The 115343-nt window shown below is 56.9% G+C and carries 104 protein-coding genes (2 of these 104 running past the window's edge); 73 read left to right on the top strand and 31 right to left on the bottom strand.

Translation table 11 applies throughout. From position 1 onward, the window contains the following. A protein-coding gene (mnmC, locus tag BJF97_RS20785; protein WP_032694852.1) for a bifunctional tRNA (5-methylaminomethyl-2-thiouridine)(34)-methyltransferase MnmD/FAD-dependent 5-carboxymethylaminomethyl-2-thiouridine(34) oxidoreductase MnmC crosses the window boundary here: on the bottom strand, nucleotides 1–1264 show its 5' portion. 725 nt of this gene lie to the left of the window's left edge; 1264 of the gene's 1989 nt are visible here — the first part of the coding sequence; the start codon lies at nucleotides 1262–1264; its stop codon lies beyond the left edge, outside the window. A gap of 158 nt (nucleotides 1265–1422) precedes the next feature. Here mnmC and fabB point away from each other — a divergent pair, with 158 nt between their 5' ends. Beyond that, entirely contained in the window at nucleotides 1423–2640 is a 1218-nt protein-coding gene (gene fabB, locus BJF97_RS20780; protein ID WP_014230276.1) for a beta-ketoacyl-ACP synthase I, read from the top strand. Between the two features lie 204 nt (nucleotides 2641–2844). Continuing rightward, on the top strand, nucleotides 2845–4020 hold the full coding sequence (locus BJF97_RS20775) for an MFS transporter (RefSeq protein ID WP_032694842.1): 1176 nt from the start codon (nucleotides 2845–2847) through the stop codon (nucleotides 4018–4020). Between the two features lie 39 nt (nucleotides 4021–4059). Here BJF97_RS20775 and flk read toward each other — a convergent pair whose 3' ends face one another. Next, complete coding sequence (flk, locus tag BJF97_RS20770; RefSeq protein WP_032694841.1) at nucleotides 4060–5019, bottom strand: flagella biosynthesis regulator Flk; 960 nt, start codon at nucleotides 5017–5019, stop codon at nucleotides 4060–4062. 123 nt (nucleotides 5020–5142) lie between these two features. Here flk and pdxB point away from each other — a divergent pair, with 123 nt between their 5' ends. From pdxB to hisP, 15 genes are all read left to right on the top strand, one after another. Further along, nucleotides 5143–6279, top strand: a complete 1137-nt coding sequence (pdxB, locus tag BJF97_RS20765; RefSeq protein ID WP_070082978.1) for a 4-phosphoerythronate dehydrogenase PdxB — start codon at nucleotides 5143–5145, stop codon at nucleotides 6277–6279. A gap of 62 nt (nucleotides 6280–6341) precedes the next feature. Then, complete coding sequence (locus tag BJF97_RS20760; RefSeq protein WP_004852895.1) at nucleotides 6342–7355, top strand: aspartate-semialdehyde dehydrogenase; 1014 nt, start codon at nucleotides 6342–6344, stop codon at nucleotides 7353–7355. Next, entirely contained in the window at nucleotides 7355–8167 is an 813-nt protein-coding gene (truA, locus tag BJF97_RS20755; protein WP_009654666.1) for a tRNA pseudouridine(38-40) synthase TruA, read from the top strand. Before BJF97_RS20760 ends, truA begins: the two co-directional genes overlap by 1 nt. A gap of 27 nt (nucleotides 8168–8194) precedes the next feature. After that, nucleotides 8195–8854 carry a DedA family protein gene (locus tag BJF97_RS20750; RefSeq protein WP_004123217.1) on the top strand — a complete coding sequence of 220 codons (660 nt, stop codon included), beginning with the start codon at nucleotides 8195–8197 and terminating at the stop codon, nucleotides 8852–8854. 194 nt (nucleotides 8855–9048) lie between these two features. After that, nucleotides 9049–9963: an acetyl-CoA carboxylase, carboxyltransferase subunit beta gene (accD, locus tag BJF97_RS20745; protein ID WP_004870882.1), complete on the top strand. Its 915-nt coding sequence runs from the start codon at nucleotides 9049–9051 to the stop codon at nucleotides 9961–9963. A gap of 72 nt (nucleotides 9964–10035) precedes the next feature. Beyond that, nucleotides 10036–11304: a bifunctional tetrahydrofolate synthase/dihydrofolate synthase gene (gene folC, locus BJF97_RS20740; protein ID WP_032694839.1), complete on the top strand. Its 1269-nt coding sequence runs from the start codon at nucleotides 10036–10038 to the stop codon at nucleotides 11302–11304. Continuing rightward, complete coding sequence (gene dedD, locus BJF97_RS20735) at nucleotides 11294–11980, top strand: cell division protein DedD (RefSeq protein WP_014839134.1); 687 nt, start codon at nucleotides 11294–11296, stop codon at nucleotides 11978–11980. The genes folC and dedD overlap by 11 nt, the downstream gene beginning before the upstream one ends. Nucleotides 11981–12179: 199 nt before the next feature. After that, nucleotides 12180–12668 (top strand): colicin V production protein, encoded by a 489-nt coding sequence (gene cvpA, locus BJF97_RS20730; RefSeq protein WP_004104143.1) that lies wholly within the window; start codon nucleotides 12180–12182, stop codon nucleotides 12666–12668. A 33-nt stretch (nucleotides 12669–12701) separates the two neighbouring features. Continuing rightward, nucleotides 12702–14219 (top strand): amidophosphoribosyltransferase, encoded by a 1518-nt coding sequence (gene purF / locus BJF97_RS20725; RefSeq protein WP_004123211.1) that lies wholly within the window; start codon nucleotides 12702–12704, stop codon nucleotides 14217–14219. A 136-nt stretch (nucleotides 14220–14355) separates the two neighbouring features. Then, complete coding sequence (locus BJF97_RS20720) at nucleotides 14356–14925, top strand: UbiX family flavin prenyltransferase (protein ID WP_032694838.1); 570 nt, start codon at nucleotides 14356–14358, stop codon at nucleotides 14923–14925. A gap of 291 nt (nucleotides 14926–15216) precedes the next feature. Further along, nucleotides 15217–15999, top strand: coding sequence for a lysine/arginine/ornithine ABC transporter substrate-binding protein ArgT (gene argT, locus BJF97_RS20715; protein WP_014230270.1), 783 nt, complete (start codon nucleotides 15217–15219; stop codon nucleotides 15997–15999). A gap of 257 nt (nucleotides 16000–16256) precedes the next feature. Beyond that, the gene (hisJ, locus tag BJF97_RS20710; RefSeq protein ID WP_004123203.1) at nucleotides 16257–17039 is read left to right on the top strand and encodes a histidine ABC transporter substrate-binding protein HisJ; all 783 of its coding nucleotides are present in this window, start codon (nucleotides 16257–16259) and stop codon (nucleotides 17037–17039) included. A gap of 66 nt (nucleotides 17040–17105) precedes the next feature. Next, nucleotides 17106–17792 carry a histidine ABC transporter permease HisQ gene (locus BJF97_RS20705; RefSeq protein ID WP_032694837.1) on the top strand — a complete coding sequence of 229 codons (687 nt, stop codon included), beginning with the start codon at nucleotides 17106–17108 and terminating at the stop codon, nucleotides 17790–17792. After that, nucleotides 17789–18505: a histidine ABC transporter permease HisM gene (hisM, locus tag BJF97_RS20700; RefSeq protein ID WP_004852883.1), complete on the top strand. Its 717-nt coding sequence runs from the start codon at nucleotides 17789–17791 to the stop codon at nucleotides 18503–18505. The genes BJF97_RS20705 and hisM overlap by 4 nt, the downstream gene beginning before the upstream one ends. A 7-nt stretch (nucleotides 18506–18512) precedes the next feature. Beyond that, the gene (gene hisP / locus BJF97_RS20695; RefSeq protein ID WP_004852881.1) at nucleotides 18513–19286 is read left to right on the top strand and encodes a histidine ABC transporter ATP-binding protein HisP; all 774 of its coding nucleotides are present in this window, start codon (nucleotides 18513–18515) and stop codon (nucleotides 19284–19286) included. A 41-nt stretch (nucleotides 19287–19327) separates the two neighbouring features. On the opposite strand, the gene BJF97_RS20690 is transcribed toward hisP, so the two are convergent. The 6 genes from BJF97_RS20690 to yfcG all read right to left on the bottom strand — a co-directional run bounded on the left by BJF97_RS20690 (nucleotide 19328) and on the right by yfcG (nucleotide 22904). Further along, nucleotides 19328–19825 (bottom strand): GNAT family N-acetyltransferase, encoded by a 498-nt coding sequence (locus BJF97_RS20690; RefSeq protein ID WP_046877205.1) that lies wholly within the window; start codon nucleotides 19823–19825, stop codon nucleotides 19328–19330. 67 nt (nucleotides 19826–19892) lie between these two features. Further along, complete coding sequence (locus tag BJF97_RS20685) at nucleotides 19893–20459, bottom strand: hypothetical protein (RefSeq protein ID WP_032694836.1); 567 nt, start codon at nucleotides 20457–20459, stop codon at nucleotides 19893–19895. Between the two features lie 3 nt (nucleotides 20460–20462). Continuing rightward, on the bottom strand, nucleotides 20463–20717 hold the full coding sequence (locus tag BJF97_RS20680) for a hypothetical protein (protein ID WP_032694834.1): 255 nt from the start codon (nucleotides 20715–20717) through the stop codon (nucleotides 20463–20465). Between the two features lie 215 nt (nucleotides 20718–20932). Then, nucleotides 20933–21826 carry a TIGR01777 family oxidoreductase gene (locus BJF97_RS20675; protein ID WP_032694833.1) on the bottom strand — a complete coding sequence of 298 codons (894 nt, stop codon included), beginning with the start codon at nucleotides 21824–21826 and terminating at the stop codon, nucleotides 20933–20935. Between the two features lie 20 nt (nucleotides 21827–21846). Further along, nucleotides 21847–22209 carry a dihydroneopterin triphosphate 2'-epimerase gene (folX, locus tag BJF97_RS20670; protein ID WP_004104107.1) on the bottom strand — a complete coding sequence of 121 codons (363 nt, stop codon included), beginning with the start codon at nucleotides 22207–22209 and terminating at the stop codon, nucleotides 21847–21849. Nucleotides 22210–22274: 65 nt separating this feature from the next. After that, a complete protein-coding gene (gene yfcG / locus BJF97_RS20665) occupies nucleotides 22275–22904 on the bottom strand; it encodes a GSH-dependent disulfide bond oxidoreductase (RefSeq protein ID WP_014230264.1) in 630 nt (209 codons plus the stop codon). A gap of 209 nt (nucleotides 22905–23113) precedes the next feature. On the opposite strand from yfcG, the gene yfcF reads away from it, so the two are divergent. From yfcF to yfcD, 3 genes are read left to right on the top strand one after another with little or no spacing between them, the layout of a single operon-like run. Next, a complete protein-coding gene (gene yfcF / locus BJF97_RS20660; RefSeq protein ID WP_014230263.1) occupies nucleotides 23114–23758 on the top strand; it encodes a glutathione transferase in 645 nt (214 codons plus the stop codon). 56 nt (nucleotides 23759–23814) lie between these two features. Beyond that, nucleotides 23815–24366: a phosphodiesterase gene (gene yfcE / locus BJF97_RS20655; RefSeq protein ID WP_014230262.1), complete on the top strand. Its 552-nt coding sequence runs from the start codon at nucleotides 23815–23817 to the stop codon at nucleotides 24364–24366. Between the two features lie 58 nt (nucleotides 24367–24424). Then, nucleotides 24425–24979 carry an NUDIX hydrolase YfcD gene (gene yfcD / locus BJF97_RS20650; RefSeq protein ID WP_004852867.1) on the top strand — a complete coding sequence of 185 codons (555 nt, stop codon included), beginning with the start codon at nucleotides 24425–24427 and terminating at the stop codon, nucleotides 24977–24979. 4 nt (nucleotides 24980–24983) lie between these two features. Here the strand turns inward: yfcD and BJF97_RS20645 are convergent, their stop codons facing one another. Next, the gene (locus tag BJF97_RS20645) at nucleotides 24984–26003 is read right to left on the bottom strand and encodes a LacI family DNA-binding transcriptional regulator (RefSeq protein ID WP_032694831.1); all 1020 of its coding nucleotides are present in this window, start codon (nucleotides 26001–26003) and stop codon (nucleotides 24984–24986) included. A gap of 235 nt (nucleotides 26004–26238) precedes the next feature. On the opposite strand from BJF97_RS20645, the gene BJF97_RS20640 reads away from it, so the two are divergent. The 5 genes from BJF97_RS20640 to BJF97_RS20620 all read left to right on the top strand — a co-directional run bounded on the left by BJF97_RS20640 (nucleotide 26239) and on the right by BJF97_RS20620 (nucleotide 30219). Then, nucleotides 26239–26682, top strand: coding sequence for a PTS sugar transporter subunit IIA (locus tag BJF97_RS20640; RefSeq protein ID WP_032694830.1), 444 nt, complete (start codon nucleotides 26239–26241; stop codon nucleotides 26680–26682). Nucleotides 26683–26761: 79 nt separating this feature from the next. Further along, a complete protein-coding gene (locus tag BJF97_RS20635) occupies nucleotides 26762–27034 on the top strand; it encodes a PTS sugar transporter subunit IIB (protein WP_004870916.1) in 273 nt (90 codons plus the stop codon). Between the two features lie 20 nt (nucleotides 27035–27054). Then, complete coding sequence (locus tag BJF97_RS20630; RefSeq protein WP_004852862.1) at nucleotides 27055–28446, top strand: PTS ascorbate transporter subunit IIC; 1392 nt, start codon at nucleotides 27055–27057, stop codon at nucleotides 28444–28446. Beyond that, nucleotides 28443–29273 (top strand): transketolase, encoded by an 831-nt coding sequence (locus BJF97_RS20625; protein WP_032694829.1) that lies wholly within the window; start codon nucleotides 28443–28445, stop codon nucleotides 29271–29273. The genes BJF97_RS20630 and BJF97_RS20625 overlap by 4 nt, the downstream gene beginning before the upstream one ends. After that, entirely contained in the window at nucleotides 29266–30219 is a 954-nt protein-coding gene (locus BJF97_RS20620; protein ID WP_032694828.1) for a transketolase family protein, read from the top strand. Before BJF97_RS20625 ends, BJF97_RS20620 begins: the two co-directional genes overlap by 8 nt. Nucleotides 30220–30265: 46 nt before the next feature. On the opposite strand, the gene pta is transcribed toward BJF97_RS20620, so the two are convergent. Together pta and ackA are read right to left on the bottom strand one after the other, a co-directional pair. Continuing rightward, on the bottom strand, nucleotides 30266–32410 hold the full coding sequence (gene pta, locus BJF97_RS20615) for a phosphate acetyltransferase (RefSeq protein ID WP_014230257.1): 2145 nt from the start codon (nucleotides 32408–32410) through the stop codon (nucleotides 30266–30268). A 200-nt stretch (nucleotides 32411–32610) separates the two neighbouring features. Beyond that, a complete protein-coding gene (ackA, locus tag BJF97_RS20610) occupies nucleotides 32611–33813 on the bottom strand; it encodes an acetate kinase (protein ID WP_032694827.1) in 1203 nt (400 codons plus the stop codon). Nucleotides 33814–34149: 336 nt separating this feature from the next. On the opposite strand from ackA, the gene yfbV reads away from it, so the two are divergent. The 4 genes from yfbV (at nucleotide 34150) to BJF97_RS20590 (ending at nucleotide 37766) form a co-directional block, all read left to right on the top strand. After that, complete coding sequence (yfbV, locus tag BJF97_RS20605) at nucleotides 34150–34605, top strand: terminus macrodomain insulation protein YfbV (RefSeq protein WP_004104090.1); 456 nt, start codon at nucleotides 34150–34152, stop codon at nucleotides 34603–34605. Nucleotides 34606–34691: 86 nt separating this feature from the next. Further along, on the top strand, nucleotides 34692–35186 hold the full coding sequence (locus BJF97_RS20600) for a YfbU family protein (RefSeq protein ID WP_004123152.1): 495 nt from the start codon (nucleotides 34692–34694) through the stop codon (nucleotides 35184–35186). Nucleotides 35187–35197: 11 nt separating this feature from the next. Continuing rightward, on the top strand, nucleotides 35198–35857 hold the full coding sequence (locus tag BJF97_RS20595; RefSeq protein WP_009654668.1) for a sugar phosphatase: 660 nt from the start codon (nucleotides 35198–35200) through the stop codon (nucleotides 35855–35857). A 76-nt stretch (nucleotides 35858–35933) separates the two neighbouring features. Then, a complete protein-coding gene (locus BJF97_RS20590; RefSeq protein WP_014230256.1) occupies nucleotides 35934–37766 on the top strand; it encodes an SLC13 family permease in 1833 nt (610 codons plus the stop codon). A gap of 53 nt (nucleotides 37767–37819) precedes the next feature. Here the strand turns inward: BJF97_RS20590 and yfbR are convergent, their stop codons facing one another. Together yfbR and alaA are read right to left on the bottom strand one after the other, a co-directional pair. Then, nucleotides 37820–38419, bottom strand: coding sequence for a 5'-deoxynucleotidase (gene yfbR / locus BJF97_RS20585; protein WP_004852850.1), 600 nt, complete (start codon nucleotides 38417–38419; stop codon nucleotides 37820–37822). Nucleotides 38420–38506: 87 nt separating this feature from the next. Continuing rightward, entirely contained in the window at nucleotides 38507–39724 is a 1218-nt protein-coding gene (alaA, locus tag BJF97_RS20580) for an alanine transaminase AlaA (protein ID WP_004852849.1), read from the bottom strand. A gap of 887 nt (nucleotides 39725–40611) precedes the next feature. On the opposite strand from alaA, the gene BJF97_RS20575 reads away from it, so the two are divergent. From BJF97_RS20575 to BJF97_RS20475, 21 genes are all read left to right on the top strand, one after another. Then, a complete protein-coding gene (locus BJF97_RS20575; protein ID WP_014839121.1) occupies nucleotides 40612–41538 on the top strand; it encodes a LysR family transcriptional regulator in 927 nt (308 codons plus the stop codon). A 653-nt stretch (nucleotides 41539–42191) separates the two neighbouring features. After that, entirely contained in the window at nucleotides 42192–42638 is a 447-nt protein-coding gene (gene nuoA, locus BJF97_RS20570; protein WP_004123140.1) for an NADH-quinone oxidoreductase subunit NuoA, read from the top strand. A 15-nt stretch (nucleotides 42639–42653) separates the two neighbouring features. Then, nucleotides 42654–43328 (top strand): NADH-quinone oxidoreductase subunit NuoB, encoded by a 675-nt coding sequence (gene nuoB / locus BJF97_RS20565; RefSeq protein ID WP_002913178.1) that lies wholly within the window; start codon nucleotides 42654–42656, stop codon nucleotides 43326–43328. Between the two features lie 86 nt (nucleotides 43329–43414). Further along, entirely contained in the window at nucleotides 43415–45223 is a 1809-nt protein-coding gene (gene nuoC, locus BJF97_RS20560) for an NADH-quinone oxidoreductase subunit C/D (protein ID WP_014230254.1), read from the top strand. Nucleotides 45224–45225: 2 nt separating this feature from the next. Next, nucleotides 45226–45726 carry an NADH-quinone oxidoreductase subunit NuoE gene (gene nuoE / locus BJF97_RS20555; protein WP_004104075.1) on the top strand — a complete coding sequence of 167 codons (501 nt, stop codon included), beginning with the start codon at nucleotides 45226–45228 and terminating at the stop codon, nucleotides 45724–45726. Then, on the top strand, nucleotides 45723–47060 hold the full coding sequence (gene nuoF / locus BJF97_RS20550) for an NADH-quinone oxidoreductase subunit NuoF (protein WP_004852841.1): 1338 nt from the start codon (nucleotides 45723–45725) through the stop codon (nucleotides 47058–47060). The genes nuoE and nuoF overlap by 4 nt, the downstream gene beginning before the upstream one ends. A gap of 32 nt (nucleotides 47061–47092) precedes the next feature. Then, complete coding sequence (gene nuoG / locus BJF97_RS20545; protein ID WP_014230253.1) at nucleotides 47093–49819, top strand: NADH-quinone oxidoreductase subunit NuoG; 2727 nt, start codon at nucleotides 47093–47095, stop codon at nucleotides 49817–49819. Beyond that, complete coding sequence (gene nuoH / locus BJF97_RS20540; RefSeq protein ID WP_004104068.1) at nucleotides 49816–50793, top strand: NADH-quinone oxidoreductase subunit NuoH; 978 nt, start codon at nucleotides 49816–49818, stop codon at nucleotides 50791–50793. The genes nuoG and nuoH overlap by 4 nt, the downstream gene beginning before the upstream one ends. A 14-nt stretch (nucleotides 50794–50807) precedes the next feature. Then, complete coding sequence (gene nuoI / locus BJF97_RS20535; RefSeq protein WP_004104066.1) at nucleotides 50808–51350, top strand: NADH-quinone oxidoreductase subunit NuoI; 543 nt, start codon at nucleotides 50808–50810, stop codon at nucleotides 51348–51350. 10 nt (nucleotides 51351–51360) lie between these two features. Then, a complete protein-coding gene (gene nuoJ / locus BJF97_RS20530; protein WP_014230252.1) occupies nucleotides 51361–51915 on the top strand; it encodes an NADH-quinone oxidoreductase subunit J in 555 nt (184 codons plus the stop codon). Further along, a complete protein-coding gene (gene nuoK / locus BJF97_RS20525; RefSeq protein WP_004104062.1) occupies nucleotides 51912–52214 on the top strand; it encodes an NADH-quinone oxidoreductase subunit NuoK in 303 nt (100 codons plus the stop codon). Before nuoJ ends, nuoK begins: the two co-directional genes overlap by 4 nt. Continuing rightward, a complete protein-coding gene (gene nuoL / locus BJF97_RS20520; protein WP_025106678.1) occupies nucleotides 52211–54052 on the top strand; it encodes an NADH-quinone oxidoreductase subunit L in 1842 nt (613 codons plus the stop codon). Before nuoK ends, nuoL begins: the two co-directional genes overlap by 4 nt. Nucleotides 54053–54215: 163 nt before the next feature. Then, the gene (gene nuoM / locus BJF97_RS20515; RefSeq protein WP_004104059.1) at nucleotides 54216–55745 is read left to right on the top strand and encodes an NADH-quinone oxidoreductase subunit M; all 1530 of its coding nucleotides are present in this window, start codon (nucleotides 54216–54218) and stop codon (nucleotides 55743–55745) included. A gap of 6 nt (nucleotides 55746–55751) precedes the next feature. Continuing rightward, a complete protein-coding gene (nuoN, locus tag BJF97_RS20510; protein ID WP_004852828.1) occupies nucleotides 55752–57209 on the top strand; it encodes an NADH-quinone oxidoreductase subunit NuoN in 1458 nt (485 codons plus the stop codon). 201 nt (nucleotides 57210–57410) lie between these two features. After that, on the top strand, nucleotides 57411–57962 hold the full coding sequence (locus BJF97_RS20505) for a tyrosine-type DNA invertase (protein ID WP_014839116.1): 552 nt from the start codon (nucleotides 57411–57413) through the stop codon (nucleotides 57960–57962). A 425-nt stretch (nucleotides 57963–58387) separates the two neighbouring features. Then, nucleotides 58388–58924 (top strand): fimbrial protein, encoded by a 537-nt coding sequence (locus BJF97_RS20500; protein ID WP_014230249.1) that lies wholly within the window; start codon nucleotides 58388–58390, stop codon nucleotides 58922–58924. A gap of 62 nt (nucleotides 58925–58986) precedes the next feature. Then, on the top strand, nucleotides 58987–59649 hold the full coding sequence (locus BJF97_RS20495) for a fimbrial biogenesis chaperone (RefSeq protein ID WP_032694826.1): 663 nt from the start codon (nucleotides 58987–58989) through the stop codon (nucleotides 59647–59649). 30 nt (nucleotides 59650–59679) lie between these two features. Beyond that, nucleotides 59680–62229, top strand: a complete 2550-nt coding sequence (locus tag BJF97_RS20490; RefSeq protein ID WP_014230247.1) for a fimbria/pilus outer membrane usher protein — start codon at nucleotides 59680–59682, stop codon at nucleotides 62227–62229. Nucleotides 62230–62248: 19 nt separating this feature from the next. After that, entirely contained in the window at nucleotides 62249–63280 is a 1032-nt protein-coding gene (locus BJF97_RS20485; protein WP_014839113.1) for a fimbrial protein, read from the top strand. 12 nt (nucleotides 63281–63292) lie between these two features. Next, nucleotides 63293–63802 (top strand): fimbrial protein, encoded by a 510-nt coding sequence (locus BJF97_RS20480; RefSeq protein ID WP_014839112.1) that lies wholly within the window; start codon nucleotides 63293–63295, stop codon nucleotides 63800–63802. Nucleotides 63803–63835: 33 nt separating this feature from the next. Beyond that, nucleotides 63836–64366 carry a tyrosine-type recombinase/integrase gene (locus BJF97_RS20475; protein WP_014839111.1) on the top strand — a complete coding sequence of 177 codons (531 nt, stop codon included), beginning with the start codon at nucleotides 63836–63838 and terminating at the stop codon, nucleotides 64364–64366. Between the two features lie 46 nt (nucleotides 64367–64412). Here the strand turns inward: BJF97_RS20475 and rnz are convergent, their stop codons facing one another. Next, nucleotides 64413–65333 (bottom strand): ribonuclease Z, encoded by a 921-nt coding sequence (gene rnz / locus BJF97_RS20470; protein WP_014839110.1) that lies wholly within the window; start codon nucleotides 65331–65333, stop codon nucleotides 64413–64415. A 184-nt stretch (nucleotides 65334–65517) separates the two neighbouring features. Here rnz and BJF97_RS20465 point away from each other — a divergent pair, with 184 nt between their 5' ends. From BJF97_RS20465 to menE, 7 genes are all read left to right on the top strand, one after another. Next, the gene (locus BJF97_RS20465; protein ID WP_004852808.1) at nucleotides 65518–65979 is read left to right on the top strand and encodes a GNAT family N-acetyltransferase; all 462 of its coding nucleotides are present in this window, start codon (nucleotides 65518–65520) and stop codon (nucleotides 65977–65979) included. Between the two features lie 97 nt (nucleotides 65980–66076). Further along, nucleotides 66077–67372, top strand: a complete 1296-nt coding sequence (menF, locus tag BJF97_RS20460) for an isochorismate synthase MenF (protein WP_014839109.1) — start codon at nucleotides 66077–66079, stop codon at nucleotides 67370–67372. A gap of 77 nt (nucleotides 67373–67449) precedes the next feature. After that, nucleotides 67450–69120: a 2-succinyl-5-enolpyruvyl-6-hydroxy-3-cyclohexene-1-carboxylic-acid synthase gene (gene menD / locus BJF97_RS20455; RefSeq protein WP_032694825.1), complete on the top strand. Its 1671-nt coding sequence runs from the start codon at nucleotides 67450–67452 to the stop codon at nucleotides 69118–69120. Continuing rightward, entirely contained in the window at nucleotides 69117–69875 is a 759-nt protein-coding gene (menH, locus tag BJF97_RS20450; RefSeq protein WP_032694824.1) for a 2-succinyl-6-hydroxy-2,4-cyclohexadiene-1-carboxylate synthase, read from the top strand. Before menD ends, menH begins: the two co-directional genes overlap by 4 nt. A gap of 14 nt (nucleotides 69876–69889) precedes the next feature. After that, the gene (gene menB, locus BJF97_RS20445; RefSeq protein ID WP_004123101.1) at nucleotides 69890–70747 is read left to right on the top strand and encodes a 1,4-dihydroxy-2-naphthoyl-CoA synthase; all 858 of its coding nucleotides are present in this window, start codon (nucleotides 69890–69892) and stop codon (nucleotides 70745–70747) included. Then, nucleotides 70747–71712: an o-succinylbenzoate synthase gene (menC, locus tag BJF97_RS20440; RefSeq protein ID WP_032694823.1), complete on the top strand. Its 966-nt coding sequence runs from the start codon at nucleotides 70747–70749 to the stop codon at nucleotides 71710–71712. Before menB ends, menC begins: the two co-directional genes overlap by 1 nt. Continuing rightward, a complete protein-coding gene (gene menE, locus BJF97_RS20435; protein WP_014839105.1) occupies nucleotides 71709–73100 on the top strand; it encodes an o-succinylbenzoate--CoA ligase in 1392 nt (463 codons plus the stop codon). The genes menC and menE overlap by 4 nt, the downstream gene beginning before the upstream one ends. On the opposite strand, the gene BJF97_RS20430 is transcribed toward menE, so the two are convergent. The 4 genes from BJF97_RS20430 to BJF97_RS20415 all read right to left on the bottom strand — a co-directional run bounded on the left by BJF97_RS20430 (nucleotide 73077) and on the right by BJF97_RS20415 (nucleotide 76759). Next, the gene (locus BJF97_RS20430) at nucleotides 73077–73700 is read right to left on the bottom strand and encodes a DUF2238 domain-containing protein (protein WP_014839104.1); all 624 of its coding nucleotides are present in this window, start codon (nucleotides 73698–73700) and stop codon (nucleotides 73077–73079) included. The genes menE and BJF97_RS20430 overlap by 24 nt on opposite strands. Nucleotides 73701–73805: 105 nt before the next feature. After that, nucleotides 73806–75326 (bottom strand): tripartite tricarboxylate transporter permease, encoded by a 1521-nt coding sequence (locus BJF97_RS20425; RefSeq protein WP_014230236.1) that lies wholly within the window; start codon nucleotides 75324–75326, stop codon nucleotides 73806–73808. Nucleotides 75327–75337: 11 nt separating this feature from the next. Next, nucleotides 75338–75769, bottom strand: coding sequence for a tripartite tricarboxylate transporter TctB family protein (locus BJF97_RS20420; protein ID WP_014230235.1), 432 nt, complete (start codon nucleotides 75767–75769; stop codon nucleotides 75338–75340). Nucleotides 75770–75784: 15 nt separating this feature from the next. After that, nucleotides 75785–76759 (bottom strand): Bug family tripartite tricarboxylate transporter substrate binding protein, encoded by a 975-nt coding sequence (locus tag BJF97_RS20415; RefSeq protein ID WP_171820362.1) that lies wholly within the window; start codon nucleotides 76757–76759, stop codon nucleotides 75785–75787. A 140-nt stretch (nucleotides 76760–76899) separates the two neighbouring features. Here BJF97_RS20415 and tctD point away from each other — a divergent pair, with 140 nt between their 5' ends. Together tctD and BJF97_RS20405 are read left to right on the top strand one after the other, a co-directional pair. Next, a complete protein-coding gene (gene tctD / locus BJF97_RS20410) occupies nucleotides 76900–77574 on the top strand; it encodes a transcriptional regulator TctD (protein WP_014230233.1) in 675 nt (224 codons plus the stop codon). Then, entirely contained in the window at nucleotides 77561–78976 is a 1416-nt protein-coding gene (locus BJF97_RS20405) for a sensor histidine kinase (RefSeq protein ID WP_014230232.1), read from the top strand. The genes tctD and BJF97_RS20405 overlap by 14 nt, the downstream gene beginning before the upstream one ends. Here BJF97_RS20405 and nudI read toward each other — a convergent pair. Continuing rightward, nucleotides 78968–79393: a nucleoside triphosphatase NudI gene (gene nudI, locus BJF97_RS20400; RefSeq protein WP_014230231.1), complete on the bottom strand. Its 426-nt coding sequence runs from the start codon at nucleotides 79391–79393 to the stop codon at nucleotides 78968–78970. The genes BJF97_RS20405 and nudI overlap by 9 nt on opposite strands. Nucleotides 79394–79530: 137 nt before the next feature. Here nudI and BJF97_RS20395 point away from each other — a divergent pair, with 137 nt between their 5' ends. After that, the gene (locus BJF97_RS20395) at nucleotides 79531–80523 is read left to right on the top strand and encodes an Rpn family recombination-promoting nuclease/putative transposase (protein ID WP_014230230.1); all 993 of its coding nucleotides are present in this window, start codon (nucleotides 79531–79533) and stop codon (nucleotides 80521–80523) included. A 48-nt stretch (nucleotides 80524–80571) separates the two neighbouring features. On the opposite strand, the gene BJF97_RS20390 is transcribed toward BJF97_RS20395, so the two are convergent. After that, nucleotides 80572–82020, bottom strand: a complete 1449-nt coding sequence (locus tag BJF97_RS20390; RefSeq protein ID WP_014230229.1) for a catalase — start codon at nucleotides 82018–82020, stop codon at nucleotides 80572–80574. Between the two features lie 269 nt (nucleotides 82021–82289). On the opposite strand from BJF97_RS20390, the gene BJF97_RS20385 reads away from it, so the two are divergent. From BJF97_RS20385 to yfaU, 6 genes are all read left to right on the top strand, one after another. Then, entirely contained in the window at nucleotides 82290–82832 is a 543-nt protein-coding gene (locus BJF97_RS20385) for a YfaZ family outer membrane protein (protein ID WP_070082977.1), read from the top strand. Between the two features lie 96 nt (nucleotides 82833–82928). Further along, nucleotides 82929–84125, top strand: coding sequence for a nicotinamide mononucleotide deamidase-related protein YfaY (locus BJF97_RS20380; RefSeq protein ID WP_014230228.1), 1197 nt, complete (start codon nucleotides 82929–82931; stop codon nucleotides 84123–84125). A gap of 204 nt (nucleotides 84126–84329) precedes the next feature. Further along, nucleotides 84330–85112: an IclR family transcriptional regulator gene (locus BJF97_RS20375; RefSeq protein WP_004852774.1), complete on the top strand. Its 783-nt coding sequence runs from the start codon at nucleotides 84330–84332 to the stop codon at nucleotides 85110–85112. 13 nt (nucleotides 85113–85125) lie between these two features. Beyond that, nucleotides 85126–86331 (top strand): L-rhamnonate dehydratase, encoded by a 1206-nt coding sequence (gene rhmD, locus BJF97_RS20370; RefSeq protein WP_014839100.1) that lies wholly within the window; start codon nucleotides 85126–85128, stop codon nucleotides 86329–86331. A gap of 52 nt (nucleotides 86332–86383) precedes the next feature. After that, nucleotides 86384–87673 carry an MFS transporter gene (locus BJF97_RS20365; protein ID WP_032694822.1) on the top strand — a complete coding sequence of 430 codons (1290 nt, stop codon included), beginning with the start codon at nucleotides 86384–86386 and terminating at the stop codon, nucleotides 87671–87673. A gap of 14 nt (nucleotides 87674–87687) precedes the next feature. Continuing rightward, entirely contained in the window at nucleotides 87688–88491 is an 804-nt protein-coding gene (gene yfaU, locus BJF97_RS20360) for a 2-keto-3-deoxy-L-rhamnonate aldolase (protein WP_032694821.1), read from the top strand. A 22-nt stretch (nucleotides 88492–88513) separates the two neighbouring features. Here yfaU and glpC read toward each other — a convergent pair whose 3' ends face one another. The 3 genes from glpC to glpA are packed head-to-tail and all read right to left on the bottom strand — an operon-like array spanning nucleotide 88514 to nucleotide 92560. Then, a complete protein-coding gene (glpC, locus tag BJF97_RS20355) occupies nucleotides 88514–89692 on the bottom strand; it encodes an anaerobic glycerol-3-phosphate dehydrogenase subunit GlpC (protein WP_032694820.1) in 1179 nt (392 codons plus the stop codon). After that, nucleotides 89689–90948, bottom strand: a complete 1260-nt coding sequence (glpB, locus tag BJF97_RS20350; RefSeq protein WP_032694818.1) for a glycerol-3-phosphate dehydrogenase subunit GlpB — start codon at nucleotides 90946–90948, stop codon at nucleotides 89689–89691. Before glpB ends, glpC begins: the two co-directional genes overlap by 4 nt. Next, nucleotides 90938–92560 (bottom strand): anaerobic glycerol-3-phosphate dehydrogenase subunit A, encoded by a 1623-nt coding sequence (gene glpA, locus BJF97_RS20345; RefSeq protein WP_032694817.1) that lies wholly within the window; start codon nucleotides 92558–92560, stop codon nucleotides 90938–90940. Before glpA ends, glpB begins: the two co-directional genes overlap by 11 nt. A gap of 271 nt (nucleotides 92561–92831) precedes the next feature. On the opposite strand from glpA, the gene glpT reads away from it, so the two are divergent. Both glpT and glpQ read left to right on the top strand, forming a co-directional pair. After that, nucleotides 92832–94178 carry a glycerol-3-phosphate transporter gene (gene glpT / locus BJF97_RS20340; protein ID WP_014230222.1) on the top strand — a complete coding sequence of 449 codons (1347 nt, stop codon included), beginning with the start codon at nucleotides 92832–92834 and terminating at the stop codon, nucleotides 94176–94178. 9 nt (nucleotides 94179–94187) lie between these two features. Next, the gene (gene glpQ / locus BJF97_RS20335) at nucleotides 94188–95255 is read left to right on the top strand and encodes a glycerophosphodiester phosphodiesterase (RefSeq protein ID WP_014230221.1); all 1068 of its coding nucleotides are present in this window, start codon (nucleotides 94188–94190) and stop codon (nucleotides 95253–95255) included. Nucleotides 95256–95259: 4 nt separating this feature from the next. Here the strand turns inward: glpQ and BJF97_RS20330 are convergent, their stop codons facing one another. The 6 genes from BJF97_RS20330 to ubiG form a co-directional block, all read right to left on the bottom strand. Next, a complete protein-coding gene (locus tag BJF97_RS20330) occupies nucleotides 95260–96216 on the bottom strand; it encodes a LysR family transcriptional regulator (protein WP_014230220.1) in 957 nt (318 codons plus the stop codon). Nucleotides 96217–96260: 44 nt separating this feature from the next. Then, entirely contained in the window at nucleotides 96261–97805 is a 1545-nt protein-coding gene (locus BJF97_RS20325; RefSeq protein ID WP_014230219.1) for a GMC family oxidoreductase, read from the bottom strand. Nucleotides 97806–97997: 192 nt separating this feature from the next. Further along, a complete protein-coding gene (yfaE, locus tag BJF97_RS20320; protein ID WP_004104002.1) occupies nucleotides 97998–98252 on the bottom strand; it encodes a class I ribonucleotide reductase maintenance protein YfaE in 255 nt (84 codons plus the stop codon). Beyond that, nucleotides 98252–99382 (bottom strand): class Ia ribonucleoside-diphosphate reductase subunit beta, encoded by a 1131-nt coding sequence (gene nrdB, locus BJF97_RS20315; protein ID WP_004852757.1) that lies wholly within the window; start codon nucleotides 99380–99382, stop codon nucleotides 98252–98254. Before nrdB ends, yfaE begins: the two co-directional genes overlap by 1 nt. A 103-nt stretch (nucleotides 99383–99485) precedes the next feature. Next, entirely contained in the window at nucleotides 99486–101771 is a 2286-nt protein-coding gene (gene nrdA, locus BJF97_RS20310) for a class 1a ribonucleoside-diphosphate reductase subunit alpha (RefSeq protein ID WP_014839096.1), read from the bottom strand. Nucleotides 101772–102115: 344 nt separating this feature from the next. After that, nucleotides 102116–102844 carry a bifunctional 2-polyprenyl-6-hydroxyphenol methylase/3-demethylubiquinol 3-O-methyltransferase UbiG gene (gene ubiG, locus BJF97_RS20305; RefSeq protein WP_014230217.1) on the bottom strand — a complete coding sequence of 243 codons (729 nt, stop codon included), beginning with the start codon at nucleotides 102842–102844 and terminating at the stop codon, nucleotides 102116–102118. Between the two features lie 185 nt (nucleotides 102845–103029). On the opposite strand from ubiG, the gene gyrA reads away from it, so the two are divergent. Beyond that, nucleotides 103030–105663 carry a DNA topoisomerase (ATP-hydrolyzing) subunit A gene (gyrA, locus tag BJF97_RS20300; RefSeq protein WP_004852752.1) on the top strand — a complete coding sequence of 878 codons (2634 nt, stop codon included), beginning with the start codon at nucleotides 103030–103032 and terminating at the stop codon, nucleotides 105661–105663. 130 nt (nucleotides 105664–105793) lie between these two features. Continuing rightward, nucleotides 105794–108640 (top strand): two-component system sensor histidine kinase RcsC, encoded by a 2847-nt coding sequence (gene rcsC / locus BJF97_RS20295; RefSeq protein ID WP_014230216.1) that lies wholly within the window; start codon nucleotides 105794–105796, stop codon nucleotides 108638–108640. Between the two features lie 44 nt (nucleotides 108641–108684). Here the strand turns inward: rcsC and rcsB are convergent, their stop codons facing one another. Together rcsB and rcsD are read right to left on the bottom strand one after the other, a co-directional pair. Then, entirely contained in the window at nucleotides 108685–109335 is a 651-nt protein-coding gene (gene rcsB, locus BJF97_RS20290; protein WP_004103995.1) for a response regulator transcription factor RcsB, read from the bottom strand. Nucleotides 109336–109351: 16 nt separating this feature from the next. Continuing rightward, nucleotides 109352–112012, bottom strand: a complete 2661-nt coding sequence (gene rcsD / locus BJF97_RS20285; protein WP_014230215.1) for a phosphotransferase RcsD — start codon at nucleotides 112010–112012, stop codon at nucleotides 109352–109354. Nucleotides 112013–112783: 771 nt separating this feature from the next. Here rcsD and BJF97_RS20280 point away from each other — a divergent pair. The 3 genes from BJF97_RS20280 to ada form a co-directional block, all read left to right on the top strand. Beyond that, nucleotides 112784–113902 carry a porin OmpC gene (locus BJF97_RS20280; protein WP_014230214.1) on the top strand — a complete coding sequence of 373 codons (1119 nt, stop codon included), beginning with the start codon at nucleotides 112784–112786 and terminating at the stop codon, nucleotides 113900–113902. A 102-nt stretch (nucleotides 113903–114004) separates the two neighbouring features. Continuing rightward, nucleotides 114005–115057 carry an FAD:protein FMN transferase ApbE gene (gene apbE, locus BJF97_RS20275; protein ID WP_014230213.1) on the top strand — a complete coding sequence of 351 codons (1053 nt, stop codon included), beginning with the start codon at nucleotides 114005–114007 and terminating at the stop codon, nucleotides 115055–115057. A gap of 72 nt (nucleotides 115058–115129) precedes the next feature. After that, nucleotides 115130–115343 carry the start of a bifunctional DNA-binding transcriptional regulator/O6-methylguanine-DNA methyltransferase Ada gene (gene ada, locus BJF97_RS20270; protein ID WP_014230212.1) on the top strand. Its footprint extends 851 nt past the window's final position, so only the first 214 of its 1065 coding nucleotides appear in the window; the start codon lies at nucleotides 115130–115132; the stop codon falls past the right edge of the window.

The following is a 115343-nucleotide window of genomic DNA, read 5'->3' as shown; positions in this document are numbered from 1 at the left end:
GAGTGGCGGCGAGGGCCAGTAGTTCAGCGGTTAACTGCTGCGGACAAAGCCAGCCGCCGGCAGGATAGGCGATGCCCCCGCAGCCGGTTTCCACACCGGTTTGTTGCGCAGTGGTTCGGGCGTCCACGGCGACGGCGATTTCCGGCGGCAGGTTAAGCGCAATCATCTGGGCGATTTTCTGCGCGCTTTTCGTATCCCAGCCCAGCTGCGTCACGCCGCACCAGTCATGATCGAACATCACCGGCAGAGCGTCATACAGGCGGCGGGCGAAAGTAAATGCCGCCGGGAAGAAGCGGGCCAGGGCGGCATCGTGCTGGCTGAGCAGCGGATAGAGCGCGCCCTGGCGGTTTCCGGATGCGCCTTCAGCCGGCGCGCTGTCGGCGCAGTATAACGTTACCTGCCATCCGCGGCGCAGCAGCGCCAGCGCGAGCAGGGCGCTGGCGATCCCCCCGCCGATAATCGCGGCATCGCGCTGTTCCGTACCGCTGCGGGCAAACCACGGCGCGCGCGCGGGGATCTCCGGCGTTTCACGCATTTCGCCGGTCAGCATTTCGCGCTTGCGGCCAAAACCCTTGCGCTTCTGCATGCTGAAACCGGCCTCCTGCAGGCCGCGGCGCACAAAGCCGGCGGAGGTGAAGGTGGCCAGGGTACCGCCGGGTCTTGCCAGACGAGCCATCGCCGCAAACAGCTCCGCCGTCCACATGTCCGGATTTTTTGCCGGGGCAAAGCCATCAAGAAACCAGGCGTCCACCTGCTGATTAAGCGAATCATCGAGCTCGTTGGTCAGTTCATTAATATCGCCAAACCACAAATCCAGCGTGACCCGCCCTTCATCCAGCAGCAGACGATGGCAGCCCGCGATGGGCAGAGGCCACTGCGCCTGCAGCTGCTCGGCCCAGGTTGCAAGCTCCGGCCAGCGCTGGTGAGCAAGGCGCAGGTCCTCCGCTTTCAGCGGAAATTTTTCGAAACTGATGAAATGTAATCTTTGCAGGGTAGCTTCTGGTTTATCGCGGTGAAAAACGTCAAACGCCTGCCACAGCGTGAGGAAATTCAGGCCGGTACCGAACCCGCTTTCGGCAACCACAAAGAACGGACGTGCATGCTCAGGGAAGCGTTCCTTGAGCTGGTTTCCGTCGAGGAAAACGTAGCGCGTCTCTTCCAGACCGTTGTCATTGGAAAAGTAGACATCGTCAAAATCTCGGGAAACAGGTGTACCCTCAGCGTTGAATTCCAGGTTGGCGGGTTGTATGGCGTTTTGTTTCACGTAAGTTACTCGAATCACAAGGCGTAGAACGATCTTAACGATGTGTGCCTGAGGGCGCAAATTTATACACAAATTGGCTGATCGGACTTGTTCGGCGTACAAGTGTACGCTATTGTGCGACTCGAAACTTAATATAGTGCGACTTACAGAGGTATTGAATGAAACGTGCAGTGATTACTGGCCTGGGCATCGTTTCCAGTATTGGTAATAACCAGCAGGAAGTCCTGGCATCTCTGCGTGAAGGACGCTCCGGGATCACTTTCTCTGAAGAGTTTAAAGATTCAGGAATGCGCAGCCACGTATGGGGCAACGTCAAACTGGACACCACCGGCTTGATCGACCGTAAAGTGGTTCGTTTCATGAACGATGCCTCTATCTATTCCTATCTTTCCATGCAGCAGGCAATTGAAGATGCTGGCCTGAAAGATGAAGTCTATCAGCAAAACCCGCGCGTGGGCCTGATTGCCGGTTCTGGCGGTTCTTCTAAATCTCAGGTTTTCGGCGCTGATGCAATGCGCAGCCCGCGCGGTCTGAAAGCGGTTGGCCCCTACGTGGTGACCAAAGCGATGGCGTCCGCGGTATCCGCTTGCCTTGCAACACCGTTCAAAATCTACGGCGTGAACTACTCCATCAGCTCCGCCTGTGCGACTTCCGCCCACTGCATCGGTAACGCTGTTGAACAAATCCAGCTGGGCAAACAGGACATCGTGTTTGCTGGCGGCGGCGAAGAGCTGTGCTGGGAAATGGCGTGTGAATTCGACGCGATGGGCGCGCTGTCCACCAAATACAACGAAACGCCAGAAAAAGCGTCTCGTACCTATGACACCCACCGTGATGGTTTCGTTATCGCGGGCGGCGGCGGTATGGTTGTGGTTGAAGAGCTGGAACATGCTCTGGCGCGCGGCGCGCACATCTATGCTGAAATCGTTGGCTACGGCGCAACGTCCGATGGCGCAGACATGGTTGCCCCGTCCGGTGAAGGCGCGGTTCGCTGCATGAAGATGGCGATGGACGGCGTTGACACACCGATTGACTACCTGAACTCCCACGGTACTTCTACTCCGGTAGGCGATGTGAAGGAGCTGGGGGCGATTCGTGAAGTCTTCGGTGATAACAGCCCAGCGATCTCCGCGACCAAAGCGATGACCGGCCACTCCCTGGGCGCCGCTGGCGTACAGGAAGCTATCTACTCCCTGCTGATGCTGGAACACGGCTTTATTGCGCCGAGCATCAACATCGAAGAGATGGACGAGCAGGCCGCCGGCCTGAATATCGTGACCGAGCCGACCGAACGCGCGCTGACGACCGTGATGTCTAACAGCTTCGGCTTTGGCGGGACTAACGCCACGCTGGTCATGCGCAAATACCGCGCATAACGAACACGCTTTACAAGGGGAGCCAACGGGCTCCCTTTTTTGTATTCTTGACAGACCCCCGGGAGAAAAGGCAAACTCCTGGCACAACATTATTCTCTCAGATAATGCGTAAGCGTTTAACGTCATCCAACGCGCCTTAACCCTGATAATCAGGTGGAGAGGGCGTGGTCTCACCTCGCCTTACTCTGCGAACTGGAGTAAAGCATGTCCGCAGTCACTGAAACAAAACGCACTCCTTCAGCGAATGGTTCGCTGTTTCGGATCACGTTCGCCGTTTTTCTCACCTATATGACCGTCGGCCTGCCGCTACCGGTTATCCCTTTGTTTGTCCATCAGGAACTGGGATTTGGCAATACCATGGTTGGCGTCGCCGTCGGTATCCAGTTTCTGGCGACCGTATTAACCCGCGGCTATGCCGGCCGCCTTGCCGATCAGTACGGCGCCAAACGCTCTGTCCTGCAGGGGATGTTGGCCTGCGCGCTGGCGGGGGGCGCCTGGCTGTGCGCCGCGCTGCTGCCGGTGCCGGTCATGGCGAAGTTTGGCCTGCTGGTGCTTGGCCGTCTGATCCTGGGTTTTGGTGAAAGCCAGCTGCTCACCGGTAATTTAAGCTGGGGGATGGGGCTGGTGGGGCCCATGCGCTCCGGTAAAGTCATGTCGTGGAACGGTATGGCGATATACGGCTCTCTGGCGGCCGGGGCGCCGCTGGGGCTGCTGATCTACAGCCATTACGGCGTCGAGGCGCTGGCCTGCGTCACCATGGTGCTGCCGTTAGTGGCCTGGGCGATTAACGGCACGGTGCGTAAAATTCCTGCTCACGGCGGCGAGCGGCCGTCGCTGTGGAGCGTGGTGGGAATGATCTGGCGGCCCGGTATCGGTCTTGGCCTTCAGGGCGTCGGCTTCGCGGTAATTGGCACATTTGTCTCTTTGTATTTCGCCAGCAACGGCTGGGCGATGGCAGGTTTTACGCTGACCGCGTTTGGCGGGGCGTTTGTCCTGATGCGCGTACTGTTTGGCTGGATGCCGGACCGCTTCGGCGGGGTGAAAGTGGCCATCGTTTCGCTGCTGATTGAAGCGATAGGCCTGGCGCTGCTCTGGCAGGCGCCCAATGCCTGGATCGCGCTGGCGGGGGCGGCGCTCACCGGCTGCGGATGCTCGCTTATCTTCCCGGCGCTGGGCGTCGAGGTCGTGAAGCGGGTACCGCCGCAGGTACGAGGAACGGCGCTTGGCGGCTATGCCGCGTTTCAGGATATCTCTTACGGCGTCACCGGCCCGCTTACCGGGCTGCTGGCGACGTCGTTGGGCTACTCTTCCGTCTTCCTGGCCGCGGCAATATGCGCCGTGCTGGGGATCCTGGTTAGCCTGGTGTCGCTGCGTAAGTAGCGCTTCATTCGGCCCGGCATGCGGGCCGATGATATCTCCTTAAATCACCAGCCACAGCAGGGCAAGCACCACGATAGCTGCCAGCGCGATAACCCACGGTTTTTTCAATACCAGCCACGGTGAGGCGGGAGGCGCCTGAACCGGCGGGATCGCCAGCGTCTCCTGGGCTCTGGCGACCCTGAGCACGAAAATTTTGTTGAGCAGCGTCAGCAGCTGCGCCGCGCTGAGCGGCGTTTGCGCCGTCGCGTGCCAGTGGGTTTGGGCAAAATCCATCACTCTTTGCCATTCCGCGGCTTCAAGCGGCTGTTTTAATGCGGCCTGCAGCGAGGTCAGCGTCGGCGCAGCCTGCGAACTGAGCGTTTGCCGCGCATGTAGCCAGTACGAGAGGGGAGTGAAGTGGGTCGCCGGGATCAACTCTCCGCTCTTGACGCCGCTTAGCTCCAGCATGGATTGCCAGATAAGCTTGCTGGACTCGCCGGTGGCCGCCGCGAGTCTGGTCACCTGCTGATTGAGCGTGTTGTGCTCCGCGGGCAGCAGCGGACGATGCGTTGGCGGGCGCTGCTGCGGCTGAGGAATCGAGAGCTGGCCGCTTTGCAGGAGCTGCAGAACATTCTCCAGCTGCGGCTGGGACAAGGCATGCAGGGCGGTTTGACCGTCATGCTGACGAATATAATCGCTGACCGCCTGGCGATTGTTGCCCTGATTCAGCAGCTCGCTCAGCTGCGCCAGGATTTGCCGACGGTGATGATTTTGCTGGGCGAGGATTAGGCGCTGGTTCAGGCTGTTCTCGGCGGCGGCAAAATGGCTTGCCAGCAGCGGCGCGTCGTTTTTCAGGCTCAGATCGTGTTTTACGCAGGCCCACACTTCCGCATTTTGCTGGGATGTTAAAGCCACCAGGCGCGTAATGAGCCGCTCTAGCGCGGTACGCTGCTGAGTGGTGAGCGGAGGTTCGCCTGAGCCCGGAGGGCGATCGGACATACCTGAAACGGGTTGCGTCATGATTAATCCTTTGCGTATTGCTGTACTAAATTACTGTACTAAGGGCCGGGTGGTGATGTTCCTGGCGGGCAGATTATGGCACACTTCCCCGGTTTACTCTCGCTCTCAGACAGGTACTGAACCGTGAAAATCCTCGTTGATGAAAATATGCCCTATGCGCGCGAGCTTTTTAGCCGCCTGGGGGAAGTGAAGGCCGTTGCAGGTCGCCCTGTCCCGGTTGAAGCGCTGAATGACGCCGATGCGCTGATGGTGCGATCCGTCACCAAAGTTAACGAAGCGCTACTTTCTGGCAAAGCGATCAAATTTGTTGGCACCGCGACGGCGGGTACCGATCATGTCGATCAGGCGTGGCTACAGCAGGCGGGAATCGGTTTTTCCGCGGCGCCGGGCTGCAACGCTATCGCGGTGGTGGAATATGTGTTTTCTGCGCTGCTCATGCTGGCCGAGCGTGACGGTTTTGCGCTGGCCGACCGTACCGTCGGGATCGTGGGCGTCGGCAACGTGGGCGGGCGTCTGCAAAAACGCCTTGAGGCGCTGGGAATCAAAACGCTGCTCTGCGATCCGCCGCGCGCCGATCGCGGCGACGAGGGGGATTTCCGCTCCCTTGACGAGCTGGTGCAGGACACGGACATTTTGACGTTCCATACCCCGCTCTATAAGGAAGGGCAGTACAAAACGCTGCACCTGGCGGATGAGGCGCTGATTCGCCGCCTGAAGCCGGGGACGATTTTAATCAACGCCTGCCGTGGTCCGGTGGTGGATAACGCCGCGCTGCTGCAGCGGCTGCAGGCCGGGCAGGCATTAAGCGTGGTGCTGGATGTCTGGGAGCCGGAGCCGGATCTGAATACCGAATTGCTCAAGCGGGTGGATATTGGTACGCCGCATATTGCCGGCTATACCCTTGAAGGCAAAGCGCGCGGTACGACGCAGGTTTTTGAGGCCTACAGCGCGTTTATTGGTCATCCACAGCAGGTGGCGCTGGACACGTTGCTACCGGCGCCGGAGTTTGGCCGCATTACGCTGCACGGGCCGCTCGATCAGGCAACGCTAAAACGGCTGGCGCATTTGGTGTATGATGTGCGCCGCGATGATGCGCCGCTGCGAAAAGTCGCGGGCGCTGCGGGCGAGTTCGACAAACTGCGCAAAAATTATCAGGAACGCCGTGAATGGTCTTCGCTGTACGTACAGTGCAGCGATGCGCAGGCGGCGACGCTGTTGCGCCAGCTGGGCTTTAACGCCGTTCATCATCCTGTTCGTTAATATCATCTTAATGCTCCTGCTGGATAATCCGGCAGGGCCGCTTTTTTCTGGAGTACACCACCATGTCTGAAGGCTGGAATATTGCCGTACTGGGCGCAACGGGCGCCGTAGGCGAAGCCCTGTTCGAAACGCTTGCCGATCGTCAGTTCCCGGTGGGGGATATTTATGCGCTGGCGCGTAGCGATAGCGCCGGTGAACATCTGCGTTTTTCGGGCAAGTCGGTTATCGTTCAGGATGCGGCGGAATTTGACTGGACCCAGGCCCAACTGGCCTTTTTTGCCGCCGGTGTAGAGGCCTCCGCCGCGTATATCGAAGACGCCACTAACGCGGGCTGCCTGGTGATTGATTTAAGCGGTCTGTTTGCGCTGGAGCCGGACGTGCCGCTGGTGGTACCGGATGTTAACCCGTTCGTACTGGCGGATTACCGCAATCGCAACGTTATCTCGGTCGCGAATAGCCTGACCAGCCAGCTGCTGTCGGCGTTGAAACCGTTGATCGATCGGGGCGGCCTGGCGCGTATCAGCGTGACCAGCCTGCTTTCCGCTTCCGCTCACGGTAAAAAAGCGGTCGATGCCCTCGCGGGGCAGAGCGCCAAATTGCTTAACGGTATTCCGATCGACGAAGATGATTTCTTCGGTCGTCAGCTGGCGTTCAACATGCTGCCGCTGCTGCCCGATCGTGAAGGAAGCGTGCGTGAAGAGCGCCGTATCGTCGATGAGGTCCGCAAAATCCTGCAGGATGATGGCCTGATGATCTCCGCAAACGTCGTTCAGTCGCCGGTGTTTTACGGCCACGCGCAGATGGTGAGTTTTGAAGCGCAGCGTCCGCTGGCCGCCGAAGAGGCGCGCGATGCCTTTAGCCTTGGCGAAGATATCGAACTGTCCGAGGAGGGCGAGTTCCCGACGCAGGTCGGCGATGCTTCCGGTAACGCCCGCCTCTCCGTCGGCTGCGTGCATAACGACTACGGTATGCCTGAGCAGGTGCAGTTCTGGTCCGTCGCCGATAACGTCCGTTTTGGCGGCGCGCTGATGGCGGTGAAAATTGCTGAGAAGCTGGTTCAGGAGTATTTGTACTGATGTCTGAGATGGAGCAGCCGCCGGTCTACAAAATCGCGCTGGGCATCGAATACGATGGCAGCAAGTACTACGGCTGGCAGCGGCAGAACGAAGTCCGCAGCGTACAGGAGAAGCTGGAAAAGGCGCTCTCGCAGGTAGCGAACGAGCCTGTTAACGTTTTTTGCGCGGGCCGTACGGATGCCGGCGTTCACGGTACCGGTCAGGTCGTGCATTTTGAAACCCGCGCGCAGCGTCAGGATGCCGCATGGACGCTGGGCGTAAATGCGAATTTGCCCGGCGATATTGCGGTGCGCTGGGTAAAGCCGGTTCCACCGGATTTTCATGCCCGCTTCAGCGCCACGGCGCGTCGCTATCGTTATGTTATCTATAATCATCGTCTGCGGCCGGCGGTATTGAGCCGCGGCGTAACCCATTATTACCTCCCGCTGGATGCGGAGCGGATGCAGCGCGCCGCTCAGTGTCTGCTGGGAGAGAATGATTTCACCTCGTTTCGTGCGGTACAGTGCCAGTCGCGCACGCCGTGGCGCAACGTGATGCATATTAACGTTACCCGTTATGGTGCATATGTGGTGGTGGACATCAAAGCGAATGCCTTTGTACATCATATGGTAAGGAACATTGTCGGCAGTCTGATGGAAGTAGGTGCCGGTAACCAGCCAGAGAGCTGGATTGCAGAACTTCTGGCGGCAAAAGACAGGACGCTTGCCGCCGCAACGGCAAAGGCGGAAGGATTGTATCTGGTGTCGGTGGACTATCCGGCACACTACGACCTCCCGGTCATGCCGATGGGCCCGCTGTTTCTGGCGGACTAACCGGGTTATTAAGGGCTAACGCAAACTATGGACCTGATTCACTTTTTAATTGATTTTATCCTGCATATTGATGTGCATCTGGCTGAGCTGGTCGCGGAGTACGGCATTTGGGTATACGCGATTTTATTTTTGATTCTGTTCTGCGAAACTGGCCTGGTGGTCACGCCGTTCCTGCCGGGGGATTCGCTGCTGTTTGTGGCAGGCGCGCTCTCCGCGCTGCCGACCAACGATCTCAACGTGCATTTAATGGTGCTGCTGATGGTCATTGCCGCGATTGTTGGCGATGCCTTGAACTACACGATTGGCCGGCTGTTTGGCGAAAAGCTCTTCAGTAATCCCAATTCGAAAATTTTCCGCCGCAGCTACCTGGATAAGACCCATAGCTTCTACGAACGCCACGGCGGTAAGACCATCATCCTGGCCCGTTTCGTGCCGATCGTCAGAACGTTTGCGCCGTTTGTGGCGGGAATGGGGCATATGTCCTATCGTCATTTTGCGATGTATAACGTTGTTGGCGCGCTGCTGTGGGTACTGTTATTTACCTACGCGGGTTATCTGTTCGGCGATTTGCCGATCGTCCAGGAAAACCTTAAGCTGCTGATCGTGGCGATTATCGTCCTGTCCGTATTGCCGGGCGTGATTGAAGTCATCCGCCACAAGCGGGCGGCGGCGAAACAGGCGAAATAACGCGGCGACGATCTTCGGGCGGTATGCCGCCGCCCGAAGAGTGAAGTGTGAGCGGTTCGACCACTTTTTTATCCCATGTTACGGGATGTTATGATTTAATGTGCAACATTCATGGTCTGTGAGGGGCAAAAATGGCATTATGCGCCCCTTGCGACAAAACTGGCATCGACCAGGTTCAGGTAGAAAGGTTATCAATGAGCTGGATTGAACGAATTAAAAGCAATATAACCCCCACCCGTAAGGCAAGTATCCCTGAAGGTGTATGGACCAAGTGCGACAGCTGCGGTCAGGTATTGTACCGCGCAGAGCTGGAGCGCAACCTGGAGGTTTGCCCTAAGTGCGATCACCACATGCGTATGTCGGCGCGCAACCGCCTGCATAGCCTGCTGGACGAAGGTTCCCTCGTGGAGCTGGGAAGCGAGCTCGAGCCGAAAGATGTGCTGAAGTTCCGCGATTCGAAAAAGTATAAAGACCGTCTGGCGTCCGCCCAGAAAGAGACCGGCGAAAAAGACGCGCTGGTGGTCATGAAAGGCACCCTGCATGATATGCCGGTTGTTGCCGCCGCTTTCGAATTCTCCTTTATGGGTGGGTCGATGGGCTCCGTGGTCGGCGCGCGCTTTGTTCGCGCGGTTGAGCAGGCTCTGGAAGACAACTGCCCGCTGATTTGCTTCTCCGCATCCGGCGGCGCCCGTATGCAGGAAGCGCTGATGTCGCTGATGCAGATGGCGAAAACCTCCGCTGCGCTGGCGAAAATGCAGGAGCGCGGCTTGCCGTATATCTCCGTGCTGACCGACCCAACCATGGGCGGCGTGTCTGCGAGCTTTGCGATGCTGGGCGATCTCAACATCGCTGAGCCAAAAGCGCTGATCGGCTTTGCCGGCCCCCGCGTTATCGAGCAGACCGTTCGCGAGAAGCTGCCGCCGGGATTCCAGCGCAGCGAGTTCCTGATTGAGAAAGGGGCGATCGACATGATCGTACGCCGCCCGGAAATGCGTCTGAAGCTGGCCAGCATTCTGGCGAAGCTGATGAACCTTCCGGCGCCAAATCCGGAACCCGCTCACGAAGGTGAGGTGGTGCCACCGGTGCCGGATCAGGAACCAGAGGCCTGATAATGCAGAGGGCAGGCCTGACGGCGCTGCCCTTTTTTTTACGCGTAGTTATCCTAACTCTTGCCGGACATCATGGAAAAACAACCTATTCCTCAGGCCACGTCGCCCCTGGCTACGTGGCTTTCTTATCTGGAACATCTGCACAGCAAAACTATCGATCTCGGGCTGGCGCGCGTCAGCGAGGTCGCGCAGCGGATGGCGGTAATGAAACCTGCGCCGTTTGTCTTTACGGTGGCGGGGACCAACGGCAAAGGCACCACCTGCCGTGCCCTGGAGTCGGTGCTGATGGCGGCGGGCTATAAGGTTGGCGTTTACAGTTCGCCGCATCTGGTGCGCTACACAGAGCGGGTGCGGGTGCAGGGCGAAGAGCTGGCGGAGCTCGCGCATACGACCTCTTTTGCCGAAATTGAAGCCGCGCGCGGCGAGATTTCCCTGAGCTATTTCGAGTTTGGCACACTCTCCGCGCTGTGGCTGTTTCAGCAGGCGCGGCTGGATGTGGTGATTCTTGAGGTGGGCCTGGGCGGCCGCCTGGATGCGACCAATATCGTCGATGCTGACGTGGCGGTGGTGACCAGTATTGCCCTCGACCATACCGACTGGCTGGGGCCCGATCGCGAAAGCATCGGCCGCGAAAAGGCGGGGATTTTCCGCCCTGGTAAACCGGCTGTCGTCGGCGAACCCGATATGCCGTTGACCATCGCTGAGGTGGCGAGCGAAAAAGGGGCGCGGCTCCTGCGCCGTGACGTTGACTGGCAGTATGACGCCAGTGAACAAGGCTGGTCCTTCCGCGATCGTCAGGGGGCGTTAAGCGATCTGCCGCTGCCGCAGGTCCCGCTGCCGAATGCGGCTACGGCGATTGCGGCCTTGCGCGCCAGCGGGCTTAAGGTCAACGAGCAGGCGTTGCGCGATGGCGTTCAAAACGCGATGCTGCCGGGGCGTTTTCAGATAATCAGCGATGCTCCCCGGACGATCCTGGACGTTGCCCATAATCCGCATGCGGCGGCCTATCTCGCCGGGCGTCTCAAAACCTTATCGAAAACGGGGCGCGTGCTGGCGGTTATTGGTATGCTGCATGACAAGGATATCGCGGGAACGCTGGCAAATTTACAGGCCGAAGTTGACGACTGGTACTGCGCGCCGCTGGAAGGGCCGCGCGGAGCCACGGCGGAGCAGCTGCTGGAACATTTGCGCGCAGGTAAAGTCTATACTAGCGTCGCTGAGGCGTGGCATGCCGCGATGGCGGACGCCGGGCCTGAAGATACGGTGCTGGTATGTGGTTCATTCCATACGGTGGCGCATGTAATGGAAGAAATAGACGCGGGGAGAATCGGTGGCGAGTAAGTTTCAGAACCGTTTAGTCGGGACGATTGTGCTGGTGGCGCTGGGGGTGATTATCCTGCCAGGGCTGCTGGATGGTCAGAAAAAACATTATCAGGATGAGTTTGCCGCCATTCCGCTGGTGCCAAAACCGGGGGATCGCGATGAGCCGGATATGCTGCCAGCGGCGACCCAGGCGCTGCCTTCGCAGCCTCCTGAAGGGGCGGCGGAAGAGGTGAGGGCCGGCGATGCCGCTGCGCCATCGCTGGATCCGTCGCGGATACCGGTGAACAACAACAGTTTTGATGTGGTGCAGGAGCCGGTGGTCGCACCGAAACCACAGCCGAAACCTCAGCCGAAGCCGGTAGAGAAGCCGCAACCGCAACCACAGCAGCAGGTTGCGGCGCAGACGCCGCCGCCTAAACCGCAGCAGCAGGCTGAAATTCCGGCGCCGACCGGTAAAGCCTATGTGGTGCAGCTTGGGGCGCTGAAGAACGCCGATAAGGTCAACGAGATTGTCGGTAAGCTGCGCGCTTCCGGCTTTAAAGTTTACACGTCGCCTTCGACGCCGGTGCAGGGTAAAATTACCCGTATTCTCGTGGGGCCGGATACCTCGAAGGATAAGCTGAAAGGTCAGCTTGGTGAGCTGAAGCAGCTTTCGGGACTTAGCGGCGTGGTCATGGGCTACAGTCCGAACTAACTCTCTCTTTTTTAAAGGAGTAGAGTGCTGAAACCCCTGTCTGACGCGCCCTGAAGAGGCGAAAGGCAGTATGGCGTTGAATGTTTTTTCAGCGCCATTTTTATTTCTGTAGGGCACGGAAATCCCTACGCAAACGTTTTCTTTTTCTGTTAGAATGCGCCCCGAACCGGACGACAGGGCGTAAAATCGTGGGACGTATATGGTCTGGATTGATTACGCCATAATTGCGGTGATTGGTTTTTCCTCACTGGTTAGCCTGATCCGCGGCTTTGTTCGTGAAGCTTTATCGCTGGTAACCTGGGGATGCGCTTTCTTTGTAGCCAGTCATTACTACACTTACCTGGCTGTCTGGTTCACGGGCTTTGAAGACGAACTGGTCCGAAATGGGATTGCTATCGCGATACTGTTTATCGCAACGCTTATCGTCGGCGCTATCGTTAACTTTGTGATAGGTCAGCTGGTGGAAAAAACCGGCCTGTCGGGAACCGACAGGGTGTTAGGGATCTGCTTTGGCGCCCTGCGCGGGGTGCTAATCGTCTCGGCGATTCTGTTCTTTCTCGATAGCTTTACCGGTATGGCGAAAAGCGAAGACTGGCAAAAGTCTGAGCTTATCCCACAGTTCAGTTTCGTTATCAGATGGTTCTTTGACTATCTGCAGAGCTCGTCAAGTTTCTTGCCCAAAGCATAAGCGTTGGGATGTAGCTTAACGAGGAAAAGACGTATGTGCGGTATTGTCGGTATCGCCGGTGTTATGCCGGTAAACCAGTCGATTTATGACGCGTTAACGGTGCTTCAGCATCGTGGCCAGGATGCCGCAGGCATCATCACCATTGATGCGAACAACTGTTTCCGTTTGCGTAAGGCGAACGGTCTGGTGAGCGACGTTTTTGAAGCTCGCCATATGCAGCGTATGCAGGGCAATATGGGTATTGGTCACGTTCGTTACCCGACGGCTGGCAGCTCCAGCGCCTCCGAGGCACAGCCTTTCTACGTCAACTCGCCGTACGGCATTACGTTGGCGCACAACGGTAACCTGACTAACGCTCACGAGCTGCGTAAAAAGCTGTTTGAAGAAAAACGCCGCCACATCAACACCACCTCTGATTCCGAAATCCTGCTCAATATCTTCGCCAGCGAGCTGGACAACTTCCGCCACTATCCGCTGGAAGCAGACAACATTTTTGCGGCGATCGCCGCCACCAACCGCCAGATTCGCGGCGCTTATGCCTGCGTGGCGATGATTATCGGTCACGGCATGGTCGCTTTCCGCGACCCGAACGGCATCCGTCCGCTGGTGCTGGGCAAGCGCGATATCGGCGATGGCCGCACCGAGTATATGGTTGCTTCGGAAAGCGTGGCGCTGGATACGCTGGGCTTTGAGTTCCTGCGCGACGTGGCGCCTGGTGAAGCGGTGTATATCACCGAAAAAGGCCAGCTGTTTACTCGCCAGTGCGCGGAAAACCCGGTCAGCAACCCGTGCCTGTTCGAGTACGTCTATTTTGCGCGTCCGGACTCCTTCATCGACAAAATTTCCGTTTACAGCGCCCGCGTCAATATGGGCACGAAGCTGGGCGAGAAAATTGCCCGCGAGTGGGAAGATCTGGATATCGATGTGGTCATTCCCATTCCGGAAACCTCCTGCGATATCGCGCTGGAAATTGCCCGCATCCTCGATAAGCCGTATCGCCAGGGGTTTGTTAAAAACCGCTACGTTGGCCGTACCTTTATCATGCCCGGTCAGCAGCTGCGCCGTAAGTCCGTGCGCCGTAAGCTTAACGCCAACCGCGCCGAGTTCCGCGATAAGAACGTGCTGCTGGTGGATGACTCCATCGTGCGCGGCACCACCTCTGAGCAAATTATCGAGATGGCGCGCGAAGCCGGGGCGAAGAAAGTGTATCTGGCCTCCGCTGCGCCGGAAATTCGCTTCCCGAACGTGTATGGCATCGATATGCCAACCGCCAATGAGCTGATAGCCCACGGGCGTGAGGTAGATGAGATCCGCCAGATCATCGGCGCCGATGGCCTGATTTTCCAGGATCTGGACGATCTGATTGACGCGGTGCGCGCGGAGAATCCGGATATTCAGCAGTTTGAATGCTCGGTGTTCAACGGTATCTACGTCACTAAAGATGTCGATCAGCAGTATCTGGACTATCTCGACTCTCTGCGTAACGACGACGCGAAAGCGGTTCAGCTGCAGAATGAAGTTGAAAACTTAGAGATGCACAACGAAGGGTAATCCTCTGTTTTGCTGAGAGCCCGCGGTCTGACGGCCGCGGGCTTTTTTATTTTCTCGCGCCAAATGCGGGTCCGCGGTTGCGTCGGAGACTATAATCCGGCAAAGTCTGCGCCATTGTGTGAAAGGGGCAATCATCGTGAAGCGACTCATTATCGGTATTTCTGGCGCCAGCGGCGCGATTTACGGCGTACGCTTGCTCCAGGTTTTGCGCGAGGTTTCGAATGTCGAAACCCATCTTATTTTAAGCCAGGCCGCGCGTCAGACGCTGGCGCTGGAGACGGATTTCTCCCTGCGCGAGGTGCAGGCGTTAGCCGACGTGGTGCACGATGCCCGCGATATCGCCGCCAGCATCTCTTCCGGCTCTTTTAAAACCGCCGGGATGGTGATTTTGCCATGCTCAATGAAGACCCTCTCCGGCATTGTTCATAGCTATACCGACGGGCTGCTGACCAGGGCGGCGGACGTGGTGCTTAAAGAGCGCCGGCCGCTGGTGCTGTGCGTACGGGAAACGCCGTTCCACCTTGGCCATTTGCGGCTGCTGGTCCAGGCGGCGGAAATGGGCGCGGTGATTATGCCGCCGGTTCCGGCGTTTTATCATCGCCCGAAAAGCCTGGACGATGTGATTAATCAGACGGTCAATCGCGTGATCGATCAGTTCGATATCTCTCTTCCGCAAGACCTCTTTTCCCGCTGGCAGGGCGCGTAGGGTGCACTAAGATAGTGCGCTTTGTTCACATCCGCCTCCCCGCAGTGCAATTTTGTCGCCTCGATCAAATCCTCAACATTTAATTTGTTTTTTTGCGCTGCGGCACTGCGGTTTATCCGTTATTGCTGATATCTTCCCTTTTAAGACAAACTTGCAACCTTTATTTAACAAATTTAACGCCATTTCCAGCACGCACTGAGAAAATGGCATAAAACGTGCAAGCTTTTGTCGGCAGTACAAATAACAAGATAACGCATCGCATAACAACATCACGACACTTAAGGGTAACCTATGAAGAAGACGGTCCTGGCTCTCTCTTTAATGATGGGAATTTGCAGCGCCTCCAGCGCGTTCGCCGCGCTGCCGCAGAGTATCCGCATTGGCACCGATGCCACCTACGCGCCTTTCTCTTCAAAGGATGCGAAAGGGGATTTCGTGGGTTTTGACATTGATTTGGGTAACGAGCTCTGTTCGCGCATCAAAGTAAAATGCACCTGGGTCGGCAGCGATTTCGACTCCCTGATCCCGTCGCTGAAGGCCAAGAAAATCGACGCCATTATCTCTTCGCTGTCGATTACGGAAAAACGCCAGCAGGAAATCGCCTTCTCTGACAAGCTCTACGCGGCCGACTCCCGCCTGATCGCCGCCAAAGGCTCGCCGATTCAACCGACGCTGGAATCCCTCAAAGGCAAGCATGTTGGCGTACTGCAGGGCTCCACCCAGGAGGCCTATGGTAATGAACGCTGGCGCAGCCACGGCGTGGACGTTGTGGCCTATCAGAATCAGGATTTGATCTACTCAGACCTCGCTGCGGGTCGCCTGGATGCCGCGTTGCAGGATGAAGTGGCCGCCAGCGAGGGCTTCCTCAAGCAACCTGCCGGTAAAGATTTTGCCTTTGCCGGTCCTTCCGTTAAAGACAAAAAGTTCTTCGGTGATGGTACCGGCATCGGCCTGCGTAAGGACGATAGCGAGCTGAAGGCCGCGTTTGATAAAGCGCTGGCCGACATGCGTAAAGACGGCACCTACGACAAAATGGCGAAGAAATACTTCGACTTCAACGTTTACGGTGATTAAGACGCCCGCTGGCCCGCACGCCGGGCCATGCGCATCCCTTTCTGTCTGATTTTGGTGCAGCTGCGCTTTTAGCGGATCAATTTGGTGCAGGAAATTGCGCACGCGATGTTAAAAAGTGCATAGTTAAGCGTTTCCGATGCGAAAAAATTTGCTTTCCGGCGCAGAATGCTTTGCCTTACCGGGGCGAATAATGGCACGATAACTGCCGTAAGTACTTCTAATAAATCCGTTAGAATGACAGTCTGTTGAGGATAGTTATGAAAAAACTGGCGTTGTCTCTCTCTTTAGCGCTGGCCCTTTCCAGCGTTTCCACTGTATTCGCAGCCATTCCGCAAAAAGTCCGCATCGGCACCGATCCTACTTATGCCCCGTTCGAATCGAAGAATGCGCAGGGTGAACTGGTGGGTTTTGACATCGATCTGGCAAAAGAGCTCTGTAAGCGTATCAATACGCAATGTACCTTCATTGAGAACCCGCTGGACGCGCTGATCCCTTCTTTAAAAGCGAAGAAAATCGACGCCATCATGTCTTCGCTTTCGATCACCGAAAAACGCCAGCAGGAAATTGCCTTCACCGACAAACTGTACGCGGCTGATTCGCGCCTGGTCGTGAAAAAAGGCAGCGATATTACGCCAGACCTCGCGAAGCTGAAAGGCAAGCGCGTTGGCGTTCTCCAGGGTACCACCCAGGAAACCTACGGCAACGAGCACTGGGCGCCAAAAGGCATTGAAATTGTTTCCTATCAGGGACAGGACAATATTTATTCCGACCTGACTGCCGGACGCATTGACGCGGCGTTCCAGGATGAAGTCGCCGCCAGCGAAGGCTTCCTCAAACAGCCTATCGGCAAGGATTATCAGTTCGGCGGTCCGTCGATTAAAGACGAGAAGCTGTTCGGCGTCGGCACCGGTATGGGGCTGCGCAAAGAGGATAACGAACTACGTGAAGCACTGAATAAAGCCTTTGCCGAGATGCGCCAGGATGGCACCTACGACAAGCTGGCGAAGAAATATTTCGATTTTAACGTGTACGGCGACTAACCATCCCGCGTACCCCGTCGCGCGTTATTTTGCGCGCGATGGTTGATGACAGACAGGGCAGACAGCATGCTGTACGGGTTTTCACAGGTTATTTTTCAGGGCGCGCTGGTCACCCTTGAGCTGGCGTTAAGCTCGGTCGTTCTGGCGGTGCTTATCGGTCTGGCGGGCGCCGGGGCGAAACTTTCCAACAATCGTCCGTTGGCGTTGATTTTTGAAGGCTATACCACCTTAATCCGCGGCGTGCCCGATCTGGTGCTGATGCTGCTGATTTTCTACGGGCTACAGATTGCGCTCAACGGCGTAACCGATGCGCTTGGCCTGGCGCAGTTTGATATCGACCCCATGGTGGCGGGGATCATCACGCTGGGCTTTATTTACGGGGCCTACTTCACCGAAACCTTTCGCGGCGCCTTCCTGGCGGTGCCAAAGGGACATATTGAAGCGGCGACGGCCTTCGGCTTTAGCGGTGGGCAAACCTTTCGTCGTATTCTGTTTCCGGCAATGATGCGCTATGCGCTGCCCGGAATCGGCAACAACTGGCAGGTTATCCTCAAAGCGACCGCGCTGGTCTCACTGCTGGGACTGGAAGATGTGGTCAAGGCAACCCAGCTGGCGGGTAAAAGCACCTGGGAGCCGTTCTACTTTGCCATCGTCTGTGGCCTGATTTATCTGGTATTTACAACGGCTTCCAATGGTGTGCTGCTGATGCTCGAACGCCGTTATTCTGTGGGCGTGAAGAGGGCCGACCTGTGATTGATATTATTCAGGAGTACTGGAAATCCCTGCTGTGGACCGACGGCTATCGCTTTACCGGCGTGGCGATTACGCTCTGGCTGCTGATCTCTTCCGTGGTGATGGGCGGCATCCTGGCGGTTTTCCTCGCCATTGGCCGAGTGTCGAGCAATAAATTTATCCAGTTCCCCATCTGGCTGTTCACCTATATCTTTCGCGGCACGCCGCTGTACGTCCAGCTGCTGGTGTTCTATTCCGGAATGTACACGCTGGAGGTCGTCAAAGGCACAGAACTGCTGAACGCCTTCTTTCGCAGCGGCCTGAACTGTACGGTGCTGGCGCTGACGCTGAATACCTGCGCCTACACCACGGAGATTTTCGCTGGGGCGATTCGTTCAGTGCCGGCAGGCGAGATAGAAGCCGCCCGGGCGTACGGTTTTTCGTCGGTCAAAATGTATCGCTGCATTATTTTGCCTTCCGCGCTGCGTATTGCGCTGCCTGCATACAGCAACGAAGTGATTCTGATGCTGCATTCCACCGCACTGGCTTTTACCGCCACGGTGCCGGATCTGCTGAAAATTGCCCGCGATATTAACTCGGCAACCTACCAGCCGTTTACCGCCTTCGGTATTGCCGCAGTACTGTATTTAATTATCTCGTATGTGTTGATTAGCCTGTTCCGCAGGGCGGAAAAGCGCTGGCTCCAGCATATCAAACCTTCTTCGACGCACTGAGAACGCCATGTCCGACAATAAATTAAATGTAATCGATCTGCATAAACGTTACGGAGAGCATGAAGTACTGAAGGGCGTCTCACTGCGGGCGAAAGCCGGAGACGTGATCAGTATTATTGGCTCATCCGGTTCCGGGAAAAGTACCTTTTTGCGCTGTATTAACTTTCTTGAGAAGCCCAGCGAAGGGACGATCGTTGTTAACGGGCAAAACATTGGCCTGGTTCGCGATAAAGACGGTCAGTTAAAGGTTTCTGATAAAAATCAGCTACGTTTGCTACGTACTCGCCTGACGATGGTATTCCAGCATTTTAACCTGTGGAGCCATATGACGGTGCTGGAAAACGTGATGGAGGCGCCGATTCAGGTACTGGGCCTGAGTAAACAGGAAGCGCGCGATCGGGCGGTAAAATACCTGGCGAAAGTCGGTATTGATGAACGCCAGCAGATTAAATATCCGGTTCATCTCTCCGGCGGCCAGCAGCAGCGCGTTTCCATTGCCCGCGCGCTGGCGATGGAGCCCGACGTACTGCTGTTTGATGAACCGACGTCGGCGCTTGACCCTGAACTGGTGGGCGAAGTGCTGCGGATCATGCAGCAGCTGGCGGAAGAGGGGAAAACCATGGTCGTGGTCACCCATGAAATGGGCTTTGCACGCCACGTCTCCTCGCACGTGATCTTCCTGCATCAGGGCAAAATTGAAGAAGAAGGGCATCCTGACGAGGTTTTCGGCAATCCGAAAAGCCAGCGTCTGCAGCAGTTCCTGAAGGGCTCTTTGAAGTAAACACTGTCCAGCCCCCGGCGGAACACTCTCCGTCGGGGTGGCTAACGCTCCAGCCGATACACCCAGTCGTCATAGTCAATGCCGTTCAGATGGTACGCTTTTTCGAGCACCTGAATGCGGATAAAGCCGTGTTTTTCCAGCAGACGGGAAGAGCCAGCGTTACTGCCCAGCACCCAGGCATTTATTGCGTGAACGCCGAGCTGCTGAAATCCGTAGTCGCAAATCGCTTTTAGCGCTTCACTGGCGTAACCCTTCCCCTGAGCCTCAGGCAGGAGAGCGTATCCGACATCCGCTTCGTGCGGATTTTTACCGCTGATGCGCAGGCCAATATCGCCAACCGCTGCGCCGCTGGCGTCGCGCAGTACGAATACGCCCGGGTCAGCGCAGCGTGATGCAAACAGCGTCCGCAGCGCCGGCTCCTCAAGAATCTCGCCCATATAGCGCATCACTTCCGGGTCTCGTCGTAAGCGCAGGAAAAAAGGCCAGTCGGATGAGTGAAACGGAGAGAGGCGCAGGCGCGGAGTGGTGAGTATTCTCATAAAGCGGTCCATAGCGGTGGATTATTCCGCCACCTTAACATCATAAAGCGCCGGAAGGGCAATGCGTCTAAGCAACCGTCGGACAAGCCAGGGGCTGATTTTCGAAGCCGCGAAGATAGCGCAGCACGGTGGTGCTCTCCGACGTCGCCCTCAGTTGTAGCGCCAGGTTGAGGTTATCCAGAACTGTCGCGTGGGCGACCAGCGGTGAATCTTCGGCAAGCCGTCCTTCCATCACCAGCCAGCCCACGACGGTTTTCCAGCGCCACAGCGGGGAATTGCCTTTAACCCGCTGTACCGGCCCGGGAAACTGACCTGAGCCTCGTGCGCCATCTTTTAATAAGGCGACGGCCTGTCGCGTCAGGCCGGTAAGTTCGGCAATATCGCTTAAACCGACCAGCGCGGAATCGACGGATTCAACCCGCGCGTTCAGAGCCGATGCGGATTCGATATCGGCAATCGCTGACAGAATAGCCTGCTCAAGAGAGTCTCTTTCGCGATCGAACTCCAGATAGACCGCCGTTCCGTAAAAACAGACCAGGGCGTCAGCGCAGCCTGCGGCATGCAGCGCATCTTCCAGACCCACGGTACGAGCAGTTACGCCGGAGAGGGTGAGCGTAAAATTATACAGCGCCATGGTTTAATCCTTCTTGTGGTTAATCTGACCCGAGGCAGGCGGCTGGCAGCGGTCGACCATTCTGATAATTTGCCTGGCGTGGTTAATGGGTACCGCAGGCGTTGACCAGATGCTCATCATATGTTCCCAGTGCCGGGCTGTCCCACACATCAACCTGCCAAAACAGTGAGCGCTTTTGCCGCCAGTGATAAAAATCCAGTCTCGTGCCAGCGCGTAGTCAATAGCTGCTCTGATATGTTTATCCGGATGTTCCTTCATCAATTCGTCCTGGTAATGCTGAATAAGTTGTTGACGAATGTCAACGGTGTGATGGTGTTAAATTACACACAGGGGTTATGGCAGAGTGATAGGCATATCACTGGAATGAGATTCACAGTTAAGGCGACACAGGACTGGTGATTTTTGCGCGCTGCGAGGCGGGTTCCATAAATTAATTAATCAGGGAGAGCGATACTCTCCCTGATGGACCTGGGCTACCGCAGCACATCGGCGAGGGCTTCTTCCAGATCGTACCAACGAAAGCCAAATCCGGCGGCTTCCAGGCGTTTAGGCAGCGCGCGCTGGCCGCCGAGTACCAGAACGGAAGATTCTCCCATCAGCAGGCGAATAGCCGCCGCCGGGACGCGGAAAATGGCAGGGCGATTTAGCGCATGCCCCAGCGCGTGGGCGAACTGCTCGTTGCGCACAGGGTAAGGGGAAACCATATTAAACGGCCCCCGCAGGTCGTTATCCAGCAGCCAGAGAATACCGTTGACCATGTCGTCGATGTGGATCCACGCCAGATATTGCCTTCCGCTACCGATAGGGCCGCCGAGGCCAAGCTTAAAGGCCGGCGTCATTTTGGCCAGAATGCCGCCTCGCGGCGCCAGCACCACGCCGGTACGCAGCAGGCAGACGCGGGTGCGATCGCTCTGCGCTTCGCAGGCGATTTGCTCCCAGCGGGCGCAAAGCTTGTGGGTAAACTCGTTGTGCGGTGGCTCCTCTTCGGTTACCACGACTTCACCGAGGTCGCCATAATAACCGGCGGCGGAGCCGCTAATCAGCACCGAGGGCGGCGTATCGCTGGCGTTGAACAGCGTGACCAGCTTTTGCGTGGTATCCCAGCGGCTGTGGCAGAGACGCTGTTTCTGCTCCGCCGTCCAGCGCTTATCGGCGATCGGCTCACCGGCCAGATTAATGACGGCATCAATGCCGTTGAGGTTCGCCTGATGCTCGAAATCGCGCCACAGGGTGACGCGCGAATCGAGGCGGCTTTTGGCCTTTTCAGGGTTGCGCGTTGAAACCGTTACGTGATGTCCAAGCTCCAGTAGCCGGGGGATCAGATGGCGGCCAATCAGGCCGGTACCGCCAGTAAGCAGAACGTTCATAGCGCCTCCCTAAGATGCGTCTAGCGCCGCCAGCTCATCGTCATGGATACCGAATCGGCGTAGCGCAGCGCATGCAGTTTATCGATCTCTACTTCAGCATATGTGACCCAGTGATGTTCGCGTGCGATGTCGAGCACATCCTGAGTTAATTTTTCCAGCAGAGAGAAGCGGTTATTCTCAATATGGCTAATAATGCGCTTGGTGATGGTGCGGTAGTTCAGCGCATCGTTAATATCTTCGCTGTTGCGCGATTTTTCCGCCGGGTAGTGGATCGCGACGTTAACCACCACGTCCTGGCGGTTGGCGATCTCTTCCTCTTTAATTCCGATAAAAGTACGCAGGCGCAGGTTCTTAATTCGAATAATGGCGTCTGGTTGAGACATGGCAGGCTTCCTCCGTGTAGTAATTTCCGCAATCATACATCAAAGCTTCCCGGGCGAGCAGGGGGTTAATGGGCTTCTGTTTTCAGAAGCGCTTCAACGGTGGCCGGGCGCTGGCGAATGCGTTCAAACCAGTTATGCACCGCCGGGTAATTGGCAAGGTCGATACGCTGGCGCTGATGGGCATTCACCCACGGCCAGCAGGCGATATCGGCGATGCTGTAGTGATTGCCGCCAAGCCAGGGACTCTCGCCAAGGCGCCGATTGAGCACGCCATACAGGCGCTGCGTTTCCACCTGATAGCGCTCAATGGCGTAGGGCACCGCCTGCGGAGCAAAGTGGTTGAAGTGATGATTTTGTCCGAGCATCGGCCCCAACCCGCCGACCTGCCAGAATAACCACTGTAGGGTGACGTGGCGCTCGCGGAGCTCGCCGCTCAGTAATTTTCCAGTTTTTTCAGCTAGATAGAGCAGGATGGCGCCGGATTCAAACAGGCTTAATGGGCCACCACCGTCGGCGGGAGCGTGGTCAACGATCGCCGGGATCTTGTTGTTGGGTGAGATCGCGAGAAACTGCGGATGAAACTGTTCCCCCTTGCCGATATCCACCCGGATGAGGCGATACGCCAGCTGCGCTTCTTCGAGGAATAACGTGATTTTGTGGCCATTAGGAGTGGGTGCGTAGTAAAAATCGATCATGAAAATTCCTCGCCGTCACAGGTCGCAAACTTTTCGAGTATAGGTGAACTGGCATCATCCGACAGGTTTGCCTCATCCTGGATGACTTTCGCCGATCGCGTTCACCCCCTGAGAAGTATGTAAGATCCTCAGCGTGGCGGTCAGTGACATCCTCTGAAAGACAGGATATGTTGGCGTATCGCCCCATTACATTAGCCATTGAGGATGCTATGAGCCAGCCCGCGATTACCCTGTGGTCCGACGCCGATTTTTTCTCGCCATATGTGATGTCCGTATACGTTGCCCTGCAGGAAAAGAGCCTGCCTTTTACCCTGAAAACCGTTAACCTCGACAGCGGCGAACATTTGCAAAGCGGCTGGAAAGGCTACAGCGCGACGCGTCGCGTACCGCTGCTGGAGATCGGGGAATTCTTCCTGAGCGAATCCTCCGCGATTACCGAATATCTGGATGAGCGCTTTGCGCCCCCGGAATGGGAGCGGCTTTACCCGCATGACCTGCAAAAGCGCGCGCGGGCGCGTCAGGTGCAGGCCTGGCTGCGTAGCGATTTAATGACGATTCGCGAAGAGCGCTCCACGGACGTGGTCTTTGCCGCAGCAAAGAAACCTCCGCTCAGCGAAGCCGGGAAAAAAAGCGCCGACAAGCTGTTTGCAACGGCTGGCGTTCTGCTGTCCCATGGCGGGCAGAATCTATTTGGCGAATGGTCCATTGCCGATACCGACCTGGCGCTGATGCTCAATCGCCTGGTCCTGAACGGCGATGAGGTTCCCGCCGCGCTGGTGGATTACGCCACCTTCCAGTGGCAGCGGGCGTCGGTTCAGCGCTACGTCGCACTCTCAGCCAAACGCGCGGGCTGATAAGCGCCAGCGGTTCCGTTATCATAGCGGCATCGTAATGCGTGGAGATGAAATGTATGAAGCTGATGTTTGCCTCGGATATCCACGGCTCTCTGCCTGCCGCTGAACGCGTGCTTGCGCTGTTCGCGCGCAGTGGGGCGCAGTGGCTGGTTATCCTCGGCGATGTGCTCAATCACGGGCCGCGTAACGCCCTTCCCGAAGGCTATGCGCCGGCCCAGGTCGCGGAGGCGCTAAATAGCGTGGCGGAGCGGGTGATTGCCGTACGCGGCAACTGCGACAGCGAAGTCGATCAAATGCTGCTGCGGTTCCCCATTACCGCCCCCTGGCAGCAGGTTTTGAGCGCGCGAACCCGTCTGTTTCTGACCCACGGGCATCTGTATAGCCCCGAAAATTTGCCTCCTCTCGCCGCTGGCGATGTGCTGGCTTATGGCCATACTCATATTCCGGTTGCCGAGAAACGCGGCGAGATTTTTCTCTTCAATCCCGGCTCGGTCAGCATCCCTAAAGGGGGATTTACCGCCAGCTACGGTCTTCTGAACGAGGGGCAATTGCAGGTTTTAGCACTCGATGATAATCAGGTTATTGCAGAGGTCGCAATTTACCCGTAATTTACCCCTCAACCGTATAGACGCGCCGCAAGAGCGCTTTAAAAAGTAAGGTTTCCTGATGGCGGAACAGAATCATTTGGCAAGCACAGAATGGGTCGATATTGTTAATGAAAACAATGAGGTGATAGCACAGTCCAGCCGCGAACAAATGCGTGCGGAGTGCCTGCGTCATCGAGCGACCTACATTGTTGTTCATGATGGGATGGGCAAAATCCTGGTGCAGCGTCGTACCGAAACAAAAGATTTCCAGCCGGGCATGCTGGACGCCACCGCCGGCGGCGTGGTGCAGGCTGACGAGCAAATGCTGGAATCCGCGCGCCGTGAGGCGGAAGAAGAGCTCGGTATTGCCGGCGTGCCTTTTGCTGACCACGGGCAGTTCTACTACGAAGATAAACACTGCCGCGTCTGGGGCGGCCTGTTTAGCTGCGTATCGCACGGGCCGTTCGCGCTGCAGGAAGAAGAAGTGAGCGAAGTGTGCTGGCTGACGCCGGAAGAGATCACCGCCCGCTGCGATGAGTTCACTCCGGACTCATTAAAAGCGCTGGCGCTGTGGATGACCCGCAATGCGAATAATGAGTCAGCAAAAAGCGAAAAGCAGGAAGAGGCTGAGTAGTTTTCTAACAGCTGTCCCTCATGCATAAACTGGACGCGATGGGCTTTCTGTCGCTCCAGTTTCCCTCCGTAAGACGTTCCAGAAGGGCGCGCCCGGCTTCTATACCAATCTTATGGTGCGGTACCGCCATGGTCGTTAACGGCGGCTGGCAGACCCGGCTCACGTCGCTGTCGCCAAAACCGACGATGGCTAAATCATCCGGTACCTTTATGCGCCGACGCTGACATTCATACAGCGCTCCGCATGCCAGCTCATCGGAAACGCAAACCAGCGCATCCAGCTCCGGCCATGCCAGCAAAAACTCCGGCAGCTGTGAAGCGCCGGTGGAAAAGTTGGCGGGCAGCGCGGCGTTAATTACCCGGTTAGGCGACATATGATGGCGCAGCATGGCTTTATACCACCCCTGCAAATGCTGCTGAAAAATCCACTGTTCCTGATTGGCGCACAGCAGACCGATATTCTGATAGCCGCGGTGGATGAGCATCTCCGTCAGCTCGAACATCGCCGCCACGTTATCAATGCCGATATTCATGTCGATCGGATCGGCGCGCATTGCGCCCATCTCCACCACCGGAATCGAGGCGTTCTTCAGCCAGTGGCGTACGGTATCGCTGTGTTCAACGCTAAGCAGAATGGCGGCGGCGATGTTAGAGGCCAGCAGCGTTTCCAGCAGCTTTTCTTCCTGCTCCAGACGGTGCTGCGATTCTGCCAGCATGATTTGATACCCTGCCGGCTGTAATATCTGCTGAAGCCCGGCAAACATCGCCGAACAGCCCGCCTCGGCAAGATTTGGTACCACCATCGCGATGGTTCTTGAGGAGGCAGACGCCAGCGCGCTGGCGGCGAGATTAGGCATATACCCTAGCTCTTGCACCGCCGCTTCGATTTTTTCACGGAGCTTATCGGAAACCTGTTCCGGCGTGCGAAGGGCGCGGGACACGGTCATCGTTCCCACACCAGCCAGCTGAGCAACATCGGCGATCGTGACTTTACCGGTACTACGCCGTTTTCGGGTTAGAGACATACATATTCCTGCTAAACAGACGTTTTTATTATCATCCATTACTTCACGTGTCAGGGAGTATACGCCTTAAACGGGCCCTTTTGCTGCGTTTTGATGGGATGATTACTAATTGATAGCGCTATCACAAATCTGAATGTTTAGCGTTGGTAGCGCTATCTTTGTGATCGTTCTCGCAGATAACTATTGGCTGCTTGCATAAAGTTTGCCCATCTTTTGCTAAAAGAGGCGGGACAAAATGCTCAAGACTTGGCTCTCTGATACCACCATCGCGCTGCGGCAAAGCGTAGAGACCTGGCCACAGGCGCTGGACATCTGCGCCCGGCCGCTGCTGAAGGCCGACGTTATCGAACCTGCCTACGTGACGGCCATCGTGGAGCAGCACCAGCGGCTCGGGCCGTACTACGTGCTGGCCCCGGGACTGGCGATGCCGCATGCGCGGCCTGAGGAGGGCGCGAAGGGCCTGGGGCTGTCGCTGTTGAAACTGCAACAAGGGGTATCGTTTGGCGCTGAGGAGTTCGACCCGGTTGATATTATTATTATGCTTGCGGCGCCGGATAAACATAGCCATATCGAAATGATTTCTGCCCTGGCGGAATTATTTTCCAGCGATGAAGATATGAATAAATTACATCAGGCAACCAATATTGAGGAGATAAAAACGATCGTCGCGCGCTACTGATTCAATTTTATTATCCGGCTTATAACCCATTACGCGCCTGCGTGATGTGGACGTACTCTACCCAAAAAAGGTGATAACAATGAAAATTATGGCAATTTGCGGCTCTGGCCTGGGCAGTAGTTTTATGGTTGAGATGAATATAAAAAAGGTGCTTAAAAAACTCGATATCGAGGCCGAGGTAGAGCACTCCGATCTGTCGTCGGCAACGCCGGGCGCGGCGGATTTATTCGTGATGGCAAAAGACATTGCCGCCAGCGCCAGCGTGCCGGAAAGCCAGCTGGTGGTGATTACCAACATCATCGATATTAACGAACTCGAAGCGCAGCTGCGCGCGTGGTTCGCCAGACAATAATTATTGATAGCGAGGTGGATATGTTTATCCTTGAAACGCTGAATTTTGTTGTTGATATTCTAAAAGTACCCTCGGTGCTGGTCGGTTTAATTGCGTTAATTGGTCTGGTAGCGCAAAAGAAATCTTTCTCCGATGTCGTCAAGGGAACCATTAAAACAATTCTGGGTTTTATTGTTCTTGGCGGCGGCGCGACGGTATTAGTCGGTTCGCTGAATCCGCTGGGGGGCATGTTTGAACATGCTTTTAATATTCAGGGCATTATTCCTAATAACGAGGCGATTGTTTCTATTGCCCTGGAAAAATACGGTGCTTCAACCGCGCTGATTATGGCGTTCGGGATGGTAGCGAATATTGTGGTCGCCCGGTTTACGCGTCTGAAGTATATCTTTCTGACCGGTCACCACACTTTCTATATGGCCTGTATGATCGGCGTGATTCTTACCGTGGCGGGTTTTGAAGGCGTCGGGCTGGTCTTTACCGGCTCCCTGATCCTCGGGCTGGTGATGGCGTTCTTCCCGGCGCTGGCCCAGCGCTATATGAAGCGTATTACCGGCACGGATGATATCGCTTTCGGCCATTTCGGCACCCTGGGCTATGTGCTGTCGGGTTGGATTGGTAGCGTCTGCGGTAAAGGATCGCGTTCAACTGAAGAGATGAACCTGCCGAAAAACCTGAGCTTCCTGCGCGACAGCTCCATCTCCATTTCGCTGACCATGATGATCATTTATCTGATTATGGCGGTGAGCGCGGGGCGCGAGTACGTGGAAAGCACCTTTAGCGGAGGCCAGAACTACCTGGTTTACGCCATCATTATGGCGATTACCTTCGCCGCCGGGGTGTTCATCATCCTGCAAGGGGTACGTCTGATCCTCGCGGAAATCGTGCCGGCCTTTACCGGATTTTCAGAAAAGCTGGTGCCCAACGCCCGTCCGGCGCTGGACTGCCCGGTCGTTTACCCCTACGCGCCCAACGCGGTGCTGATTGGCTTCCTGTTTAGTTTCCTCGGCGGTCTGGTCGGGCTGTTCCTCTGCGGGCAGTTTAAATGGGTGCTGATCCTGCCCGGCGTGGTGCCGCATTTCTTTACCGGCGCGACCGCGGGGGTCTTTGGCAACGCCACCGGCGGGCGGCGCGGGGCGATGATTGGCGCGTTTGCCAACGGCCTGCTGATCACCTTCCTGCCGGTGCTGCTGCTGCCGGTACTGGGGGCGATTGGCTTTGCCAACACCACTTTCTCGGATGCGGATTTCGGCGCCGTGGGTATCGTGCTGGGTAACCTGGCCCGCTACCTGTCGCCGTTTGCGATTACCGGCCTTGTTGTGGCGTTGTTTGTGCTGCTGGTGGCGTACAACGTTTTTGTGAAAAAGAAACCTGTGGGCGGCGGCGCGCAGGAGAACAGCGGAGCGAAATCATGAATGTGCAAGAAGTGACTAACCTGGCGCGGGACATTCGCGTCGCTACCCTGAAATCGCTGACGGACCTCGGTTTTGGCCACTACGGCGGCAGTATGTCGGTCGTGGAGACGCTGGCGGTACTGTACGGCGCGGTGATGAAAATTGATCCCGCGGACCCGGACTGGCCAGAGCGCGACTACTTTGTGTTATCAAAAGGTCATGCTGGCCCCGCGCTGTACAGTACGTTAGCGATTAAGGGGTATTTCCCGATGGAGGAGCTGAGCACGCTAAACCAGAACGGTACGCGGCTGCCAAGCCATCCGGACCGGCTGAAAACGCGTGGGGTGGACGCCACTACGGGCTCGCTGGGGCAGGGGATTTCCATCGCCGGCGGCATGGCGCTGTCGCATAAGCTGGCGGGGCGGGCGAATCGCGTGTTCTGTATCGTTGGCGACGGCGAGCTGAATGAAGGCCAGTGCTGGGAGGCCTTTCAGTTTATTGCCCATCACCGTCTGAATAATCTGACCGTGTTTGTTGACTGGAACAAGCTACAGCTTGACGGCAGGCTGGATGAAATCATTCGCGCTTTCAACCTGGAGGATAAATTCCGCGCCTTTGGTTTTGATGTTGTCACCGTCAAAGGCGATGACATCCCCGGGCTGCTGGCCGCGGTTCAACCCGTACCTCCCGTCGATGCGCGCCCGCGCGTGGTTATTCTCGATAGCGTGAAAGGCCAGGGCGTGCCGTATCTCGAGAATCTCAGTAATAACCACCATTTACGCCTGACGGCGGAGATGAAAGAGACGCTAAACGAGACGATTCGCCAACTGGAGGCTGAACATGATTAAGGTTGCACCCGCAGGGCAAAAAGATGCCGTAGAGATGCGTAAAGTCTATGCCGGATTCGTCGCGCAGCAAATTGAAGCCAGGAGCCCGATTATCGCGCTGGAAGCGGATCTGATGAGCTCCATGGCGATGGATGGCGTCGCGCGGCAGCATCCGCAGCACGTCATCAACTGCGGCATTATGGAAGCCAACGTGATCGGCACCGCCGCCGGGCTATCGTTGACCGGACGCAAGCCGTTTGTCCATACCTTTACCGCTTTCGCCAGCCGCCGCTGCTTCGACCAGCTGTTTATGTCGCTCGATTATCAGCGGAATAACGTCAAGGTGATCGCCTCTGACGCCGGGGTGACCGCCTGCCATAACGGCGGAACCCATATGTCGTTTGAAGATATGGGGATTGTGCGCGGTCTGGCCCATTCGGTGGTGCTGGAAGTGACCGATGCGGTGATGTTTGAGGATATTCTGCGGCAGCTTATCGATCTCGACGGTTTTTACTGGGTACGCACGATCCGCAAACAGGCGCCGAGCGTGTACGCGCCGGGCTCAACGTTTACCATCGGCAAAGGGAATGTGCTGCGCGAAGGCGACGACATCACCCTGATTGCCAACGGGATCATGGTGGCGGAAGCCCTTGAGGCGGCGCGTCAGCTTGAGCAGGAAGGGGTCAGCGCGGCGGTGATTGATATGTTTACCCTGAAGCCCATCGACCGCATGCTGGTGAAAAATTATGCCGAGAAAACCGGGCGTATCGTGACCTGTGAAAACCACAGTATTCATAACGGGCTGGGATCGGCGGTGGCGGAAGTGCTGGTGGAGACCTGCCCGGTTCTGATGCGTCGCGTGGGGGTGAAGGAGCGCTACGGCCAGGTGGGAACGCAGGAGTTTTTGCAGAAGGAGTATGGCCTGACAGCGCATGATATTGTCTCGGCGGCGCGAGAGCTGCTGTAAATAAAAAGGCGACCCTGAGGTCGCCTTTTTTCATGCAGCGGGCAGATTATGCTTGCTGCTGGGACGACTGAATCGCGGTCAGGGCGATGGTATAGACGATATCGTCAACCAGCGCGCCACGGGACAGGTCGTTCACCGGCTTACGCATCCCTTGCAGCATCGGCCCGATGGAGATCAGGTCGGCAGAACGCTGTACGGCTTTGTAAGTGGTGTTACCGGTGTTCAGATCCGGGAAGATGAACACGGTCGCGCGGCCGGCAACCGGGGAGTTCGGCGCTTTGGATTTCGCAACGTCAGCCATGACCGCCGCATCGTACTGCAGCGGGCCGTCGATCATCAGGTCAGGACGTTTTTCCTGCGCCAGACGCGTGGCTTCGCGTACTTTCTCTACATCGCTGCCGGCGCCAGAGGTGCCGGTGGAGTAGGAGAGCATGGCCACGCGCGGTTCGATGCCGAAGGCAATTGCGGAGTCTGCGGACTGGATGGCGATTTCAGCCAGCTGTTCAGCGGTCGGATCCGGGTTGATCGCGCAGTCGCCGTAAACGTAAACCTGTTCCGGCAGCAGCATGAAGAATACGGAGGAGACCAGAGAGCTGCCCGGCGCAGTTTTGATCAGCTGCAGCGGCGGACGGATGGTGTTGGCGGTGGTGTGAACCGCGCCGGATACCAGGCCGTCGACTTCGTCCTGCTCCAGCATCAGGGTGCCGAGAACCACGTTGTCTTCCAGCTGCTCGCGGGCAACCGCTTCGGTCATCCCCTTGCTCTTACGCAGCTCGACCAGGCGAGCAACGTAGCTTTCGCGAACCACTTCCGGGTCAACGATTTCAATACCGGCGCCCAGCTCTACGCCCTGAGAGGCGGCCACGCGGGTGATTTCATCCGGGTTACCCAGCAGTACGCAGGTGGCGATACCGCGCTCGGCGCAGATAGCCGCGGCTTTAACGGTACGCGGCTCGTTGCCTTCCGGCAGCACGACGCGCTTGCCTGCTTTACGCGCCAGCTCGGTAAGCTGATAGCGGAAGGCTGGCGGAGAGAGGCGACGGCTGCGCTCGGAAGTTGCGGTCAGCGATTCAATCCAGTCGGCGTTGATATAGTTAGCCACGTATTCCTGAACTTTCTCGATGCGCTCGTGATCGTCAACCGGAACTTCCAGGTTGAAGCTCTGCAGGCTCAGAGAGGTCTGCCAGGTGTTGGTGTTAACCATGAATACCGGCAGGCCGGTTGCAAACGCGCGTTCGCACAGTTTGCTGATGCGGGCGTCCATTTCGTAGCCGCCGGTCAGCAGGATAGCGCCGATTTCCACGCCGTTCATCGCGGCCAGGCAGGCGGCGACCAGAACGTCAGGACGGTCTGCGGAAGTGACCAGCAGGGAGCCTGCGCGGAAGTGTTCCAGCATGTGCGGAATGCTACGCGCACAGAAGGTGACGGACTTCACGCGACGGGTATTGATGTCGCCTTCATTGATGATGGTGGCGTTCAGGTGATGCGCCATATCAATCGCGCGGGTGGCGATCAGATCGAAGCTCCACGGCACCGCGCCCAGAACCGGTAATGGGCTACCGCTCTGCAGCTGAGCCGGATCGATCTTCACGACTTTTGCTTTGGAAGAGTCGTCGAAGATTTCCGACAGGTCAGGGCGAGTACGGCCCTGTTCGTCAACCGGCGCATTCAGCTTGTTGACGATCACGCCGGTGACGCTGGTGTTTTTCGCGCCGCCGAAGCTGCTGCGAGTCAGCTCAATGCGCTCTTTCAGCTGTTCAGGAGTATCGGTACCCTGGGACATCACAAAAACGATTTCAGCGTTCAGCGTTTTCGCGATTTCGTAGTTCAGAGACTGGGCAAACTGATGTTTGCGGGTCGGGACCAGACCTTCAACCAGCACCACTTCCGCATCCTGAGCGTTGGCGTGGTAGTTGGCGATGATCTCTTCCATCAGCACGTCTTTCTGGTTGCTGGAGAGCAGCGACTCAACGTGGCTCATCTTCAGCGGTTCTGCGGCCGGAAGGTCGGAGTTCGCGCGAATAATAGTGGTAGTCTGGTCTGGCGCATCGCCACCGGCACGCGGTTGAGCGATAGGTTTAAAGACGCTCAGACGAACGCCTTTACGTTCCATAGCACGGATAACACCGAGGCTGACGCTGGTCAGGCCTACGCTGGTTCCGGTAGGGATCAGCATGATTGTACGGGACACGATATATCCTCTTTCGTTACCGCCAGTATCAGGCGGGATACAAAACTGCACCACCAGCTTCCCGTCATACTTCAAGTTGCATGTGCGTTGGCTTTACTCGCTCACCCCAGTTACGTACTACTCGTACGCTCCTGGGGATTCTCTGCGTCGCCGCCTTCCTGCAACTCGAATTATTTAGGGTTATGGCTGGCGGTGTGGAATCAGGCGGTCAGACGGTTGGCGTCTTGCGCGATGACCAGCTCTTCGTTGGTCGGAATGACGATAGCCGGGCGAGTGCCTTCTTTGTTGATGAAGCCAGACTTGCCGAAACGGGCAGCCAGGTTGCGCTCGTGATCAACTTCAAAGCCCAGTACGCCCAGTTTGCCTAGAGACAGTTCGCGAACCATCGCGGCGTTCTCACCGATACCACCGGTGAATACGACGGCGTCCAGACGACCGTCCATCAGCGCGGTGTAGGAGCCGATATATTTCGCCAGGCGGTGGCAGTAAACGTCCATGGCACGTTTAGCGTCAGCTTTTTCCTGGTAGTTGTCTTCAACGTAGCGGCAGTCGCTGGTCACTTCGGTCAGACCGAGCAGACCGGACTCTTTGGTCAGCATTTTGTTGATGGCGTCTACGCTCATGCCCAGCGCATCGTGCAGATGGAAAATGATTGCCGGGTCGATATCGCCAGAACGCGTACCCATAACCAGACCTTCCAGCGGAGTCAGACCCATGGAAGTGTCAACGCACTTACCGTTGCGGATAGCGGAAACGGAACCACCGTTGCCCAGATGGCAGGTGATGATGTTCAGTTCTTCAACCGGTTTGTTCAGAACTTTCGCGGCTTCCTGAGTCACATAGTAGTGGCTGGTGCCGTGCGCGCCGTAGCGACGTACGCCGTGTTCTTTATACAGGCTGTACGGCAGGGCATAGAGGTAAGATTCTTCCGGCATGGTCTGATGGAACGCGGTGTCGAACACGGCAACGTTCTTGTCTTTCAGATTAGGGAAAGATTTCAGCGCCTCAGCGATACCGATCAGGTGCGCCGGGTTGTGCAGCGGAGCGAAAGAGGCGGAGTCTTTGATTCCCTGAATCACGGAGTCATCGATAACGACGGAGCTGGTGTATTTTTCACCACCGTGAACGATGCGGTGGCCGATTGCGGTCAGCTGAGCAGACAGTTCTGGTTTTTGTGCCAGAATAGTGTTAACGATAAAGTTCAGCGCTTCACTGTGAGCAGCGCCAGCGCCTAATTCGGCTTCTTGCTTGCTGCCGTCCATTTTCCATTTGATACGGGCTTCAGGAAGATGGAAACATTCTGCTAAACCGGACAGGTATTCGTCGCCGTTGACGGCATCAAGGATAGCGAATTTCAGAGAGGAGCTACCGCAGTTCAGAACCAGTACTAACTTACTCGACATGGAAGTACCTTTTATGATACGTGGCTAAAAAAACGTCAGTGTGTCACAAAGCGTAGCGCAGGATGACATCGACATTTATGATTAACATCATGCCTTGTACTGTTTTCGGGCACGATGAGAGAAGTACATTTGATTTTATGTCATTTTGCATAATTTTCAGCCGGTGGCAGAATATGCGATAATTTGACTAACCTGGTAAAAGGGTCTAACCGCCCCTCAGGTGCGCACAGAATACCTGATTGAGGCCGCCATTGCCAAAATCTTTTGAACGTTGTCATGCACAGTTGGTGTTTTGCACAAATTTTTTAAGTTTTATATGTAAAGTTGAGGTAAGCCATGTCTGGTCCCGAGAATCGCCCTGTGAGTTTTTTTGGCTTGTTTCGCCACGGGCAGCACTATGCAAAGACCTGGCCTCTGGATAAGCGCCTTGCCCCGGTGTTTATTGAAAACCGTATTATTCGCGCCACGCGCTATGCGATTCGCATCATGCCGCCGGTGGCGATTTTCACGCTGTGCTGGCAAATCGCCCTCGGCGGCCAGCTGGGCCCTGCCGTGGCTACCGCGCTGTTCGCGCTGAGTCTGCCGATGCAAGGCTTATGGTGGCTGGGTAAGCGTTCGGTAACGCCGCTGCCGCCGTCGATACTGAACTGGTTTTATGAAGTACGGGGTAAACTGCAGGAGGCGGGACAAGCGCTGACGCCGGTTGACGGCAAGCCGGATTATCAGGCTTTAGCTGACACGCTTAAGCGCGCCTTCAAACAACTGGATAAAACTTTCCTTGATGATTTGTAATTACATCGGGAAAATGCATATAAAAGAAGGCGCATGAATTATGCGCCTTCTTTTTTCACGTCGTAAAAGTGCCACAGGAGTCAAAAATGGAAATGACCAATGCGCAGCGTCTGATTCTGTCGAATCAATACAAAATGATGACGATGCTCGATCCGGACAACGCTGAACGCTACCGCCGCCTGCAGACCATCATTGAGCGTGGATACGGGCTGCAGATGCGCGAGCTGGACCGCGAGTTTGGCCAGCTTACCGAGGAAACGTGTCGTACCATCATTGATATCATGGAGATGTATCATGCGCTGCATGTCTCCTGGACGAACCTGAAGGATGCCAGCGGAATTGACGAGCGTCGGGTCACCTTCCTCGGCTTCGACGTGGCGACCGAAGCCCGCTATCTCGGCTATGTTCGCTTTATGGTTAACGTTGAAGGGCGCTACAGCCACTTTGACGCCGGCACTCACGGTTTTAACTCCCAGACCCCGATGTGGGAAAAATACCAGCGCATGCTGAGCACCTGGCACTCCTGCCCGCGTCAGTACCATTTAAGCAGTAACGAAATTAACCAAATTATCAACGCCTGATGGAGGTTCCCGTGCAGTGTAAAGGTTTCCTGTTTGATCTTGACGGGACATTGGTCGATTCGCTGCCGGTTGTGGAGCGTTCGTGGTGCAAATGGGCGGATCGGTTCAGTATCCCTCATGATGAAGTGCTGAACTTCATTCATGGCAAACAGGCGATAACCTCGTTGCGTCATTTTCTCCCCGGCCGCAGCGAAGAGGAGATTCAGGCAGAGTTCACCCTGCTGGAAACGGTAGAAGCAACGGATACGGATGGCGTAACGGCGCTGCCGGGCGCGGTGGCGTTGCTCAGGACGCTCGATCGCGCGGGGATTCCGTGGGCGATCGTGACGTCGGGTTCGATACCCGTCGCCCACGCTCGTCATCGTGCCGCGGGACTGCCTGAGGCGAAGGTTTTTGTTACCGCCGAGCGCGTAAAGCACGGGAAACCCGCACCGGACGCCTACCTGCTGGGAGCCGAACTGTTGGGACTGGCGCCGGGGGATTGCGCCGTCGTGGAGGATGCGCCTGCCGGTCTGCTCGCCGGGCTGAATGCCGGCTGTCGCACCATCGCGGTCAATGTGCCCGCCGATGCGCCGCGTCTTGATGAAGCGGATTTAGTATTAACGACGCTGGAGAGCCTGCAGGTTGAACGCCTGCCTGACGGCAACGTGAATATTATCCTTAAAGATTAATCTCATGATTTAGCCCCGCGCCGGCGGGGCTTTTTTATGCCAGACTTCCAACTCCATCTTCTGACAAGGATAAGTTGTGAACGGTGAATTGATTTGGGTGTTATCCCTTCTTGCCGTAGCCGTCGTGCTCTTTGCCACCGGAAAAGTGCGCATGGACGCTATCGCATTGCTGGTGATTGTCGCTTTCGTTCTCAGCGACACTTTAACGCTCAGCGAGGCCTTCTCCGGCTTTAGCGATCCTAACGTTATTCTTATTGCCGCGCTTTTTATTATTGGCGATGGGCTGGTGCGCACCGGGGTCGCCACCAAAATGGGCTCCTGGCTGGTGAAGGTTGCCGGCAACAGCGAAACCAAAATGCTGGTCTATTTGATGTTAACCGTTGCCGGATTAGGGGCGTTTATGAGCTCGACCGGCGTGGTGGCCATTTTTATCCCCGTGGTGCTCAGCGTGTCGATGCGCATGAACACCTCCCCTTCGCGGTTGATGATGCCGCTCAGTTTTGCCGGACTTATCAGCGGGATGATGACCCTGGTGGCCACACCGCCTAACCTGGTCGTTAACAGCGAACTTTTACGCGAAGGGCTGCAAGGATTCAGCTTTTTTAGCGTTACGCCGATAGGTCTGGTGGTGCTGGTTCTGGGCGTTTTCTATATGCTGGTGATGCGTTTTATGCTCAAAGGAGAAGAGGGCGAGCAAGCGCGAGATGGCCGAAAAAGAAGCACCTTCCGCGATCTCATTAAAGATTATCATCTCACGGGGCGCGCGCGCCGCCTGGCCATACGCCCCGGCTCGCCGATGATTGGCCAGCGCCTGGACGACCTGAAGCTACGCGAGCGCTACGGGGCGAACGTTATCGGCGTTGAGCGCTGGCGGCGCTTTCGGCGGGTTATCGTTAACGTTAACGGCGTATCGGAATTCCGCGCCCGCGACGTCTTGCTGATCGATATGTCGGCCTCGGACGTGGATTTGCGCCAGTTCTGCGGCGAGCAGATGCTCGAACCGATGGTGCTGCGCGGCGAATATTTTTCCGATCAGGCGCTGGACGTGGGGATGGCGGAAGTCTCTCTGATCCCGGATTCAGAACTGATTGGCAAGTCGGTGCGCGAAATCGCCTTTCGTACCCGTTTCGATTTGAACATCGTGGGGCTGAAACGCGATGGCAAAGCCCTTGACGGCGCGGTGACCGATGAAGCCTTGCAGCTTGGCGATATCATGCTGGTGGTGGGCAACTGGCGGCAGATAGCGCTGCTGGCTAAGCGGGGCCGTGACTTTGTGGTGCTGAATATGCCCATCGAGGTCAACGACGCCTCGCCGGCGCATAGCCAGGCGCCGCACGCGATTTTCTGTCTGGTGCTGATGGTCGCGCTGATGCTGACTGACGAAATTCCTAACCCTATAGCGGCCATCATTGCCTGCCTGCTGATGGGTAAATTCCGCTGTATTAACGCCGAGAGCGCCTATAAAGCTATCCACTGGCCGAGCATTATCTTGATTGTCGGAATGATGCCTTTTGCTCTGGCGCTGCAGAAAACCGGCGGCGTGGATCTGGTGGTTCAGGGACTCATGGATGTGGCGGGGAGTAAAGGACCGTACCTGATGCTTGGCTGCCTGTTCGTGATGTGCGCGGCTATCGGCCTGTTTATTTCCAATACCGCCACCGCGGTGCTGATGGCGCCCATTGCGCTGGCCGCGGCAAAGTCGATGGGCGTTTCGCCTTATCCCTTTGCGATGGTGGTCGCCATGGCGGCCTCGGCGGCGTTTATGACCCCGGTATCGTCGCCGGTGAACACCCTGGTGCTGGGGCCGGGGAAATATTCATTCAGCGATTTTGTCAAAATCGGCGTGCCGTTCACCCTCCTGGTGATGGTAGTGTGCGTCCTGCTGATCCCGGTGCTGTTTCCGTTCTGATTCAGCGGCGTCCTTCCCCGGTCAGGCTGACGCTGGCCGGGGAAGGGTGGGTTCTATAAAGGTGAATCCTGGCTGATTTCATCGAGGGAAAGATGGAAGCTCGGGACGAACACCTGCATAAAGTAGTCCATCTCTGCGCTGCGGCGCGATTCCAGCGTTTTCTCAAGGCGGCCTTTGGCCAGCAGAAATTCATTGTTCCCCGCCGATAGCTCTTCCAGACACTTCAGGTAGGCGCAAAGCGCATCCGCCTGCTTGACAAGGGATTTTTCCTCTTCGCTGTAGTGATGTTCATCGATCAGCGGTTCAAAAATGTCGCGCAGTTCATCAGGAACCATATCGACCAGCTTCTGCTGGGCGATTTTTTCGATGGCTTTGTACTCTTGCGCGATCTGAGAATTGAAATATTTTACCGGCGTCGGCAGGTCGCCGGTCAGGACTTCCGAGGCATCGTGATACATCGCCAGCAGCGCGATGCGTTCGGCGTTAACCCGCCCGCCGAATTTACGATTTTTGATCGCCGCCAGCGCATGGGCCACCATCGCGACCTGTAAGCTGTGTTCGGAGACGTTTTCGGTGCGCACATTACGCATCAGCGGCCAGCGGTTGATCAGTTTCAGGCGGGAGAGGTGGGCAAAGAAATGACTCTGACTCATAGGAACCCTTAATCAGTTACGACGTCGGGTGCCATTGTGCGCAGGGATTGCCGCCGGATGCAAATCCCGGCGGCTGGACAGATAAAATCAGAGCTGATGATAGCCGGAAAGGAAACGCCCGAAACGGGTAATTGCCATTTCAAGATCGTCTTCGCGCGGAAGGGTCACAATACGCACGTGGTCCGGCCACGGCCAGTTAAAGGCGGTACCCTGAACCAGCAGGACTTTCTCCTGCAGCAGAAAATCGAGCACCATCTTCTGGTCATCGTGAATATTAAAACGTTTAGCGTCGATTTTCGGGAACATATACAGCGCGCCTTTCGGCTTAGTGCACGAGACGCCCGGAATGTCGTTAATCAGCTCCCAGGCGCGATTACGCTGTTCATACAAGCGTCCGCCGGGAACAATAAATTCGCTGATGCTCTGATAGCCGCCGAGAGCGGTTTGGATCGCATGCTGGGCCGGGACGTTGGCGCACAGGCGCATAGAGGCCAGCATCTCCAGGCCTTCGATATAGCCTTTTGCGTGTTTCTTCGGCCCGTTCAGTACCATCCAACCCTGGCGGAAGCCGGCAACGCGGTAGGTTTTTGACAGACCGTTAAAGGTAACGGTGAGCAGATCCGGGGCCAGCGGCGCAATTGAGTGGTGCTGCGCTTCATCGTAGAGGATCTTATCGTAGATCTCATCGGCGAAAATAATCAGGTTATGCTGGCGGGCGATCTCGACGATCTCCATCAGCAGCTCTTTTGAGTACACCGCGCCGGTTGGGTTATTCGGGTTGATAATCACGATGCCGCGGGTACGCGGGGTGATTTTCGCGCGGATATCGTCGAGGTCCGGGAACCAGTCGGAAGACTCATCGCAAAGATAGTGCACCGCTTTACCGCTGGAAAGCGCGACCGCGGCGGTCCACAGCGGATAATCCGGCGCCGGGACCAGCATTTCATCGCCGCTGTTCAGCAGCGCCTGCATGGCCTGGACGATAAGCTCCGAAACGCCGTTACCAATATAGATATCTTCGACCGTCACATCACGCATACCGCGGGCCTGGTAATGCTGCATGATGGCCTTACGGGCGGAATAGAGGCCTTTTGAATCGCTGTAGCCCTGCGAGGTAGGGAGGTTGCGGATAACGTCAACGAGGATCTCGTCAGGCGCGTCAAAGCCAAACGGCGCTGGGTTGCCGATGTTCAGCTTCAGGACTTTATTGCCTTCTTCTTCAAGGCGTTTCGCCTCTTTCAGAACCGGGCCGCGGATGTCGTAACAGACGTTATCTAACTTGCTGGATTTTTCGATGGGGGACATGAACCTTGACCTTTTAGCTGTTATCGCCACTCCCTGCCGTGGAAGTCAGCACGGAATAATGTACTCCGCCTCCCCGCTGTTTTGAAGGGTTAACAGGAGAAGATTTTGCTATTCATCGCTTTTTGGTGTAATCAATTTATCTGGTGAACTGCGCTTTTGTTTATACATTACACCTTTAATAATTTTATTGATGGTCTTATATTGTGCCTGGTGGTGTTTTGGTGAACGTTTATCTGGTTTGTTGATTTAAAGAGGACCGGCGCTTGTTTTTTACGCGTAAAACGAATCATCGTCTGGTGAACGTTTAATTCACAATACGCTGAAGGTTGTAACAACTTTGCTAGATATTTTTAATGAAAGTATTTAATAGCTAAATGAGTTTTATTTTATGCAAGGAATATTCTTAGATCTGTTAATTTAATTAAAGCGCCAACCAGCATTTAAAGTGGCCTGAGATAATACTGATTAACGCTTATAAATATTGTGGTTTTCGGTTAGAATATCGCCGTTAATACCGACATATGGCTATGCCAGGTAGCTTATTTCTTTATTAATACATTGTTATTGCAGGTTTTTGTTCTGCCTGAGCCCGATGGCAAGGTTTGTCGCTGGTGAGGATGCAGACAATGGTCATTGACGGCTATTTTTTGCGTCACATCACAAAAACAAATGCGTCGTAATTAAAAGCGCTTAGGCGTACGAGCAAAATATTACTCTGAAATTCCGCGCATTTGCTGCGGATGAGTGCTTTCTAATGCAATAACGTTCGTCCAGTTGTTCATCCGTCCGTCTCTGGCGGGTAACGCGAAGCTTAAGGATTAGCCGGAAGCCTGGAGCACAGCATCAACAAGGCAGGTAAGCATTAGCCGCCTGAATGTGAAGCAAATATGATAAATGAAAATCGTTCGATACTAAATTTAGACCTCGATCTCTTGAGAACCTTTGTTGCCGTCGCCGATCTCAGTACCTTTGCCGCTGCCGCCGTCGCGGTGCGCCGGACCCAGTCAGCGGTGAGCCAGCAGATGCAGCGGCTGGAGCAGCTGGTTGGCAAAGAACTTTTTGCTCGCCACGGGCGCAATAAGCTTCTGACCGAGCAGGGCATTCAGCTGCTGGGCTATGCGCGGAAAATTCTGCGCTTTAATGATGAAGCCTGTATGTCGCTCATGTTTGGCAGCCTGCAGGGAACGCTGACCGTGGGAGCCTCTGATGAGACGGCGGATACCATTTTACCGTGCCTGTTAAACCGGATTGGTAGTTTTTATCCCAGGCTGACGCTGGAAATCAAAGTCCTCAAACACCTTGATATCGTCGATATGCTGAAGAGCGGGGCAATCGATCTTGCGCTGACGACCCGACAAACCAAGGGTTCCGACATGCTGACGCTGCGCACGTCGCCAACGCTGTGGTACTGCGCAGCGGATTATGTCCTCCCTCAGGGCGAGTCTGTCCCGCTTGTTTTGCTGGATGCCCCGGATCCGTTTCGGGAAGAGATCGTTGAGGTACTCAACGCCGCCGGCGTTGCGTGGCATCTTTCCCATGCGGCAAGCTCAATGGCGGGGGTGAAGGCGGCGGTGAAAGCCGGGCTTGGCGTGACCGCGCAGCCGGTAGAGATGATGAGCCCCGAATTTCGCGTACCGGGCCGGAGTGACGGTTTACCCGTGCTGCCTGATACCCGCTACATGCTGAACTGCAATCCGCAGAAGGCAAGCGAGCTGACGCAGGCCATTTTTCAGTCGCTGAGCGCAGAGTACCAGCCGTGGTCCACGCAACGCGTTTATACTCCTGAAGGGGGAGATAATTCCCTTATTTCCTGAGCGGGAAAAGCTAACAAACATCACAAAAACTGGTAACAAAATGTAAGTGTAAAAACGAACCCCAGACGTGTGAAATTGCCGCTGCGGTTCGTTTTTTTCAAATTTTATTGATTAATAGAAACTTTTGTTGATTTCTTTTGAGCTAAATCAGTAGGTTAGATCCGCTCCTCCTCTCATTTCTCGACTTTTCTCTGCACTTTCAATACTTCCTGCTAATGTTAAAAAACCATCTGGTTTGTTGCTGTTTTCTTGGTTGAATTAACAAAAGCGTGTCGCAGATCAAGAAAAATACCCCTCCTTAGGGGGGAGGAATCGTGTCTGAATCCTGTCAAAATAGGCGGGCCATTTTGATTTACGGCGGAAACGGACACGATTCAACAACACTAAAGCCGAGCAGTATGCAAGGTTATTCCGCATGAAAGGGCATTTAATGTTAATGAAAAAAATCCAATGTAAATTAATGTTGTGAAAACTTTTGTTAAAGTTGACAAAAGGTTAATGAAAGGAGTAAAAAGCCACCGCAACTGGCCTTCCACATCACCCAGGGACGCTTTTTTGCACGGCTATTTTTTTATTCCTCCCCGTGAAACGCTGTGGCGTTCATCTGCCAGTAAGAGCAGAGGGTTTTAGCGCTACACTTTTTTGGTTAAGCAATGCGTATGTCAACATCCACTGAAGTCATCGCTCATCATTGGGCATTCGCTATATTTCTCATCATCGCTATCGGCCTGTGCTGCCTGATGCTCGTCGGCGGCTGGTACCTTGGCGGACGCGCGCGCGCGCGAAGCAAGAACACGCCGTTTGAATCCGGGATCGACTCCGTCGGTTCGGCTCGCTTACGTCTTTCTGCGAAGTTTTATCTGGTTGCCATGTTCTTCGTTATCTTCGACGTGGAAGCCCTGTATCTCTACGCATGGTCGACTTCTATCCGTGAAAGCGGCTGGGTCGGCTTTGTGGAAGCCGCAATTTTCATTTTAGTGCTACTGGCTGGTCTGGTTTACCTCGTTCGTATCGGCGCACTGGACTGGACGCCTGCGCGCTCCCGTCGCACGCTGGTTAACCCGGAAACAGACAGTCCCACTAACCGTCATACGCAGTAAAAGCGAGGCAATAAGATGGATTATACGCTCACCCGCATCGATCCTAACGGTGAGAACGACCGTTACCCCCTGCAAAAACAGGAGATCGTAACCGACCCCCTGGAGCAAGAAGTCAATAAAAGCGTGTATATGGGGAAACTCGAACACGCCTTGCATGACATGGTGAACTGGGGCCGTAAGAACTCAATCTGGCCTTACAACTTCGGCCTTTCTTGCTGCTACGTGGAAATGGTGACGTCATTCACCGCGGTGCATGACGTTGCGCGCTTTGGTGCAGAAGTATTACGTGCCTCCCCGCGTCAGGCTGACCTGATGGTGGTCGCCGGCACCTGCTTTACCAAAATGGCGCCGGTCATTCAGCGTCTTTATGACCAGATGCTGGAGCCGAAGTGGGTTATCTCGATGGGCGCATGCGCCAACTCCGGCGGAATGTACGATATTTACTCTGTCGTCCAGGGCGTGGATAAGTTTATTCCGGTCGATGTTTACATCCCGGGCTGCCCGCCGCGTCCGGAAGCTTATATGCAGGCGCTGATGCTGCTGCAGGAATCCATTGGTAAAGAACGCCGTCCGCTCTCGTGGGTGGTTGGCGATCAGGGCGTGTACCGCGCCAATATGCAGTCGGAACGCGAGCGTAAACGCGGCGAACGTATTGCAGTGACCAATCTGCGGACTCCGGACGAGATTTAACTTGCGCCTGCGGGCGGGATAAAAACTTCGCAAATCAATCTACTACAGCGCGAAGCCTCGCCGGCAGTCACCACGGACCTTTTGCAATGGTGAACAATATGACCGATTTAACCGCGCATGACGCCGCACCAGCCTGGCAAACCCGCGATCACCTTGATGACCCGGTGATCGGCGAACTGCGCAACCGTTTTGGGCCGGATGCCTTTACCGTTCAGCCAACCCGCACCGGCGTTCCGGTGGTTTGGGTGAAGCGTGAACAGCTGCTTGAGGTGGGTGATTTCCTGAAGAAATTGCCGAAGCCTTACGTGATGCTGTTTGACCTGCACGGCATGGACGAACGTCTGCGCACGCACCGCGACGGTTTACCCGCCGCGGATTTTTCCGTTTTCTATCATCTGATTTCAATAGACCGCAACCGCGACATCATGCTCAAGGTTGCCTTGTCTGAAAACGATCTGCATCTGCCGACCTTCACCAAACTGTTCCCTAACGCCAACTGGTATGAGCGTGAAACCTGGGAGATGTTTGGCGTGACCTTCGATGGTCACCCGAATCTGCGCCGCATCATGATGCCGCCGACCTGGGAAGGTCACCCGCTGCGTAAAGACTACCCGGCGCGCGCCACCGAATTTGACCCGTTTGAGCTGACCAAAGCCAAACAGGATCTGGAAATGGAAGCGCTGACCTTTAAACCGGAAGAGTGGGGCATGAAGCGCGGGACCGAAAACGAGGACTTCATGTTCCTTAACCTCGGCCCGAACCACCCCTCCGCTCACGGTGCGTTCCGTATTATTCTGCAGCTTGATGGCGAAGAGATCGTCGACTGCGTGCCAGATATCGGCTACCACCACCGCGGCGCCGAGAAAATGGGCGAGCGCCAGTCCTGGCACAGCTACATTCCGTATACCGACCGTATTGAATATCTCGGCGGCTGCGTTAACGAAATGCCTTACGTGCTGGCGGTTGAGAAACTGGCGGGGATAACCGTGCCGGATCGCGTCAACGTGATCCGCGTGATGCTCTCCGAGCTGTTCCGTATCAACAGCCATCTGCTGTACATCTCCACCTTTATTCAGGACGTCGGGGCGATGACGCCGGTGTTCTTTGCCTTTACCGACCGTCAAAAGATCTACGATCTGGTGGAAGCGATTACCGGTTTCCGTATGCACCCGGCCTGGTTCCGTATCGGCGGCGTCGCGCACGACCTGCCCCGCGGCTGGGATCGCCTGCTGCGCGAATTCCTCGAGTGGATGCCGAAGCGTCTGGATTCCTATGAGAAAGCCGCGCTGCGCAACACCATCCTCATCGGTCGTTCGAAAGGGGTTGCCGCCTACAACGCGAAAGAGGCGCTGGAGTGGGGCACCACCGGCGCGGGCCTGCGCGCGACCGGCATCGGCTTCGACGTACGTAAATGGCGTCCCTATTCTGGCTATGAAAACTTCGACTTTGAGATCCCGACCGGCGGTGGCGTCTCCGACTGCTACACCCGCGTGATGCTGAAAGTGGAAGAGCTGCGCCAGAGCCTGCGCATTCTTCAGCAGTGCCTCGATAACATGCCGGAAGGCCCGTTCAAGGCGGATCATCCGCTGACGACGCCGCCGCCAAAAGAGCGCACGCTGCAGCATATCGAAACCCTGATTACGCACTTCCTGCAGGTTTCCTGGGGCCCGGTCATGCCGGCGCAAGAATCCTTCCAGATGATTGAAGCGACCAAGGGTATTAACAGTTACTACCTGACCAGCGACGGCAGCACCATGAGCTACCGTACCCGCGTGCGCACGCCAAGCTTCGCGCACCTGCAGCAGATCCCGGCCGCTATTCGCGGCAGTCTGGTCTCCGACCTGATTGTCTATCTGGGTAGTATCGATTTTGTTATGTCAGACGTGGACCGCTAATTATGCACGAGAATCAACAACCACAAACCGAGGCTTTTGAGCTGAGTGCGGCAGAGCGTGAGGCGATTGAGCACGAGAAGCACCACTACGAAGACCCGCGTGCGGCGTCCATTGAAGCGCTGAAGATCGTTCAGAAGCAGCGCGGCTGGGTGCCGGACGGCGCAATCTACGCTATCGCCGATGTGCTGGGGATCCCGGCCAGCGACGTAGAAGGCGTTGCGACCTTCTACAGCCAGATTTTCCGCCAGCCGGTGGGTCGTCACGTGATTCGCTACTGCGATAGCGTGGTGTGCCACATCACCGGGTTCCAGGGCATTCAGTCGGCGATTGAGAAGAAGCTGGATATCAAACCGGGTCAAACCACCTTTGATGGCCGCTTCACTCTGCTGCCGACCTGCTGCCTGGGCAACTGCGACAAGGGGCCGACCATGATGATTGATGAGGACACTCACAGTTATCTGACGCCGGAAGCGATTCCTGACCTCCTGGAGCGGTATAAATGAAAACCATTATTCGTACTGCCGAAACCCATCCGTTAACCTGGCGTCTGCGCGACGACAAACAGCCGGTATGGCTGGATGAATACCAGAGTAAAAACGGCTACGCCGGGGCGCGTAAAGCGCTCTCCGGCATGGCGCCGGATGAAATCGTCACTGCGGTAAAAGACGCCGGCCTGAAGGGGCGCGGCGGCGCGGGCTTTTCCACCGGTCTGAAGTGGAGCCTGATGCCGAAAGACGAGTCCATGAACATCCGTTACCTGCTGTGTAACGCCGATGAAATGGAGCCAGGCACCTATAAAGACCGCCTGCTGATGGAACAGCTGCCGCACCTGCTGGTGGAAGGCATGCTGATCTCCGCGTTCGCGCTGAAAGCCTGGCGCGGCTATATCTTCCTGCGCGGCGAATATATCGAAGCGGCGCAGCATCTGCGCCGGGCCATTGCCGAAGCGACCGAAGCGGGCCTGTTGGGTAAAAATATCCTTGGCACCGGTTTTGACTTCGAACTGTTTGTGCACACCGGGGCAGGGCGCTATATCTGCGGCGAAGAAACCGCGCTTATTAACTCCCTCGAAGGCCGCCGCGCCAACCCACGTTCGAAGCCGCCGTTCCCGGCCAGCTCCGGCGTCTGGGGCAAACCGACCTGCGTAAACAACGTTGAAACCCTGTGCAACGTTCCGGCGATTCTGGCCAACGGCGTCGAGTGGTATCAGAACATTTCAACCAGTAAAGACGCCGGCACCAAGCTGATGGGTTTCTCCGGCCGCGTGAAGAATCCGGGCGTCTGGGAGCTGCCGTTCGGCACCACCGCGCGCGAGATCCTCGAAGAGTACGCGGGCGGCATGCGCGATGGCCTGAAGTTCAAAGCCTGGCAGCCGGGCGGCGCGGGCACCGACTTCCTGACCGAAGCGCATCTCGACCTGCCGATGGAGTTCGAAAGCATTGGTAAAGCGGGCAGCCGTCTGGGCACCGCGCTGGCGATGGCGGTTGACCATGAGATTGGCATGGTGCCGCTGGTACGCAACCTGGAAGAGTTCTTTGCCCGTGAGTCCTGCGGCTGGTGTACGCCTTGCCGTGACGGTCTGCCGTGGAGCGTGAAAATTCTGCGCGCTCTCGAGCGCGGCGAAGGCCAGCCGGGGGATATCGAGACGCTTGAGCAACTGTGTCGATTCCTCGGTCCGGGTAAAACCTTCTGCGCGCACGCGCCGGGTGCGGTTGAGCCGCTACAGAGCGCAATTAAATATTTCCGCGAAGAATTCGAAGCTGGCATTAAACAGCAGTTCAGCAATACCCATGCAATCAACGGGATTCAGCCGAACCTGCTTAAGACGCGCTGGTAATCTAAAGGTTTTTTTATTTTGGAAGCACGCTAATGGCTACGATTCATGTAGACGGCAAAGAGTACGAGGTCAACGGAGCGGACAACCTGTTAGAAGCTTGTCTCTCTCTGGGCCTTGATATTCCTTACTTTTGCTGGCATCCGGCGCTGGGAAGCGTTGGTGCTTGCCGCCAGTGTGCGGTGAAGCAATATCAGAACGCGGAAGACACGCGTGGCCGCCTGGTGATGTCCTGTATGACACCGGCATCCGACGGCACTTTTATTTCCATCGACGACGCAGAAGCGAAGCAGTTCCGCGAAAGCGTAGTTGAGTGGCTGATGACCAACCACCCGCACGACTGTCCGGTGTGCGAAGAGGGCGGCAACTGCCACTTACAGGATATGACCGTAATGACCGGTCATAGCTTCCGTCGCTACCGCTTTACCAAGCGTACCCACCGCAACCAGGATCTGGGGCCGTTCATCTCTCACGAAATGAACCGCTGCATCGCCTGCTACCGCTGCGTTCGCTACTACAAAGACTATGCCGACGGTACCGACCTGGGCGTCTACGGCGCTCACGACAACGTCTACTTTGGCCGTCCGGAAGACGGTACGCTGGAAAGCGAGTTCTCCGGTAACCTGGTGGAAGTCTGTCCGACCGGCGTCTTTACCGATAAAACGCACTCCGAGCGCTATAACCGCAAGTGGGACATGCAGTTTGCGCCAAGCATCTGCCAGCAGTGTTCCATCGGCTGTAACATCAGCCCCGGCGAGCGCTACGGCGAACTGCGTCGTATCGAAAACCGTTATAACGGTACCGTTAACCGCTACTTCCTCTGCGACCGCGGTCGTTTCGGCTATGGCTATGTCAATCTGAAAGATCGTCCGCGTCAGCCGGTTCAGCGCCGCGGCGACGATCTGATCGCCCTCAACGCCGAACAGGCGATGCAGGGGGCGGCAGATATTCTGCGCCAGTCGAAGAAGGTGATTGGTATCGGCTCCCCGCGCGCCAGCATTGAAAGCAACTTTGCGCTGCGCGAGCTGGTCGGCGCCGAAAACTTCTATACCGGCATCGCCAAGGGCGAACAGGCGCGCCTGCAGATGATGCTGAAAGTGCTGCGCGAAGGCGGTATTCATACCCCGGCGCTGCGCGAGATTGAATCCTACGATGCGGTGCTGATCCTCGGTGAGGACATCACCCAGACCGGCGCGCGTATCGCGCTGGCGGTGCGTCAGGCGGTGAAAGGCAAAGCGCGTGAAATGGCGGCGGCGCAGAAAGTCGCCGACTGGCAGATCGCCGCGATCCTTAACATCGGCCAGCGCGCGAAGCATCCGCTGTTCGTGACCAATATCGACGACACGCGTCTTGATGATATCGCCGCATGGACCTACCGCGCGCCGGTGGAAGATCAGGCGCGTCTTGGCTTCGCCATCGCCCACGCGCTGGACGATAGCGCGCCGGCGGTCGAAGGGCTGAGCAGCGAGCTGAAAGGCAAAATCGACGTGATCGTTCAGGCGTTAGCCGGAGCGAAAAAACCGCTGATTGTTTCCGGAACCAACGCCGGCAGCATCGAGGTAATTCAGGCCGCCGCCAACGTGGCGAAAGCCCTGAAAGGCCGCGGCGCTGACGTTGGCGTGACCATGGTTGCCCGGGCAGTAAACAGCGTAGGCCTCGGGATGATCGGCGGCGGCTCGCTTGAAGAGGCGCTGAGCGAACTGGAGACCGGTAACGCCGATGCGGTTATCGTGCTGGAAAACGACCTGCACCGCCACGCTTCAGCCGCCCGCGTTGACGCGGCGCTGGCGAAAGCGCCGCTGGTCATGGTGGTTGACCATCAGCGTACGGCGATTATGGAAAAAGCGCATCTGGTGCTCTCCGCGGCAAGCTTCGCGGAAAGCGATGGTACCGTGGTCAACAACGAAGGTCGCGCCCAGCGCTTCTTCCAGGTTTACGACCCGGCCTACTACGACGCGAAAACCGTGATGCTGGAAAGCTGGCGCTGGCTGCACTCATTGCACAGCACCGTTAACAACCGCCAGGTTGACTGGACGCAGCTGGACCACGTGATTGACGCCGCCATTGCCGCGCTACCGCAGCTGGCCGGTATCAAAGACGCCGCGCCGGATGCGACCTTCCGCATTCGCGGTCAGAAGCTGGCCCGTGAACCGCACCGCTATAGCGGTCGTACGGCGATGCGCGCCAACATCAGCGTGCATGAACCCCGTCAGCCGCAGGATAAAGACACCATGTTTGCCTTCTCCATGGAAGGGAACAACCAGCCGTCCGCGCCGCGCTCGCAAGTTCCCTTTGCCTGGGCTCCGGGCTGGAACTCCCCGCAGGCGTGGAACAAGTTCCAGGATGAAGTGGGCGGTAAACTGCGCCACGGCGATCCGGGCGTGCGTCTGATTGAAGCCTCCGCCAGCGGTCTTGAGTACTTTACCGCGGTACCGGCAAGCTTCCAGGCTGAAGAAGGGAAATGGCGTATCGCGCCTTACTACCATCTGTTCGGCAGCGACGAGCTGTCGCAGCGTGCTCCGGTATTCCAGAGCCGCATGCCGCAGCCGTACGTTAAGCTGAACCCGGCAGATGCCGCGAAGCTTGGCGTGAACGAAGGGGCGATGGTTTCCTTCAGCGTTGATGGCCAGGCGCTTAGCCTGCCGCTGGTAATCTCGGCGGGGCTGACGGCAGGGCAGGTTGGCTTACCGATGGGCATGCCAGGGATTGCGCCGGTGCTGACCGGAGCGCGTATTGATACTCTGCAGGAGGCGAAAGCATGAGTTGGTTAACTCCCGATCTCATCGACATTCTGTTAGGCATCCTTAAGGCGGTAGTGATTCTGCTGGTGGTGGTGACCTGCGGCGCGTTTATGAGCTTTGGCGAACGTCGTCTGCTGGGCCTGTTCCAGAACCGTTACGGGCCTAACCGCGTGGGCTGGGGCGGTTCGCTGCAGCTCGTCGCCGACATGATCAAAATGTTCTTTAAAGAGGACTGGGTTCCGCGCTTCTCGGATCGCGTGATCTTTACTCTGGCGCCGGTGATCGCCTTTACTTCGCTGCTGCTGGCCTTCGCCATTGTGCCGGTCAGCCCGACGTGGGTGGTGGCCGATCTGAACATCGGGATCCTGTTCTTCCTGATGATGGCAGGTCTGGCGGTCTATGCGGTGCTGTTCGCCGGCTGGTCGAGCAACAACAAATACTCGCTGCTTGGCGCGATGCGTGCTTCTGCCCAGACCCTGAGCTACGAAGTGTTCCTCGGGCTTTCCCTGATGGGCGTGGTGGCGCAGGCCGGTTCATTCAACATGACCGATATCGTCAACAACCAGGCGCATCTGTGGAACGTCATCCCTCAGTTCTTCGGCTTCGTGACCTTTGCGATCGCGGGCGTAGCGGTATGTCACCGTCACCCGTTTGACCAACCGGAAGCGGAACAGGAGCTGGCTGACGGTTATCACATCGAATACTCCGGCATGAAGTTCGGTCTGTTCTTCGTCGGTGAATATATCGGGATTGTTACCGTTTCGGCGCTGATTGTGACGCTGTTCTTCGGCGGCTGGAATGGCCCATGGTTACCTCCTTTCATCTGGTTCGCGCTGAAAACCGCGTTCTTTATGATGATGTTCATTTTGATCCGCGCATCATTACCGCGTCCGCGCTATGACCAGGTAATGTCCTTTGGCTGGAAGGTATGCCTGCCGTTAACGCTGATCAACTTGTTGGTAACGGCGGCTGTCATTCTCTGGCAGGCGCAATAAGGGGTGAATTGACCATGACCTTAAAAGAATTATTGGTAGGGTTTGGCACCCAGGTCCGCAGTATCTGCATGATCGGGATGCACGCCTTTGCCAAACGTGAAACTCGGATGTACCCGGAAGAGCCGGTATATCTGCCGCCGCGCTACCGTGGCCGCATCGTGCTGACGCGCGATCCGGACGGCGAAGAGCGCTGCGTTGCCTGTAACCTGTGTGCGGTAGCCTGTCCGGTAGGCTGTATCTCTCTGCAAAAAGCGGAGACCAAAGACGGTCGCTGGTACCCGGAGTTTTTCCGCATCAACTTCTCGCGCTGCATTTTCTGCGGCCTGTGCGAAGAAGCGTGCCCGACCACGGCGATTCAGTTGACCCCGGACTTTGAGCTGGGCGAATACAAACGTCAGGATCTGGTGTACGAAAAAGAGGATCTGCTGATTTCCGGTCCGGGTAAATACCCGGAATATAACTTCTACCGGATGGCGGGTATGGCAATCGACGGCAAAGATAAGGGCGAAGCAGAGAACGAAGCTAAGCCTATCGACGTCAAGAGCCTGTTACCGTAAGGAGAGGGCAATGGAATTCGCTTTTTATATCTGTGGCCTGATAGCCATCCTCGCAACCCTGCGGGTGATCACCCACACCAATCCGGTGCACGCGCTGCTGTACCTGATCATTTCGCTGTTGGCGATCGCCGGGGTGTTCTTCTCCTTAGGGGCTTATTTCGCCGGTGCGCTGGAAATTATCGTCTACGCCGGGGCCATCATGGTGCTGTTCGTGTTCGTGGTGATGATGCTCAACCTGGGCGGCAGCGAAATCGAGCAGGAGCGCCAGTGGCTGAAACCTGGGATCTGGATCGGTCCGGCCATTCTCGCAGCGGTACTGCTGGTGGTTATCGTTTACGCCATCCTCGGCATTAACGATCAGGGTATCGACGGCGCGGCGATTAACGCCAAAGAGGTCGGTATTGCGCTGTTTGGTCCGTACGTTCTGGCGGTGGAGCTGGCCTCCATGCTGCTGCTCGCGGGCCTGGTTGTTGCCTTCCATATCGGCCGTGAAGAGCGCGTCGGGGAAGTGCTGAGCAACCGTCCGAACGACAGCGATAAAAGAAAAACGGAGGAACACGCATGATCCCCTTAACACATGGACTGATCCTCGCCTCTGTCCTGTTTGTCCTCGGCCTGACGGGGCTGGTCATCCGCCGCAATCTGCTGTTTATGCTGATTAGCCTGGAGATCATGATCAATGCCGCGGCGCTGGCTTTCGTGGTTGCAGGGAGCTACTGGGGCCAGACCGATGGCCAGATAATGTATATCCTCGCCATCACCCTCGCCGCCGCGGAAGCGAGTATCGGCCTGGCGCTGCTGCTGCAGCTCCATCGTCGTCGCCAGAACCTGAACATCGATTCAGTAAGTGAGTTGCGCGGATGAACATGCTTGCCTTAACCATTCTTTTGCCATTGATTGGCTTTGTTTTGCTGGCCTTCTCTCGCGGCCGCTGGTCGGAAAACTTATCCGCCACCGTGGGGGTAGGCTCGGTAGGCCTGGCGGCGCTGGTCACGGCGTTTGTCGGCGTTGACTTCTTCGCCAACGGCAAACAGGCGGTCAGCGTGCCGCTGTGGACCTGGATGTCGGTGGGCGACTTCAACGTCGGCTTCAACCTGGTGCTGGACGGTCTCTCTCTGACCATGCTGTCCGTGGTGACCGGCGTCGGCTTCCTGATCCATATGTTCGCCTCCTGGTACATGCGCGGCGAAGAGGGCTACTCTCGCTTCTTCGCCTATACCAACCTGTTTATCGCCAGCATGGTGGTTCTGGTGCTCGCTGATAACCTGCTGCTGATGTATCTCGGCTGGGAAGGCGTGGGCCTGTGCTCCTATCTGCTGATCGGCTTCTATTACACCGATCCGAAGAACGGCGCGGCGGCGATGAAAGCCTTTGTGGTGACCCGCGTCGGCGACGTGTTCCTGGCGTTCGCGCTGTTCATTCTCTACAACGAGCTGGGCACCCTGAACTTCCGCGAAATGGTCGAACTGGCGCCTGCGCACTTCGAGGCCGGTAATAACATGCTGTGGTGGGCAACCCTGATGCTGCTGGGCGGCGCGGTGGGTAAATCTGCGCAGCTGCCGTTGCAGACCTGGCTTGCGGACGCGATGGCCGGCCCAACTCCGGTCTCCGCGCTGATCCACGCCGCCACCATGGTGACCGCCGGCGTCTACCTGATTGCGCGTACCCATGGCCTGTTCCTGATGACCCCGGAAATTCTGCATCTGGTGGGTATCGTCGGAGCGGTAACGCTGGTGCTGGCAGGCTTCGCCGCGCTGGTGCAGACCGATATCAAACGCGTGCTCGCGTATTCCACTATGAGCCAGATTGGCTACATGTTCCTCGCGCTCGGCGTGCAGGCGTGGGATGCGGCGATTTTCCATCTGATGACCCATGCGTTCTTTAAAGCGCTGCTGTTCCTGTCGTCCGGTTCGGTGATTCTGGCCTGCCACCACGAACAGAATATCTTCAAGATGGGCGGCCTGCGTAAGTCTATTCCGCTGGTATACGTCTGCTTCCTGGTGGGGGGCGCGGCGCTGTCCGCGCTGCCGCTGGTGACGGCAGGCTTCTTCAGTAAGGATGAGATTCTGGCGGGCGCGATGGCGAACGGTCATCTGAATCTGATGGTTGCCGGCCTGGTCGGGGCGTTTATGACTTCCCTGTACACCTTCCGTATGATTTTCATCGTGTTCCACGGCAAAGAACAAATTCACGCTCACGCAGGGAAGGGGATTACCCATCATCTGCCGCTGATTGTGCTGCTGGTGCTCTCGACCTTCGTTGGCGCGCTGATTGTGCCGCCGCTGGAAGGCGTACTGCCGCAGACCACCGAGCTTGAACACGGACGCGTCATGACGCTGGAAATTGCCTCCGGGGTGATTGCTATCGCCGGTATTCTGATTGCCGCCTGGCTGTGGCTGGGTAAACGCACGCTGGTAACGTCGATTGCCAACAGCGCGCCGGGTCGTCTGCTCGGTACCTGGTGGTACAACGCCTGGGGCTTTGACTGGCTGTATGACAAGGTGTTCGTTAAGCCGTTCCTCGGCGTGGCGTGGCTGCTGAAGAGCGATCCGCTGAATGCCCTGATGAACATTCCGGCGATCCTTTCCCGCTTCGCAGGCAAAGGCCTGGTGGTGAGCGAGAACGGCTATCTGCGCTGGTACGTTGCTTCTATGGGCATCGGCGCTGTCGTGGTGCTGGCGCTGCTGATGGTATTGCGCTGAGTTTGAGGATTGTGGGCGTTGTCGGTTAACCCGACTTACAAGCAGTAGGCCCGGCAAGCATAGCGCTGCCGGGCAATAACACCCGCAATCCGAAGTGAATTTTCTGTGAGAATTCGTTGAAAATCGGTCCTGAACGGGACTTTAACAAGGAATAAAGATCGCCATGTTATTACCCTGGCTAATATTAATTCCCTTCATCGGCGGCTTCCTGTGCTGGCAGACTGAACGCTTTGGCGTGAAGATGCCGCGCTGGATCGCGCTGATCACTATGGGATTGACGTTTCTGCTTGGCCTGCAGTTGTGGATGCAGGGCGGCTATTCTCTCACGCAATCTACCGGTATTCCGCAGTGGCAGTCGGAATTCGTGATGCCGTGGATCCCGCGATTCGGGATTAGCATTCATCTGGCTATCGACGGTCTGTCGCTGCTGATGGTGGTGCTGACCGGGCTGCTGGGCGTGCTGGCGGTGCTCTGTTCATGGCGCGAAATCGAGAAATATCAGGGTTTTTTCCATCTTAACCTGATGTGGATCCTGGGCGGCGTGATCGGCGTATTCCTGGCTATCGACCTGTTCCTGTTCTTCTTCTTCTGGGAAATGATGCTGGTGCCGATGTACTTCCTGATCGCGCTGTGGGGCCATAAGGCTTCCGACGGTAAAACGCGTATCACGGCGGCAACCAAGTTCTTCATTTATACCCAGGCGAGCGGCCTGGTGATGCTGATATCCATCCTGGCGCTGGCGTTTGTGCACTTCAACGCTACCGGCGTATGGACCTTCAACTATGAAGAGCTGCTGAAGACGCCGATGTCCCACGGCGTGGAATACCTGCTGATGCTGGGCTTCTTTATCGCTTTCGCGGTAAAAATGCCGGTGGTTCCGCTGCACGGCTGGCTGCCGGATGCGCACTCTCAGGCGCCGACCGCGGGTTCCGTTGACCTCGCGGGGATCCTGTTGAAAACCGCGGCCTACGGCCTGCTGCGTTTTGCGCTGCCGCTGTTTCCGAACGCTTCCGCCGAATTTGCCCCCATCGCGATGTGGCTGGGCGTCATCGGTATCTTCTACGGCGCGTGGATGGCCTTTAGCCAGTACGATATCAAGCGTCTGATTGCATACACCTCCGTTTCCCATATGGGCTTCGTGCTGATTGCTATCTACACCGGCAGCCAGCTGGCTTATCAGGGCGCGGTGATTCAGATGATTGCTCACGGTCTGTCCGCTGCCGGCCTGTTTATTCTTTGCGGTCAGCTTTACGAGAGACTGCATACGCGCGATATGCGTCAGATGGGCGGTCTGTGGAGCAAGATCAAGTGGCTGCCCGCGCTGTCGATGTTTTTTGCGGTCGCGACCCTCGGGATGCCGGGTACCGGTAACTTCGTCGGCGAATTTATGATTCTGTTCGGCAGCTATAAAACCGTGCCGGTGATTACCGTTATTTCGACCTTTGGTCTGGTGTTCGCTTCCGTGTACTCGCTGTCGATGCTGCATCGCGCGTACTTTGGTAAAGCAAAAAGCGAAATCGCCGCGAAAGCGTTGCCGGGAATGTCCCTGCGTGAACTGTCGATCATCCTGCTGCTGGTCGTTCTGCTGGTGCTGCTGGGCTTCTTCCCGCAGCCGATTCTGGACACCTCGCACTCTGCGATGAGCAACATTCAGCAGTGGTTTGTTAATTCTGTTTCTACTACAAGGCCGTAATTCGCCATGACAATAACTCCACAACAACTGATCGCACTGCTACCGCTGCTGATCGTCGGCTTGACGGTGGTGGTTGTGATGCTCTCCATTGCGTGGCGACGCAATCATTTCCTCAATGCCACGCTGTCGGTTCTCGGCCTGAACGCCGCGCTGATATCACTCTGGTTCGTGGGTCAGAACGGAGCGATGGACGTCACGCCGCTGATTCGCGTTGACGGTTACGCGATGCTCTATACCGGGCTGGTGCTGCTGGCGAGCCTCGCCACCTGTACTTTCGCCTACCCGTGGCTTGAGGGTTACAAGGACAACAAAGAAGAGTTCTATCTTCTGGTGCTGATCGCCGCGCTGGGCGGCATTCTGCTGGCGGGCGCTAACCATCTGGCGGCGCTGTTCCTCGGCATCGAACTGATTTCGCTGCCGCTGTTCGGCCTGGTGGGCTACGCCTTCCGCCAGAAACGTTCGCTGGAAGCCAGTATCAAATACACGATTCTGTCCGCCGTTGCCTCTTCGTTTCTGCTGTTCGGTATGGCGCTGGTGTATGCCAACTCCGGTAACCTCTCCTTCCTGGCGCTCGGTAAGAGCCTGACGGATGGCATGCTGCACGAGCCGCTGCTGCTGGCTGGTCTCGGTCTGATGATTGTCGGTCTCGGCTTTAAGCTGTCGCTGGTGCCGTTCCATCTGTGGACGCCGGACGTATACCAGGGCGCGCCTGCTCCGGTATCCACCTTCCTGGCGACCGCCAGTAAAATCGCCATCTTTGGCGTGGTCATGCGCCTGTTCCTCTATATGCCGGTGGGCGACAGCGAGGCGGTACGCGTGGTGCTGGGCCTGATCGCCTTTGCTTCGATTATCTTCGGGAACCTGATGGCCCTGAGCCAGACCAATATTAAACGTCTGCTCGGCTACTCTTCCATTTCTCACCTTGGCTATCTGCTGGTGGCGCTGATTGCTCTGCAGAGCGGTGAGATGTCGATGGAAGCGGTGGGCGTTTATCTGGCAGGGTACCTGTTCAGCAGCCTCGGCGCGTTCGGCGTGGTGAGCCTGATGTCCAGCCCGTACCGCGGCCCGGATGCCGATTCGCTCTACTCCTACCGCGGCCTGTTCTGGCATCGTCCGATTCTGTCGGCGGTAATGACGGTGATGATGCTGTCTCTTGCCGGTATTCCGATGACGCTGGGCTTTATCGGTAAGTTCTACGTGCTGGCGGTGGGCGTGCATGCGCACCTGTGGTGGCTGGTCGGCGCGGTAGTGGTGGGTTCAGCGATTGGCCTCTACTACTACCTGCGCGTGGCGGTGAGCCTCTATCTGAGCGCGCCGGAGAAACTGAATCGCGATGCGCCGTCTAACTGGCAGTACAGTGCCGGAGGCATCGTGGTGCTCATCTCCGCGCTGCTGGTGCTGGTGCTGGGCGTTTGGCCGCAGCCGCTCATCAGCATCGTACAATTGGCTACGCCGCTGATGTAATGCTATCTTTAGCCAGAGAAAAGGATCGCTTCGGCGGTCCTTTTTTTATCTACGCAAAGGCGCCAGGCGCTTTCTTTACTCTTTTTCGTATTATTCATGCTTTTTATCATATTAATCTCACTTTACGTTTCCACTCATCCTCTTATTTTCCGTACTATTATTACTACGCACGCTATTGTGTTTTGTAGATGGAGAAAGTGAATGAAAACAAGACGTAAGCATTTGACTGTCGGGGAGGTTCAGCGTTTGGTTGAAGCGGCCAGGCGGGGAGCAAACCCGGAGCGCGATGTCTGTTTACTGTGGATGTGTTTTAATCATGGTTGTCGAGTGAGCGAAATTCGTCACTGGAAGCTCTCTGATATCGATATTCAAAGCGGGGTCATTTATATTCGTCGACTGAAGAACGGCTTTTCAACCACTCATCCTATTTATAAACAAGAGGTAAAAGTACTCAACGAATGGCTGCGCGTGCGTAATAATTATCCCGGAAATAATTCTGGCTGGCTCTTTCTGTCACGAAATGGCCAGCCTTTATCCCGGCAGAGAATATACCAGATGATGAAGAACCTGAGCCTCGTCGCCCAGCTGGAAATTAACGCGCATCCGCATATGCTGCGCCACGCATGCGGTTTCGCGCTGGCTAATAAGGGGGTGGATACGCGATTAATTCAGGACTTTCTGGGACATCGGAATATTCAGCACACGGTTATCTATACAGCCAGTAATGATGCGAGGTTTAGAGAGGTTTGGTAAACGGAATAGTCATTTTGTATCAAACTGACTCCTATGCTATCCACAGGTAGTAACAATGTCAATTTATGATTAACAATATTTTTTACTATTATTTTCATATAGTTATATTAAGTATAGGTGTCATTTATTTTTTAATTGTTTTAATTGGCTTTATGTATGGTTTGTTCCGCCTCTCATTCTTTAGCTTTTTATCGTGTTTATTGGGATTTTTCCTGATAAATATGAAATCAAAAACGCCTTCCCTGGCAATTTATATTCTAATTAATTGAAGTGGTCATATTGATACATAATGACCACTTCAAAATATTATATCCATTTCATGGGTCAATGTTTTGTTGCGTTATTAATATCAAACGTAAATAAAAGGATGCGCAGGGTATTGCGCTTATAAGTTAATGCATCGACTGCATTGAAAAGGATAAATCATGAAAAAAACATTACTTGCTGCTGTTGTCGCCGGTTGCGCGGCGTTCTCTGGTGCTGCGCTGGCGGATGACGGTCAGGTGAAGTTTATCGGCGATATCATCGATGCGGGCTGCGACGTGGTGAACGACCTGTCCAACCCGCTGGAAGTTCAGATGGGGCAGATTGCCAAGACCGCGTTTAGCGGTACGGGGTCTACTGCGGCTGAACAGAATTTCGCGATTAAACTGGAAAACTGCCCGACTACCGTCACCAAAGCATCGGTACTGTTCTCCGGCGCTAACGTCAACGGTGATAATGATAAACTGCAGCTGACCGGAGCGGGTACCGATCCTGCCGTTGCCGAAGGCGTGGCCCTGCAGCTGGTTGACGCCAGCAGCAACGCGACGCTGCCGCTCTATACGCGTTCTGCCAGCCTGACCATCCCCGCTACCGGCAATATCGATCTGCCGTTCCGCGTCCGTTATATCCAGACTGAAAGCACTATCGTTGCGGGTAAAGCTGACGGTACAGCCAACTTTACCATCAGCTATAACTAATTTTCCGTCTAAATGACAGTGTTAGCGAGCCCTATGTGGCTCGCTTTTCCAGGGAGCTGGAGATGCAAAAATACCTGAAAGTGCTAATAGCTGGATGGCTGTTGGTCGGCGCTGCGGCGCATGCGGGCGTGGTGACCGGCGGTACTCGTCTGATTTATCCCGGCGGTAAAAAAGAGTCCTCACTGAGCGTAACTAATAATGATGCTACGCCTTATCTCATTCAAAGCTGGGTTGAAAGTAATAAGGGCGCAGCCCCATTTCTGTTAACGCCGCCTTTATTTCGCCTTGAGGGCGAGCAGCAAACCCGACTGCGGGTAATTTACAGCGGCGGCTTACCGGAAAATAAAGAAAGTATGTTCTGGATGAACATCAAAGCGATTCCCTCCTCGCAGGCTAAAGCCGGCGCCAATACCCTACAGATCGCTATCAAAACGCGCATCAAATTAATTTATCGACCTAAATCCATTGAAGGAACGCCGGAGATGGTGACGGAGCAGCTTCGCTGGACGCGCAGCGGCAATACGCTACAGGTCATGAATCCCACCGCCTTTTATATGAATTTTGCCGAGGTCAAAGTGGGGGGCGCCGAAGTTAAAGAGGCCAATTGGGTAGGGCCGGGGGAAACGGCGCGCTTTCAACTGCCGGGCGTCAGCGCGGGCGCTTTGCAGTGGAAACTGATTAACGATTATGGCGGTACCGGCGCGCTGCACCACGCGAATTTGTAAAGGCTTTCAGGCCAGGGAGTTCCAGGGAAAATGAAAAATAATCATAATAAATGGCGGCTTAACCGGATAGCCGGCGCTCTGGCCGTTGCGCTGCTACCGCTGTGTGAAGATGTCCTGGCGCGGGAGGTTTTTAACCCGGCCCTGTTGGAAATGGACGGCCCTCATACGGGCGTCAGGGATTTATCCGCTTACGAGCAGGCTGGCGGACAGCTGCCGGGGACCTATCGGGTAGATATTTATCTTAATAACGTTTTTATGGACACCCGCGATGTGGTTTTTCAGCAGAGCAAAGGACCAGGAATAACGGAATTACAGCCTTGCCTGACGGTAGACGATCTGGCCGAATGGGGCGTGCGCGTCTCCCAATTTCCAGAGCTGGGCCGCAGAACGCCCGGCTGCGCGGATATCAGCGTGATACCGCAGGCAAAATCCGATTTTCGCTTCAGCCAGCAGCGCCTGCTATTGAGCTTCCCGCAGGCGGCGGTAGCCAGCGCCGCCCGCGGCTGGGTGGATCCGAAACAGTGGGATGAGGGGGTGCCGGCGATCCTGCTGAATTACTCCTTTAGCGGGGCAAATAACTGGTCACGTCAGAACGATGCGCCGGACAGCGATAACCAATACGTTAACCTGCGCCCCGGTATCAACGTCGGGCCGTGGCGTTTACGTAACTACACGACCTGGTCGCGCAGCAGCAGCGGGGGAGAGTCCAGTAATAGTTGGGACACGGTTTATACCTATGCGCAGCGCAACATCAAATCGATACAGGGGGTGATGACGCTGGGCGATAGCAGCACGGACGCCGACGTTTTTGAGGGCGTTCCCTTCCGCGGGGCGATGCTGGCTTCCGATGACGATATGCTGCCGGAAAGCCTGCGCGGCTACGCGCCCGTCGTTCGCGGGATTGCGCGCACTAATGCTCAGGTCATTATTCGCCAGAACGGCTATGAGATTTACCAGACCTACGTCGCGCCTGGCGCTTTTGAAATTACCGATATGTACCCGACCGGCGGCTCGGGTGATTTAGCCGTCACCATCAAAGAGGCGGACGGCAGCGAGCAGAACCTGATCGTACCTTACGCTTCTCTCCCTGTCCTGCAGCGCGAAGGGCGTCTGAAATATAGCGTGACCTCCGGCGTGTATCGCGCCTATGACAACAGCATTGACGAAACGCCCCTCACGCAGGCGACGGCAATTTACGGCTTGCCCTGGGGGTTAACCCTGTACGGCGGCGGCCAGTTTAGCAGTAAATATCAGTCGGTGGCGCTGGGAATGGGGAAAAACCTCGGTGAACTGGGCGCCGTATCGACCGATATCATCCAGGCCTGGTCGACCCGACAGGATAAAGATAAAGAGAGCGGGCAGTCGGTACGTCTCCGTTACAGCAAAGATCTCCCGGGTCTGGGAACTAACGTAAGCCTGGCAGGCTATCGCTATGCGACCAGCGGTTACTGGGATATGCAGGAAGTGCTGGATACCTATCGGGATGACAACTACACGCCTTCTATTGAACGGCGGCGCAACCGCGGGGAGGTAACGATCAGCCAAAGCCTTGGCGAAGAAATGGGATCGCTGTCGCTGAGCTATATCCGCGAGGACTACTGGAATACCAGCCGCACCATGGAGTCAGTGGGCGTCGGATACAACAACAGCTGGCGCGGCATCAGCTATAGCATGAACTACAGCTATAACCGCAATACTACCGACCAGAACACCGGTAAGCGTAATGACGAAGATCACCTCTTTGCACTGAGCATCAGCGTGCCTTTGGGGGAATGGCTACCGAAGCCGGTTTATGCCAACTACTCCCTGAACAGCAGCAAAAATGGCTCCACCAGCAACAATCTGGGCCTCTCCGGCACCTTGCTGGAGCGTAATAACCTGAGCTGGAGCGTGCAGGAAGGCTACACCAGCCAGGGAAGAGGGGAGAGCGGCAGCGTCAATGCGGACTGGCGTGCAACCTATGCTGAACTTACCGGCGGCTACAGCCATGATAAATACAGCCATCGGCTGAACTACGCCCTGCGCGGCGGAGCGCTGGTACATGAAAACGGCCTGACGCTGGGCCAGCCTTTCGGCGAAACCGTCGCTCTCATCAAGGCGCCCGGCGCCGCCGGCGTCGGCGTGAATAGCCAGACAGGGGTCAGAACCGACTGGCGAGGCTATACCGTAGTGCCTTACGCCTCGCCGTATCGTAAGAATATCCTGACGCTCGATACCACGACGATGCCGGACGATGTCGACCTTGAGTTGGCGACGCAGACGGTCGTACCAACCCGTGGGGCGGTGGTTCGCGCAAATTATGCCACCAGCGTGGGTAACCGGGTACTGATGACGGTACGCCAGGAGAACGGGCAACCCCTGCCTTTCGGAGCCATGGTCAGCGTCCCCGGGGCGGCATCCTCTGAGCAGGCGTTTATCGTTGGCGATGGCGGGCAGGTCTACCTGACCGGACTGGAATCTAACGGCGTACTCAACGTGAAGTGGGGCTCCGGGGCGCAAGAACGCTGCCAGATCCACTATGCGCTGCCGTCAGCAAAAGAACTTACCGGCATTATTGTGGCCCAGGCGCAATGCCGATAATCGAAAGGATGCAGAGACAATGAAACGATTTTCATGGGGAATATTAGCGGGCCTGGCGATCGCGCCGCAGGCGATGGCGGCAACCGGGTGGTGTCAGAATACCGGTAATGGCGGGGCGCCTTTTCAGGATAGCTTTTCATTTATTGAAAGCTTTACTAATCCCTCACAAAATCAGGCCGGAATGGAGTTTCCCCGTTTGTACCGCTGGAGTACCGGGGGAACCTACAAGGCAAAGTGTGATTGTGATAGCGCCAGCGGGGTGACGTATTTTAAAGCCACGGTGCCAGGCCTTACCGCGACGCAAAGCCGCAATGGATTAAATTATTACCAGCTAAATAAATACCTGGAAATTGCCACCGAGTTATTTATTGCCGGGGGTGTTAATAAATATATTCCTACGCCGATTGAGGATAAGAGTAATCAGAATAATCAAGGTTTTGCCTGTAATCCCGGCGGCGCCATTTTTGATACAGGGTCACTGGGATATATTTCGCTTTATTTTACCCGGCCTTTTGTAGGCCAGGTGACGATCCCTCCGACAGTTATCCTGAGTGTCTACGGGACGCGAAAAACCGGCAGCTACAGCGGTATCCCCCTGACGCAAATTTCAATGAGCGGGTCGGTAACGGTTCCACAGTCCTGTGAGATTAATACCGGTAAAGCGATTAATATTGATTTTGAGGATATTGCCGCCAACCATTTTAAAACCGCGGGCCAGATGCCGAAGGACTTCGTTCCGCATGTTGTTAATATGACGGTGGCCTGTACCAATATTTCCGCCGGGGTAAAAATCGCGCTGTCGTTCCAGGGGATGGCGGATACTAACGATAGCACTGCGCTGGCGACCACCAATCGCGACATTGCGGTGCGTATTGAAAATATTACCGGCGTCAAAATACCGGTCATTTCAGGTCTGCTGCCGGTCAATTTTAATTACCCGAGTCAGACCGGGGACACCACTATGAAAATTTATCCGATTAATACCACCGGGAATTTACCCAGCGGCGGAGGCTTTACCGCTACGGCAACCATTCAGGCAGAAATTGAATAGCAGGAGTAGATAATGAAAAAGGCGCTATGGCTGGCATTATTGCTGCCTGTTTTTTCATCCTCGGGTGGGATCCCTTTGAATATTAAAGGTAATATTTATTATCTCCCCTGTGACGTCAGTACCGACACGAAGTATCAAGAGGTAAATTTTGGCCCACTCCTGAATATTGACTTTCAAACGCCCGGCAACGCTTCAGAGTGGAAATCCTTTTACCTGAATGTCGAAAATTGCCCGGCGGGGACAACAAAAGCAACGGTGAAATTTGACGGCGTTATCGACGTTGATGATGCCAGACATTTCGCCAATATGGCCGCCAGCGATGCGGCGCAGAATATCGCACTGCAAATCACCAGTAGCGATCACTCTACTCTCTATAAAAATCAGGACCAGATGAGTATTGCTATCGACGGCAGTACCGGGAAAGGCGTATTCCCGCTGGCTGCCCGTTTATATTCAACCCGGGGTGGAGCAACGGTGGGTAAATTTGAGTCTATTGTACAGCTGACATTTACCTATCAGTAATTTTATTGTCAAATGGATGAAAAGGAATAACGTATGCTGGTAGATACGGAATATCTTAGCGTCAAGGACGTTGAGCGTCTGGTACTTGCTGCACATTATTGTGCGCACCCGGAAAGAAATAGCTGCATGATCCAGATGTGTTTTTTGCACGGTTGTCGGATTAACGAAATTACCGCCTTGACCTTGCGGGATGTCGACCTGTCGCGAAAACGGGTTTATATTCGCCGGGCGCGTCACGGTATCTCTGGGTATCATCCCTTACAACCCAAAGAGATTATCTCATTACAGCGCTGGCTGCTGGCCAGAGAGTGTTACCCGGCTCATAATGATTTGCTGTTTATCTCTTCCCGGGGCAATCAGATGACGCGCCAGCGTTTTTATCAAATTATTCGCGAGTGCTGCGAGCTGGCGAAGCTGAAGCAGAATATTCATCCCAGGATGCTGCGCCACGCGTGCGGCTATGAGCTGGGAAAAAAAGGAATTGATGACGACTCGATCCAGGATTATCTGGGCTATCGCAATTTAAAATCTATTCTGCGTTATAACAGCTATGCTGAAGAGTAATGGCTGGCGTATTCGCGGCGTCTCTCTGCCGCGGTACGCCGCTTTTTTATTCTACTCTATACGCCATGAAATCTTCCGCCAGCACGGTAGACGGAAATATCTCTCTGCACTCTGCCAGCAGACGCTGGCAGCCTTCTGCGTCATAGCGAGAGCTAAAGTGGGTGGCGATAAGCGTGCCGACGCCCGCGTCGTGCGCCAGCGACGCCGTTTGCTGGCTGGTTGAATGCCCGCGGCTGTTCGCTTTTTCCGCCATCGCCTGTTCGAGCGTCACCTCGTGAACCATGACATCCACGCCGCAGGCCAGTTCCCGCGCCGTCTCGCAGGGGGCGGTATCGCCGAAAATAGCCAGCTTCTTACCCGGCGTTGCCGGGCCGAGGTAGCGGCTGCCGTCAATCCGCCGTCCATCTTCCAGCTCAACCGTTAATCCCTGTTTTAAGCGCTGAAATAACGGACCGGGAGGCACGCCTTCGGCGATAAGCTGCGCGGCGTCAAGGGTGCCCGGCTTATCATGCTGTTCGATACGATAGCCGTAGCATTCGACCGGGTGGTTGAGCGGCCAGGCGGTGACCCGGAAGCCGGCTTCATCGAGCACCAGCCCCGGCCCGACTTCGATAATCGTCAGCGGGTAATCGGTCCAGGAACCGCTGAGGCGCAGCGCGGTTTCCACGAACGCTTTAAGCCCTTTCGGTCCGTACAGCGTCAGCGGCAGAGAATTACCCTGCATCGAGCGGCTGCACAGCAGGCCGGGGAGACCGAAGAGATGATCGCCATGTAAATGCGTAATAAAAATCTTATTCAACTTGCCGGGATGATAAGGGGTGCGCAGAAACTGATGCTGAGTTCCCTCCCCGCAGTCGAACAGCCACATCTCAGCCATTGTTGGCTGTTGCAAATTCAGCACTATCGACGTCATATTACGCGTACGGGTAGGCACGCCAGCGGATGTCCCCAAAAAGAGTAATTCCATCGTCCAGTGTCCTTAGGGCGTGAGTCAAAAAACAAAGTATACCCGTCATACTTCAAGTTGCATGTGTGTTGGCTGCACTCGTTCACCCCAGTCACTTACTCATGTAAGCTCCAGGGGATTCGCTCGCTGGCCGCCTTCATGCCACTTGAATTATTTAGGGTTAAAATCAATTAAGGAAGCGCAGATGATTACATGGCAGGATCTTCACCACGGTGAACTGACCGTCCCACAGCTCTACGCCGTGCTGAAATTACGCTGTGCGGTGTTCGTTGTCGAACAAACCTGCGCCTATCAGGACGTCGACGGCGACGATCTGGTGGGGGAGAATCGCCATCTTCTCGGCTGGCGCGGCGATGAGCTGGTAGCCTACGCGCGCATTCTCAAGAGCGATGATGAGTTTGAACCGGTGGTGATTGGCCGGGTGATTGTCAGCCAGGCGGTGCGCGGCGAGAAGCTGGGCTATCAGCTGATGGAACAGGCGCTGGCCAGCTGCCGGCAACACTGGCCGCAAAAGGCTATCTATCTTGGCGCCCAGGCGCACCTGCAAAAATTCTACGCCAGCTTCGGTTTTGTTCCGGTGACCGAGGTTTACGACGAGGACGGCATCGACCATATCGGCATGGCCTTCGAAATCGCCACCCACTAACCGCCGCGCTCATTAAAAGCCGCTCCCTCATCGTGGGTACTGCTATTCCTCAGTAGTACCTCGTATAATGTGGGGTTTTTACTCCGTGGAGGTTTGCGTGCTGTCTGTATCCACCGCGCTGGAAAGCCTGTATCGCTGCCTGGATGAAGCGTTCCCGCCATCGCCCGGCACGCGAATTTTCGATATCCCCTTCGCGCTGAATGGCGCATTTGATCCCCTTCTGTGGTGCACGCATCAGCCGCAGTGGCCGCAGTTCTACTGGCAGCAGCGCAGCGGCGATGAAGAGCTGGCCGCGCTGGGGGCGGTGCAAATCTTTGCTTCCCTTGAGCAGGCGCACGCTTTTTTGCGCCAGCAGGGGCGTGACGATCTGCGAATTTGCGGCCTTAACGCCTTTCATCCTCAGCAGGGTCTGTTGATCTTACCGAGGCTGGAGTGGCGTCGGCTGGGCGGCAGCGCCACGCTACGCCTGGTGTTATATAGCGAGACCTCGCTACGCGACGATGCCCGTGCGGCACGTGAATTTCTCGATTCGCTGGTGGCGAAACAGGCGCAGGCTACCGCGATGCCCTCTCTGCTGAGCGAACAGCATTTCCCGGCTTATCCGCAGTGGCGAGAGCTGATTGCGCAGGCGACGCAGGCGATAGCGGCGGGGGAGATGGATAAAGTGGTGCTGGCTCGCGCCACCGATTTGCACTTCGCCGCCCCGTTAAACGCCGGAGCGATTATGGCGGCCAGCCGCCGCAGCAACCTTAACTGCTTCCACTTCCTGATGGTCTTTAACGCGCAAGAGGCCTTTCTGGGGTCTACGCCGGAACGGCTGTGGCGGCGTCGCGGGGCGCTGCTGCGTACCGAAGCGCTGGCGGGAACCGTTGCCAGCCATGCGGACGATCGCCAGGCGCAGCGTTTGGGTAGCTGGCTGATGGCCGACGATAAGAACCAGCGCGAAAATATGCTGGTGGTGGAGGATATCTGTCAGCGGATGCAAGGGGAGACCCGCGCGCTGGAAGTCCTGCCGCCGCAGATTGTCCGTTTGCGGAAAGTACAGCATCTCCGGCGCTGTATTTGGGCCGAGCTGGAGAAGCCTGACGATGCCCGCTGCCTTCATCAGCTCCAGCCCACGGCGGCGGTTGCTGGTTTACCGCGCCGGGTCGCGCTGGATTTTATCACCCGTAATGAGCTTTTTACCCGCGGCTGGTATGCAGGCTCCGCCGGCTATCTGTCGCTGGCGCAAAGCGAATTTTGCGTTTCTCTGCGTTCGGCGAAAATCGAACAGCGTATGCTCAGACTCTACGCCGGTGCGGGGATCGTCAGCGGTTCCGACCCGGAGCAGGAGTGGCAGGAAATTGAAAATAAAGCCGCGGGATTGCGTTCGTTACTGCTGTCAGAAGTATAGAGAAAACGATGCATATCAAAACGGCAACAGTTTGCTTTATCTATACTTAGCCTCAATATTTGATACTGGACAAATTCATGTCTGTAAGCGCATTTAACCGACGCTGGGCGGCGGTGATCCTTGAAGCATTGACGCGCCACGGCGTGCAGCATATCTGCATTGCGCCCGGATCGCGCTCGACACCTTTGACCCTGGCGGCGGCGGAAAACCGCGCATTGATTCACCATACCCACTTTGACGAACGCGGCCTCGGCCATCTGGCGTTAGGGCTGGCGAAAGCCAGCGGTCAGCCGGTGGCGGTGATTGTGACCTCCGGTACCGCGACGGCTAACCTCTATCCGGCTCTGATTGAAGCCGGGCTGACCGGTGAAAAACTCATTTTACTGACCGCCGACCGGCCGCCGGAGCTGATTGACTGCGGCGCGAATCAGGCGATTCGCCAGCCGGGCATGTTTGCTTCGCACCCGTCGCAGACGCTATCCCTGCCGCGTCCGTCGCAGGATATCTCCGCCCGCTGGCTGGTCTCGACCCTCGACCAGGCGCTCGGCGCGCTACACTGCGGCGGCGTTCATATTAACTGCCCGTTTGCCGAACCGCTGTATGGCGATATGGACGACACCGGCGCCGAGTGGCAGCAGCAGCTCGGCGACTGGTGGCAGAGCGACAAGCCCTGGCTGCGTCACTCTCTGCATCTGGAAAGTGAAAAGCAGCGCGACTGGTTTTTCTGGCGGCAGAAACGCGGCGTGGTGGTCGCCGGGCGGATGAGCGCGGAAGAGGGCGTCAAGGTGGCCGAGTGGGCGAAAACCCTCGGCTGGCCGCTGATTGGCGATGTGCTCTCGCAAACCGGGCAGCCGCTCCCCTGCGCCGACCTGTGGCTGGGTAACGGCAAGGCGGTCAGTGAACTGGCGCAGGCGCAAATCGTTGTTCAACTGGGCAGTAGCCTGACCAGCAAACGCGTTTTGCAGTGGCAGGCCACCTGCGAACCCGAAGAGTACTGGCTGGTGGATAATCTGCCGGGGCGCCTGGATCCCGCCCAGCATCGCGGTCGCCGACTGGTGTGCGCCATCGACCGCTGGCTTGAACAGCATCCGGCGGAAAAACGACAGCCGTGGCCCACCGTCATTCCCGAGCTTTCGCGCCAGGCATGGCAGGCGGCGGTCGCCAGCAGCGAGGATTTCGGCGAGGCCCAGCTGGCTCAGCGAATCCGGCGCTATCTGCCGGATCAGGGCCAGCTGTTTGTCGGCAACAGCCTGGTGGTGCGCTTAATTGACGCGCTGTCGCAGCTACCGGCAGGTTACCCGGTCTACAGCAATCGCGGGGCCAGCGGAATAGACGGCCTGCTGGCGACGGCTGCCGGGGTGCAGCGCGCCAGCGCGCGTCCGACGCTGGCTATCGTCGGCGATCTTTCGGCGCTTTACGATCTCAACTCGCTGGCCCTGCTGCGTCAGGCCTCCGCGCCGCTGGTGCTGATTGTCGTCAACAATAACGGTGGGCAGATTTTTTCCCTGCTGCCCACGCCGCAGGAGCAGCGCAGCCAGTTCTATCTGATGCCGCAGAATATCCATTTCGCGCACGCGGCGGCGATGTTCAATCTGACTTACCATCGCCCTGCGGACTGGAATGAGCTGGAGCAGGCGCTGGACGTTGCCTGGCGAGGACCCGGCGCGACGTTGATTGAGCTGGCGGTTAATGAAACCGACGGTACGCAAACGCTTCAGCAGCTGCTGGCGCAGGTGAGTCAGCTATGACGCTGCACGCGGTGGCTGAAGGCGGCCTGCCGGGCTATCCCTGGCTGGTCTTTTTGCACGGTTTTGCCGGAGATAGTCATGAGTGGCGCACGGTGGGGCAGGCGTTTGGCGCGCATCCGCGTCTCTATATTGACCTGCCGGGCCACGGCGGTTCGGCGCATATTGCCGTCAACCATTTTGCCGATGTCAGCGAGTTGATTAAGAATACGCTTAATAGTTACAACATACTTAAGTACTGGCTGGTGGGATACTCCCTCGGCGGACGGGTGGCGATGTTCTATGTCAGCCAGCCGCGCGAAGGGCTCTGCGGGCTGGTCGTCGAGGGGGGGCATCCGGGCCTGGGGGATGATAACCAGCGTAGGCTGCGCCGGCGCAGCGATGCCGCCTGGGCTGAACGCTTTCGCCGCGAGCCGCTGACCCAGGTCTTTGCCGACTGGTATCAGCAACCGGTTTTCGCTTCCCTGGACGCAGCGCAGCGTGCGTCGCTGGTTGCGCTACGCAGCCGCAATAACGGCGGAGCGTTGGCGGCGATGCTGCAGGCCAGCTCGCTGGCGGAACAACCCGATCTCCGCACGTCGTTACAGGCGCGCGATTTCCCTTTTCATTACCTTTGCGGCGAACGCGACGGCAAGTTTCGCGCCATCGCGAATGAACTCTCCGCCACCGCGCACGTGATTAATCATGCCGGACACAACGCGCATCGGGAAAACCCCGATGCTGTCGTGGCTTGTCTGGCGCAGTTTTTAGCGAGTTAACCGAAGGACACTTTATGATCTCTCTTGATGAAGCCATGCTTTACGCCCCGATTGAATGGCAGGACTGCTCCGAAGGCTACACCGATATTCGTTACCAAAAATCGGCGGACGGGATTGCCAAAATTACCATCAACCGCCCGCAGGTACGCAACGCTTTCCGCCCGCTGACCGTCAAAGAGATGATTCAGGCGCTGGCGGATGCCCGCTATGACGACAATATCGGCGTCATCGTTCTGACCGGTGAAGGCGATAAAGCGTTTTGCGCCGGCGGCGATCAGAAAGTCCGCGGCGACTACGGCGGCTACCAGGATGATTCCGGCGTTCATCACCTCAACGTTCTCGATTTCCAGCGCCAGATCCGCACCTGCCCGAAACCGGTGGTGGCGATGGTGGCGGGATACTCCATCGGCGGCGGCCACGTCCTGCATATGATGTGCGATCTGACTATCGCAGCGGAAAACGCCATCTTTGGCCAGACCGGCCCGAAAGTCGGCTCTTTCGACGGCGGCTGGGGCGCCTCCTATATGGCGCGCATCGTCGGGCAGAAAAAAGCCCGTGAGATCTGGTTCCTGTGCCGCCAGTACGACGCGCAGCAGGCGCTGGATATGGGGCTGGTGAATACCGTGGTGCCGCTGGCGGATCTGGAAAAAGAGACCGTGCGCTGGTGCCGGGAAATGCTGCAAAACAGCCCGATGGCGCTGCGCTGCCTGAAGGCGGCGCTGAACGCCGACTGCGACGGCCAGGCGGGACTGCAGGAGCTGGCGGGTAACGCCACCATGCTGTTTTACATGACCGAAGAGGGTCAGGAAGGTCGCAACGCTTTCAATCAGAAGCGCCAGCCGGACTTCAGCAAATTTAAACGGAATCCGTAATGCGGCAGGCGCAGGTCTACCGCTGGCAGCTACCGATGGACGCGGGAGTGGTGCTGCGTGAACGGCGGTTAAAAACCCGCGATGGTTTGCTTCTGCGCCTGCGCGACGGCGAGCGCGAAGGCTGGGGGGAAATATCTCCCCTGCCCGGATTCAGCCTGGAAACGCTGGATGAGGCGCAGGCTGCGCTGCTGGCGTGGGCGAACGCCTGGCGCGATGGAGAAGAGGGCGCGTTGCCAACGCCGCCGTCGGCGGCTTTCGGGGCGAGCTGCGCACTGGCGGAACTGTGCGGCGAGCTGCCGCAGGCGGCGGACTATCGCGCGGCGCCGCTCTGCGCCGGCGATCCGGACGAGCTGTTCGCCAGGCTTTCGCTGATGCCCGGCGAAAAAGTCGCCAAGGTCAAAGTCGGCCTGTATGAGGCGGTGCGCGACGGCATGGTGGTCAACCTGCTGCTGGAGGCGATTCCCGATCTGACGCTACGCCTCGACGCTAACCGCGCCTGGACGCCGCTGAAAGCGCAGCAGTTTGCCAAATACGTGGATCCGCACTATCGCAGCCGCATCGCCTTTCTCGAAGAACCCTGTAAAAACCGCGATGATTCGCGCGCTTTCGCCCAACAAACGGGTATCGCTATCGCCTGGGATGAGAGCCTGCGCGAGGCGGACTTTACCTTTGCCGCCGAGCCGGGGCTCCGGGCGGTGGTGATTAAACCGACGTTGACCGGCAGTCTGCAAAAAGTGCGGCAGCAGGTAGCGCAGGCGCATGCCCTGGGGCTGACGGCGGTCATCAGTTCAGCCATTGAGTCGAGCCTTGGCCTGACGCAGCTGGCGCGAATCGCCGCCTGGCTGACCCCGGACACGATCCCCGGTCTGGACACGCTGAGCCTGATGCGTGCCCAGCTGGTGCGCCGTTGGCCGGAAAGCGAGCTGCCGTGTCTGAACGTTGATGAGCTGGAGCCGCTGCTGTGACCTTTAGCGACTGGCCCTGGCGCCACTGGCGGCGGCTGCGGGAAGAGGCTCAGGCGCTGCGCCTGAACGAGCGGCGGCTAAGCTGGCGGGAACTGTGCGCGCAAATTGATGCGCTGGCGGTGGGATTCCACGCCCAGGGCGTTCGCGACGGCGATGGCGTGCTGCTTCGCGCTTACAACCAGCCCGATGCTCTGCTGGCGTGGCTGGCCCTCCTGCAGTGCGGCGCGCGCGTCCTGCCGCTGAATCCGCAGCTGCCTGCTCCTCTGTTGGCGGAACTGCTGCCGTCTCTGGGCCTGCGCCACGCGCTGGTGCTAAACGGCGGCGACCTTCCGGTGGCGCTTAATCCATTAGCATTGCGCACCGGCGACGGCGTGCACGCGGTCGCCTGGCGAGAAGATCGTATCGCGTCCATGACGCTAACCTCGGGGTCGACGGGGCTACCGAAAGCGGCGGTGCACGCTTTTCGCGCCCATCTTGCCAGCGCAGAGGGCGTGCTGGCGATAATACCCTTTGCGCCGCAGGACGACTGGCTGCTGTCGCTGCCGCTGTTTCACGTTTCCGGCCAGGGGATTCTCTGGCGCTGGCTGTTAGCTGGCGCAGGCCTGACGGTACGCGACAAGCAGCCGCTGGAACAGGCGTTACGCGGCTGTACCCATGCCTCTCTGGTGCCGACCCAGCTTTGGCGCCTGCTCAGCGGCGACGCCGAGGTGTCGTTGAAAGCGGTTCTGCTCGGCGGCGCGGCGATCCCGGTGGCGCTAACCGAGCAGGCCGGTAAGCGCGGTATCCGCTGCTGGTGCGGTTACGGCCTCACCGAGTTTGCCTCCACGGTATGCGCCAAGGAGGCGGACGGCCTGGCGGATGTCGGGCAGCCGCTGCCGGGGCGCGAAGTGCGGATTGTCGATGGTGAAGTGTGGCTGCGGTCGGACAGCATCGCCGCAGGCTACTGGCGCGATGGGCAAATGGTCCCCCTCGCTAATGCCGACGGCTGGTTCGCCACTCGCGATCGGGGCCGGCTGGAGCACGGCAGGCTGACTATCCTCGGACGAGTGGACAACCTCTTTTTTAGCGGCGGAGAAGGTATTCAGCCGGAAGAAGTGGAGCGGGTGATTGGCGCTCATCCGTGGATTACGCAAGTTTTCATCGTGCCGCAGGATGATGCGGAGTTTGGCCAGCGGCCGGTGGCGGTGGTGGAGTGCGGCGAGCATGACGACCCGTCCGCGCTGGCGGGCTGGTGCGCCGATAAGCTGGCGCGGTTTCAGCAGCCGGTGCGTTGGCTGCGGCTGCCTGAATCGCTGAAAACCGGCGGAATTAAAATTTCCCGCCGGGCGCTACGTGACTGGGTCAACCAGCAGGCGATGCCCGACTCAGACGCGCTGGACGTTCAGTAGCTGCTTCGTATGCCAGCGGCCCAGCGCTAAAACGGTGGTCAGCGCGCCGAGCAGGGCGCAAAACATATCCGACTGGGTATCCCAGGGATCGCCCTGGGTGCCGAGAAACTCATCCGCGCCCTGTCCCAGCGCCAGCGCCGCCCACCATTCGATCAGTTCATAGACGGCGCTAATCGCCAGCGCAATACAGCAGACCACGAAACCGAGCATTTTACGCCCGTGAACGTAGCCGCCGCGCAGCAGAATCTCCCGCGCCGCCAGCGCCGGCACCAGCCCCTGGAAAAAGTGCCCCAGCTTGTCATAGGGGTTACGGCTCAGTCCCAGCCACGCCTGTACGTCAAAGCCGATGGGCACTTTCGCGTAGGTGTACATACCGCCGACCATCAAAATGATGGCATGGAAGAAAATCAGCGTGTAAAGCAGCGGCGTCAGCGGATAGCGCGAGCGCGTGGCCAGCAAAAGCGGAACGATGATAATCACCGGCGTCACTTCCATCAGCCAGGTGAGCTTATCCCCTGCGCTGATACCGGTGTAAACAAGCATCAGGGCCAGCGCCAGCGCGGCGAATGTTAACCCCGAACGGGATGCGGCGACGGTCATAACGGATCACCAGAAAGTTAAAACGATAACTATCAGGCAGATGTGGTGGAAATTCAACGTATACCGTCATTGGCGGCGCTGAGCGACCGCCAATGACGTTGAGCATCAGGAAGAGGGCAGGTCGCCCTGCGTATTAAGCTGGCGCTTCCGCCAGTACCGCAGCAGCGGAGGGACAACAATCACCGCGATGGCCAGAAACAGAAGCGTTTTCGTTACGCCGCTTTGCCACAGAATCGCCACGTTGCCGTTGCTGATGGACAGCGCGCGGCGCAGGTTCTGCTCCAGCATCTCTCCCAGCACAAACCCTAAGATCAGCGGCGACATCGGGAAGTGCATCTTACGCATAATGTAGCCCAGCACGCCCAGCCCAACCATCAACAGCAGGTCGAAGGTGGTGCTGTGCACCGCGTAGACGCCGACCGCGGACACGGCGGCGATGGCCGGGGCCAGAAACCATAGCGGAATCGTCAGCATGCGGGTGAACAGGCCGATCAGCGGAATGTTCATAATCAGCAGCATCACGTTGGCGATGAGCAGCGCGGCAATTAACCCCCAGACGATATCCGGCTGTTCGGTAAACATTGCCGGTCCCGGCGTGATGTTGTAGAGGGTCAGGGCGCCCATCATCACCGCGGTAGTCCCGGAGCCGGGAACGCCGAGCGTGAGCATCGGAATAAACGAGCCGCAGGCGGAGGCGTTATTCGCCGCTTCCGGCGCCGCGACGCCGCGAATATCGCCCTTCCCGAAGGTAGCGCTATTGCCGCTGAGCTTCTTCTCGGTCATATAGGTGATGGCGCTGGCAATGGTCGCCCCTGCGCCCGGCAGAATGCCGACAAAGAAACCCACCACCGATGAGCGCAGGGTCGCGCCCACGCACTGGCCCGCCTCTTTGGCGTTAAACAGCATGCGTCCGGTTTTCCGTACCAGCTTCTGCCCGCCGCTGGTGCTCTCCAGCATCAGCAAAATCTCCGAAACCGAAAAGAGACCAATCACCACCACGATAAACTGCACGCCGTCGGAAAGATGAACGCTGTCGAACGTGAAGCGGTACACGCCGGTATTGGCATCAACGCCCACCGTCGCCAGCCCCAAACCGATTAGCGCGGCGAGAAATGACTTCAGCGGATTTTCCGCCATCATGCTGCCAAGGCAGGCGATGGCAAAAATCATCAGGGCGAAATATTCCGCCGGGCCGAACGCCAGCGACCACTGCGCCAGCACCGGGGCGAACAGGATGATCCCGCCGATAGCGATCGTTGAACCAACAAAGGAGCTCACGGCAGAGATCGACAGCGCTACGCCGCCGCGTCCCTGCTGCGCCATCGGATAACCGTCGAGAGCGGTCATAATGGCGGCGGCATCGCCGGGTACGTTAAGCAGGATAGATGAAATGCGCCCGCCGTATTCACAACCAATATAGACCGTAGCCAGCAGGATTAACGCTGATTCCGCGGGCAGGTGCAGAGCAAAGGCCAGCGGCAGTAAGATCGCGACACCGTTAATCGGGCCCAGACCCGGCAGGAGACCGACGATAGTACCAACAAAGCAGCCAATTAGCGCGATGGTCAGGTTGCCCGGCGTCATGGCAACGGCGAAGCCCTGCGATAAATAAATCCAGATATCCATAACCTTCTCCGTTAACTCAACCAAACGCCGAGCGGCAGGGTGACATCAAGCAGGGCGTCAAAGACGTACCACAGCGCGATGCCCATCGCGACGCCGGCTACCCCGGCGGCGGGCAGGGTGGCGCCAAACAGCAGGCCAAACACGGCGGTCAGCAGCGCGGTGGCCAGAGGAAAACCCAGCCATTCAAAACCCCACGCATAGATCCCCAGCGCAACCACCATGGTTAATAGACGTTGTAAAATCCGGCGCCCGGGCCACGTGATGGCGTCGGGCCGACGCAGAAGCAGCAAGACAGAGCACGCCAGCATCAGGCCGATAATGCCGACCGGGAAAGGGCGTGGGCCGACGGGTTCATAGGCGTATTCGCTGTGAATTTGCCAGGCGATAAACATTCCACCCGCGCAGAGCAGCAGCCACACTCCGGCAAAAATACGATCGCTCATCGCAACCTCCGTAAATTATTTGGCCAGGCCAAAGGATTTCGCCTGCAGGCGATACGCTTCCACCTGTTGTTTAACGTAGGCGTCCAGTTCCTTACCGTTCATATTGAATTCGAACAGGCCGCGCAGCTCGCGCTGCTTTTTGAACGCGTCGGTCTGCTGCAATTTCGTGAACTCATCCACCCACCACTGATAGTCGGCGTCGCTGACTTTCGGACCCACGAAGAAGCCGCGAATAATCGGCCAGACCAGGTCATAGCCCTGCTCTTTGGCGGTGGGGACATCGGCGAGGGCACCCGGCAGCCTTTCGTTAGCGAACACCGCCAGCACGCGGATTTTATTGCCCTGGAGATAAGGCACCATTTCGCTGAGATCGCCGGAGACCGCCTGTACGTGATTGCCCAGCAGCGCGGTGACCGGTTCGCCGCCGCCCTCAAACGCCACGTAGCGCATTTTGTGCGGATCGACGTTGGCTTTTTGCGCCAGCAGCGCTGCTTTCATCCAGTCCTGGCTACCAATGGAGGCGCCGGCGCCGATGACGATACTGGCGGGATTTTTTTCCATCGCCGCCATAAACGACGGCAGGTCTTTCCACGGCGAGTCGGCGCGGACGGCGATCATGCCGTAATCGGTGCCGACGCTGGCCAGCCAGCGCACATCATCCACGCCGTAGCGGCCAAACTTGCCCTGCGCCAGGTTGAGCAGCGAGCCGCCGGAGAAGGCGACCACGGTACCGGGTTCGCCGGGGCGCTGGGCGACGATCGCGTTGTAGGCCACAGCGCCTACGCCGCCGGGCATGTAGGTGACGCGCATCGGTTTTTCGATGGCGCCGGTTTCCATCAGGCTGACCTGGATCAGCTTGCAGGTGAGGTCGAAGCCGCCGCCGGGCTTGGCGGGCGCGATACATTCGGTACGGGAAGGCGCCTCGGCGGCCAGGGCAGAGGCGGTTAAAAGGCATAATGCAATGGCGCCAGCACGGCGCAGGAATGGCATATTCATAAGCTTCCTCAGTCAGATACAGGGGACGTTTTTTTAATTATGTGAACCGGCATGTGGCTATTCGGTTGCGTGATTGTTAAAACAATTACCTTTCATTTCCCTTTCAATGCGGCAGCAACTTTTCAGGATGTGATATGCGTCTCTTACTGGCAGAAGATAACCGTGAGCTGGCTCACTGGCTGGAGAAAGCGCTGGTGCAGGGCGGGTTTGCCGTGGACTGCGTATTGGATGGTCGCGCGGCCGATCATCTGCTGCAAAGCGAAAAATATGCGCTGGCGGTGCTGGATATTGGCATGCCGGGACTGGACGGTCTGGAGGTGGTGCAGCGCCTGCGAAAGCGCGGGCAGACCCTTCCCGTCTTGCTACTCACCGCCCGCAGCGCGGTGGCGGATCGGGTTAAAGGGCTGAACGTCGGCGCCGATGACTATTTGCCGAAGCCTTTTGAGCTTGAAGAGCTGGATGCGAGGCTGCGCGCGCTGCTGCGGCGTAGCGAAGGCCAGGTGCATGAGGTTCAGCAGATCGGCGCGCTGGAATATCGCGATGAAGGCTATTTTTTACTCTGCGGACAAACGCTGTCGTTGACGCCGCGCGAGCAGGCGCTGCTGACGGTGCTAATGTTTCGCCGTACGCGGCCGGTGTCGCGCCAGCAGCTGTTTGAACAGGTTTTCAGCCTGAACGATGACGTCAGCCCGGAAAGCATTGAGCTGTATATCCATCGTCTGCGTAAGAAACTTCAGGAGAGCAACGTGCGTATCGTGACCCTGCGTGGCCTGGGCTACGTGCTGGAGCTCGCTCATGAGGTGGGGTAAACCGCAGTCGTTATTCGCTCAACTGTTGCTGTTTCTCGGCCTGCCGCTGGTTTTGCTATGGGGGCTGTCGGCGTTCAATAGCTACGTCAGCGCTCTGCAGGCGGCGACCCAGGCTTACGATCGCACGCTGCTTTCATCCGCCCGCACGGTGGCGGAGCGCCTGGTGGTTCGCCGCGGTAGGCTGGAGGTGAATGTCCCCTGGGTGGTTCTGGACAGCTTCGAGCTGAATATGAACGATCGGCTGTACTATAAGGTGCTCGATCCCGAGAAGCGGGTGATTTCCGGTTTTGACGACCTGCCATCGATGCCGCCATCGACCTCTCGAACCGAGCTCTATCCGGCGCTGGCGTGGTTTTATCATACTGAATATCGCGGTCAGGCCATTCGCGTGGCGCGCCTGCTGCAGCCGGTTAACGAAGGCGGCGTTGTCGGCATGGCGGAAATCTACATCGCCGAAACGCTGCAGTCGCGGCGCTGGCTGGCGGGACAGCTGCTGTTTTCATCATGGATCTCGCAGGGGCTATTAGTGCTGTTGACGCTGGTGCTCACCGGCTGGCTGCTGCGCCGCGTGCTGCGGCCGATGCGCCGGCTTTCGGCGCTCATGGTGCGGCGCGAACCCGGCCTGCTGACGCCGCTGCCGGAGCTGCTGCCGTGGTCGGAAACCCGTCTGCTGATCGTGGCCTTTAACCGCTATATCGACCGGTTACGGGTGATGATCTCCCGCCAGGAGCGCTTTAGCGCCGACGCGTCGCATCAGCTCAAAACGCCTTTAGCGGTGTTGAAAACGCAGGCCTCAGTGGCGCTGGCGAGCGGCGATCCCCGGCTATGGCGAGAGAGCCTGGAGGCGATGAGCGGCACGCTTGACAGTACGATTCTGCTTACCGAACGCCTGCTGCAGCTGGCTACCATCAAACGGAAAGAGCAGGGCGAGCACGCGTTCCCGCCGGTGGACCTGCATGAGATCGTCCACAACAGCTGCTTTTCGCGTCTTCAGCAGGCGCGGAGCAAGGCTATCGATCTCGGCTATGAGGGGGAACCCTCGACGGTGACCATTGCCGGCGATGGTGTGCTGTTGAGCGAGCTGTGCGCGAATCTGCTGGATAACGCGATTCGCTATACGCCGCAGGGCGGTATCGTCACGGTCAGCCTGCATCGTGACGGAGAGGCGGTGCTGCTGGAGGTCGAAGACAGCGGGCCCGGGATCGATGATGCGCAGATTCAGCAGGCGCTCATGCCGTTCCATCGTCTGGAAAACGTGGGTGACAACCCCGGCGCCGGGCTCGGACTGGCGCTGGTCAGCGATATTGCGCGCCTGCACCGCAGCCATCCGCAGCTGCTGCGTAGCGAAACGCTGGGCGGGCTGAAGGTCAGGCTGCGCTTTTTGCGCGCTTGTTCAGAGTAGGCCTTTCAGGGTGAGCGTCCTGCGGGTCGCCGCGTTCAAATCATAGTGGGGAAGATCTTCTGCCTTCACCCAGGCGTAGTCCTGAAACTCCTCGTTGATCGTCACTTCGCGATTGGCGCTGATGCAGTCGAAGATCAGGTAAATCATATAAATCTCTTCCCGGCGGCCATCGGCGTAGGTTTTAACCCGGATATCGTCGCTAAAGGTCCACGGCGTAATCTGGGTCAGCTGCAGTTTTTCGCCCAGCTCCTCGCGAATTTCTCGCCGCAGCGCCTCTTCAATGCGCTCGCCTGGCTCAACGCCGCCGCCGGAGAGCGCCCACTGGCCGGGAAATACGCCGCGATCGTCGGCCATTTTGCACAGCAGATAGTGGCCTTCATGTTGAATGAGCGGGCAGACGATAGTCCTTTGACGCATGATTTCTCCTTACTGATGACAGGGATAAATAACGGGAAGGCCCAGTTTGCGAGCCGCCTCGGCAAACCGCAAGCGAAAACGCGCGGCGAACGCGTGCGGTGGTAGGGTGAGCGTAGGTTAACGGGTCAGGGGCCATCATGGAACAGATAGCAAGCCACTCACCGCACGATGCGGTGTTTAAACACCTTTTGTCCCAACGGGCAACGGCGCGCGATTTTTTGTCTATTCATTTGCCGAAGCATTGGCGGGAACAGTGCGATCTGCGAACGCTGCAGCTGGAATCCGGCAGTTTTATTGAAGAGGACCTACGCGCAAGCCATTCGGATATTCTTTATTCGTTAAAAACCCAGCACGGAGAGGGGTACATCTACATTCTTATAGAGCATCAAAGCTCTCCCTACAGGCATATGGCGTTTCGCCTGATGCGATACGCCATCGCGGCCATGCAGCGCCACCTTGATAAAGGGCATCATCAGCTGCCGCTGGTTATTCCTCTACTATTTTATCACGGCAGGATCGCTCCTTACCCGTACTCGACGCGCTGGCTGGATGATTTCCCTCAGCCAGAGGTGGCCGAGCGGCTGTATAGCCAGCGTTTTCCACTGATAGACGTCACGGTGATTCCTGACGATCGGCTTGTGCAGCACCGCCGTGTCGCTATGCTGGAACTGCTGCAAAAACATATCCGCCAGCGGGATTTGATGGACATTTCTGAGCAACTGGTCAGGATATTATCCTTGGGATACACTACGCGTCGGCAGTTTAAAACTTTGCTGAATTATATGCTTCAGGCGGGCAACGCCGCCGATCCGGTGGCCTTTTTACGCAAGCTCGCGCAAAAGACGCCACTCAAGCCGCATAAGGAGACGCTGATGAATATTGCTCATTTTCTGGAAGAGCGTGGCCGTAAAGAGGGGGTCCTTCAGGGAATGAAGGCGGGGATAGAAAAAGGTTTACGAAAGGGTCGACAGGAAGGCCGGAATGAAGGCCGACAAGAAGGCCGGCATCAAGGACAGCAGGAGGCGACGCAACGCATTGCTCAGGCGATGCTGGATGATGGGCTTGAGCCCTCTCAGGTCGCAAAGCTAACCGGTTTGTCGCTGCGGCGGCTCGCTAAGCTTCGGCACTAAGCGCGTTTAAAAACCGTAAAATGGCAGCCGCAAGGGCTGCCATCAGCATTACTCTCCGTGCTTTAAGGCTTTCAGCGCCGCAGCCACGCCCGCGCCGTAGTCGGGGTGGACTTCACTGAACAGGCCAATTTGTCGCTGCTGAATAAACTCAGGGATATCCCGCATATCATTGGCGATACGCTGGAACATACGCTGATGTTCATCTTCGCTTAACAGCTCAAACAGCCTGCGCGGCTGGCTGAAGTAGTCGTTATCTTCCCGATGATTCCAGTGGGCCGCCGCGCCTTCAAGGCTTAAAGGCGGCTCGCTAAAGTCCGGCTGTTCCTGAAACGCGCCAAAGCTGTTGGGTTCATAGGTGACGCCGTTACCGCTATTGCCGTCAACGCGCATCGCGCCGTCGCGGTGGTAGTTATGGAACGGGCAGCGCGGCGCATTGACCGGAATTTGATGATGGTTGACGCCCAGACGATAGCGCTGGGTATCGCCGTAGGAGAACAGCCGTCCCTGCAGCATGCGATCCGGAGAGAAGCCGATCCCGGGCACCACGTTGGCCGGATTCATCGCGACCTGCTCAACTTCTGCGAAGTAGTTGTCCGGGTTGCGGTTGAGCTCCAGCACGCCGACTTCCATCAGCGGATAATCAGCGTGCGGCCAGATTTTGGTCAGATCGAAGGGGTTATAAGGGACCCGGCTGGCGTCCGCTTCCGGCATGATCTGCACGTAGAAGGTCCAGCGCGGGAAATCGCCTTTTTCAATCGACTCATAGAGATCGCGCTGCGAACTCTCGCGGTCCTCTGCCACCAGTCGTTTCGCTTCATCATCCATCAGGTTGGCGATCCCCTGCTGGGATTTGAAGTGGAATTTCACCCAAAAACGTTCGTTATCGGCATTAATAAAGCTGAACGCGTGGCTGCCGAAACCGTGCATATGGCGATAGGAGCGCGGAAGGCCGCGGTCGCTGAAATCAATCGTTAACTGATGCAGCGTTTCCGGCAGCAGGGAGAAAAAGTCCCATTTCCAGGTGGGGTTACGCAGGTTGGTGCGCGGGTCGCGCTTCACGACGTGGTTAAGGTCGGGAAACTTCAGCGGGTCGCGAAGGTAGAAAATGGGCGTATTGTTGCCCACCAGATCCCAGTTGCCTTCTTCGGTATAAAACTTGATCGAGAAACCGCGAATATCGCGCTCGGCGTCAGCGGCGCCGCGTTCTCCGGCGACGGTTGAGAAGCGCAGGAACAGATCGGTGGTTTTACCGATTTCGGCAAACAGTTTTGCGCGGGTATAGCGGGTGATATCGCGGGTAATGGTCAGTTTACCGTAAGCACCGGAGCCTTTAGCGTGCATTCGGCGTTCCGGGATAACCTCACGGTCGAAGTGGGCCAGTTTTTCCAGAAACCAGACATCCTGCAGCAGCATCGGGCCGCGCGGGCCTGCGGTGACGACATTATTATTATCGACAACCGGGGCGCCGGCGGCGGTGGTTAATCCTTTTTTGCTCATCTTTATCTCCTGACAAAGTTTTATGTAACTTATTCATCTCTTTGCGACGACGAAATAAGCTGGAGCCTATTTGTATAATAAAGGCTGAGTCCCAGCAATTTGACCCTGACTATTGAATTGATATCTGAGACCGTTAACAAGGCTCCCGAAGCAACTGGTTACAATCACGCGGTAAAAGCGCGCTATAACGCATTGATTCCTTAAAACGGAGCAGTACAATTTCGCGGTTTTTTGGGATTTTCTTATTATTATTTTCTGGATAGATAAAAATGAAAAAAAGCATATTTATGGTCCTGGCCGGCATGATGTTCGTCTCGACGGCGGCAAATGCGATCAGCGTCAGCGGGCAGGCCGGCGAGCACTACACTAACCTTGGCGTCGGATTCGGTACGGAATCGACCGGCCTGGCGGTAACCGGCAACTGGCTGCACAATGATGACGACGGCGATGCGGCGGGGCTGGGATTGGGCCTGAACATTCCCCTGGGGCCATTCCTGGCCACCGTGGGCGGAAAAGGCGTTTACACCAACCCGAACAATGGCGATGAGGGCTACGCGGCGGCGGTTGGCGGCGGTCTGCAGTGGAAAATCGGCGACAGCTTCCGCCTGTTCGGCGAATACTATTACTCTCCCGATTCACTCTCCAGCGGTATCGACAGCTATCAGGAAGCCAATGCCGGCGCGCGCTTTACCATTATGCGCCCTCTGAGCATCGAAGCCGGTTACCGCTACCTTAACCTGGCGGGTAAAGACGGCAACCGCGATAACGCGGTCGCGGACGGTCCGTACGTCGGCGTCAACGCCAGCTTCTAATCTCTCCGGCGCGGTATTCCGCCGCGCCTGATTTTCAGGCTTTTTCACCAGCCGCTTTGCGATATAGTATTTCTACTTATCAGGCTGGAGTTCACAATGTTAAACGTGGAAATGCTGTCCACCGGCGATGAAGTGCTGCATGGGCAAATCATCGACACCAATGCCGCGTGGCTGGCGGATTTCTTTTTTAATCAAGGATTACCCTTAACGCGTCGCCATACCGTGGGTGACGACCTCGACTCCCTGGTGGCGATTTTACGCGAGCGCAGCGAACACGCTGACGTGCTGATCGTTAACGGCGGCCTGGGGCCGACCAGCGACGATTTGAGCGCGCTGGCCGCGGCGACGGCCAAAGGCGAAGGGTTAATTCTGCACGAAGATTGGCTGGAAACCATGACCCGTTTCTTTGCCGAGCGCGGAAGACCCATGGCCGCCAGCAATCGTAAACAGGCGGAAATTCCGCAAAGCGCCGAGATGATCAACAACCCGGTCGGGACCGCCTGCGGTTTTGCCGTGCAGCTAAACCGCTGCCTGATGTTTTTCACTCCCGGCGTGCCTTCCGAATTTAAGGTGATGGTTGAACAGGAAATCTTACCGCGCCTGCGCGAACGTTTCCCGCTATCCGCTGCGCCGCTGTGTTTGCGCCTGACCACCTTCGGCCGTTCCGAAAGCGAACTGGCGCAGAGCCTCGACCATCTGCAGCTGCCGCCGGGCGTCGTGATGGGCTATCGCTCCTCGATGCCGATTATCGAACTGAAGCTGACCGGGCCTGCCGAACAGCGCGAGGCGATGCTGGCGCTGTGGCCGGAAGTGCAGAAGGTGGCCGGAGAGAGCATGATTTTCGAAGGTACCGAAGGCCTGCCTGCGCAGATCGCCCGTCGCCTGCAGCAGCGTCAGCTAAGCCTGACGCTGAGCGAGCAGTTCACCGGTGGTCTGCTGGCGCTTCAGCTTTCTCGCGTCAACGCTCCGCTGTTGGCCAGCGAAGTCATTCCGGCGCAGGAGGAGACCCTGGCGCAGTCTGCGCGCTGGGCGGCGGAACGGCGCGAAAAACACTTTGCCGGCCTGGCGCTGGCGGTGAGTGGTCAGGAGAGCGATCACCTGAACTTTGCGCTTTCCACGCCGGACGGCACCCACGCGCTGCGGGTGAAATTCACCACCAACCGCCACAGCCTCCAGGTGCGTCAGGAAGTGTGCGCGATGATGGCCCTCAACATGCTGCGCCGCTGGCTGAACGGCCAGCCGGTGGCCGGTGAACACGGCTGGATTAACGTCGTCGAATCTCTCTCAGCGTAAACCCACCTCCGCGTCGGGAGCCCCTCCCGGCGCGCGATGAGTCCAGCCTGTTGTACTTGCTTTAAAAAATTCTGTGCACTATCTCGCATTTTTCTCCCTCTGAACGTCCACCCGGCTGGAATAGCGTCGTCATTTGAAGTCGCTCACAATTTACACGCCCGACAACCGCAACACTGATTCCAGTATTCAGGATTGGAGTCCAGTATGTTGGAATCAAGCAAAGTCCCGGCGCTGACCCGCGCCATTGATATTCTCAATCTGATCGCCCGCATCGGCCCCTGCAGCGCGGCGACCATTATTGACGAACTGGGTATTCCGAAAAGCACCGCCTATCTGCTGCTGGGAGAGCTGAAAAAACAGCGCTTCCTCAGCATGGATAATCAGGATAACTACTGCCTGTGGACCAAGCTGGTTGAGCTGGCCGGGCAGGCGCTGAGCAAAATGGACCTGCGCGAACTGGCGCGCCCGCGCCTGACGCAGCTGATGGATCAGTGCGGGCTGCTCTGCCACCTGGGCATCATCGACAGCGGCAACGCCTACTACATTCTGAAGATTGAATCCCCGGCCACCATCAGCGTGCGTTCGCATGAAGGTAAGAGCCTGTCGTTATATCGTTCCGGCATTGGTAAATGCCTGCTGGCCTGGCAGCCCGAGCGGGTTCAGGAGTCGATTATCAGCGAGCTGCAGTGGGAGCGGGCGACGCCAACCACCATCACCAGCGCCCAACAGCTTCGCGATGAACTGGGCCGTATTCGCGCCCGCGGCTGGAGCTTCGATAACGGCGAAGACTATCCCGACGTTCGCTGCGTGGCGGCGCCGGTTTTTAATGCCAATAACGAGCTGACCGCCGCCATTTCCGTGGTGGGTACCCGTCTGCAAATCAATGAAGACAATCGCGATTACCTCGCCGGTAGGGCGATTGCCTGCGCCAAAGATATTTCCCGTCTGCTGGGGTGGAAAAGCCCCTTCGAACAACAAGCCTCATAATAAGGAGAAGATCATGACCCTACCGAAAATTAAACACGTCCGCGCCTGGTTTATTGGCGGTGCTACCGCAGAGAAAGGCGCTGGCGGCGGCGATTATCATGACCAGGGGGCAAATCACTGGATTGACGATCATATCGCCACGCCGATGAGCAAATATAAACAGTATGAACAGTCCCGCCAGTCGTTTGGCATCAACGTTCTTGGCACGCTGATCGTTGAGGTCGAAGCCGAAAACGGGCAGACCGGCTTTGCGGTATCGACCGCCGGCGAGATGGGCTGCTTTATCGTGGAAAAACACCTCAACCGCTTTATCGAAGGCAAATGCGTCAGCGATATCAAACTGATCCATGACCAGATGCTCAACGCCACCCTGTACTACTCCGGATCCGGCGGCCTGGTGATGAATACGATTTCCTGCGTCGACCTGGCGCTGTGGGATCTGTTCGGCAAAGTGGTTGGGCTGCCGGTTTACAAACTGCTGGGCGGCGCGGTGCGCGATGAAATTCAGTTCTACGCCACCGGGGCGCGTCCGGACCTGGCGAAAGAGATGGGCTTTATTGGCGGCAAAATGCCGACCCACTGGGGGCCGCACGATGGCGACGCGGGGATCCGCAAAGATGCTGCGATGGTGGCCGATATGCGCGAAAAGTGCGGCCCGGACTTCTGGCTGATGCTGGACTGCTGGATGAGCCAGGACGTTAACTACGCCACTAAACTGGCCCACGCCTGCGCGCCCTCTAACCTTAAGTGGATCGAGGAGTGCCTGCCGCCGCAGCAGTATGAAGGCTATCGCGAGCTTAAACGCAATGCGCCAGCCGGCATGATGGTCACCAGCGGCGAGCACCACGGTACGCTGCAATCCTTCCGCACGCTGTCGGAAACCGGCATCGATATTATGCAGCCTGACGTGGGCTGGTGCGGCGGCCTGACCACGCTGGTGGAGATTGCGGCGATCGCCAAATCGCGCGGCCAGCTGGTGGTGCCGCACGGCTCGTCGGTCTATTCGCACCATGCGGTCATTACCTTTACCAACACGCCTTTCAGTGAGTTCCTGATGACCAGCCCCGACTGCTCAACGATGCGTCCGCAGTTTGACCCGATTCTGGTTGATGAGCCGGTACCGGTGAACGGGCGCATTCATAAAACCGTGCTGGACAAACCGGGCTTCGGCGTGGAGCTGAACCGCGACTGTAATCTGAAACGTCCTTATAGCCACTGATCCCGTCGTGCCGCACAGCGCAGATGTGCGGCCTATTGTTGAGGATATTACGATGAGCAACGCCTTGCTTGAGAGCGTGGTGAAGAAAAACCGCGCCCGTTTGATCCCCTTTATGCTGGCGCTGTACGTGCTGGCGTTTCTTGACCGTTCGAATATCGGCTTTGCCAAAGAGACCTATCAGCTGGATACCGGCCTTAGCAACGAAGCCTATGCGCTGGGGGCGGGGATTTTCTTTGTGGTCTACGCCTTTCTCGGGGTGCCCGCTAACCTGCTGATGCGCAAATTCGGCGCAAGAAAGTGGATCGGCTGCACCACCTTGCTGTGGGGGCTTCTCTCCGCGGCGATGGCGTGGGCGGATACCGAAGCGAAGTTTCTGCTGGTGCGCACCCTGCTGGGCGCCGCGGAAGCGGGTTTTTTCCCGGGCATGATCTACCTGACGTCCCAGTGGTTTCCGCAGCAGAACCGCGCCAGCATTATGGGGCTGTTTTATATGGGCGCGCCGCTGGCGCTGACCCTCGGGTCGCCGCTCTCTGGCGCGCTGCTGGAAATGCATGGTTTTATGGGGCATCCCGGCTGGTTCTGGATGTTTATCATTGAGGGGCTGCTGGCGGTCGGCGCGGGGTTCTTCACCTTCTTCTGGCTCGACGATACGCCGCAAAAGGCGCGCTTCCTGAGCGCTGCCGAAAAACAGGCGTTAATCAGCGAGCTGGCCAGCGAAGAGCAGAAAAAGGTGACCTCGCGTTTGTCCGATGCGCTGCGTAACGGCCGCGTCTGGCAGCTGGCGATTATCTATCTCACCATTCAGGTGGCGGTTTACGGCCTGATCTTCTTCCTGCCAACCCAGGTTGCCGCGCTGCTCGGCACCAAGGTGGGGTTCGTGGCGTCGGTGGTGACCGCGATCCCGTGGGTGGCGGCGCTGTTCGGTACCTGGCTGATTCCGCGCTACTCCGACCGCACCGGCGAGCGGCGTAATGTGGCGGCATTCACCCTGCTGGCGGCGGCAATTGGCATTGCGGTCTCCGGGCTGGTGTCGCCGGTGCTGGCGATTATCGCGCTGTGCGTTGCCGCCGTGGGCGTCATTGCCGTACAGCCAGTGTTCTGGACCATGCCGACGCAGCTGTTGTCCGGCACGGCGCTGGCCGCGGGCATCGGTTTCGTCAACCTGTTTGGTGCCATCGGCGGTTTTCTGGCGCCCATTATCCGCGTCCAGGCTGAAACCATGTTCGCCAGTGATTCTGCCGGATTAGTGACGCTCGCCTGCGTGGCGATTGTCGGAGTTGTTATTATCTTTTCGCTGCGCGTCAATCGCACGGTACCGCAGGCTGGCAGCGTACAGCATTAATGTAAGGGAGAACTATGAACGCAATTTTATCGAACTCATTTAAAGCGGGATTGTTGCAAGGGGAAGCGCAAATCGGCCTGTGGCTGAGCTCAACTTCTTCGTATATGGCTGAGATTGCCGCCACCTCGGGTTACGACTGGCTGCTGATTGACGGCGAACATGCGCCCAATACCATCCAGGATCTTTATCATCAGCTGCAGGCCATTGCGCCCTACGCCAGCCAGCCGGTCATTCGCCCGGTAGAGGGCAATCGCAGCCTGATTAAACAGGTGCTGGATATCGGCGCCAGAACGCTGCTGATCCCCATGGTCGATACCGCCGAACAGGCGCGGGAGATTGTCTCGGCTACCCGCTACCCGCCGCTGGGTACCCGCGGGGTGGGGGCCGGAGTGGCCCGCGCCGCGCGCTGGGGACGGGTTGAGAACTATATGGCGCAGGCCAACGATGAGCTGTGCCTGTTGATTCAGGTAGAGAGTAAAACGGCCCTCGATAATCTGGATGCGATCCTTGAAGTGGAGGGCATTGACGGCGTGTTTATCGGCCCGGCGGACCTGTCGGCCTCGCTGGGCTACCCGGATAACGCTGGTCATCCTGAAGTGCAGCGGGTTATTGAACAGAGCATCCGCCGCATTCGCGCGGCGGGTAAGGCGGCCGGATTCCTTGCCGTCGATCCGGAGATGGCGCACAAAGCGCTGGCGTGGGGGGCGAATTTTGTTGCCGTTGGCGTCGATACCAACCTTTACACCAGCGCGCTGGATAAACGGCTGGCGATGTTCAAGCCGGTAGCCGAACAGGCGGAGGGAAAGGGGAGCTACTAGCCCCCCGGTGTTGGCGCTGGCGTCAGGCCAGCGCCTGTGCCAGCAGGGTGATGGGGTGTTCGCAGCGTTTGCTGGTGGACATCTCTATCTGCCATTTGCAGGTTTCACAGTCGGTCACCACCAGATCCGCGCCGCTCTCCTCAATTTGCCGGAACAGCGGCGCGCCCATCGCCTGCGATGAGTCGTAGTTCTCCGCCTTGAAGCCGTATGTGCCGGCAATACCGCAGCATTGCGAGTCGAGTACCTCCAGCTGCAAGCCGGGGATCAGCCGCAATAGCTCAAGGGTATACAGCGACCAGCCCATTTTTTCCATATGGCAGGGCGTGTGATAGACCACCTTCAGCGGCAGCGTTTTTAGCTTCAGAGGCCGCCCATTATCCAGCTGACGCCAGAGCCAGCGAGTCGCCAGCTCAATCCGGTCGCGGATATCGTGATTATCGATATCAAGGAGATGCGGATATTCATCGCGCAGCGTAAAGGTGCAGGTCGATGAAGTCGCAATAATGGGCAGACTATTTTCCCGCATCGCGATGACGTTGCTCAGCGCCTGCTTGCGCGCTTTCGCAAAAAAACCGTTGGCAATCAGCGGTACGCCGCAGCATTTCTCTTTGCTCAATAACTGCACCCCGATGCCCATGGCGTTGAACACGCGGATAAGATCTTTGCCCAGCTGCGGATTGTTGTAGTTCACATAGCAGCCGTGAAAAAACGCCACCTGCTCGGCGTACTGCCCCTGCCGGGCGGCCAGCTGACGATACGCGCGGCGAAAGGTACCAAAGCCATATTTTGGCAGCGTGCGGCGGTGATCGATTTTAAGCGCGGCATCAAGGATTTGGCGTACCGGCCTCAGCCCGGTGGCGGCGTTCACCAGCGGGGCAAAAGGCGTGGATAGGGTGCCCATCAGGTCGGTATGGCTGAGGATCGCATCGCGCAGCGTGGGCTTTTGCCGACCGTACTCCATGCGCGCTCGCTGGATAATATCGCCAATTTTGACGTCCGAAGGGCAGGCAACTTCGCAGCGTTTACAGTTGATGCAGTATTTCAATGCCTCGTCGTAGAGCGCGCTGTCTTTCAGGCGCAGGCGTTCGCCGTCCGGCCCGGCCTGTTTTGGCCCCGGATAGCGCGGATTAACCCGGCTGACCGGGCAGGCGGTGGTGCAAACGGTGCATTTTATACAGTGTTCAAAGCGCGTGTCGTTCATGATTCACCTCCGGCAAGCTCGCCGATTAACCCAGCAGCATGCAGCGCGGTCACCGCGCAAACGCCGCCGCCGCATCCCAGCGCGATGGCGTCAAAACCACCGAGGATCGCGCCTACGGCGAACAGATTTTCCAGCGTCTGCCCCTGAAGCTGCGGGCGCAGATCCGCATCGGTTTTCAGGCCGAAACGCTGCCAGGGCTGAGAGGCAAAAAAGTCCTGCTGATACCAGCGCTCGCGCGGCAGCGTCTGCTGCAGGTCAAGGCCGAGGATCGGCTCGCGCACGCCGCTGCGCTCGGCGACCAGCCCGTTGCTGAAAAAGCTGCCGCTGGCCAGCACCGCGAAGCGCGGGCGCAGCGGGATATCGCCGTGATTGCGCGTCCAGATCGCGTTAACGCTACCGTTGCGGTGGCTGATATCGATGACTTCATCCCCGGTCAGCCAGGTCCCGCCGCTGCGGATAAATTGCCGCTGCAGCTGGGCGTGCAGGCGCATCCCCGGCACCGACGGCGGCAGCGTAGGCAGCAGGCGCAGCGGGCAGGGCAGGCGCTGCTGCAGCCACTGGTACAGGCGATCGTCGGCGAGGCCAAAGCAGGCGGGCATAATCAGTAAATTATGCCGCTGCGCCAGCGGGCGCAGCGCCGCCAGCAGGGCCGGCCAGTGCGCTTCATCGTCCAGCCGGCGGGCAATATTGGCGGCACGAAATTCGGATGGGCTATCGCGCAGCACATCGAGGAGAGGTAAATCTATCTCATGGGCTTCGGCGGTCACGCCGTGCTGGTTCAGAGAGGCGGCGGCAAGATGCGGCTGGAAGTCGCCGAATCCGCTGATGCCGACCACGCCGACGCCGCTGGCGGGCAGCGGCGCGGTGGCGATTTCCTGCGGAGATAGCCAGGCCGCGCGTAAGGTTCCCAGCGGCGTCACGCGCAGATGCGGCTGGCTGGCGTCGCCCTGCATGGCGATACCGCAGTCGGCAAACAGCGCCTGACTCTGGCGGGCGTAATCCATCACCCGTTCGGCGCCGAGCCTGGCATAGGGATGTTCGGGAAGCTGGCGGGCCAGCTGGCCGATGCCGTGAGCGACATCGGTGACGGTGTCGCCATTCGGCAGCGTGGTAAGCAAATCCAGCGAGGCGGAAGAGAAGTGCAGGGCGCTTTGGCCGCGGCTGATAATCACGCTGCGCAGGCCGCGCTGGTTGAGCGCCAGCCCGCAGAGCAGTCCGGCGAGGCCGCCGCCGATGATGGCGCAATCAAACTTCATCCTGATGCTCCTTTTGTAATCCGCACAGGCCGAGATAGACCCAGCGGGTGAACTCGCTTTCGCGCAGCGCGTCCCCCCAGGCCACCGGCTGGACGCCTTTCCAGCGTTCGTTCAAAAATTGAGACAGCTGGGTAAGGGATCGCGCGGAAGTGGTGACGTTAAAACGCGCGAGCAGCCCGGCGGCGCGGCAGGCGCACAGTTCGCCCTGACAGGTTCCCATGCCGACGCGGGTGCGGCGGCGCAGGTCGAGCAGGTTTTTCACCGCCAGGTTTTCGACCGCGTACTGAACCTCGCCGGCGGTCACCGCCTCGCATTCGCAGACCAGGCTGCGGTGCTGGCGGCTATCGCCAAGCCAGGCCGGGGTGCGATCGCCGTGGCGATAGATGGCCGACCCGCGCAGCGACGCAGGTAAAGAGATGATTTTGCGTAGCGTGGCTTCCGCCGGCTCCTGCGAGCCCGGCAGCGGCGTATAGGCGGTCGTACAGGGGACGGTATTTCCGAGCTTGCGGCAGAGCGCATCCGTGGCCCACTCCGCCATCAGGCGATAGGTCATCAGCTTACCGCCGGTGATGGTGATAAAGCCCTCCAGTCCGTCGCGCCGGGCGTGGTCGAGCAGCACAATACCGCGACTGACGCTGCGCCCGCTGGGATCGTCATCGCTGGCGACCAGCGGACGTATGCCGGAGTAGGCGCGCAGTACCCGCGTCCGCCCCATGATCGGCGCCAGCTTTTCCCCTTCGCGCAGCAGCGTTTCGACCTCCTCGGCCGTTACCCGGTTGTCGTCAATTTCGTCATAGGGAATATGCATCGAAGTAGTGCCAATCAGCGAAATAGTATCGCCGGGCACCAGGATATCGGCGTCAGCCGGTTTGCGGCAGCGGTTGATAACCTGACGGTTAATGCGGTGATCGAGGATTAACAGCGATCCTTTTGCCGGAAACATCGCGATGCGCAGGTCGGCATACTCTGCGATGCGCTGCCCCCAGATCCCGGCGGCGTTGACCACCACCTGCGCGCGCAGCGTGCGCGATTCACGGAGCTGATGGTTGTAGATCGTGACGCCATGGACGCGATCGCCCTGACGCAGCAGGCCGGTGACTTCGCAGCCGGTGAGGATAGCGGCGCCATGTTCGCGGGCATCGAGCATATTTGCGGCGGTGAGGCGGAAAGGATCGACGGTGCCGTCGGGGACCTGCACCGCGCCGAGCAGCGCCGGGTTAACCGCGGGCTCAATGCGCAGCGCCTCGGCGGGCGTCAGAGGCTGGGCCTCAATACCCGCCTGCTGGCAGGCGGTGATAAAGGTGTGCTGATACGCCGGATCGTCTTCCGGCAAGGTAATAAACAGGCCGCTGGTGGGCTCAATGCAGTGCCGGGCGATGCGGCGTAAGATGCGGTTTTCGCTGATACACTCCCGCGCCGATTCGCTATCGGTTACCGCATAGCGCGCGCCGCTGTGCAGCAGGCCGTGGTTGCGGCCGGTCGCCCCGGTGGCGATATCGTAGCGCTCAACCAGCGCCGCCTTCAGCCCGCGCAGCGCGCAGTCGCGCGCGATCCCGGCGCCGGTGGCGCCGCCGCCAATAATAATGACGTCATATTCACGACTATCGGCCATCTCCCTGTCCTCTGTGTTCGTTTTACATCATTTAGCCATATCGACCGCGTTTAATGTTTGATTTCGAGCATATTTGCGCGTAATTCGAGCGTTTGTTGTGACTTTATGCGCATATTGGAAAGTTCTGTCATATTTCTGTAACAAAGTGTGCGACATTTCACAGTATTAGATTTACGCTTTGCCTACTATCGCGACCAAATCAGAAGTCAGTGAATAAATTACGTTTTTTTGCGACGACGTCAGAAGAACAGCAATGGCCACGGAGGCTGATATGTTAAGTATATTTAAACCCGCAGCGCATAAAGCGCGTTTGCCAACGGCGGAAATCGATCCGCTATATCGTCGATTACGCTGGCAGATCTTTATCGGTATCTTCTTCGGATATGCCGCTTACTATCTGGTTCGTAAGAACTTTGCTTTGGCAATGCCCTATCTTATCGAGCAGGGGTTCTCCCGCGGCGATCTCGGCTTTGCGCTTTCCGGTATCTCTATCGCCTACGGATTTTCGAAATTCATCATGGGCTCGGTTTCTGACCGTTCGAATCCGCGCATTTTTTTACCGGCAGGCCTGATCCTTGCCGCGCTGGTGATGCTGGTGATGGGCTTCGTCCCCTGGGCGACCTCCAGCATTATGGTGATGTTCGTCCTGCTGTTCCTGTGCGGCTGGTTCCAGGGGATGGGCTGGCCGCCGTGCGGACGTACGATGGTGCACTGGTGGTCGCAGAAAGAGCGCGGCGGTATTGTTTCGGTATGGAACTGCGCGCACAACGTCGGCGGCGGGATCCCGCCGCTGCTGTTTCTGCTGGGGATGGCGTGGTTTAACGACTGGCACGCGGCGCTGTATATGCCGGCTTTCGGCGCGATCCTGCTGGCGATTTTCGCCTTCGCGATGATGCGCGATACTCCGCAGTCCTGCGGCCTGCCGCCGATCGAAGAGTACAAAAACGATTATCCTGACGACTACAGCGAGAAGCACGAAGAAGAGCTGACCGCAAAGCAGATCTTTATGCAGTACATCCTGCCGAACAAGCTGCTGTGGTACATCGCCATCGCCAACGTGTTTGTTTATCTGCTGCGCTACGGCATTCTTGACTGGTCGCCGACCTACCTGAAAGAGGTTAAGCACTTCGCGCTGGATAAATCGTCCTGGGCCTACTTTCTTTATGAATACGCGGGGATCCCGGGCACCCTGCTGTGCGGCTGGATGTCGGATAAAGTGTTTAAAGGCAACCGCGGCGCGACCGGCGTCTTCTTTATGACCCTGGTCACCATCGCCACCGTCGTCTACTGGCTGAACCCGCCGGGTAACCCGGGCGTGGATATGGCCTGCATGATCATCATCGGCTTCCTGATTTACGGTCCGGTGATGCTGATTGGCCTGCATGCGCTGGAGCTGGCGCCGAAAAAAGCCGCCGGCACCGCCGCGGGCTTCACCGGCCTGTTTGGCTATCTCGGCGGCTCCGTGGCCGCGAGCGCCATCGTTGGCTATACCGTCGATTTCTTCGGCTGGGACGGCGGCTTTATGGTAATGATCGGCGGCAGCGTGCTGGCGGTCCTGCTGCTGATTATCGTGATGCTGGGCGAACGACGCCATCACCAACAGATGAAACAAGCTTAAGGAGCGGCGATGAAAAGCACATTAACCACCCTGATGAGCGGAATGCTGCTGGCTGCGACGGCGCTCTCTTTCAGCGCCGTCGCGGGGGAGAAAATCGTTATCGCCCACCGCGGCGCCAGCGGCTATCTGCCGGAACATACCCTGCCGGCGAAAGCGATGGCCTACGCGCAGGGGGCGGACTACCTCGAGCAAGACCTGGTGATGACTAAAGACGACCGGCTGGTGGTGCTGCATGACCACTATCTGGATCGGGTGACCGACGTGGCCCAGCGTTTCCCGCAGCGGGCGCGTCAAGATGGCCGCTTCTACGCCATCGACTTTACCCTCGCCGAGATAAAGTCGCTGAAGTTTACCGAAGGGTTTGAGCCGAAAGATGGCAAGAACGTGCAAACTTATCCGGGCCGTTTCCCGATGGGTAAATCTGATTTCCGTATTCATACCTTTGAAGAGGAGATTGAGTTTGTGCAGGGGCTGAACCATTCGACCGGCAAAAACATCGGCATCTACCCGGAGATCAAAGCGCCGTGGTTCCACCATCAGGAAGGCAAGGATATTGCCGCCAGCACGCTGAACGTGCTGAAGAAATATGGCTACACCGGCAAGCAGGATAAGGTTTATCTGCAGTGCTTTGACGCCAACGAGCTCAAGCGCATCAAGCAGGAGCTGGAGCCGAAAATGGGGATGGATCTCAATCTGGTGCAGCTTATCGCCTATACCGACTGGAATGAGACCCAGCAGCGGCAGGCCGACGGCAAGTGGGTGAACTACAGCTATGACTGGATGTTCAAACCGGGGGCGATGGCGCAGATCGCGCAGTACGCTGACGGCATTGGCCCGGACTACCATATGCTGGTGGCGGAAGGCTCGACGCCGGGTCACGTGAAGCTGACGGCGATGGTGAAAGAAGCCCATGCCAGCAAGCTGCAGGTGCATCCGTATACGGTCCGCGCGGATCAGCTGCCAGCGTATGCAGCGGACGTGGAGCAGCTTTACGACGTCCTGTATAACCAGGCGGACGTGGACGGGTTGTTTACGGATTTCCCGGATAAGGCGGTGAAGTTCCTCAATAAAAAGTAAGCCATTAATCAGGGGCGCTTGCGCCCCTGTTGCAGAGGGGCAGCAGCCCGGCCAGTCGTAGCTGTTTTTCCCACTCTGGCTCTGGCCCCAGCTTTTCCGCAACCTCGTTGACCAGCGCCTGAATCACTGGCGAGGCGCGACGCGTCTGGCGATACAGCGCCACAATGTTGCCACCCTCCGGCTGCCAGTCGGGTAAAATAATTTTTAGCTCTCCCCGCACGATCGCTTCAGCGCCTAAAAATAGCGGCATGACCACAATCCCAAGCCCCATTCTGGCGGCCTCCAGCAGGCTGAAGGCGTTATCCGAACGCAGACGATTTTTGACCCGCCAGGTCTGGCGCTGCCCGTTATGCAGCAACTGCCAGCAGCCCCCCGGCGCGCGATGGGTATATAGCAGCCCGTCATGCTGCTCCAGTTCAACAGGATGCAAAGGCGTGCCCCGTTGCGACAGATAGTCCGGGCTGGCGCAGAGCCAGGTCAGGTTGCGCGCCAGCGTTCGGGCGATGAGCGTTGAGTCCGGGACGAGGCCGAGGCGGATGGCGATATCAAAGTCGGGCTGGTGCATATTGATCTGCCGGTCCTCCGTCGCGATATCGAGAGACAACCCCGGATGGTCGCGGATAAAACCGGCCAGAATTGTCGATAGATGAGTGGTCATAAACGTATGCGAGGTGGCAATCCGCAGCCCGCCCCGAAGCTCGCTGCGTGACGGGGCCACCGCCTCTTCTGCCAGCGTGACTTCGTCAAGCAGCCGTACGCACTCCTGATAAAATAGCAGGCCCGCCTCCGTGAGGCTAAGCCGTGGCCCGCGCTCCAGTAAGCTGGCGCCAAGCCGTTTCTCCAGCATCTTGACGCGCTGGCTGACTACCGATTTTGATGTCCCCAATTTTGCCGCCGCGCCGACAAAGCTCAGAGACTCAACAACCGAAATAAACGTGCTCATTTCCACGAACTTGTTCACACAGGCGCTCCTTTTTCGGGTCTTGCGGTTGACTATGCCTCGTTCTATGCGCCAGAAAAACGGCTGGCGAGATATTCTGCCGCCATGATCGCATCCGGATTGGTCGCCTGAGAGGGAACGTCCGGGAACAGCGAGGCATCGACGACAAACAGCCCGGCAATACCGAAAACTTTCCCGCAGGCGTCCACGACGGCGATGGGATCGCTTTCGTTCCCCATTGGCGCAGTCGCGCTGAGGTGCAGGTTACTTTTCACCGTCTTACGCTGTTCTTCTGCTATCTGCTGGTCTGTTTCTGCCAGTGTACCGCCTTTTACCATCGGGACTTCGCCAATCACCAGCGCCTGTAGCGGACCTTCCTGCACCAGCGCCCGGGATAATTTCACCGCTTCGACCATTCGCGTGACGTCGCGCTCGTCACCCAGTAAATTGAGATCGATACGGGGGCCGAGCAGCGGGTTGCGGCTCGCCAAAGTCAGACGCCCGCGGGCAAAGGGGCGCGCCACGGTGAAAAAGAGCTGGAAACCCGCACCATGTGGAAATAGTTCAGGATCGACGAAGTGGTTATTGCTGATATAGAGATCCAGTTCGTTGGCTGCCGCCAGCGAAGATTGCGTCCAGAGCGTTGTGCCTATAGGGGGATAACTGGCATGCTTAGCGGACGTTGCCAGCATGATCCCGTTCACGGGTTGTTCCTGCAAGTTGCGCCCAACGGGGAGATCCTGTTTCACCGTGATCTCCAGATGGCGTAAATCGTCCGCAGGGCCAATGCCGGAGCGCAACAGAATCGCTGGCGTACCGGCCGCGCCGGCGCACAGGAATACGTTGTCGGTAGCGATCTGTGTTCCGTCCGCCAGCTGTATGCCGTTCACGCGCGAACCTTCAATCAACGCTTTATCCACGACCGTCATGCCGACAATCGACAGATTCTTGCGCGCGCGAACGTCTGCCGTCAGGTAGACCATGGCGGTATTTTGCCGGATGCCGTTGACAACATTGACCGGGTAGACCGCGACGCCGTGCTGCTGCGCGCCGTTGATATCGTCAACGGCGGCGAAGCCGTGAGCGCGGCAAGCATGATAAAACGCCTGGCTTGCCGGGCTGAGCGTTTCCAGCGCCGGTAACCGCACCGGAACCGGGCCGTGGCGACCATGCCAGCGATCGTCGCCATAGTCGGCGTTTTCAAGCCGTTTGAACCAGGGTAAAACCTTATCGAACGACCAGTCGCTCAGGCCGCGCTTGACCCAACGGTCAAAATCAGATTTGGGGGCGCGAACAAACGCGCCGGCATTGATCGTTGACCCGCCGCCAAGTACTTTTGCCCGCAGATGACCGGCCGTGTGATCGGTTCCCGTTGCTACCCCGCGCTCCCAGACGTAATCGCCGCCACCAACAGAGTGGCTGTGCGCCAGCTCGTCCGGCCAGGCATCAGGGGCGAAAACGGGGCCACCTTCCAGCAGCGCTACCTGGCAATCGGGGTTCTCACTCAGACGTGCGGCGAGTACCGCACCCGCCGAACCTCCACCGACCACGATGACGTCGTATGCTTTTTTCAGTCCGTTGGCGCAGTTTTCCTCTTTGACGGAAGCCATTTTTTATCTCCTCATGAATGTCGTGACGCAGAGCATCAGCCAGCGTTGCTGCGATCATTGCTGATGGCTTTATCCGGTGGCTTATACAGGTAGAGTAGGCGGAGTGGGGGGAGGTGAACAGGGATAGGAAGACGAACCCAGGGTTCGTAAAAAACGAACCCTATAAAGAATGGGAATGCGTTTCAGGCTGGCTTACATTTCGATTTCGATATCGCCTTTTGCCCGGCAGCAGCAGGGCAAAATCTCTCCCGGCTGGACAAACGCCAGCGGCTCGGTGAGCCAGTCAACCTGACCGGAAACCAGACGCAGACGACACGATCCGCAGTATCCTTCGCGGCACTGATACTCCACGTCGATATTGTGCGATTCCAGGGCCGCCAGCAGGGAGGGATGTTCATCCTGACACTCAAGGCGAGTGTCAGAAATCTTCAAGAAAATGCGTTTCATCAGAGCTGGAAGTTGCTCAGATCGTCAGCGTCGACTTCGGAATCGATCTGCCCGACCAGATAAGAGCTGACTTCCACTTCCTGCGGCGCGACCTGCACGTTATCGGACACCAGCCAGGTGTTGATCCACGGGATCGGGTTGGAGCGGGTCTGGAACGGCAGATCGAGACCTACCGCCTGCATGCGGATGTTGGTAATGTACTCAACGTACTGGCAGAGAATATCTTTGTTCAGGCCGATCATCGAACCGTCGCGGAACAGATAATCCGCCCACTCTTTTTCCTGCTGCGCCGCCTGCACGAACAGGTCGTAGCACGCCTGTTTGCACTCTTCGGCGATTGAAGCCATCTCCGGATCGTCGACGCCGGAACGCAGCAGATTCAGCATGTGCTGAGTGCCGGTCAGGTGCAGCGCTTCGTCGCGAGCGATCAGGCGGATAATCTTGGCGTTACCTTCCATCAGCTTGCGCTCGGCAAAGGCGAAAGAGCAGGCGAAGCTGACGTAAAAACGGATGGCTTCCAGCGCATTCACGCTCATCAGGCACAGGTAGAGTTTCTTTTTCAGCTCGCGCAGGTTCACGGTAATGGTTTTACCGTTCACGCTGTGGGTGCCTTCGCCCAGCAGATGCCAGTAGCTGGTCAGCTCAATCAATTCATCGTAATAGCTGGAAATGCCTTCCGCGCGTTTCTGAATCTGCTCGTTGGTGACGATATCGTCAAATACCATCGCCGGATCGTTAACGATATTGCGGATGATATGGGTGTAGGAGCGCGAATGGATGGTCTCCGAGAACGCCCAGGTTTCCACCCAGGTTTCCAGCTCCGGAATTGAAATCAGCGGCAGCAGGGCGACGTTCGGGCTGCGGCCCTGGATGGAGTCCAGCAGCGTCTGATATTTCAGGTTGCTGATAAAAATGTGTTTTTCGTGTTCCGGCAGCGCCTGATAGTCGATACGGTCGCGGGAAACGTCAACTTCTTCCGGACGCCAGAAGAAGGAGAGCTGTTTTTCAATCAGCTTTTCGAAGATGTCATATTTTTGCTGATCGTAGCGGGCGACGTTCACCGGCTGACCGAAGAACATCGGCTCTTTGAGCTGGTCATTTTTCGTCTGTGAAAAGGTGGTGTATGCCATGAGTGGGGATCCTGTCCTGGAATTATACGCCGGGCGGCGCTTCGCTAGCCCGACCTACATTAGACCGTAGGCCCGGCAGGCAACGCGCCGCCGGGCAATATTATCAAATCTTACATGCGCCGCTTTCGCAGCCGTCGTCCTGGATGGACGGCGCCAGGTCATCCTGGGCATCTTCCGCGCCATCGCGCGTGTTGTGATAGTACAGCGTTTTGACGCCGAACTTATAGGCATTGAGCAAGTCTTTCAGCAGCTGCTGCATCGGCACTTTGCCAGACGGGAAGCGCGTCGGATCGTAGTTGGTGTTAGCAGAAATCGACTGGTCGATAAACTTCTGCATAATACCGACCAGCTGCAAGTAACCGTCGTTGTTCGGCATTTCCCACAGCAGCTCGTAGCCGTTCTGCAGTTTTTCGTAATCCGGCACCACCTGGCGCAGGATACCGTCTTTCGACGCTTTGATGCTGACGTGACCGCGCGGCGGCTCAATGCCGTTGGTGGCGTTGGAGATCTGCGAAGAGGTCTCGGACGGCATCAGCGCGGAGAGCGTGGAGTTACGCAGGCCGTGCGTTTTAATCGACTCGCGAAGCTGCTCCCAGTCGTAATGCAGGGATTCGCTGACGATAGCGTCCAGGTCTTTTTTGTAGGTATCGATCGGCAGAATGCCTTTCGCATAGGTGGTTTCGTTAAACCACGGGCACGCGCCTTGCTCGATCGCCAGCTCGTTAGAGGCTTTCAGCAGGTAGTACTGAATCGCTTCGAACGTTTTATGCGTCAGGTTGTTAGCGCTGCCGTCAGAGTAGCGTTTACCGTGCTTCGCCAGATAGTAGGCAAAGTTAATCACCCCAATACCCAGCGTACGACGGCCCATCGCGCCGCGTTTGGCCGCCGGGATTGGGTAGTCCTGGTAATCCAGCAGGGCATCCAGCGCGCGAACGGCCAGCACCGCCAGCTCTTCCAGCTCATCAAGGCTATCGATAACGCCGAGGTTGAAAGCGGACAGGGTACACAGCGCAATTTCACCGTTTTCGTCGTTTACATCTTCCAGAGGCTTGGTCGGCAGGGCGATTTCCAGGCACAGGTTGGACTGGCGCACCGGCGCGACAACCGGGTCAAACGGGCTGTGGGTGTTGCAGTGGTCCACGTTCTGGATGTAGATACGGCCGGTGGAGGCGCGTTCCTGCATCATCAGCGAGAACAGTTCTACCGCTTTAATGCGCTGCTTGCGGATGCTGTCGTCCTGCTCGTATTGGGTGTACAGGCGCTCGAACTCGTCCTGGTCGGCGAAGAACGCATCGTACAGGCCCGGGACGTCGGACGGGCTGAACAGGGTGATATCGCCGCCTTTCAGCAGACGGGTGTACATCAGCTTGTTGATCTGTACGCCGTAGTCCATGTGACGAACGCGGTTGGCGTCGGTACCGCGGTTGTTTTTCAGCACCAGCAGGCTTTCGACTTCCAGATGCCACATCGGGTAGAAGAGGGTCGCCGCACCGCCGCGGACGCCGCCCTGGGAGCAGGATTTCACCGCCGTCTGGAAGTGCTTATAGAACGGGATACAGCCGGTATGGAAAGCTTCACCGCCGCGAATCGGGCTACCCAGCGCGCGGATGCGGCCGGCGTTGATGCCGATACCGGCGCGCTGAGAGACGTATTTCACAATGGCGCTGGAGGTGGCGTTAATAGAATCCAGGCTGTCGCCGCACTCGATCAGCACGCAGGAGCTGAACTGACGGGTCGGGGTACGCACGCCGGACATAATCGGCGTCGGCAGCGAGATTTTGAACGTCGACACCGCGTCATAGAAACGCTTGATGTAGTTCAGACGCGTCTCGCGCGGGTAGTTGGAGAACAGGCAGGCGGCAACCAGAATGTACAGGAACTGGGCGCTTTCATAGATCTCACCGGTGACGCGGTTCTGCACCAGATATTTGCCTTCGAGCTGCTTAACCGCAGCGTAGGAGAAGGTCATATCGCGATCGTGCTCGATGAACGAGTCCATCTGCTTGAACTCTTCTTCCGTGTAGTCTTCCAGCAGATGAGTATCGTATTTGCCGTTTTTCACCATTTTCGACACGTGGTCGAACAGCGCTGGCGGCTCAAACTGGCCGTAGGCTTTTTTACGCAGGTGGAAAATCGCCAGACGGGCGGCGAGATACTGGTAATCCGGCGCCTCGCGGGAGATAAGGTCCGCGGCGGCTTTGATAATGGTTTCGTGAATGTCGGCGGTTTTGATGCCGTCATAGAACTGAATGTGGGAACGCAGTTCTACCTGGGAGATGGATACGTTATTCAGCCCTTCTGCCGCCCAATCCAGCACGCGGTGGATTTTATCGAGATTGATGCGCTCGGTGCTACCGTCACGCTTTGTCACCAGCAGACTCTGATTCATGTGGATTATACCTGTCCGTGAAAGAAAATATCCCCCACTTATCCACAGAACGCCGTTGTGACTAACTCTGTGGATAAATACTATATGTAGGGGGTGGTCGATAAAAGAAACGCTATATGGTGAGTATTCTAGTAAGGATTCTTTTGAGTACAAGAGTTGATTTTGACGTTAAATTGAGGTTGCGGAAGGGTAATAATCGCCAAGTCCACGCCACATAAGGCCTGGAGAAGATGTCAATAAATCAGAAAAAAAAATGAAAATTTGATCGAGTGCTGATTTCTTCATCGGAAGAAAAAATCACGCGGCTTGATGCCGCGCAATCATCATAGGAAATACAGCTGACGTTATGCTTTTTTCGCCGTTGTATGCAACATATAGTTAACATCCACCCCTGGTGCCAGCTTGAAGGTATTGGTCAACGGATTGTAATGAAGACCGGTAATATGCTGCTCTTTCAGAATTGTCTCATCTACCCAGCCGATCAGCTCCGCGGGCTTGATGAATTTCTTCACGTCGTGGGTTCCCTTCGGCACCATTTTCATGATGTATTCGGCGCCGACGACCGCCATCAGCCACGCTTTACCGTTGCGGTTAATGGTTGAGAAGAACACCTGACCGCCAGGTTTGACCAGCCGCGCGCACGCGTGGACGACCGACTGCGGATCCGGGACGTGCTCCAGCATCTCCATGCAGGTAACGACGTCGTACTCTCCGGCGTGCTTCGCCGCGTGCTCTTCAACGGTTTCCTGGACATATTCGACCTGAATGCCGCTCTCCAGGGCGTGCAGTTTCGCCACCTGTAGCGGTTCGAAGCCCATATCCAGACCGGTCACCGCTGCGCCTTCCCGGGCCATGCTTTCCGCCAGGATGCCGCCGCCGCAGCCGACATCAAGTACTTTTTTGCCAAACAGGCCGCCGGAGCGCTCCGCGATATAGCCGAGGCGTAGAGGATTGATGCGATGTAACGGCTTGAATTCGCCCTCTAAATCCCACCAGCGCGAGGCGACGGCTTCAAATTTAGCGATTTCATTATGATCAACATTGTGGGCCACCGACGGTTTTTCGGCATTCATGGGCGCTTTTACTCCTGTTCAGTTCAGACCCGCGAGTATATCAGGCCTCAGGGATGAATAAACCGTCTATCCCTGTCGCCTTTCGCCGCGCGAAAATCATTGGGTATAGGTTTACCCGTATCACCGCGGCTGTGTTATAATTTGCGACCTTTGAATCCGGGATACAGTAGAGGGATAGCGGTTAGATGAGCGACCTTGCGAGAGAAATTACACCGGTCAACATTGAGGAAGAGCTGAAGAGCTCCTATCTGGATTATGCGATGTCGGTCATTGTTGGCCGTGCGCTGCCGGATGTCCGAGATGGCCTGAAGCCGGTACACCGTCGCGTACTATACGCCATGAACGTATTGGGCAATGACTGGAACAAAGCCTATAAAAAATCTGCCCGTGTCGTTGGTGACGTAATCGGTAAATACCACCCTCATGGTGATACTGCCGTGTATGACACCATTGTACGTATGGCGCAGCCATTCTCCCTGCGCTATATGCTGGTAGATGGCCAGGGTAACTTTGGTTCGGTCGACGGCGACTCCGCCGCAGCGATGCGTTATACGGAAATCCGTATGTCGAAGATCGCCCATGAGCTGATGGCCGACCTCGAAAAAGAGACGGTGGATTTCGTCGATAACTATGACGGCACGGAAAAGATCCCTGACGTTATGCCGACCAAAATCCCGAACCTGTTAGTCAACGGTTCGTCAGGTATCGCGGTAGGTATGGCGACCAATATTCCGCCGCACAACCTCACCGAAGTGATCAACGGCTGTCTGGCCTACGTTGAAAATGAAGACATCAGCATTGAAGGGCTGATGGAACACATCCCAGGTCCGGACTTCCCGACCGCCGCGATCATCAACGGTCGCCGCGGCATTGAAGAGGCCTATCGTACCGGTCGCGGTAAAGTGTACATTCGCGCGCGCGCGGAAGTGGAAGCTGACGCGAAAACCGGCCGCGAAACCATCATCGTGCATGAAATTCCGTATCAGGTGAACAAAGCGCGCCTGATTGAGAAAATCGCCGAGCTGGTCAAAGACAAACGCGTCGAAGGCATCAGCGCGCTGCGCGACGAGTCCGATAAAGACGGTATGCGCATCGTGATTGAAGTGAAGCGCGATGCGGTGGGTGAGGTGGTGCTGAACAACCTCTATTCGCAGACCCAGCTCCAGGTCTCCTTCGGTATTAACATGGTTGCTCTGCACCATGGTCAGCCGAAGATCATGAACCTGAAAGAAATTATTGCCGCGTTCGTGCGCCATCGCCGCGAAGTGGTGACCCGTCGTACGATTTTTGAACTGCGTAAAGCCCGCGATCGCGCGCACATCCTCGAAGCGCTGGCGATTGCCCTGGCCAACATCGATCCGATTATCGAACTGATTCGCCGCGCGCCGACCCCGGCGGAAGCGAAGGCTGCCTTAATCGCCCGTTCATGGGATCTGGGCAACGTTTCCGCGATGCTGGAACGCGCCGGCGATGACGCCGCCCGTCCGGAATGGCTGGAGCCCGAGTTCGGCGTACGCGACGGCCAGTACTACCTGACTGAACAGCAGGCGCAGGCGATTCTGGATCTGCGTTTGCAGAAGCTGACCGGCCTTGAGCATGAAAAACTGCTCGATGAATACAAAGAGCTGCTGGAACAGATCGCGGAACTGCTGCACATTCTGGGCAGCGCCGATCGCCTGATGGAAGTTATCCGCGAAGAGCTGGAGCTGGTCCGTGAACAGTTCGGCGACGCGCGTCGTACCGAGATCACCGCGAACAGCGCGGATATCAACATTGAAGACCTGATCAACCAGGAAGATGTTGTCGTGACCCTTTCGCATCAGGGCTACGTGAAGTATCAGCCGCTGACCGACTACGAAGCCCAGCGTCGTGGCGGTAAAGGTAAATCTGCGGCGCGTATCAAAGAAGAAGACTTCATCGACCGCCTGCTGGTGGCCAACACCCACGATACGATCCTCTGCTTCTCCAGCCGCGGTCGTCTCTACTGGATGAAGGTTTATCAGCTGCCGGAAGCCAGCCGCGGCGCGCGCGGCCGTCCGATCGTCAACCTGCTGCCGCTGGAAGCCAACGAGCGTATTACCGCGATCCTGCCGGTCCGCGAATACGAAGAGGGCGTGAACGTCTTTATGGCGACCGCCAGCGGTACCGTGAAGAAAACGGCGCTGACTGAATTCAGCCGTCCGCGTTCCGCCGGTATTATCGCGGTTAACCTCAACGAAGGCGACGAGCTGATTGGCGTCGATCTGACCTCCGGTCAGGACGAAGTCATGCTGTTCTCCGCCGCCGGTAAAGTGGTGCGCTTTAAAGAGGACGCCGTCCGCGCGATGGGCCGTACCGCCACAGGCGTGCGCGGCATCAAGCTGGCCGGCGAGGACAAAGTGGTTTCTCTGATCGTTCCGCGCGGTGAAGGTGCGATCCTGACCGTTACGCAGAATGGCTACGGTAAACGTACCGCAGCTGAAGAGTATCCTACTAAGTCGCGTGCGACCCAGGGCGTTATCTCAATCAAAGTGACCGAACGCAACGGTTCCGTTGTGGGCGCGGTGCAGGTTGATGACTGCGACCAGATTATGATGATCACCGACGCGGGCACGCTGGTACGAACCCGCGTATCTGAAGTGAGCATTGTCGGTCGTAACACTCAGGGCGTGATCCTGATTCGTACTGCGGAAGATGAAAACGTGGTCGGCCTGCAGCGCGTGGCTGAGCCGGTTGATGACGAAGAGCTGGATGCCATCGACGGCAGCGCGGCGGAAGGCGACGAAGATATCGCGCCGGAAGCGGATACTGACGATGACATCGCCGAAGACGAAGAGTAATTCTCTGCGGTAATTGTCTGAAAGGGTCGGGGCTCTCCCCGGCCCTTTTTGTTTTCCCGTTGCGGGACCGTTGTTTTATCGTTACCTTAACGCCATTCTGTTGAGCCCCTGACGGCCGAGCATCGCCACATTGAAATATCTAGCTTCTTTCCATAACACGTTAAAGGTTTCACGCTATCTGTTCAGAGCGCTGGCGATACTGCTGTGGGTGCTGGTCGCTTTTGTTTCGGTGTTTTACATCGTCAATGCGTTGCACGATCGCGAATCGGAAATTCGCCAGGAATTTAACCTCAATGCCGATCAGGCGCAGCGCTACATACAGCGTACGGCCGATGTGATCAAAGAGCTGAAATACGTTGCCGGCAACCGGCCGATGGACGGTAGCGAAGGCGGCGATACGCCGGTGCAGCGCGGTGATATTACGATCCCTGATTTTGAACCGCTCTACCCGGATTCCGACTGCGCGCTGATGAGTACGACCTGGCGTAACTCGCTGCAGTCACTGGCGTGGTTTATGCGCTACTGGCGCGACAATTTCTCAACGGCCTACGACCTCAATCGTATTTTTATGATTGGTAGCGACAATCTGTGTATGGCCAACTTCGGCCTGCGCGATATTCCGCTGGAGCGGGACCAGGCGTTAAAAGTGCTGCATCAGCGCATTGAGCAGTATCGCGACGCGCCGCAAAACGAGCGCGGTAACAATCTGTTCTGGATAAGCCAGGGCGTGCGTCCGGGCGTTGGCTATTTCTATGCGCTGACCCCAATCTATGTGGCGAATCGCCTGCAGGCCATGCTTGGCGTAGAGCAAACCATCCGCATGGAAAGCTTCTTTACCCCAGGCAGTTTGCCGATGAACGTGACGATTCTCGACGATAGCGGACAGACGCTGATCTCGCTTGCCGGGTCGGATAGCAATATTAAACCGGATGCGAAGTGGATGCAGGAGCGTCTGTGGTTCGGCTATACCGCCGGTTTTCGCGAGCTGGCGATGAAAAAAAGCCTGCCGCCGTCATCGTTGAGCATTGTCTATTCGGTGCCGGTGGATCAGGTACTGGAACGCATCCGGATGCTGATACTGAACGCCGTGGTGCTCAATCTGCTTACCGGCGGGCTCCTTTTTGCGCTTGCCCGCATGTATGAACGGCGGATTTTTATTCCGGCTGAAAACGACGCCCAGCGCCTCGAAGAGCACGAGCAGTTCAACCGAAAAATCGTTGCCTCCGCGCCGGTGGGGATCTGTATTTTACGTACGATCGACGGCACCAATATCCTGAGTAACGAGCTGGCGCATAACTATCTCAATATGCTAACCCATGAGGATCGGCAGCGGCTGACGCAAATTATCTGCGGCCAGCAGGTGAACTTCGTCGATGTGCTGACCAGCAACAATACCAATCTGCAAATCAGCTTTGTCCACTCGCGCTACCGTAACGAGAACGTGGCGATTTGCGTGCTGGTGGATGTCTCTGCGCGCGTCAAAATGGAAGAGTCGCTGCAGGAGATGGCCCAGGCCGCCGAGCAGGCCAGCCAGTCGAAATCGATGTTCCTTGCCACCGTCAGCCACGAACTGCGAACGCCGCTGTACGGGATTATCGGTAACCTCGATTTATTGCAGACCAAAGAGCTACCGAAGGGCGTCGATCGTCTGGTGACGGCGATGAACAACTCTTCCAGCCTGCTGCTGAAAATTATTAGCGACATCCTCGATTTCTCGAAAATTGAGTCCGAACAGCTCAAAATTGAGCCGCGGGAGTTTTCGCCGCGCGAGGTCATGAACCATATTTCCGCCAACTATCTGCCGCTGGTGGTGCGGAAACATCTCGGGCTGTACTGCTTTATTGAACCTGACGTACCGCAGCTGATGTCCGGCGATCCGATGCGCCTGCAGCAGGTTATTTCAAACCTGCTGAGTAACGCGATTAAGTTTACCGATACCGGCTGCATTATCCTGCACGTAGAGCGGGCGGAGGATTATCTGCGCATCAGCGTACGCGATACCGGGGAAGGGATCCCGGCGAAAGAGGTCGTACGCCTGTTTGACCCGTTCTTCCAGGTGGGGACCGGCGTGCAGCGCAATTTCCAGGGGACCGGACTCGGTCTGGCGATTTGTGAAAAGCTTATCAGCATGATGGATGGCGATATTGCCGTTGAAACCGAGCCTGGTATGGGCAGCCGCTTCACTATTCGTATCCCGCTTTATGGCGTACAAAATACGCCGTCGCCGAATATTGATGGCCTGGCGGAAAAATGCTGCTGGCTGGCGATTGATAACAGCTCGCTGGCGCTGTTCGTCGAGCAGTTGCTGAAATACCACGGTATTCCGGTCCGTCATTTTGCCGGGCAAGCGCCGGGCGCGGAGGATATTCTGTTGACCGATAGCGAGACGCGTAACGCCTGGGACGGCTGCGCGATGGTGATCTTCTCTCGTCGGCATATCGGTATTCCGCAGGAGCGGGCGCCCGGCGAGTGGCTGCATAGCGTGGCCACGCCGCACGAGCTGCTGCCGCTGCTGGCCCGCATCTTCCATATTGCCATGGCCAGTACGGAAAACGGCCCTGCGCTATCCGCGGCGGATGCGCAAACCGCCAGCAATGATGACATGATGATTCTGGTGGTGGACGATCATCCGATTAACCGACGTCTGCTGGCCGATCAGCTGGGATCGCTGGGCTATCAGTGCGTGACGGCAAATGACGGGGTCGATGCGCTGAATGTCCTGAGCAAGCAGCATATTGATATCGTGCTCAGCGACGTCAACATGCCGAATATGGATGGTTATCGCCTGACCCAGCGCATTCGCCAGCTAGGGCTTACGCTGCCGGTTATTGGGGTGACCGCCAACGCGCTGGCGGAGGAGAAGCAGCGCTGCCTGGAGTCCGGTATGGACAGCTGCCTTTCAAAACCGGTCACTCTGGATATTATCAAGCAGACGCTGACGGTCTACGCCGCGCGGGTACGTAAGGGCAGGGAATAAAAGATGTTTCCCGGATAGCGCCGCGCTATCCGGGAAGAGAGACGTTAGTCTTTGTCCGTTGAGCTCAGGGAAACGGAAGAGAGGTAGTTGAGCAGGGCGATATCGTTTTCCACGCCGAGCTTCATCATCGCCGATTTTTTCTGGCTACTGATGGTTTTGATACTGCGGTTGAGCTTTTTGGCTATCTCGGTGACCAGGAAGCCTTCGGCGAACAGACGCAGTACTTCACTCTCTTTGGGCGACAAACGTTTGTCGCCGTAACCGCCGGCGCTGATTTTTTCCAGCAGGCGCGAAACGCTTTCCGGGGTGAATTTTTTGCCTTTTTGCAGCGCGGCGAGCGCCTTAGGCAGATCGGTCGGCGCACCCTGTTTCAGGACGATCCCTTCGATGTCCAGATCGAGAACCGCGCTCAGGATCGCCGGGTTGTTGTTCATTGTCAGTACAATGATTGACAGGTCCGGGAAATGACGCTTGATGTATTTAATAAGCGTAATGCCATCGCCGTATTTATCACCGGGCATCGATAAATCGGTAATCAGGACGTGTGCGTCCAGTTTAGGCAGATTGTTAATTAATGCGGTGGAGTCTTCAAACTCGCCAACAACGTTCACCCACTCAATTTGTTCAAGTGACTTACGAATACCGAACAGTACGATCGGATGGTCATCGGCAATAATTACGTTCATATTGTTCATGTATTAGGCTACCTTGCTACAGCAAGCTCTTGACGTAAACGTCAATGTCGCTGATATATTTTTCTATGCCTTGCGCATCTTTTTCACGAATCAGATGCTCAAGCGTTTCACATAACTGCTTGCCGGGTACCAGATTTAGCATAGCAAATGCCCCTTTGAGGCGGTGGGCGGTTTGCGCCAGCGCGGCGAAATCGCCCGTCGCCAGTTCATTATACAGCCTCTTAACATCATCTGGTACCGTGTCAGCAAACAGCGTGTAATAGCCGCTGGCATGCAGTTCGGCGTTACTTTCATTCCCGGGAGAGGATGGCTGCTCCTCTTCCTCAGCAAGCTGCTGCTCAATCAATTGCAGGATAGCTTCCTGCAGCGCAGCGCTGATATTAAAGTTTACGCGGAGCTGACCAGGACCAATCTTATGAACCCGGGCTTCATCATCGCTTAAAAGCAAGCCCGAAGCAGTAAGATTAGACGGATTATCCGTTAAAAAGAGATCATATTGTTGACTTGTGATTCTGTCATCCGGAGTGATGCAGGTAGCTCCCCAGCTCTCCAGCTGACGGGTCACGATACGGCGGACTTCATTGGCGGTCACATCAAGCATGATCACCACTTCATCCAGCAGATGTTCACCCGAATCACTCTCCTCCGCGCTGGCGGCCATTTTTAGATGCAGGGAGTAGCGGGTACCCAGCGATTCGCGCGCTTTGATATTGAGCTGTCCGCCGAGCTTGCGCGTCAGGCGATCGCAGAGCCAGAAGGTGAGGGCGTTGGCTTTGCCGTAAAGGTCTGCCTGCGTATCGTTGAGGAATGGAAAGTGCATATTGTCGATTTCGTTCGCCGAAACCCCGTTGCCGGTATCCAGAATACGGAAGGTCAGACGATCGTCCGCGGATTCATCTTTACTGACTTCCAGGGTTATTTTGCCAATAGGCGTGGTGGTCACCGAGTACTGAATCAGCAGTAAAAGGGTGCGGCGCAGGGCGTCGCGATCGCCGTAGCGCTGCTCATTGGCCGGTAGCGAGTTGTTAATCAGCAGCTGCAGACCTTTACGTTTGATGATGGGCAGGACTTCAGGTACCACTTCATCGATCAATTCCTGAATTGAGAACAGGTCCTGAACGCTCTTCCAGCTATCGCTCTCCAGCAGGTTTGCCAGCTCTATTTCATCAACCAGCTGTACCAGTTCATCGGCATGCTGGGCCAGCCTGCGGCTTTCGGCCATGCCGAGCACAGCAGCTTCTTCCGCCAGCGTTTGCGCCGGCTGTTTCAGCGCCGTGCCGATATGCTGCATAAACGCCGTACGGCCCTGCTGGTTTTTCTCATACAGGCGCTGGGCCTGCTTGAGTTTCTTATTCACCAGCACCTCGCGGTCCTGATCGCGAATAATAAAGATTTGCGTGCGCGGCGACACCTGGCTGCGGAACTGACGGATTTCATACAGTTCATTGTTCACCGTCGCCTGAATCACGCCCTGGTGCTGATCGGCCATGTTGATGATGTTTTGCAGATTCAGATGCGGCAGCAGATGATCGGCAATCGGATTGCTGATCACCGTCCGGTTAGCTTCCTGATCGTGCACCAGCAGCCCCAGCGGCAGCAGAGAAACTATCTCTTCGTGAATGGCGCGCTGGGCGCGTAATTCACTATTGGCGGCCGAGGAAACGGCCGTCCCCACGATGCTTTTGCGGCCGCTGTAGTGACGGAAGGTGGTAAATCCGAACAGCGCCAGCGCCAGCAGGCCAATGTTCAGCAGCAGCGGCAGTAAAATACTCTGCAAGGACTCCAGAATCAGCTCGCTAAAGGGCACCATCCAGACCAGGCGCATACCGGTGGTATTAATCGTGGTGATAATTTCAATCTGCGGGCCGTTAAAGTTAATGCTGACGATGTCGGCGGTTTCTTTATCCGGATTGGCGCTGACGTTCTGCGACGGATCGGGCTCCAGGCGGAAACTCTCCAGCGACATACTGGGAGGGATGAGATCGTTAATGGGCAGATCGAAGGCCACAACGGTCGCCAGGTGGCCGGGCTGGTTAAAGGTGGTGCGTAACGTAAAGTAGTAGCCGTTTTGCCAGGCGAGGTGGCGCAGCGACGAAAACGTCTCGCGTTCATCTAACGTGTTGGCCTGCAGCAGCATTTCTGCCCGTCGTGATTCAACGACGCTGCTGATGGTCGACTCTTTGAAGCTGGAGGAGAGATCTTTTAACGGCAGCGTTGAAACCAGAATCAGGCTGTTATCCAGGCCGTTAAGGTAATACATCGACCAGGGAATAGTCTCGGCGCCCCACAGGATATCGAGATAGTTGGAGATTTTTTGCGTCATTTCCAGCGTTGAGCTGTCATGGGAGCCAAAAATCAGCGCTTCAGTTTTGCGCCGGGGTTTCTCAAGGTAGTAAACGTCCTGCTTTAAACGCGTCTCTTGTAACCCTGTTTCTGCGGCTGAACTGGACGAGGTCGCGGCAATGTTGTCATAGATTTGCCAGGTGGCGTAGCGCCAGGTATCAATGCGTTTATGTAAGTCGTAGCTGACATCGACAACCTGGTAGCTTTTATCTTTTAGCCAGGTGTTAACGGCGCTTTGGATCATGACCCCCATCGTCGCCAGCAGGACGATGACCATGAGAATAAAGAAGCGGGTAATGTTGCCGGGTATCAGGGAAAATTTTTTCGGGGTCATCGTGTGAGAGTACGACTCATCAGTATGTGTAAACGGACTGTTGCACCAAGTTAACCGGGGGCAGCGCAGATGCTATGAACAGTATAAAGGTTAACGTCCAAAATCCATACATCTGAATACTATACAACGACTTTTTTGCCTTGAGATTTATCCCAAACCCGCGCGGCGAGCAAAGATGTACGGCCCGAGTGATTTTGTACAATTATTTACGGATTGACTAACGGAAATAGCACTAAATAACAAGAAATTATATAAACAGCCTTGAGTTTATTCGCAAGCTGTTTGATTAATAACCGTTATTTTTTTCGCCGGTAGCATAGAATAATTAAAGATGTGTAAAGAAGGGTAAAAAAAACCGGATGCGAGGCATCCGGTTGAAATAGGGGTAAACAGACATTCAGAACTGAATGACGGTAATAAATAAAGTTAATGATGATAGCGAGGGTAATTTTAGTCGCAGACGAGAATTTTGTTTTACCATTCAGTGCTATAGATATGTAACCGTGTAACTCATTGACAGGGATTAAAAATTTTTATTTTTTGATTATTAGTGCTTATTTCACTACCCATTTAGGACCGAAAAAAAGTTCCCTCATATTTACAAATTGAAACATCTTGTGGGTATTTTGAAACATCTTAGAAGTTTTAGTATCATATTCTTGTTGGATTATTCCTCGTTTTGCAGCACAATGAAATAGCCGACTGATTAGAAGGGTAATCAGTAAGCAGTGGCAATAATAAAAGGCATATAACAAACAGAGGGTTAATAACATGAAAGTTAAAGTACTGTCCCTCCTGGTACCGGCACTGCTGGTAGCAGGCGCAGCGAATGCGGCTGAAGTCTATAACAAAGATGGCAACAAATTAGATCTGTACGGTAAAATCGACGGTCTGCACTATTTCTCTGACGACAAATCTTCCGATGGCGACCAGACCTACATGCGTCTGGGCATCAAAGGCGAAACTCAGATCAACGACCAGCTGACCGGTTACGGCCAGTGGGAATACAACGTTCAGGCTAACAACACCGAGAGCTCCAGCGATCAGGCGTGGACTCGTCTGGCATTTGCTGGTCTGAAATTCGGCGACGCGGGTTCTTTCGACTACGGTCGTAACTACGGCGTTGTCTACGACGTAACTTCCTGGACTGACGTTCTGCCGGAATTCGGCGGCGACACCTACGGTTCTGACAACTTCCTGCAGTCTCGCGCTAACGGCGTGGCAACCTACCGTAACTCTGACTTCTTCGGTCTGGTTGACGGCCTGAACTTTGCTCTGCAGTATCAGGGTAAAAACGGCAGCGTAAGCGGCGAAGGTACTTCCCCGACCAACAACGGTCGTGGCGCTCTGAAACAGAACGGCGACGGTTACGGCACCTCTCTGACCTATGATATCTACGACGGTATCAGCGCTGGTTTCGCGTACTCTCACTCCAAACGTAATGGCGATCAGAATAACCTGTCCAAAGGTCGTGGTGACAACGCTGAAACCTACACCGGTGGCCTGAAATATGACGCCAACAACATCTACCTGGCGACTCAGTACACCCAGACCTATAATGCTACTCGTTTCAGCGGTAGCGGTGATTCTGACTCCATCAGCGGTTTTGCTAACAAAGCGCAGAACTTCGAAGTGGTTGCTCAGTACCAGTTCGACTTCGGTCTGCGTCCGTCCGTGGCTTACCTGCAGTCCAAAGGTAAAGACATCGAAGGTTTCGGCGATCAGGATCTGCTGAAATATGTTGATGTAGGCGCGACCTACTACTTCAACAAAAACATGTCCACCTACGTTGACTACAAAATCAACCTGCTGGACGACAACGAGTTTACCCGTCGTGCCGGTATCTCTACCGACGACATCGTTGCACTGGGCCTGGTTTACCAGTTCTAAGCACGCTGAAGTTTGAAAAAAGGCGCCGATGGCGCCTTTTTTTATGCCCGGTTTAACCTTGCTGGTGTACTCTTTGCGCCTTAGCCAGAGGAAGCCAATTTTATGGATATCACTTTTTTCCGCGCCGCCCTGTTCGGCGCCTGCGTATTACTTTCAGGCTGTGATTCAGCCACCACTCCCCAGACGCCAAAATCCGCCGCCACCGTGCTGGAGGGTAAAACCATGGGCACATTCTGGCGGGTTAGCGTCATCAACGTTGATGAGTCGAAGGCCGAGGCGCTGCGCCAGAAAGTTCAGGCTCAGCTGGATGCCGACGATCGTCTGCTTTCCACCTGGAAGAACGATTCAGCGTTGATGCGCTTTAACCATTCGCCGGGCACCTCGCCGTGGCCGGTCAGCGAGGCGATGGCGGATATCGTGACGATGTCGCTGCGCATTGGCGCAAAAACCCATGGCGCCATGGATATCACCGTCGGGCCGCTGGTCAATTTATGGGGCTTTGGCCCGGATAAACAGCCGGTCAAAACGCCGGATGCGCAGCAGATTGCCGCGGCGAAAGCGCGCAGCGGATTACAGCATCTGACGGTGATCAACCAGGCCGGCAAGCAGTTTCTGCAAAAAGATATTCCGGATCTGTTTGTCGATCTCTCTACCGTGGGTGAAGGCTACGCCGCGGATCATCTGGCGCGCCTGATGGAGCAGGAGGGGATCTCGCGCTACCTGGTCTCGGTGGGCGGCGCGCTGGCGAGCCGGGGAATGAATGCGGAAGGGCAGCCGTGGCGGGTGGCGATCCAGAAGCCAACCGATCGCGAAAACGCGGTACAGGCGATCGTTGATATCAACGGCCACGGCATCAGCACCTCCGGCAGCTATCGCAACTACTATGAGCTGGACGGTAAGCGCATCTCGCACGTTATCGATCCGCAAACCGGGCGGCCTATCGATCATAAACTGGTTTCGGTGACCGTTATCGCCCCAACGGCGCTGGAGGCCGACGGCTGGGATACCGGGCTGATGGTGCTGGGGCCGGAAAATGCGCGTGACGTAGTACGCGAACAGGGGCTGGCGGTCTATATGATTATCAAAGAGGGGGACGGGTTTAAAACCTGGATGTCGCCGCAGTTCCGCACTTTCCTCGTTGGCGAGAAAAATTAAAGCGCAAGATTTCGGGTTTTTGATGACGGACTTCGGCCCACACTGAAGATACACTTACAGCAGGAGTCCGTGATGAAAACGATAATGATTGATACCGATGAGCGCCGCTGGCAGGCGGTATGCGAACGCGATGCCAGCGCTGATGGTCAGTTTGTCTTTGCCGTGCTGACCACCGGCGTCTGCTGCCGCCCCTCCTGCCGCTCGCGCCGCGCGCTGCGGGAAAATGTTCGCTTTTATCCTGATGTGGCAACCGCGCAGGCGGAAGGCTTTCGTCCGTGCAAACGCT

This window comes from Klebsiella sp. LTGPAF-6F (assembly GCF_001753185.1).
GTDB lineage: Bacteria > Pseudomonadota > Gammaproteobacteria > Enterobacterales > Enterobacteriaceae > Klebsiella > Klebsiella michiganensis.
The sequence above is the reverse complement of the archived record's forward strand: the minus strand, read 5'-3'. Positions and strand labels throughout refer to the sequence as shown.

Excerpts from the sequence above, each read along its gene's own strand:
- BJF97_RS20775 (WP_032694842.1), top strand. The coding sequence starts at position 2,845 with ATGTCCGCAGTCACTGAAACAAAACGCACTCCTTCAGCGAATGGTTCG.
- glpA (WP_032694817.1), bottom strand. The coding sequence starts at position 92,560 with ATGGCCGATAGTCGTGAATATGACGTCATTATTATTGGCGGCGGCGCC.
- BJF97_RS20420 (WP_014230235.1), bottom strand. The coding sequence starts at position 75,769 with ATGAGCGATCGTATTTTTGCCGGAGTGTGGCTGCTGCTCTGCGCGGGT.
- yfcF (WP_014230263.1), top strand. The coding sequence starts at position 23,114 with ATGAGCCAGCCCGCGATTACCCTGTGGTCCGACGCCGATTTTTTCTCG.
- BJF97_RS20375 (WP_004852774.1), top strand. The coding sequence starts at position 84,330 with ATGTTGGAATCAAGCAAAGTCCCGGCGCTGACCCGCGCCATTGATATT.
- BJF97_RS20680 (WP_032694834.1), bottom strand. The coding sequence starts at position 20,717 with ATGAAGGAACATCCGGATAAACATATCAGAGCAGCTATTGACTACGCG.
- BJF97_RS20425 (WP_014230236.1), bottom strand. The coding sequence starts at position 75,326 with ATGGATATCTGGATTTATTTATCGCAGGGCTTCGCCGTTGCCATGACG.
- glpQ (WP_014230221.1), top strand. The coding sequence starts at position 94,188 with ATGAAAAGCACATTAACCACCCTGATGAGCGGAATGCTGCTGGCTGCG.
- rhmD (WP_014839100.1), top strand. The coding sequence starts at position 85,126 with ATGACCCTACCGAAAATTAAACACGTCCGCGCCTGGTTTATTGGCGGT.
- BJF97_RS20630 (WP_004852862.1), top strand. The coding sequence starts at position 27,055 with ATGTTTATCCTTGAAACGCTGAATTTTGTTGTTGATATTCTAAAAGTA.
- BJF97_RS20500 (WP_014230249.1), top strand. The coding sequence starts at position 58,388 with ATGAAAAAAACATTACTTGCTGCTGTTGTCGCCGGTTGCGCGGCGTTC.
- fabB (WP_014230276.1), top strand. The coding sequence starts at position 1,423 with ATGAAACGTGCAGTGATTACTGGCCTGGGCATCGTTTCCAGTATTGGT.
- BJF97_RS20690 (WP_046877205.1), bottom strand. The coding sequence starts at position 19,825 with ATGAGAATACTCACCACTCCGCGCCTGCGCCTCTCTCCGTTTCACTCA.
- folX (WP_004104107.1), bottom strand. The coding sequence starts at position 22,209 with ATGTCTCAACCAGACGCCATTATTCGAATTAAGAACCTGCGCCTGCGT.
- BJF97_RS20385 (WP_070082977.1), top strand. The coding sequence starts at position 82,290 with ATGAAAAAAAGCATATTTATGGTCCTGGCCGGCATGATGTTCGTCTCG.
- nrdA (WP_014839096.1), bottom strand. The coding sequence starts at position 101,771 with ATGAATCAGAGTCTGCTGGTGACAAAGCGTGACGGTAGCACCGAGCGC.
- yfaE (WP_004104002.1), bottom strand. The coding sequence starts at position 98,252 with ATGAAACGCATTTTCTTGAAGATTTCTGACACTCGCCTTGAGTGTCAG.
- BJF97_RS20675 (WP_032694833.1), bottom strand. The coding sequence starts at position 21,826 with ATGAACGTTCTGCTTACTGGCGGTACCGGCCTGATTGGCCGCCATCTG.
- glpT (WP_014230222.1), top strand. The coding sequence starts at position 92,832 with ATGTTAAGTATATTTAAACCCGCAGCGCATAAAGCGCGTTTGCCAACG.
- BJF97_RS20405 (WP_014230232.1), top strand. The coding sequence starts at position 77,561 with ATGAGGTGGGGTAAACCGCAGTCGTTATTCGCTCAACTGTTGCTGTTT.
- BJF97_RS20635 (WP_004870916.1), top strand. The coding sequence starts at position 26,762 with ATGAAAATTATGGCAATTTGCGGCTCTGGCCTGGGCAGTAGTTTTATG.
- glpC (WP_032694820.1), bottom strand. The coding sequence starts at position 89,692 with ATGAACGACACGCGCTTTGAACACTGTATAAAATGCACCGTTTGCACC.
- cvpA (WP_004104143.1), top strand. The coding sequence starts at position 12,180 with ATGGTCTGGATTGATTACGCCATAATTGCGGTGATTGGTTTTTCCTCA.
- nuoK (WP_004104062.1), top strand. The coding sequence starts at position 51,912 with ATGATCCCCTTAACACATGGACTGATCCTCGCCTCTGTCCTGTTTGTC.
- BJF97_RS20685 (WP_032694836.1), bottom strand. The coding sequence starts at position 20,459 with ATGGCGCTGTATAATTTTACGCTCACCCTCTCCGGCGTAACTGCTCGT.
- yfaU (WP_032694821.1), top strand. The coding sequence starts at position 87,688 with ATGAACGCAATTTTATCGAACTCATTTAAAGCGGGATTGTTGCAAGGG.
- alaA (WP_004852849.1), bottom strand. The coding sequence starts at position 39,724 with ATGTCCCCCATCGAAAAATCCAGCAAGTTAGATAACGTCTGTTACGAC.
- BJF97_RS20325 (WP_014230219.1), bottom strand. The coding sequence starts at position 97,805 with ATGGCTTCCGTCAAAGAGGAAAACTGCGCCAACGGACTGAAAAAAGCA.
- BJF97_RS20415 (WP_171820362.1), bottom strand. The coding sequence starts at position 76,759 with ATGCCATTCCTGCGCCGTGCTGGCGCCATTGCATTATGCCTTTTAACC.
- folC (WP_032694839.1), top strand. The coding sequence starts at position 10,036 with ATGGAAAAACAACCTATTCCTCAGGCCACGTCGCCCCTGGCTACGTGG.
- BJF97_RS20475 (WP_014839111.1), top strand. The coding sequence starts at position 63,836 with ATGCTGGTAGATACGGAATATCTTAGCGTCAAGGACGTTGAGCGTCTG.
- nudI (WP_014230231.1), bottom strand. The coding sequence starts at position 79,393 with ATGCGTCAAAGGACTATCGTCTGCCCGCTCATTCAACATGAAGGCCAC.
- yfcG (WP_014230264.1), bottom strand. The coding sequence starts at position 22,904 with ATGATCGATTTTTACTACGCACCCACTCCTAATGGCCACAAAATCACG.
- BJF97_RS20625 (WP_032694829.1), top strand. The coding sequence starts at position 28,443 with ATGAATGTGCAAGAAGTGACTAACCTGGCGCGGGACATTCGCGTCGCT.
- nuoM (WP_004104059.1), top strand. The coding sequence starts at position 54,216 with ATGTTATTACCCTGGCTAATATTAATTCCCTTCATCGGCGGCTTCCTG.
- BJF97_RS20750 (WP_004123217.1), top strand. The coding sequence starts at position 8,195 with ATGGACCTGATTCACTTTTTAATTGATTTTATCCTGCATATTGATGTG.
- accD (WP_004870882.1), top strand. The coding sequence starts at position 9,049 with ATGAGCTGGATTGAACGAATTAAAAGCAATATAACCCCCACCCGTAAG.
- nuoE (WP_004104075.1), top strand. The coding sequence starts at position 45,226 with ATGCACGAGAATCAACAACCACAAACCGAGGCTTTTGAGCTGAGTGCG.
- BJF97_RS20620 (WP_032694828.1), top strand. The coding sequence starts at position 29,266 with ATGATTAAGGTTGCACCCGCAGGGCAAAAAGATGCCGTAGAGATGCGT.
- ackA (WP_032694827.1), bottom strand. The coding sequence starts at position 33,813 with ATGTCGAGTAAGTTAGTACTGGTTCTGAACTGCGGTAGCTCCTCTCTG.
- rcsD (WP_014230215.1), bottom strand. The coding sequence starts at position 112,012 with ATGACCCCGAAAAAATTTTCCCTGATACCCGGCAACATTACCCGCTTC.
- argT (WP_014230270.1), top strand. The coding sequence starts at position 15,217 with ATGAAGAAGACGGTCCTGGCTCTCTCTTTAATGATGGGAATTTGCAGC.
- nrdB (WP_004852757.1), bottom strand. The coding sequence starts at position 99,382 with ATGGCATACACCACCTTTTCACAGACGAAAAATGACCAGCTCAAAGAG.
- BJF97_RS20575 (WP_014839121.1), top strand. The coding sequence starts at position 40,612 with ATGATAAATGAAAATCGTTCGATACTAAATTTAGACCTCGATCTCTTG.
- BJF97_RS20395 (WP_014230230.1), top strand. The coding sequence starts at position 79,531 with ATGGAACAGATAGCAAGCCACTCACCGCACGATGCGGTGTTTAAACAC.
- BJF97_RS20705 (WP_032694837.1), top strand. The coding sequence starts at position 17,106 with ATGCTGTACGGGTTTTCACAGGTTATTTTTCAGGGCGCGCTGGTCACC.
- BJF97_RS20390 (WP_014230229.1), bottom strand. The coding sequence starts at position 82,020 with ATGAGCAAAAAAGGATTAACCACCGCCGCCGGCGCCCCGGTTGTCGAT.
- nuoC (WP_014230254.1), top strand. The coding sequence starts at position 43,415 with ATGGTGAACAATATGACCGATTTAACCGCGCATGACGCCGCACCAGCC.
- nuoF (WP_004852841.1), top strand. The coding sequence starts at position 45,723 with ATGAAAACCATTATTCGTACTGCCGAAACCCATCCGTTAACCTGGCGT.
- hisJ (WP_004123203.1), top strand. The coding sequence starts at position 16,257 with ATGAAAAAACTGGCGTTGTCTCTCTCTTTAGCGCTGGCCCTTTCCAGC.
- BJF97_RS20760 (WP_004852895.1), top strand. The coding sequence starts at position 6,342 with ATGTCTGAAGGCTGGAATATTGCCGTACTGGGCGCAACGGGCGCCGTA.
- rcsB (WP_004103995.1), bottom strand. The coding sequence starts at position 109,335 with ATGAACAATATGAACGTAATTATTGCCGATGACCATCCGATCGTACTG.
- BJF97_RS20430 (WP_014839104.1), bottom strand. The coding sequence starts at position 73,700 with ATGACCGTCGCCGCATCCCGTTCGGGGTTAACATTCGCCGCGCTGGCG.
- BJF97_RS20490 (WP_014230247.1), top strand. The coding sequence starts at position 59,680 with ATGAAAAATAATCATAATAAATGGCGGCTTAACCGGATAGCCGGCGCT.
- rnz (WP_014839110.1), bottom strand. The coding sequence starts at position 65,333 with ATGGAATTACTCTTTTTGGGGACATCCGCTGGCGTGCCTACCCGTACG.
- gyrA (WP_004852752.1), top strand. The coding sequence starts at position 103,030 with ATGAGCGACCTTGCGAGAGAAATTACACCGGTCAACATTGAGGAAGAG.
- hisP (WP_004852881.1), top strand. The coding sequence starts at position 18,513 with ATGTCCGACAATAAATTAAATGTAATCGATCTGCATAAACGTTACGGA.
- menD (WP_032694825.1), top strand. The coding sequence starts at position 67,450 with ATGTCTGTAAGCGCATTTAACCGACGCTGGGCGGCGGTGATCCTTGAA.
- nuoG (WP_014230253.1), top strand. The coding sequence starts at position 47,093 with ATGGCTACGATTCATGTAGACGGCAAAGAGTACGAGGTCAACGGAGCG.
- nuoL (WP_025106678.1), top strand. The coding sequence starts at position 52,211 with ATGAACATGCTTGCCTTAACCATTCTTTTGCCATTGATTGGCTTTGTT.
- apbE (WP_014230213.1), top strand. The coding sequence starts at position 114,005 with ATGGATATCACTTTTTTCCGCGCCGCCCTGTTCGGCGCCTGCGTATTA.
- nuoH (WP_004104068.1), top strand. The coding sequence starts at position 49,816 with ATGAGTTGGTTAACTCCCGATCTCATCGACATTCTGTTAGGCATCCTT.
- BJF97_RS20280 (WP_014230214.1), top strand. The coding sequence starts at position 112,784 with ATGAAAGTTAAAGTACTGTCCCTCCTGGTACCGGCACTGCTGGTAGCA.
- nuoJ (WP_014230252.1), top strand. The coding sequence starts at position 51,361 with ATGGAATTCGCTTTTTATATCTGTGGCCTGATAGCCATCCTCGCAACC.
- yfbR (WP_004852850.1), bottom strand. The coding sequence starts at position 38,419 with ATGAGTCAGAGTCATTTCTTTGCCCACCTCTCCCGCCTGAAACTGATC.
- truA (WP_009654666.1), top strand. The coding sequence starts at position 7,355 with ATGTCTGAGATGGAGCAGCCGCCGGTCTACAAAATCGCGCTGGGCATC.
- yfcE (WP_014230262.1), top strand. The coding sequence starts at position 23,815 with ATGAAGCTGATGTTTGCCTCGGATATCCACGGCTCTCTGCCTGCCGCT.
- flk (WP_032694841.1), bottom strand. The coding sequence starts at position 5,019 with ATGACGCAACCCGTTTCAGGTATGTCCGATCGCCCTCCGGGCTCAGGC.
- BJF97_RS20640 (WP_032694830.1), top strand. The coding sequence starts at position 26,239 with ATGCTCAAGACTTGGCTCTCTGATACCACCATCGCGCTGCGGCAAAGC.
- glpB (WP_032694818.1), bottom strand. The coding sequence starts at position 90,948 with ATGAAGTTTGATTGCGCCATCATCGGCGGCGGCCTCGCCGGACTGCTC.
- yfcD (WP_004852867.1), top strand. The coding sequence starts at position 24,425 with ATGGCGGAACAGAATCATTTGGCAAGCACAGAATGGGTCGATATTGTT.
- ubiG (WP_014230217.1), bottom strand. The coding sequence starts at position 102,844 with ATGAATGCCGAAAAACCGTCGGTGGCCCACAATGTTGATCATAATGAA.
- menH (WP_032694824.1), top strand. The coding sequence starts at position 69,117 with ATGACGCTGCACGCGGTGGCTGAAGGCGGCCTGCCGGGCTATCCCTGG.
- BJF97_RS20600 (WP_004123152.1), top strand. The coding sequence starts at position 34,692 with ATGGAAATGACCAATGCGCAGCGTCTGATTCTGTCGAATCAATACAAA.
- yfbV (WP_004104090.1), top strand. The coding sequence starts at position 34,150 with ATGTCTGGTCCCGAGAATCGCCCTGTGAGTTTTTTTGGCTTGTTTCGC.
- BJF97_RS20485 (WP_014839113.1), top strand. The coding sequence starts at position 62,249 with ATGAAACGATTTTCATGGGGAATATTAGCGGGCCTGGCGATCGCGCCG.
- BJF97_RS20365 (WP_032694822.1), top strand. The coding sequence starts at position 86,384 with ATGAGCAACGCCTTGCTTGAGAGCGTGGTGAAGAAAAACCGCGCCCGT.
- menC (WP_032694823.1), top strand. The coding sequence starts at position 70,747 with ATGCGGCAGGCGCAGGTCTACCGCTGGCAGCTACCGATGGACGCGGGA.
- nuoN (WP_004852828.1), top strand. The coding sequence starts at position 55,752 with ATGACAATAACTCCACAACAACTGATCGCACTGCTACCGCTGCTGATC.
- BJF97_RS20505 (WP_014839116.1), top strand. The coding sequence starts at position 57,411 with ATGAAAACAAGACGTAAGCATTTGACTGTCGGGGAGGTTCAGCGTTTG.
- BJF97_RS20480 (WP_014839112.1), top strand. The coding sequence starts at position 63,293 with ATGAAAAAGGCGCTATGGCTGGCATTATTGCTGCCTGTTTTTTCATCC.
- tctD (WP_014230233.1), top strand. The coding sequence starts at position 76,900 with ATGCGTCTCTTACTGGCAGAAGATAACCGTGAGCTGGCTCACTGGCTG.
- BJF97_RS20465 (WP_004852808.1), top strand. The coding sequence starts at position 65,518 with ATGATTACATGGCAGGATCTTCACCACGGTGAACTGACCGTCCCACAG.
- nuoB (WP_002913178.1), top strand. The coding sequence starts at position 42,654 with ATGGATTATACGCTCACCCGCATCGATCCTAACGGTGAGAACGACCGT.
- purF (WP_004123211.1), top strand. The coding sequence starts at position 12,702 with ATGTGCGGTATTGTCGGTATCGCCGGTGTTATGCCGGTAAACCAGTCG.
- nuoI (WP_004104066.1), top strand. The coding sequence starts at position 50,808 with ATGACCTTAAAAGAATTATTGGTAGGGTTTGGCACCCAGGTCCGCAGT.
- nuoA (WP_004123140.1), top strand. The coding sequence starts at position 42,192 with ATGCGTATGTCAACATCCACTGAAGTCATCGCTCATCATTGGGCATTC.
- BJF97_RS20645 (WP_032694831.1), bottom strand. The coding sequence starts at position 26,003 with ATGTCTCTAACCCGAAAACGGCGTAGTACCGGTAAAGTCACGATCGCC.
- menB (WP_004123101.1), top strand. The coding sequence starts at position 69,890 with ATGATCTCTCTTGATGAAGCCATGCTTTACGCCCCGATTGAATGGCAG.
- BJF97_RS20495 (WP_032694826.1), top strand. The coding sequence starts at position 58,987 with ATGCAAAAATACCTGAAAGTGCTAATAGCTGGATGGCTGTTGGTCGGC.
- BJF97_RS20380 (WP_014230228.1), top strand. The coding sequence starts at position 82,929 with ATGTTAAACGTGGAAATGCTGTCCACCGGCGATGAAGTGCTGCATGGG.